Raw genomic sequence first — 115,343 nt, 5'->3', positions numbered from 1 at the left:
CGTCCCCATGCTGGATAGCAATCCGCCGACCAACATCCGGCCGGAAAGCGCCGGTAGAAGTGACGTGTGCAATGACCGCTACAAGCCTAGACGATAAGACTGTCAGTACAGACGTGGAGACGGCTGCTGGTGAGGAACACCCTTTCCGGTCCAAAGACAAACGCACTTGCATCCTCGTGCTCGGTATGCACCGCTCCGGAACGAGTGCTCTAACCCGGGTCCTCAGTCTTTTAGGTGCGGAGTTGCCCAAGAACATGCTTGGCGCCGGTCCGGGCAATGAAACCGGTCACTGGGAGCCGGCTCGGCTTGTTGAACTTCATGACCAGATGCTTGCCGAAGCCGGGAGTTCCTGGATCGATTGGCGTAGGCTCGATCTTGGTGAGCGGCTGCCGAAAAAACGACTTGACCATTTCAAAGCGGAGATCGTTCGACTGCTTGACGAAGAGTATGGTGACGCGCCGCTTATTGTGTTGAAGGATCCGCGGATCTGCCGCTTTGTGCCTCTCTATCGAGAGGTTCTTGGGGCACGGAAGATCAGGCTCGTTTCAATTCTGCAATTTCGAAATCCTCTTGAAGTCATGGCTTCGCTTGTTGAGCGCACCCCAACATGGCAGCAAACTCGAGGCCGCGGCGACGCCGCATTATTGTGGCTGACTCATGTACTTGAGGCGGAGGAGGCGACTCGAAGTATTGATCGCTTGTTCGCAAGTTACGAGGATTTGCAGGCGGATTGGCGTACTGTTGCGGACCGTTTTCAAGCACTGAACCTCTCGTTTCCAAACTCAATCGACCAAGTTTCGTCTGACATCGAGAGATTTTTGCGACCTGATCTCAGGCACCATACCAGTAGTGACGAGGAAGTCGCATTAGATCCCTTGCTTTGTGGCTGGGTTAAAGCCTCATTTTCTTCGTTGCGGCAGCTTGAGCGTACTCCTGACACACCGAAAGCACTTGCAAGTCTTGATGCGGTGCGTACCGAACTGGCACGCGCGATGCCGATTCTAATAGGAATGGAAGATGCTGCCAAAAGACGTGTCGACACACTCGAAGTCGAGCTTCACGCAAAGCAAACAGCGGCGACACAACTGGAGTTGCGAATTCGCACATTGCATAAAGAATTTGAAGAACTGCGGAAAGGCGTTGAGACGGATAAATTGCAGTTTGAGGAGCAGTTGAAAATCTTGGACGCCAAGGCGTTCGAAAATACCAAGCGTGTTGGGAAGCTGGAGCGAGATGTAGTGGTGCTCACGTCGAGAATCGAAGATTTTCAAGGTCAAGCAGCGGAACGTGAACGAAACATCGATGAACTTAAAACAGCTCTTCGTCGTCAAACAAATCTAGCGCAGGCCGCTGGCGGACTGTTGGAAAGAGTGACAAATGAGTTCCACGATTCTACGTCTTGGAAGTTGACGGCGCCGCTTCGAGCATTGCGCAATGCCTTCGTTCCAAAAAATCTGATGTCATTGTACGAAACAGCAGTATTTAATGCTGATTTGGTTGATGGTGTGTTGTTGCCTAGTAACGATGATCCTCAAATTCTAATCGGACCGGGTTTCAGCCTCGGGAAAGGAGTTTATAAGGCGAAAGCTTGTATCGGTTCTTCTGTTGGGGTTCGTCCACGGCTGTATCTAGATATTGGCGACGGATTTCGCGAAGAAACGTCGATTGGCCTCCGTCCAAATGGAGTATCAGGCGAGTATGAAGCTGTTTTCCTATCACCTACGCGGCTACGACAGCTGCGGCTCGATCCATCCGACGAAAATGTAACCACGCAGACAACAAATATCCAAGTTTATCGGTACGGTTTTTTGCGCCGCTTCCATTATCTTTTACGACTGGGATTAAGCACATATCGACATGATCCGCTAGCGCTTTATCGCCGAGCCATCGCGTACATGCGCTCATATGACGGCACGAGGCTGATAACGCTGGACAAGGATCGTGCATCACAAGAAGGAAGGGGACGATACTCAGATTGGATCAAGATACACGATTACAATGACAGTCGTGATCGCGAGGTGGTTCGGGCAAAGGTGGACTCGCTCGAGCGGTCCATTAAGTTCAGTATTTTAATGCCAGTCTACAACACGCCAATGAAGCTTCTTGACGAGGCAATAAACTCGGTTTTGAACCAGCTCTACGGCAACTGGGAACTTTGTATAGCGAATGATGCGTCTACCCACAGACACGTCAAGGCGCAGTTGGATGCTTGGAGCCAGCGAGACGGGCGGATCAAAGTTATTCATCGGACGGAAAACGGGCACATATGTCGAGCGACCAACTCAGCGTTTGAACTCGCCAGTGGCGGGTGGATCGCTCTGCTGGATCATGATGACGTATTGAGACCCCATGCTCTGGCAGAAGTTGCGGGGGCGATTGCCGAGAATCCAGATGCGGGCCTAATCTACAGCGATGAGGACAAGATCGATGAGCATGGCAATCGATTTGATCCGCACTTTAAGCCCGGATTCTCTCCAGAACTGTTTCACTCCATGAACTATTTCAATCACCTGACCGTTCTTCGCGCTGACCTCGTAAAGTCAGTTGGAGGATGGCGGCCAGGATTTGAAGGTAGTCAGGATTACGACATCAACCTTCGGATTACGGAGCAGATTGATCCGGCTCAGATCATCCATATACCGAGAATCCTATATCACTGGCGCGCAGTTTCAGGTTCAACGGCTCTATCTGGTTCTGAAAAAGACTATCCCTACAGGGCTGGTTTTCGGGCGCTTGAGGCGCACCGCAAACGTACTGGATCGGGCGCAACTGTTGAACCAGTGCCTGGCCTACCATTTTACCGCCTTCGCCATACCGTTCGCAATCCCAAACCCTTGGTAAGCCTGATAATACCGACACGCGACCACGTTGAACTTCTGCGGGTAGCGGTTGAATCGATTCTCGAAAAGACGACATATCCGAACTACGAAATAATCATTGTTGACAACGAGTCGCAAGAGCCAGAGACAACGACCTATTTGGAGAAGGTCGCACAAGATCGGCGAGTTCGTGTGCTTTCATACAGTTATCCGTTCAACTTTTCTGCCATAAACAATGAAGCCGTTCAGCAAGCAAAGGGTGATATCGTTGGTCTGATAAACAATGATGTCGAAGTGATTTCGCCTGATTGGCTGACGGAGATGGTCTCTTGGGCTCAGCAGAACCGGATCGGTTGTGTGGGAGCGAAGCTATACTATCCGGATAATACAGTTCAGCATGGTGGAGTCATACTTGGGCTTGGAGGTGTTGCAAATCATGCACATCTGGGACTAACCCAAGACGATCCCGGTTATTTTGGACGCTCCAAGGTTATTCAAAATCTCTCGGCGGTAACTGGCGCGTGTTTGATTGTGAGAAAAGAGGTATACAAAGAGGTTGGCGGCTTGGATGAGCATCATCTTCAAGTGGCGTTCAACGATGTAGATTTTTGTCTCAAAGTTCGCGAGGCTGGATACTGGAATGTTTGGACGCCATTCGCCGAGCTATATCACCACGAGAGTCTTTCCCGCGGAAAAGAAGACACGCCGGAAAAGAAACGGCGCTTTGCAGGTGAAGTTGCAACCATGACAGAACGATGGGAAACCGAAATCAGAACCGATCCCTTCTATTCACCGAATATGTCACTAGATGGAGAGAGCTTCAAATACATGAGCTGAACAAAGATCCGAGATCCATTCGAGGTGTGCGATGGAAGGTGACCAGAATAGCGGTTCGGTTTTTGGATGATTGATCAGTGAGGCCATTCACAGGTATCGGCTCCGGACATTTGTTGGCAAAAGGTTATCAACCTGCATAAACGCGAGCAAGAGCGATTAAGAACAAAGTTGTGTCGAATTATTTGGCCTTGAAAATTTAAGCTCTGAGATCTCGGACGGGGTGTGAGACATTACGGCCTTTGCGCTGCTGACTTTGACTTTGAGACAGGGGATTAGCGCTCTGTCTGTCATTTCAGCGCGGAGGTTGACTGCCGCACAAATGGTATTGGTTCGACCTGGTTATCGTCTGCGGGCTGGTCGTATATTTGTGATGTTGCCATTCAGGTTTTACACAGGAAGGAACATGATCCGGCCCCTATTCCATTGGAGTTGATATCTCGACAGGGCCTTGAAAACACCTGCGCGCGGTGGCAACAGTCCATCAAATGATAAGTGCAGTGCTGGCCTGGTGCTGTATTTTGAAAGCTCCGATCAGGCACGACACATCCTCATACTAACGGAACCGGACATGACACTCCCTTATGAAGGGCACAATGGAGAACCACAGCAATGGACATTTCGCAGCCGGTTTTCTCTTGCCATGCAGTTGGTTCGCCGCGAGGTTGTAGGCCGTTACAAGGGGTCGATGCTGGGGATACTCTGGTCGTTGCTCACCCCGCTATTTATGCTGGGTGTGTACACATTTGTATTCGGTATGGTTTTTAAGGCGCGTTGGGCTGGGGCCGCAGAAGACACGTCCATGGCGGAGTTCGCAATTACCCTGTTTGCTGGTCTCATCATGTTCCAGTTGTTTGCCGAGGTCGTCAGCCGCGCGCCAATGCTGGTCCTGTCGAATCCGAACTATGTGAAAAAGATCGTTTTTCCACTTGAGACGCTGGTGCCGGTGGCTCTTGGCGCGGCGCTTTTCCATACGGGGCTTAGCCTAGTCGTGCTGATTGTCTTCATGCTGCCGGTGTATGGCAGCGTGCCCATGACGGCTCTGCTGCTACCTCTGGTACTTGTTCCCTATTGTCTTTCCATCCTTGGACTATCCTGGTTCCTGGCAAGTTTCGGCACCTACGTGCGCGACATCGGTCAGATCCTGGGAACAATCATCACCGCACTCATGTTCCTTTCGCCGATCTTTTTCCCGCTTTCTGCATTGCCTGACTGGCTGCAGCCGTGGTTGGCGCTGAACCCTATAGCGTTGCCGGTCGAGCAGGCACGAAATGTGCTGCTTTTCGGACAGTTACCAGACATGGGGCCGTTGGCGCTGTATAGCTTGGCGTCGCTTGCGTTGGCCGTTCTCGGCTTCCAGTTCTTCCAGAAGACCCGTAAAGGCTTTGCTGATGTCCTCTAACGATGTCGCAATCCGGGTCAGGAATATCTCCAAGCACTATCTGATATTCGAACGGCCGGAGGATCGCCTGAAGCAGATGGTGGTGCCGCGCCTGCAGCGTTTGGTCGGGCGACAACAGAGGTCTTATTTTACCGATTTCGCGGCCCTCAAAGGTATTTCCTTCGATGTGAAGCGTGGTGAAACGGTCGGCATCATTGGACGCAACGGTTGCGGAAAATCCACGTTGTTGCAAGTCGTGTGCGGTATCCTGCAGCCCTCAAGCGGCACAATAGAGGTTAACGGTCGAGTTGCAGCTCTTCTGGAGCTTGGCGCCGGCTTTAACCCCGATTTCACCGGTCGGGAGAACGTTTACATAAATGCTGCGATACTTGGTCTGTCGCGCGCCGAAACCGAGCGCCGATTCGATTCCATCGCCAGTTTCGCCGACATAGGCATGTTCATCGACCAGCCGATCAAGACGTATTCTTCCGGCATGTATGTTCGTTTGGCGTTCGCAGTTGCCACCAGTGTCGACCCGGACGTGCTGGTCATCGACGAAGCACTTGCCGTAGGCGACGAAGCCTTTCAACGTAAATGTTTCGCCCGAATAGAAGACATCAAAGACAGAGGCGGCACCGTCCTCTTCGTGTCGCACAACGGTCAGTCCATCGTCCAGCTTTGCGACGGGGCCATGCTCTTGGATCGCGGTCAGATTATTCTTGAGGGGCAGCCGTCAAAAGTCGTCAGCCAATATCAACGCTTGATGAATCTGAATGGCGACGAGGCAGAACCGGTGCGCGATGAAATTCTCGCGATGGATGGATGGTCTGGCGAAACCCCGACGCCGAATAGCAAAAGCGCTGCCGGCAAGAGCGGTGTTTCGGCTAAGCACGTGAATGGGTCATCGGCGATTCTTGACGACGATCGCGCTTCATATGACCCACACATCAAGTCGCCTTCGCGTGTCGAGTATGAAAGCAAAGGAGCCCGTATTTGCGACATACGGGTTGTTACGGCTGAGGGCCGTGAGGTCAATGTTCTCGTTTCGGGTCGACGCTATATCTACGAATATACGGTTCATTTCGAAAGCATGATCCGAAATGTTGGTTTTGGCATGATGATCAAGTCGCTGCAGGGATTGGAGATCGGTGGCGGGGCAACGGATTTCAAGAAAGATCTTGTATTGGAGACTGCGGAGGCTGGCACGTCCTATCGTGTGCGCTTTGATTTACGCTGGCCGCTGAACCCGGGCACCTATTTTTTGAATGCCGGCGTGACTGGCTCCACTGGAGAAAATCACGATTATGCCCATAGGCAGCTTGACGCCTATGCCGTTCGCATACTGCCCGTCGCCGAGGCAGTCGCCACAGGGTATGTGGATTTCGATGCAAGGCCGGATTATGAGCTTCTTCGCAGCTAGCTTTCGGTTCTGCTTGCCGATCCAAGCCGGCCGGGCTCATTTAGATTTAGAGCGCGATTGACTGCAAACGGGGCGCTCTTCCTCCTGCGCGTAGCCGAGCCCTGTCTTCTACAAAGAGGATGTCGATGCGATTCGATCATAGTCGAAGGCTGTTCCAAAATATGTCTGCAAGGCCTCAATCGTCGATTTCCAGCTTCAATCCGCTCAACAGGCCCTCCGCCAATTTCTCGGCCTGCCCCCCCTCCGTCTCCAATCGGAACTCCGGCGCTTCTGGCGCCTCATACGGGCTGTCGATCCCGGTGAAGTTCGGCAGTTCGCCGCGCCTTGCCTTGCGGTAGAGCCCTTTCGGGTCGCGCTCTTCGGCGACTTCAAGCGGCGTGTCGACGAAGATTTCGACGAATTCGCCCTCTTCGAACATCTCGCGGGCCATCTGGCGTTCGGCGCGGAAGGGGGAGATGAAGGCGGTCATGACGATCAGGCCCGCGTCGACCATCAGCTTGGCGACCTCAGCGATGCGGCGGATATTTTCCACACGGTCGGCGTCGGTGAAGCCGAGATCGCGGTTAAGGCCGAGGCGCACATTGTCGCCGTCGAGAATGTAGGTGCGGAAGCCTTTCGCGTGGAGCTTCTTTTCCAGCGCGTTGGCGATGGTCGACTTGCCGGAGCCCGACAGGCCGGTGAACCACAATACACGACCCGGATGGCCATTGAGCTTTGCCCGGGCCTTCTTGTCGACCGTGACGGCCTGGCGGTGAACGTTGTCGGCCCGGCGCAGTGCAAAATCGATCATGCCGGCGGCCACCGTCTGGTGGTTCTGGCGGTCGATCAGCACAAAGGCGCCCATCGGCGGGCAGTCGCCATAGGGCTCGAAGGCGACGGGCCGGTCGAGCGCGAGCTTGACGACGGAGATGTCGTTAAGCTCAAGCGAGCGGCCCATCATCTCCTCGAAGGTGTTGATATTGTATGTGTGGCGGATTTCCGAGATCGCCGCGTTGACGCTCGCCGTGCCGATTTTCATCAGGTAGGTGCGACCGTGAAAGCCGCTGTCCCTGGCCATCCAGACGATCCTGGCCTCGAACTGATCCGAGGTCTCGCACGGATCCTTGGCGGCGACCAGTACATCGCCGCGGGAGATGTCGACGTCCCGGTCGAGCGTCAGCGTGACCGCCTGGTCGGCCTGCGCGGCTTCAAGCTCGTCTTCGCCCAGGACAATGCCCTTGACGGTCGCGGTTTCGCCCGAAGGCAGGATACGGATGTCGTCGCCCGGCGCGATACGGCCGGCCAGAACCGTCCCGGCATAGCCGCGAAAATCGAGATTGGGCCGGTTGACCCACTGGACGGGCATGCGGAACCCGTGATCGACAAGCGCCTTGCGGGTGTCCACGGCGCCGAGAAAACCTAGCAGCGTCGGGCCGCGGTACCAGGGCGTGCTGGCCGAGCGCACAACGACATTGTCGCCGCCCAGCGCCGAAATCGGTATCGGCGTGACCGTTTCGAAGTTGAAGCGCCGGCACAGGTCCTGGTACTCAGCGACGATGTCGTCGAAGATTGCCTGGTCGAAGCCGACCAGGTCCATCTTGTTGACCGCCAGAACGACATGGCGGATGCCGAGCAGGGACACGATGAAGGAATGGCGACGGGTCTGCTCGAGAACACCCTTGCGCGCGTCGACAAGGACGACCGCGGCATCGGCGGTCGAAGCGCCCGTGACCATGTTTCGGGTATATTGCTCGTGGCCGGGCGTGTCGGCGACGATGAATTTGCGCTGGTCGGTGGAAAAATAGCGATAGGCAACGTCGATGGTGATGCCCTGTTCGCGCTCGGCGCTCAGCCCGTCGACCAGCAGCGCGAAGTCGATCTGCTCGCCCTGCGTGCCGATCTTTGACGAGGTCTTTTCCAGTTCGGAAAGCTGGTCGTCGAGGATCATCTGCGATTCGTAAAGCATGCGGCCGATGAGGGTCGATTTGCCGTCATCGACGCTGCCGCAGGTTATAAATCGCAGGGTTTCAAGGTCGGCCTGGCCCTCAAGATAGGTGTCGATTTCCTGGCGCGCATTCATCAGAAATACCCTTCCAGCTTCTTCTTTTCCATGGAAGCGGACACATCCGTGTCTATGGCACGGCCCTGCCGTTCACTGTTTCTGGCGTGAAGCAGTTCGAGAATGACTGAATCGAGATCATCGGCATCCGATTCAATCGCCCCGGTCAACGGGTAGCAGCCAAGGGTGCGGAAGCGGATTCGGCCGAATTCGACCTTTTCGCCCTCCAAGGGCTGCAACCGGTCGTCATCAAGCATGATGAGCATGCCGTCGCGGCGGACAAAGGGGCGCAAGGCGGCAAAATAGAGCGGAACGATGGGGATGTTTTCGCGGTGGATATATTGCCACACATCCAACTCCGTCCAGTTGGAGATCGGGAAGACGCGGATGCTCTCGCCCTTCGCGATCGCCGTATTGTAGAGGTTCCAGAGTTCCGGGCGCTGGTTCTTCGGGTCCCAGCGATGGCTGCTGGTGCGGAAGGAGAAAATGCGCTCCTTGGCGCGGCTTTTTTCCTCATCGCGCCGCGCGCCGCCGAAGGCGACATCAAAGCCATGGCCGTCCAGCGCCTGTTTCAGGCTTTGTGTCTTCATGATGTCGGTGTGAACGGAACTGCCGTGATCGATCGGATTGATGTTCCTTTCCACGCCTTCCCGATTGATATGGGTCAGCAATCGCATGTCCGCGTCGGCGGCCGTGCGGTCTCGGAACTGGTACATCTCCTGGAACTTCCATCCGGTATCGACATGCAGAAGCGGAAACGGGGGAGGGGCCGGGTGGAAGGCCTTTTTCGCCAGGTGCAGCATGACCGACGAATCCTTGCCGACAGAGTAGAGCATGACGGGATTGTCGGCGGTTGCCGCGACCTCGCGCATGATATGCATGCTCTCCGCCTCAAGGCGGTCGAGGTGGGAGAGGGTGGTTGCCGCGCTGCGCTTGACAGGCAGCGGTGTCTCAGGCTTGCCGGTATAGGAAGGCCCGTAGACCGCGAGTGCCGTTGCCAGGCGTTCTGCGATCCTGCCGTTCGAATCGGTCAGCCGGCGCAAGCGTGCGCAGAGTTCGCCGTGCGGCCACAACAGGATTGCGCTATCGCCGCACAGTGCGTCAAGCGCCGCGGTCAGTTCTTCATCCTGCGGATCGGATGTGTCCACAAAAACCCAGCGCCGTGCCTGCCGTCCGTCATTGGCGGCCAGCAACGGTTTGCCGGAGGGTGTCCGGTGCATCTGGACGAACAGGGAGACGGTCCTTTCGCGGCGTGCTTTGTTTAAAAGGGCTTCGGCAGCAAATCTGCGCAAGGGCCTGCCATTTTCATCGGCGATGTCGTTCAGAGAAAGTGCCGGCGGCAGCAGGCCTTTGGAAACGACGCTGCGTTCTACCGTCCGCTTCGAGGTGGCCGGCCCGTCCTCCTCCAGCGAGGCGTGCAACAGCTCAATGGTCCACGGCTCGGCTAAGCCATTCTTGCCAGGCCGGTTTTGCAGGGCCTTGTCAGGAAACGCTTCCACGATCGCTCCGTCGCAAAATGAGAAAATTCGATATAGACAGGAAACATGAAACATTTCTTTTGTAAATAGCGAATGAAATTATGTTCCATTGCATTTTGCGACATATCGGGATTCAACTCATCTGGCGGACTTTGTCCGGTGACGGCGCGAGGAATGGGCTTTCAATTGACGATACGGATTGCTAGGAACGGCGGCGGTCGGCCATCAGTTGCATACGGGAAACGAACATTGAGCAAAGTTGCGTTGATTACAGGCATCACCGGACAGGACGGCGCCTATCTGGCGGAGTTTCTCCTGGGCAAGGGATACACCGTCCACGGCATCAAGCGCCGGTCGTCATTGTTCAATACCGACAGGATCGACCATCTGTACCAGGATCCGCATGTCGAGAATCCGAGAATGATCCTGCACTATGGGGACCTTACGGATTCCTCCAGCCTGGTGCGCACAATCCAGCAGGTGCAGCCCGACGAGATCTACAATCTTGCCGCGCAGTCGCACGTGGCCGTTTCCTTCGAGGAGCCCGAATACACGGCGAATTCGGATGCGCTGGGCGCCCTGCGCATTCTCGAGGCGATACGCATTTTGGGGCTGGAGAACAAGACGCGCTTTTACCAGGCATCCACGTCGGAGCTTTATGGCCTGGTTCAGCAGGTGCCGCAGACCGAGACGACGCCTTTTTATCCGCGTTCTCCCTACGCGGTCGCCAAGCTCTATGCCTACTGGATAACCGTCAATTACCGGGAGGCTTATGGCGTGTATGCCTGCAACGGCATCCTGTTCAATCATGAAAGCCCGTTGCGCGGCGAAACATTCGTGACCCGCAAGATCACCCGGGCGCTGTCGCGCATCAAACTCGGACTGCAGGACTGCCTTTACCTCGGCAATCTGGATGCGAAACGCGACTGGGGCCATGCCAGGGACTACGTGACCATGATGTGGCTGATGCTGCAGCAGGAAGCTCCCGAGGACTTTGTGATAGCCACGGGCGTTCAATACAGCGTTCGTGATTTTGTCGATGCCGCGGCCAGGGAAGCCGGCATCGAGATCCGCTGGGAAGGCGAGGGTATCGAAGAAAAGGGTTACGACGGATCCGGAAAATGCATTGTTGCCGTCGATCCGCGCTATTTCAGGCCCGCGGAAGTCGAGACGCTGCTCGGCGATTCTTCAAAAGCGAGAGAAAAGCTCGGCTGGAAGCCTGAGACCAGTTTTGATGACCTTGTCGCGGAAATGATGCGCGAGGACCTGCAGTCGGCGGCCCGCGATGAGCTGGTGAAAAGCCACGGCTATTCCGCCTATAATTATCACGAGTAGGTCGCATGGACACAAACGCGAAGATTTTCGTTGCCGGGCACCGCGGAATGGTCGGTTCGGCGATCGTGCGGCGGCTGGAAAAGGCGGGTTACGGCAATCTGCTTGTTCGCGATCGCTCCGAACTCGATCTTGCGGATCAGGCTTCCGTCTTCACGTTTCTGGAATCGGAACGGCCGGATTATGTGTTCCTCGCGGCGGCAAGGGTCGGCGGCATCCACGCAAACAACACGGCGCGCGGAGACTTCATCTACCAAAATCTCATTATCGAGGCCAACGTCATACATGGTGCCCACCGGGCCGGCATCGACCGCCTCCTGTTCCTCGGATCGAGCTGCATCTACCCGCGCGAATGCCCGCAACCGATCAGGGAAGACTATCTGCTGACCGGCCCGTTGGAGAAGACGAACGAACCCTACGCAATCGCCAAGATCGCCGGGATCAAGATGTGCGAGAGTTACAATGCGCAGTTCGGCACAGGCTATGTCAGTGTGATGCCGACCAACCTGTACGGCCCGAACGACAATTACGATCTCGCCAGCAGCCATGTATTGCCTGCGCTTATTCGCAAGGCGCATGAGGCCAAGAAACGCGGCGAGCGGCAACTGGTCGTTTGGGGTTCGGGCATGCCGATGCGAGAGTTCCTCTATGTCGACGATATGGCTGACGCATGCGTTCATGTGATGCAGTCCGGCATCCGCGAAGGACTTTTCAATGTCGGAACGGGCCGGGACATTACAATTCGGGAGTTGGCGGAAACGGTCATGGATGTCGTGGGTTTTGACGGCGAAATTGTTTTCGACACATCCAAACCAGACGGAACACCGCGCAAGCTGCTCGATGTCAGCCGCATGAAGGAGCGCGGTTGGACGGCGCGAACAGGCCTCAGGCACGGTATTGCGCTCGCCTATGCCGATTTCCTCGACCGTTTCGAAAAACAGGCTTACGAGCGCCCGTAGATGTCCTCGTAGCGCACGATGTCGTCTTCACCCAGATAGGAACCGGTCTGGACTTCGATCAGTGTCATCGGCTCGGTTCCGCGATTCTCCATGCGGTGGATGTTTCCGCACTCGATATAGGTCGATTCATTCGGATTGAGCACCAGTTGCTCGTCCCCGTTGACCACATGGGCAACGCCCTGGACCACTGTCCAGTGCTCGGAGCGATGCTTGTGGGATTGCAGGCTCAGGCAACCGCCGGGTTTTACCTCGATACGCTTGACCTTGTATCCGGCGCCCTCGTCCAAAATGGTATAGGAGCCCCAGGGACGGTGGCCGGTCGGGAAGCTTGCATGGGCTTCGTGCCCCGCGTCCCTCAGTTTCTCGAACAGAACCTTGACGTCCTGCGACCGCGCCTTGTCGACCACAAGCGTGGCGTCGCGCGTGTCTATGACGGCGAGATCGTTCACGCCGACAAGGCTGACGAGCCGGCCTTGTGAACTGACGAAACAGTTGCTTGCGTCGACAAGTGCCGTGTCTCCGATGGCTGTGTTGCCCTTATCGTCGGGTGTGTAGCATTCGGAAAGAGACGACCATGTGCCAACGTCGCTCCAGCCGATATCGGCCCTGACAACCGACAGGTTCGCGATCTTTTCCATCACAGCATAGTCGATGGATATTTTGGGCGCGTCCGCAAATGCAGCCGCATCGAGGGTTGTTTCAGCCGTTCGTGACCCGATGTCCTGTCGTATGCCCTTTTCGATCGCTTTGCGAGCCGCCCGCAGCACATCCGGGCAGTGCCTGTCCATGGCATCCAGCATGGCGCCAGCCCTGAAACAGAACATGCCGGAGTTCCACAAGAAGCTTCCCGCGTCCAGATAAGCAGCCGCCGTCTTGCTGTCCGGCTTTTCAACGAACCGGATAACGTTGTCTTTATCGACTTCGAGGTAGCCATAACCGGTTTCGGGGCGGTTCGGCTCGATGCCGAATGTTACGACCCGATCGCGTTCGGCCAGAGTTTTGGCTGCTGTGACCGCCTTGCTGAAAGCGGCGGTGTCGCGGATCAGGTGGTCGGCGGCAAGGAACAGGATCACGGCGTCGCGGCCGAAATTCATTTCGACATAAACCGTGGCCGCCGCGGCCGCGGCCGCCGTGTCGCGACCCATCGGCTCCAGGATCAGGTGGCTGGCGATATGCGCTGCATCAAGCTTCTCGTATTCGGCAATGGTCTTGAAGGATGAGTCGCGCGCGGTAATGGTCACAATGTCGGTAACGTCCGGCAGCGACGCCGCGCGGACAAAGGTGTTCAGCAGCAAGCTTTTGCCGTTTTCAACCGGCAGGAACGGCTTCGGATGGGATTGGCGCGACGCGGGCCAAAGGCGTGAACCGACGCCACCGCTGACAACCACAGGTATTATCATTGTATTCCCGGCCTGGACGGCAAACTAGCGCGAACCGCATTTCAGTTGCGGGCGCGGCAGTGGTGAAGGTCTGATGTCAGTGCCCTTTTTGCCGGAAAGCTCTTCGCTCTTCAAGACTAAGCACCTTGGCCGTCTGACGCCTGCGGCGCTCGGCCTCATCAACATCAGGTGTATAGCCTTCCACGGCATCCTGCATGGTCAAGCGGAGCCGGTTCGGATCCTCGCTTTCGATGTCGTGTTCAAGGCGAAGCATCAGATCGGTCATGGTCGGGCCCTCTGCATCACCTTTTTCTTCGGCGCGCAGAATTTTTGGATGCGTGGTTCCGACGACACGGTCGGTAATGAGCAGTTCTTCGAACAGCTTCTCGCCGGGTCGCAGCCCAATGACTTCGATTCCGATGTCGCCATCGGGGTTTTCATCATCCCTGACGGATTTGCCGCTCAACTGGATCATCAGCCTGGCGAGGTCCTTGATCCGGACCGGCTCTCCCATATCCAGAACGAACACTTCGCCGCCCTTGGCCAGCGAGCCCGCCTGGACAACGAGCTGCGCCGCTTCCTGCGGCGTCATGAAATAGCGTGTGACCTCTTCATGGGTGACCGTAACGGGCCCGCCATTGCGAATCTGCTCTGCAAACAGATTGATCACGGAGCCGGATGAACCCAGAACATTGCCAAAGCGCACAATGGCGAAAACCGTTTCGTCGGTGGTTGCCTGGATGTTCTGCACAACGCGCTCGGCGAGACGCTTGGACGCACCCATCATGTTGGAGGGCCGCACCGCCTTGTCCGTGGATATGAGGATGAATCGTTCGACGCCGCAGCCCACGGCCTCCTGTGCGACACTGAGCGTGCCGAAGATATTGTTCATCACACCCTGGGACGGATTGGCCTCGACGATGGGTACATGTTTGTAGGCCGCAGCGTGGTAGACAATATTCACACCATGGCGCAGAAGCAGCGTGCGTACACGCTGGCGGTCCCGAACGTCGCCAAGCGCGTAAACGACCTCGATTGCGTCGCTGTCCGGAAGATGCTTCTGCAGTCGCTTCTCGATGTTGTAGAGCGAGATTTCACTGATCTCGAGCAGGATCAGCTTGCTCGGCCTGGCCTTTAAAATCTGCCGGCACAATTCAGAACCGATGGATCCGCCCGCTCCGGTCACCAGGATGTTCTTGCCCTGGATCGCCTCGTCGAAGAGACTTGAAATCGGACTGACTGCGGAACGGCCAAGCAGATCGTCAATACGTATCTCCTTGACTTGCTGAACATCCGCTTTTCCGCGAAGTATGTCGCTCAAGGGCGGGATGGTGTGAAGTTCCAGCTTGTATGGCGCCAGCCGGGCAACGACATTGCGCTTCTGTGTCGGCGTGGCATTGGTCATGGCAAAAAGCACGCGCGTGATATTGAAGCGCTGCTGCAGCTTCCCGATCTTGTCCGGTGCGTAGACCCTGCATCCGCGGATCATCGTTCCTTTCAGCAACGGATCGTCGTCGAGAAATCCGACGACACGCTGCTGGTTGCCGCTTTGAATTGCCGCGGCCAATTGCGTGCCCGTTGCTCCGGCACCGTAGATAAGGACGTTTTCGCGAATGTTCAGACCGCTGGTCACATGCTGGAAATAGGCACGGGCCAGTATGCGGCTCAGCCCCACTGCCAGAAAAACCAGGATCCCGAAGATCGGCGGCACGGCCCTCGGAATATCGACACCGCTGTCCATATGGGATGCTGCCGCGACGAAAAGCATCAATGTGATCGCGCCGCCTGCGACGATGGCGATCATCCGGCTTTCCATGGCGCGGATCAGGACATCATAGAGGCCCAGAATCTGGTAGGCGACTATCCCTATGATCGGAAGGGCGACAAGGAGCCATGTCAGGTTGCCGCGGTCGGGAAAATCCAGCTCACCAAAACGGAACGCCATCGCTGCGATCATGCAGATCACAATAGCAATGCCGTCAACGGCCATGAAAATGGCGCGCTTTTGATGTCGCCCCATTTCGAGGAACATCTGATGAATTGAACGCATCACACTCGATGCGACTCCGGCTAGCAGACCCCCCGGCCGCCTTTTGTCAAATTGCATGTCCCGCCCCTGCGACCGCCCTCGCAAATCAGTGCGACTACAATCGCATGCCTTTGTGCCTTTGGCTAATGCTAATTGACACAACCTAAGGCCAATTAGTCATATGTTTACGATATAACCGCCTGTCATCGTCGGTTGCAAATAAGATATGTCTACATAATTAGGTTGAGCGCGTATCGCGCGGAAAGTCAATTCGCATATTGTTACACCCGGGTGCGTGTCGTTGTTCGGCCGACACATCGTGTCTTCCCGGATCGGGTCGTTGCCGTGCCATGCCGGCCTGAAGCATATCGACTTCGAAGTGTCTATATAGCTTGGACAGCGTATCAGGCGTTCCTGGCGGCATGTGATGGTTTCAAGCGCATCATCAAATAGGCCCCCAGACTGCTGCCCATAAAACCGAAGACCAGCCAGCCCCAGCCATGCAGGCTTCCGGAGATAACGCCGCCGAGATAGGCGCCGATATTGCAGCCATAGGCGAGGCGGGCGCCATAACCCATCAGCAGGCCGCCACATATCGCAACAATCAGATCACGCCTTCCGATATTCCAGTTCGGCACAAATCTGCCGGCAAGGCAGGCGGCGACAAAGGCACCGATGATGATGCCGAAATTCATGACCGATGTGCTGTCTGCGAACACCGACTGGTTCAGCCACGCCGTGCGCGCCGACCAGTACGGCCATTCCTGCAACGGCAGGCCACCGGCCTGGGCAATCTTGCCGCCCCAAAGCGTAAATGCGGACGTGATGCCCCACGGGCGCGACAGGACGAAGAGCGTGGCGATGCCCACGGCCGCCAGAGCGATGCAGCCCCAGGATTTCGGCCAGGGGCCGCGAATGAGGCTGACATTGCGTGGACCGGCCTCGAGTTCGCCGAACCTGGCGATTTCGCGATGTCGGGTGAAATAGTAGATGGACCCAAGCACAAATGCTGTTATCGCAAAGGCCAACAGGGCGCCGAACCTGTCGACCAGCGAGAATGCCGGCAGGGCCGGAAGAGACCACCAGAAGGGCAGATGGGCCGTTGCGATCACGGAGCCGGCAATGAAGCCGGTGAGCGTCGCCAGCATTCGGGTATTGCCGCCACCCGCGGTGAACAACGTGCCGGAGGCACATCCGCCGCCGAACTGCATACCGATACCGAAAAGAAATGCACCCAACGCGGCCGCGTAGCCGAAGGGCGCAACCGCGCCGGAAATCGGTCGCCCGAACAGACCCTGGGATCCGATCAGCGGAAATGCGATCGCGCACGTCAGGAGGATCAGGAGGATCTGCGCGCGCAGGCCGGCGCCGCGGCCTTCGAACACGAAGCTGCGCCAGGCGGAGGTGAAGCCGAATGAAGCGTGATAGAGCGCAACGCCAGCCAGCAATCCGATGGCCGCGGCAAGAAGCAGCCTGGCCGTCCCGGCCTGGTGGGCAAACAGCAACAGGGCAAGGCACGCCACAGCACCTGTCAGAAGGCTGCCGGTTTGAAAGACCGCGGGTCTGGTCGTTTCGTTCTCATTCATGGGTTTTGGCGGTTGCTTGTGTGCCTCGATGCCTGTTCTGTATCCCGCCGATGCAAGACACCCAAATCAAGCAATTACACATTTGTGACATAGGTGACACACGACCGATATACCTGAACGGTCGGAGGCGTGCGCAGATCGCATGCGAAATGTCAGGTACACTGCCCATGATTCTCACCGGCCGTCAGGACGAGATCATCGAAATCGCCAAGGCGCAGGGCTCCGTGCGCGTTGACGATCTGTCGACCTATTTTCGGGTAACACCGCAGACAATCCGCAAGGATCTGAATGACCTGTGCGCACTGCGCCTGTTGCAGAGAACCCATGGCGGGGCGGTCTTCGCCGGCGGCAGTGAAAACATGCAATACGAGGCCCGGCGTCGTCTGGCTTCGGCCGAGAAGGAGGCCATCGGCCGAACCGCCGCGGCGCTTATTCCCGACAAGTCATCGCTCTTCATCAATATCGGTACCACGACGGAGGCGGTCAGCCGGTCGCTCGTTGAGCACAAGCAACTGATGGTGATCACAAACAACATCAATGTTGCCGACCGGATGCGCATATGCCCGGGGGCCGAGGTCATCATTGCAGGCGGTGTCGTGCGGGGTTCCGATGGTGGCGTCGTCGGTGAGGCGGCTGTCGAATTCATCCGCCAGTTCAAGGTGGATTTTGCCGTAATCGGCGCTTCGGCCGTCGATTCCGATGGTGCTTTGCTCGATTACGACTTTCGCGAGGTGAAGGTCGCGCAGGCGATCATCGCCAATGCGCGCCATGTTATCCTGGTGGTTGATGCGACAAAGTTCGGGCGCAATGCACCGGTGCGCATCGCGCACCTGTCGCAAGTGGACAGTCTTGTCACGAACTCCTGCCCGTCAGAGAATGTCCGGCGTCTGTGCAAGGAATACGATACCGATCTCCTGGAAACAGGTCCGGCAGAATGACGCGCAGACAGCGTTCTTTCATTTGACTTTCGAATTTTTTCATATAGTTTCGATTTTGTCTGAACATTCAGCAAATATTCTGAAAAATGAACAATTCCGACCCATATGATTTGTTTGTCATCGGCGGCGGCATCAATGGTTGCGGCATCGCCCGCGACGCTGTTGGTCGCGGATTCTCCGTCATGCTGGCCGAGAAGGACGATCTCGCCAGTGGCACGTCGTCCAGCTCTACGAAGCTCATTCATGGCGGCTTGCGTTATCTGGAACACTATGAGTTCCGGCTGGTGCGTGAAGCCCTGATGGAGAGAGAAGTGCTTTGGCGCATGGCGCCGCACATCATATGGCCGATGCGATTCATATTGCCGCACCAGAAGGGACTTCGCCCGGCCTGGTTTCTGCGCCTCGGCCTGTTCCTTTATGATCATCTGGGCGGACGCAAATTGCTGCCGCCGACCCGGGTTCTCGATCTGAAAGCGGACGCGGCCGGCACGCCCTTGAAGCCGGGATTTTCCAAGGCGTTCGAATACTCCGACTGCTGGGTAAACGATGCGCGGCTGGTCGCGCTCAACGCGCGCGATGCAGCCGATCGCGGCGCCGAAATCCGCACCCGAACGAAAGTCGTCGAAACACGGCGGGATGCGGATGCCTGGTCGATTTCGCTGGAAGACGGTCTGACGGGGCAGGCCGAGACGGTGCGGGCGCGATTGCTGATCAATGCGGCAGGCCCGTGGGTCGACAGTGTCTTGCGCTCGGCTGCCGGTGAAAACGATGCGCGCAATGTCCGACTGGTGCAGGGCAGTCACATCGTGATCAAGCGCAAATTCGAGGACGCGAGAGCATTCTTCTTCCAGAACCGGGACGAGCGCATCATCTTCGCGATTCCCTATGAGGGCGATTTCACGCTGATCGGAACCACAGACCGGGACTTTAATGAAGATCTGGATGCGGCCGAGATCAGCGATGATGAGATTTCGTATCTCTGCAGTGCAGCGTCCGAATATTTTGCCGAGCCGGTGACCCGTGATGACGTGGTCTGGACCTACAGCGGTGTCCGGCCGCTCTATGATGACGGTGCGTCGGCTGCGCAAGAGGCGACACGCGATTACGTCCTCGTCGAGGAAGGCGGCGCAGACGAAGGTTTGCTGATCAACATATTCGGTGGAAAAATCACTACCTACCGGCGCCTGGCCGAGGCCGTCATTGAAAAGGTCGAGCGGCGCCTTGGAAAACGCAAGGCGGGCTGGACGGCCAATTCGAGCCTTCCGGGCGGCGATTTCGCGGCAAATGATTTTCAGCGTCTGCTCTCCGGTCTCAAGGAGCGGTTCAGGTTCCTGACCGACACGCATGCCCACCGCCTCATGCGGCTCTACGGAACCCGTGCCGAGGCAATTCTCGGCAGTGCCGGCCGCTACGAGGACCTTGGAACCTGTTTCGGAAGCGATCTTTATGCGGCGGAAGTCGATTATCTCGTCGAAAACGAATGGGCCGTGACCGCGGAGGATATTTTGTGGCGGCGCACCAAGCGTGGTCTGCATATGTCCGAGGAGCAGATTTCCGAACTTTCGGCCTATCTGCGCACTTCCAAAACGGAAAAATTGAAGGCAGGCTGAGCGGCGGGCAGGCCCGGCCGGTTGCCCGCAGACGCATTGCCGAAAAAGCGGGGGAGGACAGAATATGGCAAATCACGTCCTGGCGATTGATCAGGGAACCACGTCCAGCAGAGCCATAATCTTCCGCGAAGACCGGACGGTGGCGGGTGTCGGCCAGCAGGAATTCACCCAGCATTTTCCGCGTTCGGGCTGGGTTGAACATGACCCTGAGGAAATCTGGGAAACCGTCAACCGGTCGATCTCCGAGGCGCTGGAAAAGGCCGGGCTGACCGGTGCGGACATCGCGGCCGTCGGCATCACCAATCAGCGCGAAACCGTGGTGGTTTGGGACCGCGAGACCGGAGAGGCGGTATTCAATGCCATTGTCTGGCAGGACCGGCGAACCGCTTCGCTATGCGGCCAGATGAAGGATGACGGTCTGGAGCCTTTGTTCACCCGAAAAACGGGCCTGCTGCTCGATCCTTATTTTTCGGGAACGAAGCTGCGCTGGCTGCTCGACAATGTTCCGCAGGGCAGGGCGCGCGCCGAACGGGGCGAACTGTGTTTCGGAACCGTCGACAGTTTCCTGATATGGCGATTGACCGGCGGTGCGCATCACGTCACCGACGCGACCAATGCGTCGCGCACGCTTATGTACAATATCGAGCAGAACCAATGGGACGAAGAGCTTCTCGGCTATCTGCAGGTTCCGTCGGAGATGCTTCCCGAGGTGCGCGACAGCGCCGATGATTTTGGAACGGTCAGGCAAGACCATGTGCTTGGCGGAACGCCGATCCTGGGCGTTGCAGGCGACCAGCAGGCAGCGACCATCGGAAATGCCTGTTTCGAGCCGGGCATGATGAAGGTGACTTACGGAACCGGCTGCTTCTCGCTGCTCAACACGGGTGGCGAACTGGTGCGCTCGCAAAACCGCCTCCTTTCGACAATCGCCTATCGTCTGGATGGTGCCACGACCTATGCGGTCGAGGGTTCGATTTTCGTTGCCGGGGCCGGCGTCCAATGGCTGCGAGACGGTCTTGGGCTGATCAATGCGGCAGAGGAAAGCGGACAGCTTGCCGAGAAAGCCGACCCGGAGCAGGCGGTTTATCTGGTACCGGCCTTTGTCGGGCTCGGTGCACCGTACTGGGATGCGGATGCGCGCGGCGCCATGTTCGGCCTGACGCGCAGTACGGGGCCTGCGGAAATCGCCAAGGCGACGCTGGATTCGGTCTGTTATCAGACGCATGATCTGCTGACCGCCAAGCGCGGCGACTGGCAGGGCGGCAATGCGCAAACCGTCCTGCGTGTGGATGGCGGCATGGTGGCCTCCGACTGGACGATGCAGCGCCTCGCCGACATACTGGGCGTGCCGGTCGATCGTCCGGAGATTCTTGAAACGACGGCGCTGGGGGCGGCATGGCTTGCCGGACAGCGCGCAGGGGTATGGCCCGACATGGACGCCTTTGCCGCCGGCTGGGCCCGCGATCGTCGCTTTGAGCCTCAAATTGACGATGCCTCGCGCAGCGCCGATCTTGCAGGCTGGAAGGATGCCGTTCGACGCACCTTGAGCCGACGGGACTAGCCGGCTCTAAGCGCCTGTCCGAAAGAAAGACATTATTTACAATTGCTTGTTCTCCTTTTTTGATGCCGTCTATTGGCGCGCCTATCTCCAAATTTTAGTGCTGCTAAAAACCTCTTGACTCCACTGAAATTGCGAGTCATCGTTTTAGTAATACTAAAAACGGGAGGTTGGATTGAGCGGACAGGAGACAGCGAAATCCAAGGACGTCGAAGATCACGGGGCGCTGGCGATGCGCCTGCGCGAGCGGCGTCGTGAACTCGGACTAACGCTGAAGGCGGTCGCCGACGCTGCCGGTCTGTCGGTCGGTTTCATTTCCCAGATTGAACGGGGCATCGCCGTTCCATCGCTTTCCTCACTGGTATCGGTCTCACGGGTGCTTGACGTCAATGTCGGTGACTTTCTGACCAGCCAGCCGCAGCCGGACGAGAACCAGGTTCGGACCCGCCAGGCGAACCGGCCGGTCTTTGCCGTCAGCGAAAGCACGGTCACCTATGAGCGGGTGTCGTCGTCTTTTCCGGGACATGTCCTTCGCAGCGTCATCATGAACGAGCCGCCCGGCCACCGCAGCGAGCCGATCGCCCATGAGGGCGAGGAGATGATGTTCGTTCTGGACGGAACGATCACCGTCGAGATCGACGGCGAGCGGACCATTCTGGGAACCGGGGACTCGGTGCATTTTCCGTCGACGCGCGTCCACTCGAGCTGGAACCACTCGGACAAACCGGCGACCATTTTGTGGACCGGCACGATGGATGTTTTTTGCGAGGAGCCGGCGACTCCGTTCCACAAGGACAAGAACCAGAAGGCGGAATGACCGCCCGAACAATTTCGCAAACCTAACCGTGCAGGGAGAATACGAATGAACAGAATTGCAAAAACAGCGGCGGCGGCGCTCTTCAGTGTCAGCACGCTCGCGCTTGTGCCGGCGGCACCGGCACTTGCCGAGACCGTGCTGCGGCTCGACGAGGTGGCGGTCGGCGAACTCGATCCGGGCAAGGCGTCTGACTATGCCGACTCCATCCTGATGTTCAATGTCTATGACACGCTGGTCCTGCCGGCGCAGGGCGCCCCGGGCCTCGTGCCGCACCTTGCGGAAAGCTGGTCGGCCGACGGCAACAGCCACACCTTCAAACTGCGCCAGGACGTCAAGTTCCAGAGCGGCAATCCGCTGACGGCAGACGACGTGGTCTTTTCTCTGGACCGCATGCAGGCGCTCGGCCAGGGCCTGTCCTATCTCTTCACCAATGTTGAGAAGGCCGAAGCGGTTGACGATCACACGGTGACATTCGTTCTGAAAGAGCCCTATGCGCCGTTTGTCGCGTCCATGCTGCGTCTGCCGATCGTCGACAAGAAGCTGGTGATGGAAAATCTCGGCGAAGGCGAGGGCGAAATGAAGGACTGGGGACAGGCCTTCCTTTCGGCAAATGGTGCGGGAACGGGCGCATACACCGTTACGTCCCACAATCCGCAGCAGGAAACGGTGATGGCCAAGAATGCCGATTACTTCCTCGGCGTCCCCGGTGCCGCTCCCGATACGGTGCGCCTGCGCTACGGGCTGGAGCCGGCGACCGTGCGCACGCTTATCTCGCAGGGCGAGCATGATATTTCATCCCAATGGCTGCCGCCGGAAGTGCTCAAGGCACTGGCACAGGACGGCGCGCAATTGCTGACCGAATCCGGCAGCGGTGCCTTTTATGTCAAGATGAACACCACCAAGCCGCCGCTGGATGATCCGCAGTGCCGCCTGGCTCTTGCCAAGGCCTTCGACTATGCAGCGGCGATCAAGATGATCGCGGTTACCGATGATGTGTCGCAGGGCAGCCCGGCGACCGGCGCCATCCCGGTCGGCATGCTCGGCGCCAATCCGCCGTCAGCAGAACTCGTCCGCGACCTCGACGGGGCGAAGCAGCATCTCAATTCATGCCGTTATGCGGCAGGCGACCAGAATATCGAAATTTCCTGGATCGCCGAAGTGCCGCTTGAGGAGCGCTTTGCGCTTCTGATGCAGGCCAACTTCGCCGAACTCGGAATCAAGTCCGAGATCAAGAAGATGCCGTGGGCGCTGTTCGCCGAGCAGGTCTCGAAGGCCGAGAACACGCCGCATATCTCGCAGATCTTCAACAATGCGGTGACCGGCGATCCGGACACGCTGCTCTACGGCATGTATGATTCCAAGGCGCCCGGCACGTGGCAGTCGCCGGAGCATCTGAAGGATGCGGAGGTTGACCGGCTGCTCGAGGAAGGCCGGACAAATACGGATGAGGCGGCTCGCGCCAAAGCCTATCACGCGCTCAACAACAGGCTTATGGAGATCGCTCCGACGATCTACGGCTACGACCGCCAGTCGGTCTTTGCCGCGAGCAACCGGGTCAAGGTTCCGGCCATGTCGGATCCGTCCAAAGCGTTCGGCCTGGACGGGATGGGCTTTTCCTTCCGCCTGATGGAAATGCAGGACAAAAACTGACCCTGTGCGTCGGGCCGGTTGCGTGAATGCGCCGGCCCGCTTTTTTGAACCCGCGCAAACCGCGTCGAAAGAACAGCTGAACCGCCATGTCGCCTGTCGTCCGCCTTCTCGTGAAGCGGCTGTCGATCTCGATCATCGTTTTGATCGGCGTATCGATGCTGATCTTCACCATCGCCCGGGTCATCCCCGGCGACCCGGCGCGCATCGCGCTCGGTCCGAACGCGACGGTCGAGCAGGTCGATCAGTTGCGGGAAAAGCTGCACCTTAACGAACCGATCTGGGTTCAGTACGGCTATTTCATTCGCGATTTCTCCCGCGGCGATCTGGGCATTTCGCTCTATACAAACCGCCCGGTTACGACCGACATCGCCCAGTTTCTGCCAGCGACGCTGGAGCTGGTGATCGTCGCCGGCGTCTTCATGATCGGTTTTGGAATTCCGCTGGGCATCGCCTCGGCGCGCTATCGCGGCAAGACCGCGGATAATGTCATTCGGGTCATCTCGCTGCTCGGCGTGTCGGCGCCCAGTTTCGTCTGGGCCGTGATCCTGATGCTGCTCTTTGCGTTCTTCCTGCCGCTGTTTCCGATCGCCGGGCAGATTTCCGACACGCTGACCGTGCCGCCAAGGATCACCGGTTTTCTTCTTGTGGACACGCTGCTCGCCGGCGATATCCCGGCATTCCTGAGCGCTGTCCACCACATCATCCTGCCGGCTTTCGCACTGGCGCTCTCCGGCATCGGCCAGGCGGCGCGACTGACGCGCTCCAACATGGTCGAGACCTATGACAAGCCTTACATCGAAATGGCGCAGTCCTACGGTTTTCCGGCGCGCCGCATCGCCAACCGCTATGCGTTCCGCCCGTCGCTGATCCCGTCGCTGACCATTATCGGCCTCGATTTCGCGGCGATGCTCGGCAATGCCTTTCTCGTCGAGGCGGTCTATGCATGGCCCGGTCTTTCCCGCTACGGCGTGCAGGTGATCCTGCGCAAGGACCTCAACGCCATTGTTGGAACGGTCCTCGTCATCTCGGCGACCTTCCTCATCGTCAACATCATCGTTGACCTCCTGATCGCCTATATCAATCCGCGCATCCGCCTGGCGGAGAGGGGGCGGCCATGAGGCGCACATTCTCGATCCTTTTGTCCAATCCGCTTTCGGTGATCGGGCTGATCCTGGTGGGAACCGTCGTATTCTCGGCCCTCTTCGCCGATTTCATCGCACCGTTTCCGTCGCATCGCGGCGCGGTCGTCGATTTCTCCAATTTCAACCAGCCGCCGCACTGGCCCAACATCTTTGGCACCGATCTCGTGGGCCGCGATGTCTTCTCACGCATTCTCTATGCCTATCGCATCTCGCTGATGCTTGGCGTTGTCGTGCTGGCGATCGCCGTCCCGATCGGCGTCACCGTTGGGCTTGCCGCCGGTTATCTCGGCGGCTGGGCGGACTTCATCCTGATGCGGTTGACCGACGTTTTCCTGTCGATCCCGCCGCTGGTTCTCGCCATGTCCGTCATGGGCGTTCTGGAGCCGACCCTGACCAACGGCATGCTGGCGGTGACGACCATGTGGTGGCCCTGGTATGCGCGGCTCGTCTACAATGTGACGCGATCGGAAGCGCAGGAAGGCTACGTCCTTGCCGCCGAGATCATCGGGGCTTCGCGATGGCACATCATGTTCCGCGAGATCCTGCCCAACTGCGTGCCGTCCATCGTCACCAAGATGACGCTCGATCTCGGCTTCGTCATCCTGATTGCCTCGTCGCTTTCCTTCCTCGGCCTTGGCGTGCAGGCACCGACGCCGGACCTCGGATCGATGGTCGCGGAGGGCGGCAATTACCTGCCCGATTCCTGGTGGCTGACCGTCTTCCCGTCGCTTGCCATCCTGATCGCGGTCTTCGGCTTCAACCTGCTCGGCGATGCGCTGCGCCAGATCCTGGGGAGCGATCAATGAGCGATTATCTGCTCGATATCCGGGACCTGAAGCTCGCCTTCAAGAACTATGCCGGCCTCGTCGAGGTGCTGCACGGCATCTCGCTCAATATCCGGCGCGGCGAGAAGGTGGCGCTGGTCGGCGAATCCGGCTCCGGCAAGTCCGTGACCGCGCGCATCATCCTGGGCCTGTTGCAGGAGCTCAGCTCTGCGCGCATTTCCGGCTCGGTCCATTTCGAGGGCCAGGACCTCGAGGCGCTGGCCCTGCGCACCCGCCTCGCGCTGCGCGGGACCAAGATCTCGATGATCTTCCAGGACCCGACCTCGTCGCTCAACCCGGTCTACACGATCGGCGTCCAGTTCAATGAGGTGTTGAAGCGGGGCAATCCGGGCATATTGGAACGGGATGCGGGCACCCGCGCCGTGTCACTGCTTCAGGATGTGTCGATCCCCGAGCCGGAGCGGGTTCTGGCCTCCTATCCCTTCCAGCTGTCGGGGGGCATGAACCAGCGCGTCATGATCGCCATGGCGCTGGCGAACGAGCCGTCGCTGCTGATCGCCGACGAGCCGGGGACGGCTCTCGACGTGACGGTCCAGGCGCAAACCCTGCACCTGATGCGCGACCTTGTGGAACGTCGCGGCACCTCCGTTCTGTTCATTTCGCATAATCTCGGCGTGGTGCGCGAATTCGCCGACCGGGTCTATGTGATCTACAAGGGCCGGCTGGTCGAGCACGGCGAGACGAGTGAGCTGTTCCACCGGCCGCGCCATCCCTACACGCGCGCACTGATGGCGGCGGTGCCGCGCATCACCGGCGGCGGTATTCCGGAGATCGCGGAAAACAGCTCCGGATTTACCGAACCGCTGATTGACCATGAGGTGTCGCCATGACTGATGCGGCGTCAAACCTTCCAACGGTCCTTGAGGCACGCAACGTCTCCAAGATCTTTTACACCGGCACCCATGAGGTCAAAGCGCTGGATTCGGTCTCGCTGACGGCCGCGCGGGGCGAGTGCCTGGCCATTGTCGGTGAAAGCGGCTCCGGCAAGACGACGTTCGCCAACATGCTGCTTGGCATCTATCCGCCCAGCACCGGCGAGTTCTTCCTCGATGGCGAGCTGCTGCCGGCGCGCCGGACTTTGCCGCTGCGCCGGTCGATCCAGCTTGTCCAGCAGAACCCGCTCTCAGCGCTCAATCCGCGCCGCACGGTCGGCGCCTCGCTGCGGCTCGCCCTGAATGTACACGACATCGGCGACCGGCCGGGTCGCAAGGCGCGTATTGGCGCGCTGCTCGAAGAAGTGGGGTTGCCGGCGGAATTCGCGCAGCGTTTTCCCTCGGCGCTCTCCGGCGGCCAGCGGCAGCGTGTGGCCATTGCCCGGGCGCTGGCTTGCGAACCCGAGGTTCTGGTGCTCGACGAGCCGACCTCGGCGCTTGATGTGCTGGTGCAGGCGCGGGTTTTGAAGCTGCTCGACGAACTGCGACAGCGGCGCAACCTGACCTATGTGTTCATCACGCACGATCTCGGCGTGGTGCGCAACATTGCCGACCGCGTCGCCGTCTTCGAGCGGGGCAGGCTGGTCGAGCAGGCGCCGACGGAGGCGATCTTCGAGCGGCCTGAAAATGCTTACACGCGCAGCCTGATCGGTGCGATCCCGGTGATCACTGACGACGAGGAAGCACTGCGCCGAAAAGTGATGGAGGAAAACAGTGCCGGTTGAGGACATGATGCGGGATTTCAAGAACGCGGTCGAGCGCGCGAGCAATGCCCAGGAGGTTCACCGGGCGCTCGAGGAACTGACGGCGGCGCTGGTCGGCGTAAAGCTCTTCACGCTGATGACTTTCGATCGGCAGAGCGGTCTTGCCAGCCGTTGCTACACCAATATGCCGGAGGCATATCCGTGTTCGGGTACGAAGCGGGTCGACAGTGACCGCTGGACCGAGCAGGTGCTGGATGGCCGGCAGAATTTCGTCGCCAACGATATCGGCGGCATCGCAGAGGTCTTCGACGACCATGAGCTGATCAAGTCGCTGGGCTGCGAGTCGGTGCTCAACCTGCCGGTTGTCGTCGGCGGCGAGGTGCTGGGCACGATCAATTTGCTGCACGAGGCGGGCTTTTACACGCCGGACAAGGTCGTTGCGGCGGAGATTCTGAAACTTCCCGGAAGCGTTTGCTTCCTCAAGGAAAAACTGAGCAAGGGAGGCCAGTGATGGCGAGCTCTACGATCCGTGTCGCAACCGATGTGGGCGGCACATTCACCGACCTGGTCTGCTTCGAGACGGATGAAAACGGTGTTGCCAGCGTGCGCACGGCCAAGTCCGATACGACACCGCCGGATTTCGAGAAGGGCGTTCTGAACGTGCTGGAAAAGGGCGGCGTCGATCCGGGCTCGGTCGACTTCCTCGCGCATGGCACGACGGTCGTCATCAATGCGCTGACGGAGCGCAAGGGCGTCAAGGTCGGGCTGATCACCACCGAGGGCTTCCGCGACATCCTCGAGATCGCGCGCGGCAATCGTCCGGATTTCTTTAACCTGCATTACAAGAAGCCCGAACCGTTCGTCCCACGTTATCTGCGCAGGGAACTGCCGGGGCGGATGAGCTATCGCGGCGAGGAATTGCTGCCGCTCGACACGGCGGGACTGCCGGCGATTCTCGACGGCTTCAAGGCTGAAGGTGTTGAGGCGGTGGCCATCTGCTTCCTGCACTCCTATGCCAACCCGTCGCACGAACAGGCCGTGCTGGAAGAGGTCGGACAATTGTGGCCGGACGTCTCGGTCGTTTCCTCGCACCAGATCACCCGCGAGTGGCGCGAATATGAGCGCACCAATACGGCGGTCCTTTCGGCCTATGTACAGCCGATCGCCGAACGCTACCTGTCGCGGCTCAATGACGGTCTTTCGAGCAAGGGCTTTTCGGGCAGCCCCTATATCATGCAGTCCAATTGCGGGGTCGATTCGCTGGAATCGGTGTCGCGCATTCCGATCACAATGGTTGAATCGGGACCGGCTTCCGGTTTCTGGGGCGCTGCCGAACTCGGCAAGCTGATCGGCGAGCCGAATGTGCTGGCGCTCGATATCGGCGGCACGACCGCCAAGTGTTCGCTGATCGAGAACGGCCAGATCAAGATTATGACCGATTACTGGATCGAGAAGGACCGCACATCTGCGGGCTATCCGATCATGGTGCCGGTGGTGGATCTGGTGGAGATCGGCAATGGCGGCGGCTCCATCGCCTGGGTCGACGATTTCCAGAAGCTGCATGTCGGCCCGCAGTCGGCGGGCGCGCTGCCGGGACCGGCGGCCTATGGCAAGGGCGGCACTGAGGCGACGACCACGGATGCCAATCTTTATCTCGGGCGCATCAACAAGGACTATTTCTGCGGCGGCGAGATCGATGCCGATATGGACGCGGCGAACGCTGCCATCGGGAAGATCGCCGAGAAGCTTGGCGTGACGCCGCAGGAGGCGGCGCGCGGCATCGTGCGCATCGCCAACAACAATATGGTCAATGCGCTCAAGCTGGTGTCGCTCAATCGCGGCTTCGATCCGCGCGACTTCACGCTGGTTGCTTTCGGCGGTGGCGGCGCGATGCATGCGGTTGCGCTGGCAGCCGAACTCGGTGTCAAGAAAGTCGTGGTGCCCGCCGGCGCCTCGGTGTTCTCGGCCTGGGGCATGATGATGTCCGACCTGCGGCGCGACTATTTCGTCACCCGGCTTGTCGACCTGCAGGAAGGCGGCGCGAAAGCCATCGAAGCGCTTTTCGCCGAGACCGAAGCGCAGGCGCGCGGCCAGTTCGAGGCCGAAGGCATCGATCCCTCGCGTGTGACCTTCCACCGTTTCGGCAAGTTTCGTTACCAAAACCAGGAGCACACCACCGAGGTGCTTTTGCCAGATGGTGCTGTCAGCGATGAGCGGCTCGCGGAGATCGAGGCGCTGTTCCACGAGACTTATGAGCGCGAATACACCTACCGGCTGGATGCCCCGGTCGAAATGGTCGGTATCCATCTGGTTGCCGCGGCCGAGGTCGGCAAGCTGACCATGACCCCGCAGCCGCTTGGCGACAAGGATGCGGGCGCTGCGCTGAAGGGGCGGCGGGCTGTCGATTTCGCGCTCGAAGGCACCCATGAGAGCGACATCTATGACGGTCCGGCCTTAAAACCGGGCATGGAATTCGCCGGGCCGGCGATCGTCGAGGATCCGGGAACCACGGTTGTGATCAACCCCGATACGACCGCCCGGGTCGATGCCTATGGCAACATCTACATCGAACTTCAGGGGGCATGAAGATGAGCAGTTCCAACGATCCGATCACACTGGAAATCATCCAGAATTCCCTGCAGGCGACGGCCGACGAGATGTTCGCAGCCATGCGCAAGACGGCGATGAGCTCGATCATCTACGAGGTGCTCGACATGGGCACCGGCATCATGGACGCCAAAGGCATGCTCGCCTCGTCCGGCGCCGGAATTCCGGCTTTTATCGGCGTTCTCGACAAGGCCGTCCGGGTCATCCTCGAAAAGTTCGATCAGCCCGGCGATATCCAACCCGGCGACGTGTTCGCCACCAATGATCCCTATTACGGCGGCGTGACGCATTTGAACGACATCGTCGTCGCGATGCCGGTTTTCGCCGACGGGCGCATCATCGCCTGGACGGCCAATATCGCCCACAATTCCGATGTCGGCGGCATGGCACCGGGATCGCTGTCGGGCGAGGCGACCGAGATCTTCCAGGAAGGGCTGCGCCTGCCGGCGATCAAGATCATCTCCAGGGGTGAGCCGATCCGGCCGGTGATGGAGATCATCAAGACCAATTCGCGCATGCCGGACGTCCTGGAAGGCGATGTGTGGGCGGCGATCGCCTCGGTGCGCGTCGGCGAGAAACGGCTCAAGGAGCTTGCCGCAAAATACGGCACGGAGACATTCGAGCGGGCGATGTCGTCCTTCATGGATTTCGGCGAGCAGGTTTCGGTTTCGGCGCTCGCGGACCTTCCGCAGGGCACGTTCGAGCTTTCTGAAGAGCAGGACGATGGACGCATCTTCAATGTGAAGATCACCATCGGGCCGGACGAGTTTACCGTCGATCTGCGGGACAATCCCGATCAGTCCGACAATCCGGTCAATACCAGCCGTGACGGGGTGATGGTCTGTGCGCAGATGATCTTCAAGTCGCTGACCGATCCCTATTCGCCGGCCAATGGCGGCTCGTTCCGGCCGATCAATTTGCTGACGCGCGAGGGATCTGTGTTTCATGCCAAGGAGCCGGCGCCGATCGGCTTCTATTACGAGATCGAGCTGCGGGTCTATGACATCATGTGGCGCTGCCTTGCCCCGCATATGCCCGAACGGCTCGCCGCCGGGCATTTCGCGTCCGTCTGCGGCACATTCATCGGTGGCATCCACCCGGATACCGGCCGGCAATATACGATCATCGAGCCGCAGCTCGGCGGCTGGGGCGCCAGCCGTGAAAGCGACGGCAACAGCGCCGTCTTCTGCGGTTTCCATGGCGAGACCTACAATTGCCCGGCCGAGATCAACGAGGCACGCAACGGGCTTTATGTCGACCGGCTCGAGCTCAACATGGAGCCGGGCGGCGAGGGCAAGTTCACCGGCGGACGCGGCATCGTCATGGATTACCGCGTACGCGCCGACAACGGCTTCCTGACCGCCGGCTACACGCGATCGAAGTTCCCGGCCTGGCCGCTCGATGGCGGCAATGAGGGTTCGTCCAACTATGTGGAGTTCAGACCGACGGAGGGCGAAACGCAGCGCTTCGCCTTCGTTTCCGGCCTGACGACCCATCGGGACGACGTCATCCGGGTGGTCACCGGCAACGGCGCGGGTCTGGGCGATCCGAAGGAGCGTGATCCGGACGCCGTGCGCAGGGACGTCAAGAACGAGCTGATCACGCCGGAACGCGCCTATGAGATTTACGGCGTCAAAGTCTGAAGAATTTCTGAGGAGGATAAGTCATGCAAACCGACAAGCCGCTCAAGGTCATGTATCTGAGCCCGACGGGCAGGGACGATTACGACCAGATCTTCGCCGACATGACGGCCGCGCACAAGCTGCCGAACACGGAGGTCCACGTCACCTCGCTTCCGCCGCAGGACGGCGCGTTCACGCATATCGAGTTCCGCTCCTACGAAGCGATGGTGACGCGCGGCATCATCCGCGCGACACGCGCCGCGGCCCGCGAAGGTTTCGACGCGCTGGCCATCGGGTGTTTCTATGACACTGCGCTGCACGATGCGCGGGAGATTTCCGGCGAGATGATCGTCACGGCGCCCTGCACAGCCTCCCTGGAGATTGCAACAAGCCTTGCCAACCGTTTCGGCGTGATTGTCGGCCGGCGCAAGTGGGTCGACCAGATGGAAGCCACAGTGCGTTCCAACGGGCAGGGCGACCGGCTTTCCGGCTTCTACCATGTCGAATTGGGGGTCAATGACTTTCAGGTCGACCACCAGCGCACCAACAATCTGCTGCTGGAGGCAGGAAGGAAGGCCGTTGAGGAGGATTACGCGGAAGCGCTGGTTCTGGGCTGTACGCTGGAAGTCGGCTTCTACAAGGAACTTGAAAAGGAGCTCGGCGTTCCGGTGATCGATCCATCCATCGCGGCGTTCAAGCGGGCTGAATATGCGGCGCTCCTGAAGCGTCAATGCGGCTGGATTCCGAGCCGCAAATGGTCGTGCGAGGCGCCGCCCGAGGATGAAATCGCTCGCTTCGGCGGCTTCGATGACGGTGAGTTTTTCGGAAGCCGCATCGTCGTTCCGGCAGAGACGATCACGGCAAATGCCGCTTGATGTGAGCCGGCGAGGGCGCCGGGCGTCGGCACCCGTCGTGAAAAAAATTGTTGTAGAAACAGGAGTTTGAACAAGTGGATCGTCTGACCCAGTTGCGTGGAAAAATGGCCGAGACCGGAACCGACCTGGTGGTCATCGGGCCGGGTGCTCACATGAAATGGATGCTCGGGTTTTACCCGCATCCCGATGAGCGCCCCTGCCTGCTGTTTGTCAGCCCATCGGCGGAGGCATTTCTCATGCCGGCACTGAATGCCGAAGGCAGCCGCCAGGAGACCGGGATCGCATTTCACACCTGGGACGATGCGGACGGGCCCGGCGCGGCGCTGGAAGCGGCGCTGTCGGCCGTCGATGCGAAGAATGCAAAGGCGGTTGTTCTGGATGAAGCCATGCGTGCCGATTTCGCGCTGCTGGTGCTCGATGCGATTCCCGGCGCGCGGCACGCCTTTACCGACGCGACGCTCGGTGCCTTGCGCATGCGCAAGAGCGAAGAGGAGTATCGCGAACTGAAGATGAATGCCGGCCTTGCCGACGAAGCCATGCGCGCGGCCTTTGCCGCGGCGCGGCCCGGCATAAAGGAGATCGAGCTGGCGGATGCGATTTCCGAAAGCTTCGAATCCAGCGGTGCAAAACCGCTCTTTCGGATCGTCGGTGCCGGCGGCAACGGCGCGTTCCCGCATCATCACACCGGTGAGACGGTGATCGCGGAGGGCGATGCCATCGTCATCGATATCGGTGCGCGCAAGGGCACCTATTCCTCCGATATCACGCGCATGGTGGTCATCGGCGACCCGCCGGAAGGCTATGAAGAGGTTCACGGCATCGTCGAGGCCGCCGTTCAGGCGGCGCTGAACGCGGCAAAGCCCGGCGTCAAGGCGAGCACAGTGGATGCTGCAGCGCGCGACGTCATCACCGAGGCAGGATATGGCGAATATTTCGTCCACCGCACCGGACACGGCATGGGTGTCGAGGGGCACGAGCCGCCCTATGTCACCTCGACTTCGGATGTCATTCTGGACACCGGCATGGTGTTTTCCATCGAGCCGGGCATCTATCTTCCCGGCCGTTTCGGCATTCGTCTGGAAGATATCGTTATCCTGCGCGATGACGGGCCGGAAATCCTGTCGCAGATGCCGCGCGATGCGCATTATGTGAAGGTCTGACATGGCCGCGCCCGCCGGACCCGACCCCTTCACCGCCGCCGTCATCCAGGCAAGTCTCGTTGCTGCCGCCGACGAGATGTTCGCCGTGTTGCGCAAGACGGCGATGAGCCCGATCATCTACGAGGTTCTGGATGTCGGCACCGGCATCACCGATGCGGATGGCAATCTGGTCAGTTCCGGCGCCGGTATCCCGACCTTTGTTGGGGTTCTCGACAAGGCGGTTCGCCGGATCATCGACATCCACGGCAAGGACGCGATCCGCCCGGGCGATACCTACATTACCAACGATCCCTATTTCGGCGGCGTGACCCATCTCAACGATGTGGTGATCGCGCTGCCTGTCTTCGCGGGCGGCACCTTGCTCGCCTGGACAGCCTCCATTGCCCACTGGAACGACATTGGCGGGCGGGTCGCAGGCTCCATGTCGACGGAAGCGACCGAGATCTTTCAGGAGGGGCTGCGGCTGCCGGCGGTCAAGCTTTTCGACGCCGGGGAAAAAGTGCGCCCGGTGTTCGAGATCATCACCGCCAATTCGCGGCTGCCGGAATTCTCCAACGGCGATTTGTGGGCGCAGGTCGCGGCCAGCCGGATTGCGGAGAAACGTATCGTCAGCCTTGTCGGGACCCATGGGGCCGGCGCCTTCGAAGCGGCGCTCGAAGCGCTGTTCGAGGAGGGTGAACGGCGCGGCCTGGCGGGGTTGAAGAGCCTGCCGGAGGGAACATTCGAGATCGAGGAGGAGCAGGATGACGGCGCGCGCTGGCGCGCGGCGATCACCATTGCGCCAGACCGGTTCACCGTCGATCTGCGCGACAATCCCAAGGTCCGGGACGCGCCCTACAATACGAGCCGCGACGGTGCCGTCATTTCGGCGCAGATGATCTTCAAGGCGCTGACCGATCCGTCGCTCTTTGCCAATGCCGGTTCCTTCCGGGCGCTCGAAGTGCTGACCGAACCGGGCACGATTTTCCATGCGACCGGCACGGCGCCGCATGGCTATTATTTCGAAACCCGCATCCGCCTATACGACATGCTGTGGCAGTGCCTCGCGCGAGCCATGCCGGAACGGTTGCCGGCAGGGCACTTCGCCTCGATCTGCGGCACGGTGCTGGCCGGGGTGCATCCGGATACTGGGCGGCGCTACACAATGGTCGAGCCGCAGATGGGCGGCTGGGGCGCGACCGCCGAGCGCGACGGGCTCGACGCCATGTATTCCTGCAGCCATGGCGAGACCTTCAACTGTCCGATCGAGATTGCCGAGGCCCGTTACGGGCTTGCCGTCGACTACAAGACCCTGAACGACGGCAATGAGGGGCAGGGACACCACAGCGGCGGCAAGGGCCTTTCGCTGTGTTACCGCATGCGCGGGGACGCCCTGTTCTCGGCCGGCTACAGCCGCAACCGCATTCCGGTGTGGGGATCGGACGGCGGGGAACCGGGCGGCACCAACGGCTTTGCGATCGAGCACGCGAACGGCGAACGCGACGAGCGCGCCTTCGCCAGCGGCGTCGCGCTGAAGCCCGGCGACCGGATCTATATCGACACCGCCAATGGCGGCGGCTGGGGCAAGGCCTGAATCCGCTGCCGACCGATATTCTCTTTGCGGGATACATGCTCTATAAGACGGGCAAAACCATCACCGCAGGGATTGAGACATGGACATCCGCCAGATCAATGATGAGTATTCCGTCGCCGGCCAGATAACGGTCGAGGATCTCGCTGCCATCGCGGATATGGGGTTCAAGGCGATCGTCTGCCATCGCCCGGACGCCGAGGTCGATGAACAGCCGACCTTCGCCGAGATCGCCGCGGCGGCCAAGGCGCTGGGGATCGAAACGCGGCATATTCCGGTCGGCCGCGAGGGTGTGGGTTTCGAGCAGGTCCAGCAATTCGTCGACGCGCTCGACGAGATGGACCGCCCGATGCTCGGCTATTGCCGCTCCGGCGCCCGCTCGACGGCAATCTACCAGCAGACGCTGCACATTCGGGCTTAATCCGATCGCGCGGGATCTTGGCGCGGCAGCACGGACGGCAACCGTCAACCCCGTGCGCGTTCCAGAATTGAACGGGCGACCGTGAAGGTTTCCTCTACATCCGGTGTCATGTCTCCGGCAGTCGCGACCGCTTTCGTGTCAGCCAGAACACCATCCAACAGTTCCTGAATCAAACCGGGTTTGGACGACTCGAGCCTCTGCAGGAGGAGAGTCATCAGGTAGTCTGTCGCCCGGTTTACCGGTTTGTCTTGTGTCATGTGATCTTCCAATCATGAACGTTGCATCGATGGTCTATCGCCATAACGCGGCGACTGTCCCGGGCTGATCTCAAGACTGCTCCAGCCGTTGCAGTTCCTTCCGGACCTCGTCATTGTGCTCGCCGAGGCGTGGTGCGCGCCGATCATGGCGCGGCGGCGTTTGCGACATTTTCATGGGCGACGCGACACCCGGCAGGGTTCCGCCGCCACCGTCATCAAGGTCAAGGCGCATGCCGCGGGCCTGGATCTGCGGATCGTCGAACATTTCGCCGATCGCGTTGATCGGTCCGGCCGGCACCGCATTGGCCTCGCATCGGGCCAGCAGATCATCGCGCTCAAAAAACTCCGTCTTCGCCGAAATGTGTTCGTGCAACGCCTTGCGGTTCGCGACGCGGTCCGGGTTGGTGGCGAATTTCGGATCTGACGGCAAGTCTTCCAGATCGAGCAGATTGCACAGCCTAGCGAACTGTCCGTCATTGCCCACGGCCAGGATCAGATGGCCGTCGAGGGTTGGAACAACCTCGTAAGGCGAGATGTTGGGATGAAAGTTGCCGAGGCGCTGCGGACTTTTTCCGGTCGCCAGGAAGTTCATGTTCTGATTGGCCAGAACGGCGACCTGGCTGTCCATCAATGCCATGTCGATATGCTGACCTTCGCCGGTCTTCATCACATGAATGAGCGCTGCCTGGATGGCCGAGACGGCATAAAGGCCGGTGAAGAGGTCGGCAAAGGCAACGCCTGCCTTCATCGGCTGGCCGTCCGGTTCGCCCGTCACCGACATGAAGCCGGACATGCCCTGTATGATGAAATCGTAGCCGGCATGGCCGGCATAGGGGCCGGTCTGGCCGAAGCCGGTGATCGAGCAATAGATGAGCTTCGGATTGATCTTGCGAAGACTCTCATAGTCGAGGCCGTATTTCTTCAATCCGCTCGTCTTGAAGTTCTCGATCATCACGTCGGAACGGGCGGCCAGGCGGCGCACGAACGCCAGATCGTCCTTGTCGCGCAAGTCGGCCGTGACGGACCGCTTGCCGCGATTGGTGCCATGGAAATAGGCCGCGCCGAGGTTCTCGCCGGATGCGTCGGCCAGGAATGGCGGTCCCCATTGGCGGGTCTCGTCGCCGCCATCGGGATTTTCAACCTTGATGACGTCGGCTCCGAGATCGGCAAGCAACTGCCCGGCCCACGGTCCGGCAAGCACCCGCGCCATTTCTAGGACGCGGATGCCCTTCAGCGGTGCATCAGCCATGTTGTGCCCGCTTCGCGGCCGCCTCGGCGAGGATGCGCCTTTGATAGCGGCTCTGTACCACCTCGACGGCAACCAGCGTCATCAGAACGAAGTAGAAGGTCGATTTCGCCATCGGTTCGATCGGGTAGCCGAAGAACTCGAGGTGGCCGATGTGACCGCCATCCGACATAAGCATGACGCCGACGAGAAGCAGGACGAACAGGCCGAGCACCTCATACATGCGGTTTCGCTGCAGGAAGGAGGCAACGGCATCGGCCATGACGACCATCAGGACGCCGGAGATGATGATCGCCGCCGCCATGACGATGAAATGGTCGGTCAGCGCGACCGCTGAAAGGACTGTGTCGAAGGAGAACACCAGGTTCATCACGACGATCCAGAACAAAGCCCGCCGGACCGATCGTCTGGGCGCCGTCTTGGCCTCGTGTTCCAAGTCGTCCACGCCGATCATGTGATAGATCTCCTTGACCGCCGTGTAGATCAGGAAAACGCCACCTGCGAGCACGATCAGTGCATGGCCGCTGACCGCGCCGGAGATCCATGGATGGTCCAGCGTGAACAATGGCGTCTGCATCAGGCTGATCAGCTGCAGAACAACGAACAACAAGACGATGCGTAAAACGATGGCAAGGATAATGCCCCAGCGCCGCACCCAGGCCTCGCGCGCCGGATCGACCTTTTTTGCCTCGATGGAGATATAGAGAAGATTATCGAAGCCGAGCACGGTTTCCAGCGCTGTCAGCACCAGGAATGTCGTCAGATGGTCGATGGTGAAGAGATTTTCGAGCATAGGCGGTCCCCGTCTTGCCTACCTGCATTCGGTTCGTGGTAGCAAAACCGGCCGGTACGCGCCACGACAAATTCGCCGGCCCGGGTGTTGATGAGAGGATTTACGGATTCAATTCAGGCGATTGCGCGAGAACGTTGAAGTGCGGCGACGGCCCAGGCGGCAAAATCCTCCATGGCGCCGCGGGCCCCCGGCAGTGCGGTTTCGTTCAGGGTCTCGTGGCGCATCTCGTCATAGATGCGGCCGGTCACGTCCGTCATGCCGCAGGCCCTCATTTGCTCCGCGATCCAGGTAACGGCACGCCCGTTGCCGGTGGCCGGATCCTGGCCGCCGCCGACCAGATAGACCGGAAGTGCGGGCGGCAGGGCCGCAAGGGCGGCGCGGTCGGAGCCGCGGTAACCCATCGCAAAGAGGTCCTGCCACAGGGCAACGGATGCATCCCAGCCGCATAGCGGATCCTCGATATAGGCATCGACCTGTTGGGGATCGTGCGACAGCCAGTCGAATTCCGTGCGGGCGTCCTTGATCGCCTTGCCCCAGGCGCCGAAGGTCTGTTTCGGCAAGATGGTGCTGGGCACGTCAGAGCCCTTGAGCATACGCTCGCCGGCAAGAACGGCCTGGGCGATGCGTCCCTCGAAACCCATCTTGAAGTTCGAGTTCCAGACGGCGAGCGCTGCCTGCCTTTGCGGATGCGACAGGGCGAAATTCAGGGCGATCATGCCGCCCATGGAATGACCGAACGTGATGATCGGCGCGTCCGGACAAATCTGGGCCGCGTGGTCGTGCACGGCCAGCACGTCGGCGACCGCCAGTTTCCAGCTTTCGCCGGCCGGTGCCTTGCCGAAGGTTCCGAGCGGCGCATCGGGCGCCTTTGTGTGGCCGTGGCCGCGATGGTCATGAACGAAGGCGGCAAAGCCGGCTTCGCACAGGTAATCGGCGAAGTGCGCATAACGCGCCGCGTGTTCGGCAAGTCCGTGATTGATCTGGACGACGGCCCGCGGCCTGTCCGCCGGTCTCTTGTGCAGCAGGTTGAGTTCCGCGCCGGTGGGCGATCGAAGGGTGGTCTGTTCGTCGAATCCGCTCATGGGCGGAGATTGCCCGCGGGCGGCGCAAAGTGCAATGCCGCGCTATTTTGCGAGCGCGTCCTCGATGGCGTCGATCTGGGCGCCGAGATCGAAGGGGAACGAGGAAAGCACCTCGACATCCTCATCCTCGGAAAAGCCCTCGGGGTCTTTTTCGCGCATCTTGTCGATGACCCGGTCGCGTTCGCGCAGGCTCCATTCGATCTGCGGCCGGAATACTTTCAGCGCGGCCACGAGCCATTTGGATGTCAGGGCATATTCTTCATTGTCGAGGTCGAAGAAGTCGAGGAGCCGGATGACTTCCTCGGCCGGATACTGCCATTCCATCGCCACCCAGCGGTTGACCGTGAATATGCGCATGGGCGTGCCGGCATTGTCGAAGGAAATCGCCACGAGATGGCAAAGGCCGCCATTCTCTAAGTCCGGCTTGGGCGGCAGCGCGATGGGCTCGACACCTTCGCGGACATGTTCGGTCCAGACAAAGAGATGGAAGTGACCGTGCTCGCTCCAAGGCCGTGACTCCGGATCCTCGGAATGGGCGTGGTAGAACCACAGCGCACCCTTCTCGCGGTCGTGCACATCGCCCGGCGGGTAGTGTTGCCAAAGCGTAAAAGGGTCGGGCGTCGTGGAACTGAGCACGTCGATGAGAATGTGTTTCTGTTCGGTCGCGGCCTGCTCAAGCACCGCGATCATCTCGTCGGCGGCTTTTTGCATTGCCAGGAGATCCTCACGCGGCAATGACTTGAAATCGATCTGGGGGTCGTCGCGCACCGGAATATTCATGAAACCTGTCTCGATGAAATCAATAAATGAAATTTAGCGACCGACGATCCCGGATACAATGGCTGCCGGGAACCGCTGGCTCCCGGCAGACGGAAGCAGCTTAGTTGGTCTTCTTGGCACCACAAGCGCCGCAGGCACCGCATGCGCCACACGCACCGCAGGCCTTTTTCTTGGCGCCGCAGGCACCACATGCGCCGCAAGCGGCACAGGCGCTGACCTTGGTGCCACCGCATGCGCCGCAGCCTGCGACTGCGGGCGTTGCAGCCACTGCAGCCACCAGGCCGCCGCTGACAACCATCATGGCCAGTGCTTTTTTGGATTTGCTGTTCATCGAGTTCTCCTCTGGGTTGCGCCGAAAATCCGTTTCGGTCCGCCGCAAACTAACCGAAGCGGAAGCGAAGTGGAGTAACGATGGCATGGCGCGGGATCACGCTTTTGCGAGGCCGGTGTGATAGCGGAGGTTGGATTTCCAAGCGCTCACAATGTCTTACAGGACGGCACGTTGCGTGAGGAGCCCGTCGGCCGACGTGTTGCCGAGCGATTGGAGAGATACGCCCGCGAAACATTTGGATTGCTCTCGCGGTCGGCTTTGCCTAAAAGCGGGGCAATCCCGAACTATTCGAATCCATAAGGAAAATAGCGCGCAATGGCACGCCAGTTCATTTATCACATGGCCGGGCTCAACAAGGCCTATGGCTCCAAGAAAGTGCTCGAAAACATCCATCTGTCATTCTACCCGGATGCCAAGATCGGCATTCTCGGGCCGAACGGCGCCGGCAAGTCCACCGTGCTGCGCATCATGGCCGGTCTCGACACCGAGTTCACGGGCGAAGCCTGGGTCGCAGAGGGCGCCACGGTCGGTTACCTGCCGCAGGAGCCGGAACTCGACGAGACGAAGACCGTGGCGGAGAACGTCATGGAGGGCGTTGCCGAAAAGAAGGCGATCGTCGACCGCTACAACGAGCTGATGATGAATTATTCCGACGAGACGGCCGAGGAGGGCGCCGCGCTGCAGGACATCATCGATGCGCAGAATCTGTGGGACCTCGACAGCCAGGTTGAGATGGCCATGGACGCGCTGCGCTGCCCGCCGGGCGACAGCGCCGTGACCAATCTGTCCGGCGGTGAGAAACGCCGCATCGCGCTCTGCAAGCTGCTTTTGTCGCAGCCGGACCTGCTGCTGCTCGATGAGCCGACCAACCATCTCGACGCCGAGACCATCGCCTGGCTGGAAAAGCACCTGCGCGAATATCCCGGCGCCGTGCTGATGATCACCCACGACCGCTACTTTCTCGACAATGTTACTGGCTGGATCCTGGAACTCGACCGCGGCCGCGGCATTCCCTATGAGGGCAACTATTCCGCCTATCTTGAAAAGAAGGCCAAACGCATTGCGCAGGAGGGCCGCGAAGAGGCCAACCGGCAAAAGGCCATGTCGCGGGAGCAGGACTGGATCGCCTCCAGCCCCAAGGCGCGGCAGGCAAAGTCGAAAGCCCGCATCAAGGCCTATGACGAACTGGTCAAGGCCGCATCGGACCGGCGGCCCGGCGACGCGCAAATCGTCATTCCGGTCGGCGAGCGGCTGGGCCAGACGGTGATCGAGGCGGATCATATCTCCAAGGGCTACGGCGAAAAGCTGCTGATCGACGACCTGGAATTCAAGCTGCCGCCCGGCGGCATTGTCGGCGTGATCGGCGCCAACGGCGCCGGCAAGACGACGCTATTCCGCATGATCACCGGCCAGGAGGCGCCGGATGGCGGTTCGATCAATGTCGGCGAGACGGTCAACCTTTCCTATGTCGACCAGAGCCGCGACGCGCTCGCCGCCGACAAGAGCGTCTGGGAAGAGATCTCGGGCGGCAACGATATCATCAAGCTCGGCAAGCACGAGATCAATTCGCGCGCCTATTGCTCGAACTTCAATTTCAAGGGCGGCGACCAGCAGCAGAAGGTGGGCACGCTCTCGGGTGGGCAGCGCAATCGCGTGCACCTTGCCAAGATGCTGAAGTCTGGCGGCAATGTCATCCTGCTCGACGAGCCGACCAACGACCTCGACACGGAAACGCTGGCGGCGCTGGAAGACGCGCTTGAGAACTTTGCCGGCTGCGCCGTCATCATCAGCCACGACCGCATGTTCCTCGACCGGCTGGCGACCCATATTCTGGCCTTCGAAGGCGACAGCCATGTGGAATGGTTCGAGGGCAATTTCGAGGACTACGAGAAGGACAAGATCCGCCGCCTGGGCCCGGACAGCGTCAATCCGAAGCGGGTGACCTACAAGCGGCTGACGCGGTGATCTGATATGAAACGGGAGGCGGGCATGACGACGATCCTGATTACCGGTGTCGGACGCGGCATCGGTCACGAGATGGCCAGGCAGGCGCTGGACAGGGGGTGGAACGTGATCGGCTCGGTCCGCCAGGCGTCCCATGCCGATCTTCTGCGGGATCTGGCCACGGAGCGGTTCACGCCGCTCGTGTTCGACGTGCGTGACGGGGCGGCCGTCGAGGTGGCAGCGGCGACGATCGAGGGGCCGGTTGACATCCTGGTCAACTGTTCCGGCGTGATCGGGCCGGAACGGCAATCGGTGCTCGACATGGACTATGACGGCTTCGCGGATACGCTGGCGATCAATACGGTGGGGCCGCTGCGGGTCGTGCATGCCTTCCTGCCGCATCTGAAGCGCAGTGCGAATGCCCGCATCCTGACGCTTTCCAGCTTCATGGGTTCCATGTCCCACGCCAAATCCGACCGTATCGCCTACCGGGCCTCCAAGGCAGCGGTCAACAAGGTCATGCAGGGCCTTGCCAGCGAGCTGCGGCCTCAAGGCATCACAGTGGCGACGGCGCATCCTGGCTGGGTGCGCACGGATATGGGCGGCAGTTTCGCGGATATCAGCCCGGAAGAAAGTGCGGCGGGTGTGCTTGATCTTTGCGAAAAGCTGGAACTGTCCTCAACCGGCCATTTCTGGAACTGGGACGGCGAGCGACTGGCCTGGTAATTTGCGCTGCGGCTTCGGCTGCATCGCGTAACTTCTTGAACAGGGACGCTGCGTTCATGGAAATCATCGGCCAGCAGAAAGCCATCGGCAAGGTTGGCGCCGTCTATTCGGCGACCGGCAATAGCTTCACAACGCAGCCGGTCGAAAGCCTTGAGCTGACTTTCGAGGGAATCTCAGGTGACCGTCATGCCGGGTTGACACGCCGCGCGGGCGCGCGCGAGCCGTGGTATCCGCGCGGAACGGAAATGCGCAACGAGCGGCAGATCACCATCCTGTGCGCGGACGAACTGGCTGGCGTGGCGGCGGATATGGGTATTGGCGAGATCCGGCCGGAGTGGATCGGCGGCAATCTGACCATTGAAGGCATTGCGCATCTTTCCATGCTGCCGGCCAGGACGCTGCTCTTCTTCGAAGGTGGTGTGACGCTGAAGATCGATTTCCAGAATCTGCCATGCCGGGTGGCGGGTTCGGCGATTGCCGAAAAGTATCCGGATCGCGACCAGACTGCGCTGCCGCTGGATTTCGTCAAGGCGGCGCAGCGGCGCCGGGGACTTCTTGCCTGGGTGGAAATCCCCGGAACGATCCGGGCCGGAGAGGCGGTCCGCGCCCAGATACCGGAACAGTGGATCTATTCCGGGGCGCAGTCGGCATAGCCAATTCTCTCACGAATTCATAAGCATCCAGACGGTTTCTTCACCTGTTGGTCGCAAATTGCTGCCATTGTTTCTTGTGCGCGACATTTTGATTTCCTGTTGCGCCACAGGAGAAAATGATATAAAGATATCTTTATGTGATTTCATGCAGGCTTTGCGGCCAGTCGTGAAGTGATCGAGGAAGCCATGCTGGATAACAACAAGATGAGCCTGGAAAAGGCCGTTGATGTGCTCAAGGCAGCCGGTGAGCCGACGCGGCTGCGGGTGCTGGCGCTGTTGTTCGGCGGCGACCTGACGGTCACCGATCTCACGGAAATTCTCGGGCAGTCGCAGCCGCGCATTTCGCGTCACTTGAAACTGTTGACCGAAGCCGGCCTGGTGGAGCGCTTCCAGGAAGGCGCCTGGGCCTATTTTCGCCTGAGCGGCGATGGGCGATCGCATGCACTGGCGCGCCACATCGTCGAATCCGTTTCCGCTTCGGACCCGCTGCTTTCGCGTGACAGCGAGCGGCTGCGTTCCGTCAAGCAGGCGCGCGCGGAACGTGCCCAGGCCTATTTCAGCCGCAATGCGGCCGAGTGGGACGAATTGCGGTCGCTGCATATTTCGGACGATCAGGTGGAAGAGGCCCTGATTGAGATGATCGGCGATACGCCGTTCGATTCCATGCTGGATCTCGGCACCGGCACCGGCCGCATCCTGCAGCTCTTCTCGCCGCTTTACCGGCGCGGCGTCGGGGTCGATGCCAGCCGCGATATGCTGGCAGTTGCCCGAACGAACATCGATGCCGCCGGCATCACGCACGCTTCCGTGCGCCATGCCGATATCCTGAACCTGCCGCTGGAGCGCGGTTCATTCGATCTGATCACGATCCACCAGGTCCTGCATTTCCTGCAGCATCCAGAGGAGGCGATTGCCGAGGCGGCACGCATGCTGAGCCCCGGCGGGCGTGTCATTGTCGTCGATTTCGCCCCGCATGAATTCGAATATCTGCGTGATGAGCATGCCCATTTGCGTCTGGGTTTCCCGGCTGACGCCGTTTCGACCTGGCTCGGCGAGGCCGGCCTCAATGTCGAGAAGGTCGTCGCGCTGACACCGGAAGACAAAGTTGAAAAGGGGCTGACGGTGAGCATCTGGCTGGCGCGCGACCCGCGTCTTGTTATCGCCGAAAGCGCCGAAAGTGAATCACCCGTAAAAGGAGTTGCATAACAATGTCCGTCCTGCGCCGTTCCGGCCCGTCCCCCCTGGGTGATTCGATGAATGTGTCCTTCGAGTTCTTCCCGCCCAGATCGGGCGACATGGAAAGCCAGCTCTGGGAGAGCATCATGCGTCTTGCCCCGTTCGGGCCGGATTTCGTTTCGGTCACCTATGGCGCCGGCGGAAGCACGCGTCAGCCGACGCTGGCGACGATCAAGCGGATACTGGAAGAAACCGAACTGTCTCCGGCGGCGCATCTGACCTGCGTCAATGCGAGCAGGGAGCAGGTGGATGCGGTCGCGCGTGAATTCTGGCAGGCCGGCGTGCGCCATTTCGTGGCTCTGCGCGGCGACGCCCCCGAAGGCATCGGAACGGCTTATAATGCCCATCCGGACGGCTATCGCAATGCCGCCGAACTGGTGGCGGGCCTCAAAGCCTTCGCCGATTTCGAGATCACCGTATCGGCCTATCCGGAAAAACATCCCGAAAGCCCCGATTTCATGACCGATATCGACATGCTCAAGCGCAAGGTCGACAACGGTGCGACGCGGGCGATCACCCAATTCTTCTTCGACAACGACACCTATGAGCGCTATGTCGAGCGCGTGCGACGGGCCGGCATCTATATTCCCATCGTGCCGGGTATTCTTCCCGTGCACAATTTCCAGCAGGTCGCGAAATTCGCCGGGCTTTGCGGCGCTTCCATTCCGGACTGGCTGGCGACCCGTTTCGAGGGGCTGGACAAGGATCCGCAGACGCGGGCGCTGGTTGCGGCGGCGGTTGCCGCCGATCAGGTGATGGATCTTGTCGAACGCGGTGTGCAGGATTTCCATTTCTACACGATGAACCGGGCGCAGCTCGTCTACGCGATCTGCCATCTGCTCGGTCTGCGCGCGCCAAAGGCCGGCGGCACGGTCACCTCGATCGCTGCTGCTTGACGATTTTTGGATTTTTGTTCATTTTTATTGAACAGTAAGTCCTTCATTCCGGGACTTATGCTCATCCCGTTTGCGACTATCTCTGCGTGAAGGGCCGGCCTGATGCCGGCGCAATCCTTCACAGCGGAGAGAAGCAACAATGACCCACATTCTGACCATCCATTCGTCGGCGCGGCGCAACGATTCCGTCAGCCGGAAACTGACCGATGAACTGGTCGAAGTTCTTGCGCGCAAACATGCGAATGCAACGGTTCGCACGCGCGATGTGGCGGACGGTCTGACCTTCCCGAGCGAGAGTTGGGTCTCCGACCGCGTGCTTCCGGCGGCAGACCGGACCGAGCAGCAGCATGCGACGCTGGCCGAAACGGACGTGCTGGTTGAGGAACTGACGGAAGCCGACATCATTGTGGTGGGAGCCCCGACATATAATTTCGGCGTTCCCGCAGCGCTGAAGGCCTGGATCGACCACGTCGCTCAGCCGGGCCGCACGTTCCGCTACACCGAGCAGGGGCCGGAAGGGTTGCTTGCGGGCAAGAAGATCTATGTGGTGAACGCTTCGGGCGGTGTTCCGTTGGGCAGTCCGGCCGATTTCGTCACACCCTATCTGAGGCATGTCTTTGCCTTTCTGGGCGTCACGGATGTCGAATTCATTGCCGCGGATCAGTTGGCCATGGCGGCCGACGACAGTGTGAAGCGGGCACGTGATGCCATTGAGAAGGCGGCGGCGTGAAGCCAGGCGAAGGCCCGGAATCAAAACGGGGATGGTGAAAACCATCCCCGTCGATTGTTCAGGGCCAGCCGGTCCTGCGGCGGCCAATCGCCATCAGCTTACAAAAAAAGCATCAGGGCGATGAATAGGAACGCTGCACCGATCACCAGGACATTGAGCGAACGCGCCAATCCCATAGCGGACCTCCCTGCGGTTTACCGATAAATGCTATGCCGGAGACAAGCGGATTGAAAAGCAAAATAGTTGCTGCGCTGCCGAAAGACGCAACGGATATTTCAAATTTTAGCTTTTTAAGCGCATGAAATTCATTGACTTAGTTTGGTGCCAAAAAAGTGTGAATCATGGGCCAGATTCACCCTTATTTTGCAGGTGCGAAGGAGCCGTTCGTGGCGACTTTGTGGCGGTGCCGTCAATTTCAAAGGGTTTTTGTTGCCCGGCCGGACACGGCCTTCAACGCTCACTTTTCCTATAAATCATTAATTTCATTTTATTTTTAAGAAAGTTTATCGGCCGGCCATCAATGGTCAGAAGGCCGAGTGCGATGAGCACAAGCCCGGCGAGCGCCTCTGCCGTCATCCGTTCGTCGAGGAATGCGACGCCGAGAAGGATGGCGCTCGGCGGAACGATAAGCGTCACCACGGATGCGTTGGTCGCGCCGGCGGCGGCGATAATCCGGAAATAGAGGATGTAGGCGAGCGAGGTCGACAGGACCGCGAGCAACAGGATCGCGGCCACGATGCCTGCCGGCGGGAAGGGGATTGTCCATGGCTGGTCGAGGAGAAGGATGACCGGCAGCATGATCGCCGATGAGGCCGTCAGCTGTCCGGTCGCGGTCACGACCGGCGGCAAGTCGCCGAAGCGTTTGCCATAGGTCGCGGCAAAGCCGTAGGAGACCGCGGCGCCGATAATGGCAAGCTGTGCCCACACCGGTGCGCCGAGCCCGGATATCGCCGACGGTCCGATCAGCACCGCGGTTCCGGCGAGGCCCAGCAGGCAGCCGGCGATCTTCAGCGTCGTCATCTTTTCATCGCTGGTCAGCGCGTTGGCGATCACCACCGTGCACAGCGGCGTCGTGGCATTGAGGATGGCCGCAAGGCCGGCGCCTATCTCGGTCTGGCCGAAAAAGATAAGCGTGAAGGGAATGGCATTGTTAAGAAAGCCCAACAACAGAAAGGCGCGCCAGCGCGCCAGGATCGTGCGATAGAGGCCGTTGCGTGCGAAAAGATAAAGGTGCAGGGCCAGCGCCGCCAGGAACACGCGCAGGAAGACAAGCGTCAAGGGCGGGACATATTCGACCGCCACACGCGCGAAAAAGAAAGACCCGCCCCAGATCGCGCCGAGGAGAAAGAGCAGCAGCCAGATCATCGGGCTGATTGGATTGGTGCCTTCGGTCATTCCATCTCCGCAGATCGTCAATTGGACAAACAGGGTCTTAAGGCGGGGATGGATGCCACGCCATCCGATTCTTGCGCCGTCCTTGCGGACAATTGGTAGCAGTGACCGCAACACCGGTCATGCGGTAAAGTGCCTTGAAACGTGATCAGTGGTGCCACGGGACAATCGGCCATGATGACAGCCAAATTGCCGAAACTCGTACGGTTTGTACTTAGAAACAGCTTGGTCGGTATATGTATCGGTTGGGCGCTGGCGGCCGGCGTCGTCTATTTCGACATCAACGGCTTTGGCAGCCTCGTCCTTGAATCGCGGCATGTCGCCACCGCCCTGTTCATCATGTTTTTTTCCTTCGGCGTTACGTTCGGCTTTGCCTATCTGACGACCGCCGTCCTGTTGCTGCCGACCGACAAGGACGAGTTCGACAAGGTCTGATCGGACGTTTCCCGGCGGGTTGCCGGTCGTCCGGCACCGTGTAAAAATCACCGGGACATCAACAGCAGGGCCGATCGCCCTGCCGCGGCAGGAGAAGTTATCTGGAAGGTACCGTCCCAGCAGCGGTCGCGGAAACCGCATCGCACGGCGCAGCCCTGAGCGGTATCGCATTCGTGGCTGCGGTCGCGGGCATTATGGGCCTTGGACTGATCTGGTTGCGGCAGCCGCCGCTCGTCGGTTTTATCCTCGCCGGTGTTGCGCTCGGGCCCACCGGCTTCGGCGTCATTCCGGAATCGGAAAGCGTCAACCTGCTTGCCGAGATGGGTGTGCTCGTCCTGCTTTTCTTCATCGGCATGGAGCTTTCGCTTCGGGCGTTCGTGCTGACCCTGCGTCAGGCCTTGCTGGTGGCAGGCGGTCAGATCACGGCGGCGCTGATCGTCGCCATTCTCATCGGTCTTGGTCTGGGCATTGGCCTCGCCGAATCCGTCATCCTCGGCTTCATCATCGCCATGTCGAGCACCGTCGTCGCCATGAAGATGCTCGACGATATGGGCGTATTGCGCGGCGAGGAGGGGCGCATCGCGGTCGGTGTTCTCATCGCGCAGGACATTGCCGTCGTTCCGATGCTGATCTTTGTCAGCAGCTTCGGCTCGGGCGACATCGATTTCGCGGCGGTGACGCTCAAGGTGGTGATTGCCGTGGCGTTTCTCGGCGGCCTTTTGTGGTGGCTCGGAAGGCGCGGCAAGCTGCGTGTGCCGTTCGCGGAGCAGATCGAAAACAAGGTTGAAATCCTGGCGCTCGGCTCTCTGGCGCTTTGCTTCTCGGCGGCCGCCATATCGGGCGTTGCTGGCCTGTCGCCCGTCTACGGCGCGTTCGTTGCCGGCATTCTCATCGGCAATTCGACGCTGCGCAGCCGTATCATTCCGGTGATCGAGCCGATCCAGAGCGTGCTCCTGGTCGTCTTCTTCCTTTCGATCGGCCTGCTCATGGATCTGAGATTCATCTGGGACAATCTGCTGCTGGTCGTTGCCGCTTCGCTGGCGGTCATCGCCGCAAAATCGATCCTCAATATCGCCCTTCTGCGGCTGACCGGTTCGAGCGAGCAGACGGCGCTCGTCGCCGGCCTTTCCATGGCGCAGATCGGTGAGTTCTCCTTCGTGCTGGCGGCCGCCGGCCTGAGCGCGGCGGCACTCAGCGGCGATGCCTATCGCCTGGCGATCGCCGTGACCGCAATCTCGCTTCTGATCTCTCCGCTATGGGCCAATCTGATGCGCCGCGTGGAACGGGTGGCAACGGCCGGGCTCACATCATACAGGTCGGCGCTGATGGAGGCCTATGCGACCGAGATCGGCGAAATGCAGCGCGGCCGCCAAGCGGTGGACCGCGCGGTGTTCCATGCGCGGCTGCGCTATCGCGCGGCGCGGCTTGCGCTCTATCACCGGCGGGCGGAGAAGGCCAAGCAGGCCGAAGCCGACGACGCCAATATCAGCGCGGAGCAGCCGGAAAAGGAAAAGACCGGCGAGGCGGCGCAGTAAGGTCTATTGAAGCCGCGACAGAAGCTGCGGCGTCGGCCATGCATCAGCCGGCATTCCGAGACGCAGCTGCTCTTTCTGGACCGCGGCGCGCGTGCCGGCGCCGAGTATGCCGTCGATCTTGCCGACATCGTATCCCTTGCCCTGGAGGATCCTCTGCAGGGTTTTCATCTGCGCGTCGGAAAGGCCCGGGTCGGGATTGCCGGCATTGTAACGGCTGGCGCCGCCGAGACGGGTGGCGAAATAGGCGGCACTGGTCGTGTAGATGAACGATTTGTTCCACTCGAGATAAATCGAGAAATTCGGATAGGCGAGAAAGGCCGGGCCTTTGCGTCCTTGGGGCAGGATCAGCGCAGCCGCAAGGTCGTTCGAGGCCAGCGAGCCTTCCTTGGCCTGAACGCCCTTGGCCGACCATTCTCTTACCGGCAGGGCCTTGCCGAGACCGGTATTCTGCCAGGCAAGGCCGGACGGAACGATCACTTCCTGGAGCCAGGGCTGGCCCGATTGCCAGCCGAGATGGCGGATGAAGTTCGCGCCGGTCAAAATGGCGTCGGGCGCGCTTGCCTTCAAACGGACATGGCCGTCGCCGTCGGCATCGACGCCGAATTCCAGAATATCGACGGGAAGCATCTGCACCTGGCCGATCTCTCCTGCCCAGGCGCCGGTGGTGCGCGCCGGATCGAGATCGCCGTTCTCGACCATCCTGATCGCGGCGATCAGTTCCGGACGGAAAAGTTCCGGGCGCCGGCAGTCATGGGAAAGGGTGACCAGCGCGTTGATGGTGTTGAAGTCGCCCTGTACGGCACCGAAATCGGTTTCAAGACCCCAGAAGGCCGTGATCACCGCGCGCGGCACGCCGTATTCGCGCTCGGCGCGATCGAAAACGGCGGCGTATTTCGACATGTTCTTCCGGCCGTGATCCATGCGGTTCTGGCTGATCACGCGTTTCGAGAATTCCAGGAAAGTCAGCTTGAACACGCCTTGCGCGCGGTCGCGCCGCAGCACCTTGTTGTCGATTGCCGCATTGGCCAGAGCCCGGTCGGCGGCGCGTGCCGAGATCCCTTGCGAAACCGCTTCCTGTTTCACCCCATTGAGAAACTGTCCCAGATTGCCGCCGCATTCGGCGGCCAACGCGGGCGATGTCATGGCAACGGAAAGAACGCCAAGGAGGCTGATGGCGGTGCGTGTGATCGGTGATTTCATATTTTGCCCTGTCTGAAGCTGTTTCTCGACTGCTTGTTCAACGCGTAATCCCGGAATTTGGGCATTTATTGGCGTGACGTATTCGCCAGCCACTTGGCCCATTGCTCTCGGTTGCCGACAAAGACATTGATGTCCGCGTCGCCGGTGATGCCCGGTACGCGCCCGGTGCCGGTATATTGCCAGAAGTGCCAGGCCCGGTTTGTGTAGACCGCGTCCGGGTGGTCGGCCACGGAACGGACCCAGAAGTGGTAGTCGCTGAAATGGCCCACGAGGTTCTCGCGATGGAAGTCGACCGTCGTGTAGACCAGCGGCCTTTTGCCGTAATGGGCTTCAACGCGCTTGAGGAAAACCCGCATCTCGCGGCGTATCTTTTCGGGCGAAGGCCTTTTCTTGCAGGTCGGCGATTTGTGGTTCCACTCGATATCCAGCACCGGCGGCAGCGCCGACGGATCGCGCGGCGTGTTCTTGATGAACCAGTTGGCCTGATCCCTGGCGGTGCGGCAGAAATAGTAGAAGTGATAGGCACCGCGCGGAATGCCCGCGCGCTTGGCGCCGCGCCAGTATTCCAGGAATCGCTCGTCGCGGTGGTCGCCGCCCTCAGTCGATTTGATATAGGCGAAGGCGATATCTGCCTTGCGGAGCTTCTTCCAGTCGATGTCGCCCTGCCATTTCGAGACATCGACGCCATGGACCTCATGGGTGCCGGGATGTCTGGCTCCGAAATATTGCGGGTCGGCGTCCCCGTAGCGCGAGGGCGACACTTCCTGCTCGAGCCCAAGGTCGTAGGTCGTGCAGGACATAAGCAGAGCGAGCAGGGGGATCAGTGCAAAGCCGGGACGGAGCATCTCGTAAGGGCCGAATCACAAGTCGATCACTATAAAGACTTGTAATAGACATTTGAGTGATGGTCACGCCATTTGAACAATGGCGTGCCAGGCATAGCCCCGAAAGAGCGGATTGCAGCGCGAAACCGCACCGCTATTCCTTGCTTTTTCATCAATGAATTCAAAGAGTTTTTCTCTTGGGTTCACGTGAAATCGCGCAATCCAGTCAAAAAGGCTTGAGCGGAACCAGGCGGGCAGCCTTTCCTGTTGCCCGAAGTCGACGATATGGAGCGAACCGCCCGGGGGCAGATGACCCAGCGCATGTTCGATGGTTTCTTCCCAGGCCGGAATCATCGACAGCGCGTAGGAAATGAAGATCCGGTCGAAGCTTGCGCGGCCGAACAGCTCCCCTGCATTAAACGTGGCCGCATCAGCGCGGGCGAGGTGCGGGCGGAAGCCGGCCCTGGCTGCGGCCTTTTCGGCCGATTGGAGCATCTCGGCAGAGATATCCAGCCCGTAGAACCGCGCATCGGGATAATGCCGGTTAGCCAGCACAAGGTTGCGGCCGGTGCCGCAGCCCAGTTCCAGGACAGCCCCGCCGGGCGGAACGTCCAGTTGCTGGATCATCGGATCGCGGCCAAGCAGGAAATATTTGCGCGTCGCATCGTAAATGTGCTTCTGGCGGCGGTAGACACCGTCCATCAGCGCGGCATGGGTCGGGCTGCTCATGATTCCAGTTTAACGTAGAGATGAAATCCGCCATAGATCGCCGAGCGGTCGCGTCGGCAGTGACGCGCGGACTCCTCGGCGCGGTAGTCCCATTTCGACAACAGATCATCCGATACCTTGCCGTCGAGGATCGAAGGCTTGCCCGCGGTGCGGAAGATGACCCGCGCTCCGGGCGCAGCTGTCCGGGTAATCTCGCCCCACAATTCGTTGAGCTGTTCGCTGCTCATCCAGTCCTGTGCATCGAGCAGCACAAAACGGTCGACCGATTGGTCCGGCTTTCGGCTGAGAAGATGGGTGTAGCTGCAATGATGAACGGCGACACGGCCCGCGCCGTCGCGGACGGCTTCATAGTGGTCGGCGTCCAGGTAGTGGGGCAGGGATGCATTCTCATCCTCGCCATAGCTGCGCGAAAATGCCTGCCGCGCGAAGTAGTTCTCACGCAGCGGGAAATGACAGGCCAGTTTCTCGACGCGTTCCCTCAGCACCGATGCCATGGTTCCGTCGTCGCCGGCGGCAAGCAGTTCGTCATACTGTGCAGGCGGGATACCGAGGCCGAAGAGCGATGCCTTGCGCCCGCTTGCCCAGCGCACCAGCGGGCGATCGAAAAGCGGCGCGAGGTGCGCGTCGAAGAAATGCCGTTGTTCGCGAAGGCAGCGTGTCTGCATGATTTCGGAGGGATCGACGCCATGCAATCGGGCCACGAGATGGCCGGCCGTGATGCACCAGCCCAGCAGGCCGGTCTTGTAGAAATTGCCGTTGAAGGCGGCGATCCGCCGCGTGCCGCGCCAGGTGCGCTGCTCCCAGTAGGCCCGCGATTTGGTGTCGAGATGCGGGGCTATGAACCGGTCATAGGCGGCGCTGTTGTGTTTCTGATCGGCCTTGCCGAAGAAACGCACCACGTCGCCATGGCCGGGCAGGTGCTGCATCGCGGTCAATTTGAGGCGGTTGAGCGCCACATGGGCGGCATTCAGGTCGACGGCATCAATGCGGGCCGGGCTGCGGGACAGATAGGCCAGCATGTTGCAGCCGCCGGATGCAATGGTGACGATCCTGTGCTCTTCGTTAAGCTCCATGGCTTCAATGTCGACCTGCGGATCCTCCCAGATCTGCGGATAGACAAGGTTGGTGAAGAAGATTGCGAAAAGCCGCTCCGAAAAACCCTGACGGGACAGCAATCTGTTCTGGTAGACCGCGTTGCCGAGATTGCGGATGGTGCTTGTCGGCAGACCCGCCTGATTGACCGCATCGGACATGAATCACCTGTGTGTCGCGTTCGTTGAAACGCGGGTACCCCCGCGCCATGACACATGGATGACAGGTGGATGACGGTTCGGTGACTCGGCTGGGCAGGACGGCTCAGCCGGTACCGTAGCCGCCGGCGGTCGGTGTTTGCAGGATCACTGCCTCGCCGGCTTCGAGAACCGTCTGGTCGCAGCCTTTCAACGCGTCGATGCTTCCGTCCAGGCGGCGTATGTCGGTGCGGCCGACCTCACCGTCGCCACCGCCGTTAATCCCCTCCGGCGGCCGATTGCGGTGCGATGAAAGGATCGCGCATTCCATCGTCTCCAGGAAGCGGATGGTGCGGAGCGTGCCGTCGCCGGCACTGAACCGGCCCTTTCCGCCCGAGCCCTCCCGGATATGGAAGTCCTCGAGGAGGACGGGAAAGCGCATTTCAAGAATTTCGGGATCGGTCAGGCGGGAATTGGTCATGTGCACATGCACGCCGGAGGTTCCGTTAAAGCCGTGACCGTTGTTCATGCGACCGGCGGGCGAGCCGGAGCAAATCGTTTCGTAATACTGATAACGGTCATTGCCGAAGGTCAGGTTGTTCATCGTGCCCTGGCTGTTGGCGAGCGCGCCAAGGGCGCCGAAGATCGCATTGGTGACATGCTGTGAGGTCTCCACATTGCCGGCGACCACGGCCGCCGGATAGGAGGGTCTGAGCATGCAGTCATCCGGCAGCACGATATTGATCGGGCGAAGGCAGCCTGCATTCATCGGAATGGAGCCTTCGACCATGACCCGGAAACAATAAAGAACCGCAGCGCGCGTGACCGGTTCCGGTGCATTGAAATTGTTCTTCATCACAGGAGATGTTCCGGTGAAATCCACCGTCGCGGTACGCGCTTCGCGGTCGACGGAGATCTTCACGCGGATAAGCTGTCCGGTATCGGTGGCGTATTCGTAGGAACAGTCGGAAAGCGCGTCGATCACCCGCCGCACGCTTTCGGCGGCATTGTCCTGGACATGGCCCATATAGGCCTCGACCACGTCGAGGCCGAAATGATCGACCATCTTGCGCAGTTCGGCGACGCCTTTCTCGTTGGCGGCGATCTGGGCCTTGAGATCGGCGACATTCTGCTGGGCATTGCGGGCCGGGTAGGGGTGATCGGTGAGCATTTCGATCAGCGCCTCCTCGCGGAAGCGGCCCTGGTCGACGACGAGGAAATTGTCGATGAGAACACCTTCCTCGTCCACGGTCGTCGCCAGCGGCGTCATCGAGCCGGGGGCCGTGCCGCCCACATCGGCATGGTGGCCGCGCGAGGCGGCATAGAAAAGGATCGATTTTCCGGCATCGTCGAAGACCGGGGTTACCACGGTGATGTCCGGCAGATGGGTGCCGCCATTATAGGGCGCGTTGAGCGCGAAGACGTCGCCCGGTCGTATCTTGCCTTCATTCAGCCGGATGATCGTCTCGACGGAACGGTCCATCGAGCCGAGATGCACCGGCATGTGGGGCGCGTTGGCGACGAGCGCGCCGTTGCGGTCGAACACCGCGCAGGAAAAATCCAGGCGCTCCTTGATGTTGACCGAATAGGCCGTGTTCTGCAGCGTGATGCCCATCTGCTCGGCGATCGACATGAAAAGATTGTTGAACACTTCGAGCATGACCGGATCGGCGTCGCGGGTGCCGATGGCCTCCTGGCGGACCATTTTTTCGTGCCGCCGCATCAGCACGTGATCCTTGGCGTTGATCTCGGCGCGCCAGCCGGGCTCAACGACAATCGTCTGGTTGGCCTCGATGATGAGTGCGGGGCCATCCAGTGCATGGCCGGGAAGCAGGTCGCGGCGCAGATAGACCGGCGCATCGTGCCAGGCGCCGCCGGAGAAGAGGTTGCGGGTCTCTCCCGGCTTCGGCTCGTCGGCCGCCAGCGGAAGATCCGGCTCGGCGGCGGCATTGCTGCGGCTGTCCTTGGCTTCGACGGCAACCGCTTCAACGATGACCGGCTTGTTGTCGTAAATGAAGCCGAACTGCGCCTTGTGCGCGGCCTCGAAGGCGGCGCGCGCGCCATGTTGCGACCGGTCGCTGAAATCGACGGTCAGCGGTGTATCGGTGCCGTCATAGCGCAGGTGCAGGAGCGGGCGCCACGAAACGGCGTCCTGCGGGACGCCCTGCGCCTCGAGTTCGTCGCGGGTTTCGCCCGCCAGACGGTCGATGATGCGGGAGATATCGTCCTGGGTTTGCGGCTCAAGCAGCTTGACGAGGGCCTGCTGCCGGGACGCGAAGAGGCCGGCAAGGCCGATGCCATAGGCCGAAAGAAGGCCGGAGAAGGGGTGGATGAGGATCGCCTCCATGCCGAGTGCATCGGCGACGAGGCAGGCATGCTGGCCGCCGGCGCCGCCGAAACAGTTGAGCAGGTAGCGGGTGACATCGTGGCCGCGCTGGACGGAGATCTTCTTGATGGCGTTGGCCATGTTTTCGACCGCGACCTTGACGAAGCCGTCCGCCACCTCTTCGGGCGTGCGGCCATCGCCGATTTCGTCGGCAAGATCCGAGAATTTCCGGCGCACGATCTGCGTGTCGAGCGGCTCGTCCTGGCCGGGGCCGAAAATCGCCGGAAAAAAATCCGGCTGCAGCTTGCCGAGCATCACATTGGCGTCGGTGACGGCCAGCGGCCCGCCGCGGCGGTAGCAGGCCGGGCCCGGATCGGCACCGGCGGAATCCGGGCCGCAGCCGAAGCGACCGGCCTCGTAATGGAGGATCGAGCCGCCGCCCGCGGCGACTGTGTGAATGCGCATCATCGGCGCGCGGATGCGCACGCCGGCGACCTCGGTATCGAAGGCGCGTTCGTAATCCCCGTCGAAATGGGCGACGTCCGTGGAGGTGCCGCCCATATCGAAGCCGATGACGCGGTCGAAGCCGGCAAGGCCCGCCGTTTCGACCATGCCGACGACACCGCCGGCGGGTCCCGACAGGATCGCATCCTTGCCCTGGAATAACCCCGCGGCCGTCAGTCCGCCGGACGACATCATGAATTTCAGCGACGGAGACGAGCCCGATTCTTCGCCGGTTTCGGCGCCCAGTTCGGCCGCGACCTCGTCGACGTAACGCCGAAGGATCGGCGAGAGATAGGCATCGACGACCGTCGTGTCGCCGCGCCCGACAAGCTTGGCGAGCGGCGATACGCGGTGGCTCACCGAGATCTGCTGAAAACCGACTTCGCGGGCGAGATCGGCGACCAGCGCCTCATGGGCCGGATAGTTCCAGGAATGCATGAAAACGATGGCGACGGCCTCGATTCCCGTGTCATGGGCGTCCCGCAATTTCTGCTTGATCCGTTCCGGTTCAGGTGCCGCCTCCACGGTTCCGTCGGCGCGGACGCGCTCTTCGACCTCGACCACCTGTTCGTAGAGCTGTTCGGGAAGGATTATTTCCTTGGCGAAGATGTCGGGCCGCGCCTGGTAGGCGATGCGCAGCGCATCGCGAAATCCACGGGTGATCACAAGCAGCGTGCGGTCGCCGCGACGCTCCAGCAAGGCGTTTGTGGCTACGGTCGTGCCCATCTTTACCTCGCCGACGAGGTGGCTGGGGATGGGCGATCCCTGTGGCACTTCGAGAACGTCACGAATGCCCTGGATGGCCGCGTCGCGATAGGCTTCGGGATTTTCGGACAGCAATTTTCTCTGAATGAGCGCGCCCGATGGCGAGCGGCCGACGACATCCGTGAATGTGCCGCCACGATCGATCCAGAAATCCCACTTTTCAGCCATGTATCAGTCCTTTCGCTGGCCCGAACAGATGCATGGGCGGGTGGTGTCTGTCTACAGAATTCTGGTGTCTGGCAAGGAACCGGGCGCATGCGTTCGCCAAAATGGGTGCAACGGGACTGCTTGTTGGTTGCTTGTAATGGATATTTACGCTGTTCAGGTTGCGGCTTTCTCGGTAAACGCTACCGCAACGCGAAGGTGAGGGCTTGCACGTGTATCGGGAATCCTTTGTTCTCTGCAAAAATGTGATGCGCTATTTCATATTTGCTTTGGGTGTCCAGATGGCCGCAGAGTATTTTGCCGATCGGGGTCTGGACGGCTATCTGGTCATAGCAACGACAATTGCGCCATTTTTGTCTCTCAGCCTAATGGCCTATGTCACCTATACCGAGTCACTGGAACTGGTCGGCCGGGAAAGAACAATCGCCTTTTCACGGGTGGTGGGATTTGCTGTCAGAGATCTCGGCATTGGAGTGCTCATCTTTGTCCCTTTTGTGCTTGCGGTCAGCATCGTTTTCGCCATTGCCGGGGTGTATGGGAACATTGATGAAATTTACATGCTTTCGGTGTTCGTTGGCACGGTGGCGGCCGCGATTGCATATGTTGTCTGTTATTCCTTGATCGGAACCATCCTTCCCGCCTACATGGCGCGGAGACAACTTGGTCTTGCGGCGGCGTTCAAGCGGGGCAAAGCGACGTTTTGGGGCACTGCGCCGCTCATGCTTGCCGGCCCCGCCTTTCTCAGTATTGTCAGTTTCGGTCTGTACTTCTCGGCGCTGGCCTTGTCCGCAGGCGAATTCCCGACAAGTGATACCGGCATTGAATTCATTACCGCGGAAGGGCGGCCGAATATACCGGTATGCCTGCTATTTCTAATGTACAATGCGATCACCGTATTCACAGTCATCATGGCGGTATGGGTGCTTTCGAGGACTTATCTTTCCTCGGTCGGTGAGCCGAACCTCGTAACTGTATTCGAGTGAGTGCCGGCTTGCCGAGGAATCGATCGACATGACATAGATACTGTCATGCTCGATGTTCTTTCCAACCGCACCTATGCGCGGCTTTTCTCGGCTCAGCTCGTGGCGCTGCTCGGGACAGGTTTGCTGACTGTCGCGCTCGGACTTGCCGCCTATGAGATCGCCGGTGCGCAGGCGAGCGTGGTTCTGGGCGTTGCCCTGACAATCAAGATGATCGCCTATGTCGGGCTTTCGCCAATCGCCAGCGCGCTGGTCAGCCGGCTCGACCGCAAACGGGTGCTGATCGGCGCCGATCTTGTGCGCGCGGCGGCAGCGCTGCTTCTGCCGTTCATCGATGCGGTCTGGCAGATATATGTGCTGGTGTTTGTCCTGCAGGCGGCCTCCGCGACCTTCACGCCGGCCTTCCAGGCTGCGATACCGGACATTCTTCCGAAGGAAGAGGATTACACCAAGGCGCTGTCGCTGTCGCGTCTGGCCTACGATCTGGAGAATATCATAAGCCCCGTTGCAGCCGGGCTGCTGCTCATGGTCATGAGTTTTAACTGGCTTTTTGCCGGAACGGCGGTCGGCTTTGCCGGATCCGCTCTGCTGGTCCTGGCGGCAACAATACCGGCGGCGGAACCGGCGAAACAGCGCGGCTTCATCGACAGGCTGACGCGCGGCAGCCGTATCTTCGCCGCGACGCCGCGGCTGCGCGGTCTGTTCTTTCTCAACTTCGCCGCCGCGTCCGTCGGCGCCCTTGTCATTGTCAACACGGTTGTCATTGTCCGCTTTGCCTATGCCGGATCGGAGAGCGATGTCGCCGTCGCGCTCGCGGCTTTCGGCTGCGGGTCCATGGTGGCGGCCCTTTCGCTGCCGAGGCTCCTGGCAGACATGCCGGACCGGCGTGTGATGTTTTCAGGAGCCGTGGCCGCCGCGGTTGTTTTCGTTCTGTGCGGTACGGTTTTGGTGGCCGGTTCCGCACTATCCTGGACCATGCTGCTGTCTGTGTGGCTTCTGGCTGGCCTGTGCTACTCGGCCATTCTGACGCCGTCCGGACGGCTCCTGCGCCGCTCGGCCCATGCCGAGGACCGGCCGGCCCTGTTCGCGGCGCAGTTTGCGCTCTCCCATGCCTGCTGGCTGGTGACTTATCCGCTTTCAGGTTTTCTGTTCAATGCCGCCGGTATGGGGGTGACGATGGTGCTGCTCGGCGTTCTTGCCGCGATTGCGACGGGAGCCGCATTGATCCTGTGGCCGGGCGATGATCGTGACGTCATCGAGCATAGTCACGACGATCTGCCGGAGGATCATCCGCATCTGCTTGAAGAGGGCAGGCGCACCGGCGCACACCGGCACCGGCACGTCTTCGTCATCGATGACGAGCATCGTGTCTGGCCGACGCAGGGTTAGCCTTTTCCCGTTCCCGCCGGGTTTTCGGACCCGATCACCGCCTCGTAGAGATGCCACGTCGCATGGCCCAGAACCGGCAGAACGACGATGAGGCCGAAGAAGGCCGGCGCCATGCCGATAAAGGCCAGCACGACCACCATGACGCCCCAGGACAGCATCGGCACCGGGCTCTTGAACACCGCCTTGAAGCTGCAGATCATCGCCGAAACGAAATCGAGTTCCCGGTCGAGCAACAACGGCATCGAAATGACGGTCGCCGAGAACAGGACAAAAGACAGGACCGCGCCGGAGATTGTGCCGACGCCCAGAAACAGCAGTCCCTCCTGGGTCGTGGTAATGACCTCGACGAATTTCGGCAGTGACGAGAAGCTCTTGAAGCCGAGGAACAGCGCCAGCAGCAGCCGTACCTGATAGATCCACATCCAGAACACGAACAGCACGACAAAGGCCATCCAGCTCAACTGGCGCTCGCGCTGATGGAACATGACGAAGAGCACTTCGCTCCACACAAGCGGTTTGCCCGCCGCGATGCGACGGCTGACCTCATAGAGGCCGACTGCGATGAAGGGTCCGATGAGCGGAAAGCCGATCGCCACGGGAATGATCATCCACGGCATGTCGAGATAGTTCAGCGAGGCGATGATGATCCATCCGCCGACCGCATAGATGCCGCCGAAGAACAGGCCGAAAAGCGGCGCCTTCAGAAAATCATCAATTCCCGCTTTCAGCGTGCCCCTGAGCGTCGCGAAGGATACGGCGTTGATCTCCGGCATTTTCGGTTGCTGATAGGTGACGGTTTGTTCCGTGTTTTCCAATGTCGTCCTCCCGGTTACGACAAACATACGTTATTCTATATGTCTCTGGCACCCGGTCACAACCCTTGATCGGGTCATGACGCCCTGCTGCACGTTCATACGCTTTCGTGCGGCCTTGAAACCCTGCGGTTTGATGCTATGCCCTGTGCGGCACGACCATGCCCGCGCGGTTCCGGCCCGGAACCGGGCCATAAAGAGGCCATGGTCAAGGTGCCAAGTGTTCCGAAACAAACAACAATTGGACCCGCAGTCGAATTGTGAGGGGTAGCCTTGGAAAGCATTATTGAATCCGCAATCGCACCGCAGGCGATCACCGGCCATTTGTCCTATGGGCTGCTGGTGCTGTCGATGCTGATGAATTCCATCATGTGGCTTCGGATTATCGCCCTTGTTTCGGGCGTCGCCGGCATGAGCTACAGCGGCTTCGTGCTGCACGATCCGATCGGGACGGGCTGGGAGGGGCTGTTTGTCCTGGCCAACCTGTCGCAGCTGCTGTTGCTGCTGTGGCGCAGCCGCACCGTCAAGTTCACCGACGAGGAATATCATTTCTGCCAGAATGCGCTGGTGCTTGTGCCGCCGCTGCTCGCGCGCCAGTTCATCGACACGGGCAGCTGGAAACAGATTCCGGCAGGCACGGTGCTGACGCAACAGGATGAACCCGTCGAGCGTCTGACCTATGTCGCGGAGGGCCATGTCGATGTTTCCGTCAACAACAAGCCGGTGGCCAATTGCGGTGACGGAGATTTCATCGGCGAGCTCGGTATCCTTTCCGGAAGCACGGCAACGGCCACGACGGTCGCAACAACGGACCTGCGCGCGCTGGTGTTCGATCGCGATACGCTGCTCAAGCACCTTGCCCGCAAGCCGGATATCAAGCTGGCGCTGCAGGCCGGTTTCAAGAACAATCTGCGCCTGAAGCTGTCAAAGGCCAATGAAAGGACGCTGGCAGGGTTATGATTCGCGGTCAGGGCGGTCCATGTCGAACATGGCGCGCCAGTTCTGCATGGTCATGCCGGCGCGATAGTCTGCGCGCATCTCCGGGTCGAGCACTTCGATGAGAAGCCGTTCCTCGATCCAGACCTCGATGCAGTGAAACGGGCCGCGATTGGATCGTCTTGCCGGCCAGTCCAGTTCGCCGGCAAGTGCAAGCACGGCATCGGCCGTGAGATCCGTTGCCAGTGCGATGTGGGCAAAGGTCGGCTCGTCCGCCGCCTTTTGCGTGCGGCATTCCACTTGGCTTTCGCCCGCTACCAGGCGGTGCGTCAGCGGATAGACCTCAATGGCGGTGCCGTCATCGGTGCCTGAAAAGGCGATCCAGCTTTCCGGGAAAGGCGGGAAAGGGAGGGCTTCTCCGCCAAGCAGCGAGGCCAGGAAGGCCGAGACGCCCTCTGGGTCGCGGGCGTTGATCGACATGTGCAGTAGGGCCATCGTGTCCGTGCCTCAAATTCCGAAACCTACTAAATCCAAAACAAATTCAGGGAATTATCAGTAATTGCCCCGAGCGATATCGACAATCAATATGTAATTTTGCCATTGGCAATTGCGTTGCCATGCATCGGGATTGGAGATTTTCATTTCGGGGCAAAAAATAGTCTTTGTCGCAATTTGTGCAATTTGCACGATCGACAACAGGACGATGAACACAATGGCTGCGAAGACAAACAGGGTCCTGATTTCCTTCCAGATGTCTATTTGGCGTTCCTTAAATTTCATGTTCAAAATGCCATTTTTTACGCGTGCCTTTGCTATCGCTTGGTCCTGCCGGTCCAATGGACAAATTGCCGTCGGTATATGTGTGGTTATTATTACAGTTTACGCGGCGTCCTGATGCCAAATAATGCATGTGGGCGAACGTTTTGACGTTGTCGGCCCATTCCCGCTATAAGCAGGCAAATCGCATAAAGACACATCATGTCCGTATTCGCCAGACTTGGCCAGTTCGTCAGCATTGCCACCACCGGTGCCATATCGGGGGTTATCGAAGCCGTTCGCACGGTCTTCGAAGGCGATCCGGAAACACGCCGGCGGGTGGCGTTCTCCGTCGCGATGATCGCGCTTTCGGCCAAGATGGCCAAGGCCGACGGCATCGTCACGCCTGACGAGGTGGTTGCCTTCCAGGAGATTTTCGAGATCCCCGACAAGGAGGCCCACAATGTCGCCCGGCTCTACAATCTTGCCAAGCAGGATGTCGCCGGATTCGAATCCTATGCCACCAAGATGGCGGACCTGTGCAATTCCAGCGGCAATAACGGGCTGTTTCTGGAAGATATTTTGGACGGGCTGTTCCATATCGCCAAGGCAGACGGCGTGCTGCACGAAAAGGAACGCAGTTTTCTGGTGCGCATTGCCGAAATCTTCCATATCGGGGAAACAAGTTTCGAGCAGATCATCGCCCGCCACACCTATGAAACGACACATGATCCCTACGCCGTGCTCGGCCTTTCGCGCGACACACCGTTCGAAGAGATCAAGCGGCATTATCGGCGGCTTGTCTCCGAGGCGCACCCGGACCGGCTGGTGGCGCGCGGCGTTCCGGAAGAGTTTCTTGCCATAGCCAACAGCCGCATGGCGGCGCTGAACACCGCCTTCGCCGAAATCGAAAGAGAAAAGCGGGTGGCATGACGCTTCTACGGCCGGAATTTGCCGGGGCAGCGATTCGTCCGTCTCCGAACTACGGCGAACGCGCCGGCGGACCCGCCGACATGCTGGTGCTCCACTATACCGGCATGGATGACGCCGACCAGGCGCTCGACTGGCTGTGTTCGGAACGCTCTCAGGTCTCGGCGCACTACTTCGTTTTCGAGGACGGGCGCATCGTCCAGATGGTGCCGGAAGAAAAGCGCGCATGGCACGCGGGCGACAGTTTCTGGAAGGGCGAGCGCGACCTCAATTCGCGCTCGATCGGGATCGAAATCGCCAATCCCGGCCATCAGGGAACTTACCCGGATTTCCCGCCGGAGCAGATCGCGGCAGTCATCGAATTGTGTCGAAACTGTGTCGACAGGTGGGCAATCGTGCCGCAAAGAGTGCTGGCCCACAGCGATATTGCACCGCAGCGCAAAGAGGATCCGGGGGAAAAGTTTCCCTGGCAATCACTTTTTGATGCGGGCATCGGTCACTGGGTCGAGCCGTCGCGCGCAACCGGCGGCAGGTTCCTGCAACGGGGCGATCAGGGCCAACCGGTCGAAGCGCTTCAGGCGATGCTGACAATGTATGGTTATGGCATTGATATTACAGGATTATATGACGATTGCCTGGAGGCAGCCATCCGTGCATTCCAGCGTCATTTCCGACCCGCCAGAGTTGACGGCGTTGCCGATACTTCCACCATTGAGACGCTTCACAAACTGCTTTCCGCCTTGCCGGAAACGGCATCCTGACGCCGAATAGTGCAGCGCAGCAATCGCAATTCTTACAGGCTGTAACGGAACGTTACGGCCATGCCACCATTCACCAAAATTGATCACTAGAACTCTCCACCGGATTTGACCGGGCCGCCCTGGGTAATGCGTAGGCGGCCTTTTCGTTTGGATCAAAGAAACTTTCGTTTGGAGTGAAAAAGAATGACAAGAACAGGAGCCTTTGTCCGCGCGTTTGTCTGCGCCGGTCTGGTTTCCCTCTCGACTGCGGCAATTGCGGAAGAAGAAGAACGGGCCAAGATCAAGGTCGATTTCAGTGCCATCACATCATCCATCTTCAAATCGGCCGAGCCGGCCGTTCAGAAACATCCGAAGTTTTCCCGGCTGATCAACAGCTATGCGCGCAAGCACGGCGTGCCGTCCTCGCTGGCGCATGCGGTCGTCGAGGTCGAAAGCAACTTCAATCCGAAGGCGCGCGGCAGGGCCGGTGAAGTCGGCCTGATGCAGATCAAGCCGGCGACGGCGCGGCTGATGGGCTATCGCGGTTCCACGAAGGGGCTGTACGATCCTGAAACCAATATCAAATACGGCATGAAGTATCTGGGCAAGGCGCACCAGCTGAGCGGCGGCGATACCTGCGGCACGATCCTTCGCTACAATGCCGGCCACGGTGCCAAGCGGATGAATCCAGTGTCCTCGCGCTACTGCAAGAAAGTGCGCAATATCCTGGGCTGATTCATCCCGACGGCGTCTCAAGACAGTCCTTGGAAGGAGCCCCGTGCGTTGCTGCACAATGGCAACCTGAAGGGGAGGGATTGTCTTGAGAAGGCGCCATCTGTTCTGGATCGTTCCGCTGGTGCTTGTCGCGGCTGGCGGCGCGGCATTGCATTTCATCGTGCGCCCTTCGCCGAGAACGGGCAGAATTTGGTTGAAGGCGGCGCGGTGACAACGAAGATCGACGCGTCGCAGATGGCGCTGATCACCGATGCGCTGCTTGATCTCGGAATGGATGAAGAAACCATCCGCAAAGTTATGGGCCAGAACCAGATCGATTTCTTCATGGAATATCTGCCGGCCGGCTCCTAGGGCAATGCAGGCAAGGTCGATCGTGTCGCGCTTAAAGCGATGGCCGCCGACAGCAGTGGCATGAGGCATGTGCTCTGAACGAACCTCATGAGTGTGCGGTAAACTTTTTGGTGTGCAATTCGTTCAATTCGCCGAGCCGCATATTATATGAACGGATAACGGCAACGACGCCACGATGTTCAGCGGAATGTTCTGGAAGCGAAAGAAAGATACCGGGCGAAAGCTCTTCCTGGGAAATGTAACGGTGGCTTCCAGTCCAAGCCTGAAGAAGGGGGGCTCTTATTTTTGGACACCCGACGACAATTATGTGAAGGAGTTGATTCAGCAGTCCCTGCTGGAAATCCTGGCGTTGCCTTCCTTGTCGCAACGGGATCCGGACGATGGTGACGGCCTGGCAATCGACCTGACGGTTTCAGACTATGAGCTCGGCAGCTTCACATATGTCGGCGCCAGTCACTACGTGGTTCCGCTGGTCTGGAGGCCGGAGATCATCATGACGGCCCGTGTCTATGAGGCGGCAGCGGACAAAACGATATGCGCCCACACGGTTCGTTACAGGCCCAGCTGGAAACAATGGATCCGCATGAACCTGAGCATACGTGAACTGATAAAGACACGGGGTAAACCGAACCCACGGGACCGGTCTCTTGATGTCGAGTCCGAGCGCATAAGGCGCTTTGTGCTGCAATCCTGCGTGAACTTGTTGACCAAGGTGCAAAGCGACATCTGAGAATAAGTGCTCAGACCTGGAGGTTCGTTCCCGTCAGATATCGTATTCGAATGGATCGGTGCGACGGCTTTGCATACACATAAAGACCAGCAATCCGGCGGTGATGCGAATTGCGCAGGCGCCGGTTTGCTGATCGGGAAGGCAGAATCAACTCAGTAGCTTCGGTGCGGGAAGCTTCAGGTCAGATCCTCGACCTTTGCATCAGGCGCGTTCTTCTTGACCGATGCGATGCCGTTCTCGCGTGAGGATGCGCTCTCGTAGGATTCGCTGGTGCCGATGACCTGGCCGTTGGTCGCCTTGAGATTGAACCGGTGTTTGCCGCCCTTCGTTTCAGTCCGGTCAAAACGCGCATCGTCGGCCGAATTCTTGCGGACCGATTCGATGCCGTTCTCGGCGCTCGCGCGCTGCTTGTAGCCTTCACTCGCCAGAATGATCTGACCATTTCCGGCCTTGAGGCGGAAACGGAACTCGCCAGCCTTGTCCTTGTAAAGCTCAAATTTACCGGCCATGAAACTATTTCTCCCTTTTTACTTCGCGTGTGTCGAAACCTAGCCAAGCACCATAGCGTTCGCAAATACAAACTGCTTCTATTTACCGCGAATAACGAATATCGCCAGCAAATGTGCTGTGCCGGATGTCGGTTATGCCGGTTTTGCTGTCATACCGTCCCATTTGCGCCGAATCGGCGTTCACCCAAATCGCTGGTATTTCTGGCCATTCGTTCCCATCTTCGCTATCAGAGGCTGCCAGCCGGCCGGACAGCCGCGCTCCGCAACAGCCGAAAGGCGCGGGGTGAGGAAAGTCCGGGCTCCACGGAAACACGGTGCCGGATAACGTCCGGCGGGGGTGACCCCAGGGAAAGTGCCACAGAAAGCAGACCGCCCCGCCTGTATTCCGGTCCATTGTCGCCGGACCTGAATGCCGGCGGGGTAAGGGTGAAAGGGTGGGGTAAGAGCCCACCGCGTTCCTGGCGACAGGAACGGCACGGTAAACCCCACCGGGAGCAAGACCGAATAGGGATGACGCGGGGCTTCGGCCTCACCCCGTTTCCGGGCATGTCATCCGGGTAGGTTGCTAGAGGCAGGGTGCAAGTCCTGTCCCAGAGGAATGGCTGTCGCCGCCGCTCCGGCGTGCGGTACAGAACCCGGCTTACAGGCCGGCTGGCGCTTCCATCCCGTCGCATGGACAGCGAATCACTTCGAATTGCCGGCTAACGGAATCCGGCGAAGCAAATCGGATTCCCCGGCGCGTTAGCGATTCATTAACCATAAGGGCGGTTTTGTGGGGTCTGTGAAACCACGTTTGAACAGGCTTGTCCCATTGACGCCCAAATTATCCCATGATATCCCAAACGAACTGAGAGAGGGGTGTTCAGGCGTAGCCCGACGGCGGGTTCGGTCCAGGTGCAGCAAAGAGGCACCGGTCAGCCCGCGCAGCTTGCGGTCAGTGATCTCCGGAGGCGGCATGTTATGGTCTTCAGGCCTGGAAACGGCGGTTTTGCGTAATGAACCGGTTCCTGTCGAATGCGACGAACAAGATCGATGCGAAGGGTCGGGTGTCCGTACCGGCCCAGTTTCGCAACGTTCTGACGCGCCTCGACATACAGGAGCTGTACGCCATCCAGGACTTTGTCTATCCAGCGGTGACGGTCGGCGGACCGGATCTGCTCGACCGCTACGAGCGGCAGATCGACGAGGGCGACCCGTTCTCGGAGGATGCCAACGACATGTCGCTGCTCATTCATGGGGGCGGTGTGTTTCTGAAGCTCGACGGCGAGGGCCGTCTGATGGTGAGCGACTTCATCCGCGATTACACGGGCATAACCGACCAGGTGACCTTTGTCGGCCGGTCGGACCATTTTCAGCTATGGGATCCTGTTCGATACGAGGAAAAACGACAGGAAGCCCTGAGCCGGCGCATGGCGGGGGCACGGCCTCGCGCCGGTCAAGGAGAGGCGGGATGACTGCGCACTCTGGCGGCATGAATCATGACGCCGGTGGCGGACCTGTGCGCCACATTCCGGTTCTCCTTAACGAGGTCCTGTCCGCGCTGCAGCCGGGGCGCGGACAGGTCGTCCTCGACGGAACATTCGGCGCCGGCGGCTACAGCCGCGCCATTCTGGAAACAGGAGCACGGGTCATTGCGCTGGACCGCGATCCGAATGCGATCGCCGGCGGCAAGGACCTGGCGACCGCTTTTCCCGGTCAGTTGGACCTTGTGGAAGCACGTTTCAGCCGGCTTGCCGATCATGCGCCCGATGGCGGTCTCGATGCGGTTGTGCTCGATATCGGCGTTTCATCCATGCAGGTCGACGAGGCCGAGCGGGGATTTTCCTTCCAGAAGGACGGCCCGCTCGACATGCGGATGTCGCAGAGCGGGCCCAGCGCAGCCGATGTCGTCAATACGCTGAAAGTCTCCGACCTGACGCGCGTCTTCGGACTGCTGGGCGAAGAAAAGCAGGCCGGCAGGATTGCCCGCGCCATCGAAGCGCGGCGCAAGAGTGAACGTTTCTCCTCGACCCGCGACCTCGCGGCGCTGATCGAAACGGTCAAGCCGCGGCGGGCGCGCGACAAGATCCATCCGGCGACCCGGGTGTTCCAGGCGCTCAGGATTTTCGTCAATGAAGAACTCGTGGAGCTTGCCAATGCGCTGTTTTCCGCCGAGCGGGTGCTGAAACCCGGCGGGCGCCTGGTGGTGGTGACTTTTCATTCGCTGGAAGACCGGATCGTCAAGCGCTTCTTCCAGGACCGTTTCGGCAGGGGCGGCGGCGCGTCAAGGCATCTGCCGGAAGCGGCCGTGGTGCCGGCAACATTCGAGCCTGTCGGCAAGCTCGTTATCGCGGCGAGCGAGGAAGAGGCAGCGAGAAATCCGCGTTCGCGTTCGGCAAAATTGCGGGCGGGGCGGCGCACGCAGGCGGCCGCACGCGATCCCGACCATTCGCTATTCGGACTGCCGGACCTTCCGGCCGTTTCGTCCACAGGAGGCTGACCGCTTTGCTGCGTACCATCGATTTCATCATCATCGGAGTCATGGCGGCAGCGGCCGTGCTGACCTTTCACGTCAAATACCGCGCGGAAGAGCAGCTTGCCGAGATCAAGCGCCTCGAGGCCGAAATTCGTCTGGAGGAAGACACGATCGACCTGCTGCGGGCCGACTGGAGCCTGCTTGTCCAACCGGGACGCCTCCAGGAACTGGTGGACGCGCATCGCGAAGAGCTCGGTCTGGAGATTACCGAACCGCACCAGATGGTGCTTCCGGAAGAACTGCCGGCGCGTGTTCAGGACCTGCCCGATCCGGTGCGCGACATGATCGCCGATATGCCCGATCCCGAAACCGTGACCGGTTCGGTGGCGCAATGACCCGTTTCCTTGCACGCACAAAGCAGCGATTGCGACGGCCGAAGGCGGGCCAGAAGACCGCATCGGGCGCCGCGATTGTCGTCGACGGCGCCCGAAAATCGTCCGGTCACCAGACACGTAACCGCATTATTCTGGTCATGATCGGCGTTTGCCTGGTCTATGCGGTCATCGCCGGGCGGCTGGTCCAATACGGCATTCGCGATCTCGCCACGGTGGCCAGTATCGCGCGCGGCAACGAGCTGCTGGCCTCGCGGCCGGATCTGCTGGACCGCAACGGCAAGGTGCTGGCGACGGATATCCGCACGGTCTCGCTTTATGCGCAGCCGCACAAGATCACCGATCCCGACGAGGTGATCGAACGTCTGGCGACCGTCCTGCCCGAAATCGATGCCCGCACGGTGTACCGCAAGCTCAAATCGCAATCACAGTTCCAGTGGCTGCGCAGGCAACTGACGCCCAAGCAGCAGAGCGACATTCTGGCGTTGGGCATTCCGGGCGTCGGGTTCCGGCCAGAAAAAAGACGGTTTTATCCCGGTGGCCCCACCGCTTCCCACATTGTCGGTCACGTCAATATCGACAACAAGGGCATCGCCGGGATGGAGAAATATGTCGACGGGCAGGGCCTTGCCGATCTTGCCGCCGCCGGCCTGACCATCGAGCAGCAACTGGAGCCGGTGCGGCTGTCGGTCGATCTGCGGGTGCAGCACATCGTTCGCGACGAGCTGGCCGCCGCCATGCAGCGCTACCAGGCGATCGCCGCCGGCGCGGTGGTCCTCAATGCCAAGACCGGCGAGGTCCTGGCCATGTCGTCCCTGCCGGACTACGACCCGAACCTTCCGGCCCAGGCGCTTGAGAAGGACAGGCTGAACCGCATGTCCGCCGGAACCTACGAAATGGGCTCGACATTCAAGGCCTTCACGACGGCGATGGCGCTGGATTCGGGGCTGGTCTCCATGGAGGACAGTTTCGATGCGCGACGACCCATCCGCATCGCCGGCCACACGATCAGCGATTTCCACGGCAAGCACCGGGTGCTTACCGTCCCCGAAATCTTTATCTATTCGTCGAATATCGGAACGGCCAAAATGGCCGATGCGGTCGGCATCGAGCGTCAGCGGGACTTCCTGACCCGTATCGGCCTCCTGACCCGCATGCAGACCGAGCTTCCGGAAGTAACCAAGCCCAGCCAGCCGAAAGTCTGGAAGAAAATCAATTCGATCACGATCTCTTTCGGCCACGGCGTCGCGACCACGCCACTGCAGACGGCGGTGGCGGCCGCCGCCATGCTCAATGGCGGGCTCTTGATCCCGCCGACCTTCCTGCCGCGCAGTGAAGCGGAGGCAAAGGGGGTGGCGCGCCAGGTGATCAGGCCGGAAACGAGCGCCGCGATGCGCTATCTGATGCGGTTGAACGTGGAGAAAGGCTCGGGCAGGCGCGCGGAGGTTCCCGGCTTCCGGGTCGGCGGCAAGACCGGCACGGCCGAGAAGGTGGTCAACGGACGCTATTCCTCGGACGTGCGCTTCAACGCTTTTCTCTCGGCCTTTCCGATCGAGGACCCGCAATTCGTGGTTCTGGTCATCATAGACGAGCCGAAACCGGCGGAAGGTCAGAAATCGGCGACGGCGGGCCTCAACGCTGCGCCGACGGTCAAGGCGATCATCCGGCGCTGTGCCGCGCTGCTCGGCGTGCGTCCGTCTTTCGGTGAAGGCGATGCCGCCTTGCTTGTGTCATATTGAGTCTGACATAAGCACGTTTAATTCTACGGGCTTCGAAGTGTTCTGAAGCACCGCAAGTCAAGGGAACGTTGGCACCGAACGATGAAGCTGAATGAACTGGCGGCAGACCTCGCCACAATCCCGGCAGACCTGGCTGAACTTGAGATTACCGGCCTGTCGGCCGACAGCCGGAATGTTCAACCGGGCCATGTCTTCGTTGCCATCGCCGGCCAGAAACAGGACGGCGCACAGTTCCTTGCCGATGCGGTTCAGCGCGGTGCCGTGGCGGCGGTCGCAGCGGCGCAGGCCGAGTTCGGCAGTCCGGGCGTGCCGGTCATCCGGGTGGCGGACCCACGGCTGTTTCTTGCCAAGGCCGCGGCGCGGTTCTATGGCGCGCAGCCCGAGACCATGGTTGCCGTGACCGGTACGGCGGGCAAGACGTCGGTCGCATCCTTCACCCGGCAAATCTGGGAGCGCGCGGGCCTTCAGGCCGCGATGATCGGAACGACCGGCGTTGAGACGCCGACACGCAAGCAATACGGCCAGTTGACGACGCCCGATCCGATGGTCCTGCATCGGATCCTGTCGGAACTCGCCGATGAAGGCATCGCCCATTGTTCCATGGAGGCGTCCAGCCACGGCCTCGACCAGCATCGGCTCGATGGCGTGCGCCTCAGCGCCGGGGCGTTTACCAATCTGGGGCGCGACCATCTCGACTACCATGCGAGCATGGAGGAATATTTCGCAGCCAAGATGCGGCTGTTCGAGGCGCTGCTGCGGCCGGGGGCTCCGGCCATCATCTTCGCGGACGACACATGGTCCGCGCGGGTAATCGAACGCGCCGGCGCGCGCGGGCTCGAGATCCTGACGGTCGGGCGCAAGGGTGACTTCCTGGCGCTCAAACGCGTTGAACACCAGCGCAGCCAGCAGATCGCCGAAATCCATCATGGCGGCGCCATCTATCAGGTGACCCTGCCGCTGGCCGGTGACTTCCAGCTTTCCAATGCGCTGGTGGCCGCCGGTTTGGCCATTGCCACGGGCGTGCCGGCGGGCACGGCCATCGAGGCGCTCGAACATCTGCACGGCGCGTCCGGACGGCTGGAACTTGTCGGCACCACGCAAAAGGGCGTGCCGGCCTATGTGGATTATGCGCACAAGCCCGAGGCGCTGGAGCAGGTGTTGCAGTCGGTTCGGCCATTCACCACCGGACGGGTGGTCGTGGTGTTCGGCTGCGGCGGCGACCGCGACCGTGGCAAGCGGCCGATCATGGGCGAGATCGCGACACGGCTTGCGGATTTGGTTGTCGTGACGGATGACAATCCGCGCAGCGAGGACCCGGCCGCCATCCGCGCCGAAATCCTCGCCGAAGCACCCGGCGCGCTGGAGATCGGCGACCGCGCGCAGGCCATATCCGATGCCGTGGCGATGGTTGCCGAGGGCGACACGCTGGTGGTTGCCGGCAAGGGGCACGAGGAAGGCCAGACGGTTGGCGACACCGTGCTGCCGTTTTCCGATCACGATGAAATCCGCAAGGCGATTGCCAGACAGGCGCCGCGGGAATGGCTGTGGACGACCGCGGACATGGTCGATGCGATGAAGGGGCGTCCCGTCGGCGATCTGCCGGAGGGGATCGACGGGATTTCCATCGACAGCCGTTCGATCGGGCCGGGAGAGGCCTTTTTCGCCATCAAGGGCGACCGGTTCGACGGTCATGATTTCGCCAGTTCGGCGGTGGCCAGCGGCGCGGCGCTGCTGGTTGTCGCTGAATCCAGGCTGCCGGCGCTTGGCCGCGTCCGGGCTCCGATGATCGTGGTGGATGATGTGCTGGAAGCCATGGCACGACTCGGTGTCGCGGCGCGCGCCAGGACAAAGGCGCGCATCATCGCCGTGACCGGATCCGTTGGCAAAACGACGACCAAGGAAATGCTGAGGCACGTGCTTTCGGCGCAGGGGTCGGTGCATGCGTCTGTCGCCTCGTTCAACAATCACTGGGGTGTGCCGCTGACACTGGCGCGCATGCCGAAGGACACGGCGTTCGGCGTGTTCGAGATCGGCATGAACCATGCGGGCGAAATCCGCCCGCTGGTCAAGATGGTGCGCCCGCACATCGCTATCGTCACCGCGATCGCCGCGGCTCATCTCGGGAATTTCAAGAACATTTCGGAAATCGCCGCCGCCAAGGCGGAGATATTCGAAGGGGTCGAACTGGGCGGTCATGCGCTGATCAATCGCGACAGCGAAAAGTTCGCGCAACTCAAAAAGGCCGCCGCTGCCTGCGACATTGCCAATGTCCACGCATTCGGCGCGCACCGGCAGACCGATATCAAACTCGTTAGCTGGGAGCCGCTGGAGAACGGGTCGTCGGCCGAGTTCAAGATATTGGGCGAGACCGTGGCGGTTTCCGTCGGTGTGCCCGGCCATCACGTCGTGCAAAACGCGCTGGCGGTAGCCGGCGCCGCAAAGCTCGCGGGCGCGGACCTTCGGACAGTGGTCAAATCCTTTGCCGATCTGTCGCCGGCCAAGGGGCGCGGTGCGCGCCATGTGCTCGATGCCGGCCGTGGAACGCTCACCGTGATCGACGACAGCTACAACGCCAATCCCGCGTCCATGCGCGCGGGCATAGCCTTGCTGCGCGACACCCCGTTGGCAGAAGGCGGGCGGCGCATTGCGGTGCTCGGCGATATGCTGGAACTTGGAAATTCCTCCAAGAAGCTGCATGCGGAATTGCGCACACCGATCGTGGAAGCAGGCATCGATCTGCTGCTGCTCGGAGGTCCGGAGATGAAGGCCCTTGCCGATACCGTCGGCGACGCCATTGCCTGCCGGCACTATGAAACCGTCGAGGCGCTGGAGCCGGCTCTGCTGGAAACGGTCAGGTCCGGGGACGTTGTGCTGATCAAATCATCCAACGGAATCGGATTTTCCAGGCTCGTTTCGGCCTTGGTTGACAAGTTTCCGGCGGTATCCGACAGCGGAGCGGGACAAAAATCGCGTGAGGGGGTAACCGCCTAATGCTCATCTGGCTCGTCGAACTATCCGATCAATTTCAGATCTTCAATCTTTTCAGATACATAACGTTTCGAACGGGCGCCGCCACACTGACCTCCGCTTTCATCGTCTTTCTTTTCGGACCGCGAATCATCGCCTCGCTTTCCGTCCGCCAGGGGCGCGGACAACCGATTCGGGCCGACGGACCGCAGACCCACTTCAAGAAGGCCGGCACGCCCACCATGGGCGGATTGATGATCCTGACGGGCATCATCGTCAGTTCTGTCCTTTGGGCGGATTTGTCCAATATCTATATTGTCACGACCCTGCTCGTCGCGCTGGGTTTCGGCGCGATCGGCTTCTATGACGACTATCTGAAAGTCACCCAGCAATCGCATCGCGGCATGTCAGGCAAGATGCGCCTTCTGGTGGAGTTCATCATTGCCGGGCTGGCGGTCTACGCCATCATGATCGCCTCCATGGCTGCCGCCGGCGGCAATGGCGCGAGTTTCGGCTCGTCGCTTGCCTTCCCCTTCTTCAAGGATTTCGTCGTCGATCTCGGCTGGTTCTATATCGTCTTCGGTGCCTTCGTCGTCGTTGGCGCGGGCAATGCGGTCAACCTGACGGACGGTCTCGACGGTCTTGCCATCGTGCCGATCATGATCGCGGCAGCCTCCTTCGGCGTCATTGCCTATCTGGCCGGCAACGCGCTGTTCGCAAACTATCTGCAGATCAATTTCGTGCCGGGCACCGGAGAGCTCTCCGTCGTTCTGGGCGCGGTGATCGGTGCCGGGCTCGGTTTCCTCTGGTTCAACGCGCCGCCGGCCGCCATCTTCATGGGCGACACCGGATCGCTGGCGCTAGGCGGGCTCGTCGGCACTGTCGCCGTCGCCACCAAGCATGAGCTTGTCATGATCATTATCGGCGGCCTGTTCGTCGCCGAAGCATTGTCGGTCATCATCCAGGTGGCGTCGTTCAAGCTCACCGGCAAGCGGGTTTTCCTCATGGCACCGATCCACCACCATTTCGAGCGGCTGGGCTGGACCGAAAGCCAGGTGGTGATCCGGTTCTGGATCATCGCCGTCGGTCTCGCGATGCTCGGTCTCGCGACACTCAAACTGCGGTGAAGCAATGATCGCGGCGACAGCTTTTGCGGGGAAAGACGTCGCCCTCTTCGGGCTGGGCGGGTCCGGCATCGCCACGGCGCTGGCCCTCATCGCCGGTGAATGCTCCGTCATTGCCTGGGACGACAATCCCGACCGTGTCGCCGAAGCGTCAGAAGCCGGGATTCCCGTCGGCGACCTGCGGACCATCGACTGGTCCGGCAAGGCGGCACTGGTGCTGGCGCCCGGCGTTCCGCTGACGCATCCGAAGCCGCATTGGAGCGTCGATCTGGCGCGCGGCGCCGGCGTGGAGATCATCGGCGATATCGAGCTGTTTGTCCGCGAGCGGCGCAAGCAGGCACCGGATTGCCCGTTCATCGCCATCACCGGCACCAACGGCAAGTCGACCACGACGGCGCTGGTCGCCCACATATTGGAGGAAGCCGGCCGCGACACGCAGATGGGCGGCAATATCGGCACCGCGATCATGACTCTGGAGCCGCCAAGGGCGGGCCGGTTCTTCGTTGTCGAATGCTCGTCCTATCAGGTCGATCTTTCGCCTTCGATCAATCCGTCGGCCGGCTTGCTCCTGAATCTTTCGCCGGATCATCTCGACCGGCACGGAACGATGCAGCACTATGCCGAGGTCAAGGAGCGTCTGGTCGCCGGAAGTGACGTGGCGATTGTCGGAACCGACGATCAGTGGTGTACCCTGATTGCGGACCGCCTGGAGCGGGCGTCCACCCGTGTGATCCGCATTTCCAAGCGAAACGTGCTGGCTGACGGCTATTATGCCGAAGGATCGAAGATCATGCGCGCATCCGGCGGGACCGCGCACATCGTTGCCGATCTGGCCGGGATCGCAACGCTGCGCGGCGCGCACAATGCGCAGAACGCGGCGGCCGCGATCGCTGCCTGCATTGCCGTCGGCCTGTCGGAAGAGGAAATCCTGTCCGGGCTGGCGAGTTTTGCCGGCCTTGCGCACCGGATGCAGCCGGTCGCGCGCCATGGCCGGGTGCTGTTCGTCAATGATTCCAAGGCGACGAACGCCGACGCAGCAGCACCGGCCCTGTCGAGCTTCAAGCGCATCTACTGGATTGCCGGGGGGCTGCCCAAGGATGGCGGTATCCGCTCGCTTTCGAGCTGGTATTCGCACATCGCGAAAGCCTATCTGATCGGCGAGGCGGCGCCACAATTCGCTGCCACACTGGGCGACGATGTCGCCTATGAGATTACAGAGACGCTGGACCGCGCCGTCGCCCGGGCGGCGGCCGATGCCGCGGAGGACAGCGACGAGGAACCCGTCGTGCTGCTGTCGCCGGCCTGCGCCAGCTTCGATCAGTACAAGAATTTCGAAATCCGCGGTAACGCCTTTGTCGACAGCGTCGCGCAACTGCCGGATGTCACCATGCTCGTGGACCCGAAGGAGGCCTGAAGATGGTAAGCCGCGCTGAACGGGGACCGATATCGGACTGGTTCTGGACAATCGACCGGTATCTGCTGGCGATATTCGTCATCCTGATCGGCACCGGTTTCATGCTGTCATTTGCCGCCAGCCCCGGTGTCGCCGAGCGTCTGGACATCGACAATCTGCACTTCATCAAGCGGCACGCGCTGTTCATCTTTCCGGCCCTGGCGGTGATGATCGGCCTGTCCTTCTTGTCGCCGAGGCAGGTCAGGCGCGGCGCGCTGCTGTTGCTGGCGCTGTCCATCGCCATGATGGTGTTTACCCAGTTCTACGGCTTCGAGGCCAAGGGATCGCGCCGCTGGTTCTCCATTGCCGGTTTCTCGGTGCAGCCGTCCGAATTCCTCAAGCCGGCCTTCATCGTCATTTGCGCCTGGCTGTTTTCGGAGCATTCGCGCCAGCCCGACATTCCAGGCAACCTCTTTGCCATCATCCTGTTCGGCATCGTCGTAGCGCTGCTTGTGGCGCAGCCCGATCTCGGCCAGACCATCCTTGTGGCGATTGCCTGGGGCACGCTTTTCTTCATGGCCGGCATGCCCTGGTTCTGGATCATCCTGCTGGCCGGCGCGGCGGTCGGGCTTTTCGTTTCGGCTTATTTCGTTTTCCCGCACGTTGCGGGGCGCATCGACCGGTTCCTGACCGGCGAGGGCGACACGCACCAGGTCGACACGGCACGCGAGGCGATCGTGCGCGGTGACTGGTTCGGGCAGGGGCCGGGCGAAGGAACGATCAAGCGTATCCTGCCGGACAGCCATACCGATTTCATCTTCTCGGTCGCGGCGGAGGAATTCGGAATCATTTTCTGCCTGATGCTTGTGCTGGTCTTTGCCTTCATCGTGTTGCGCGGGCTCAGCCATGCGAGCCGTGAGAGCGATGAGTTCACCCGCCTCGCCATCGCCGGGCTCACGCTGCTGATCGGTCTGCAGTCGATGATCCATATCGGCGTCAATCTGGAGCTGCTTCCGGCAAAGGGCATGACCCTGCCGCTGATTTCCTATGGCGGCTCATCCATGCTGGCGATATCGATAACGGCCGGTTTCCTGCTTGCGCTGACGCGGCACAATCCGGAGAAGCGGGCGACCGGACGGCAGGACGCCTATCACGATCCGACGCTCAGTCCCGGGCAGGTATAGTTTATGGCCCCACTTGTTCTTCTGTGCGCCGGCGGCACCGGCGGTCACCTGTTTCCGGCCGAGGCGCTGGCGCATGAATTGCGCAGGCGCGACTTTGCCGTCCATCTGGTGACCGACAAGCGCGCGGAGCGGTTTTCCGGATCTTTTCCCGCCGATGAAATCCATGTCGTCCGGTCCGCGACGATCACGTCGAAAAATCCCATCGCCCTTGCGCGCACCGGCTGGGCGCTATTCCAGGGACTGCGCGAATCCGGCCGGCTGATGGCGCGGCTGAGACCGTCAGCCGTCGTCGGCTTCGGCGGTTATCCGACCTTGCCGCCGCTCATGGCAGCGAGCCGGGCCGGCATGCCGACACTCATCCATGAGCAGAATGCCGTCATGGGTCGCGCGAACCGCTTCCTGGCGCCGCGAGTGCGGGCCATCGCCGGCGGCTTTCTGCCGGCGGGTGAGGGGCCGTTCGGCGACAAGGTCGTCGAGACCGGCAATCCGGTGCGGCCTGACGTTTTGAGCGCGGCGGAAACACCTTACCTTCCATCTACCGGGGAGGAGCCGTTTCACCTGCTCGTGTTCGGCGGCAGTCAGGGTGCCCGGTTCTTCTCTGAAATCATGCCCGAGGCGCTCGTCGCGGTTCCGGAGGCCCTGCGCAACAGGATGCGCATCACCCAGCAGGTCCGGCCGGAAGACCGGGAACCGGTGGAGGCCTTCTACCGGGATAACCTCATCAATGCGGATATTTCCCCGTTCTTCGATGACATGGCCGAGCGGATCGCCCGTGCGCAGCTAGTGATAAGCCGGTCGGGCGCATCGACGGTGTCGGAACTGTCGGTGATCGGCCGCCCGGCCATCCTGGTGCCGTTTCCCCATGCGCTGGATCACGACCAGGCGGCCAACGCAAAGGCGCTGCAGGAAAAGGGCGGCGCGCAGGTCATCCGGCAATCGGAACTCGACGCGGATACGCTGTCCTCCCTGCTCGTGTCCATGATGGAGCATCCCGACAGGCTCTCGGATATGGCGGGCAAGGCAAAAGCCGCAGGCCAACCGGCGGCCGCGCGCTTGCTTGGCGATCTTGTTGCCTTTATGGCGGTAGGAAAAAAGCCATCCGAGGAGCGGGGTGCAGACGAATGAAAATGCCGCAGAACATCGGCCTGGTGCATTTTGTGGGCATCGGCGGCATCGGCATGAGCGGTATTGCGGAGATGCTCAGCAATCTCGGCCACAGCGTTCAGGGATCGGACATCTCCGACAATGCCAATGTTCAACGGCTGCGTGACAAGGGCATTCCGGTTGCCATCGGGCACAGCGGCGAGAACCTTGGCGACGCGGAGGTGCTTGTCGTCTCGACCGCCATCCGCAGGGACAATCCCGAACTTGCCGCGGCACGCGAACGGGGCATTCCGATCGTGCGGCGTGCCGAAATGCTGGCCGAGCTGATGCGTTTCCGCAACGCGGTTGCCATCGGGGGAACGCACGGCAAAACCACCACCACCTCGATGGTGGCGACATTGCTCGATGCCGGCGGTCTCGATCCGACGGTGATCAATGGCGGCATCATCAATGCCTACGGCACCAACGCCCATATGGGTGGCGGCGAATGGATGGTGGTGGAAGCCGATGAATCGGATGGCACCTTCCTGAAGCTGCCCGCTGACGTTGCCGTCGTGACAAATATCGATCCCGAACATCTCGACCATTATGGCAGTTTCGACAATGTGCGGGAGGCTTTCGCCCAGTTTGTCGAAAACGTGCCTTTCTACGGCTTCGGCGTGATGTGCGTGGACCACCCGGAAGTGCAGGCGCTTGTCGGACGGATCGATGACCGCAGGGTTGTGACCTATGGCGAAAACCCGCAGGCGGATGTGCGCTACTCCAATCTGCGCATGAAAGGGCCGAGCTCGGTCTTCGACGTCTCGATCAGGAACCGCAAGAGCGGCGAGATCAAGGAAATCAGGGACCTTACGCTGCCGATGCCGGGCCAGTACAATGTGTCGAACGCCACAGCCGCGATCGCGGTCGCCCATGAACTCGGGCTCGACGAGGCGGCGATTGCGCGCGGTCTTGCCGCTTTTGGCGGCGTCAAGCGTCGGTTTACCCATGTGGGGCACTGGCGCGGCGTCGATATTTTCGACGACTATGCGCACCATCCGGTTGAGATCAGGGCGGTTCTGTCGGCCGCCCGGCAGGCATGCTCCGGGCGCGTCATCGCCGTGGCGCAGCCGCATCGCTATACGCGGCTTGAAAGCCTGTACGATGATTTCGCCGCCTGTTTCAACGAGGCCGACTCGGTTGCCATAGCGCCGGTCTTCGCTGCTGGCGAGGAGCCGATAGACGGTGTGTCGTCGCATGAGCTGGTGCAACGGATCCGGGCCGGCGGACACCGCGATGCCCGGACCTTCGAGGGACAGGACCATCTGGCGCCGATGATCGCGGCGCTTGCCGAAAAGGACGATTTTGTCGTGTGTCTCGGAGCAGGCAGCATCACCAGCTGGGCGGCCGCATTGCAGAGCGAGCTGGAAGCGACGGACGGGACGGATCCATGAGCGACAATTCGGCCGGAACTTTGCTGGACACCATGCCGAACGTTTTCGACGGGCTGCGGGGCAAGGTGACGCCGAACGCGCCAATGGCGAATGTGACGTGGTTCCGGGTCGGCGGACCCGCCGAAATCATGTTTCAACCCGCCGACCGTGACGACCTTGCGGCATTTCTGAGGAAGCTGCCTGAAGACGTGCCACTGCTTGTCGTGGGCGTCGGGTCGAACCTACTGATCAGGGACGGCGGAATACCCGGCGTGGTCGTTCGCCTTTCAGCGAAGGGCTTCGGCGAGGTGAAACAGGTCTCGGACACGCGCATCGAGGCCGGTGCCGCCTGTCTCGACAAGCGGCTCTCCGCGGCGGCGCACCAAGCCGGCCTTGGCGGCTTTCATTTCTACCATGGCATACCGGGCGGTGTTGGCGGCGCGCTGCGCATGAATGCGGGCGCCAACGGCACGGAGACCCGCGAGCGCGTCGTCGAGGTCCATGCGCTCGACCGCAGGGGCAGGAAGCATGTGCTTTCGAACGCCGACATGGGCTACGACTACCGTCACAGCGCCGCGCCGCAGGACTTGATATTCACCCATGCCGTCTTTGAGGGGTACCGGGAGGATGGCGAAACGATCCGCAAGGAGATGGACGCGGTCCAGCAGCATCGCGAAACGGTTCAGCCGATCCGCGAGAAAACTGGCGGTTCGACCTTCAAGAACCCGCCCGGCACATCGGCCTGGAAGCAGATCGACGAAGCCGGCTGCCGGGGCCTGATGATCGGCGCCGCGCAAATGTCGCCCATGCACTGCAACTTCATGATCAATACGGGCAACGCGACGGCCTACGATCTGGAATCGCTTGGCGAGACGGTGCGTGCCCGCGTACTTGAACATTCCGGCATCCGGCTGGAATGGGAAATCAAGCGCCTCGGGAATTTTCGCGAGGGCCAGATGGTCCAGGAATTCCTCGGTCGGCTGCTTTAAACCGATCAGTGAACCGTTGCGTTCGAGAGCGTGTTGATCACCAGCACGCCGGCGAGGATCAGGCCGATCCCGACGAGCGCCGGCCAATCGAGCGATTGGCGGTAAAGGACGTATCCGAGGATGGATATGGCGACGATCCCGGCGCCCGACCAGACGGCATAGGCAATGCCCATCGGAATTGTCCTGAGCGCAAGGGCCAGGAAATAGAAGGCAATCGCGAAGCCGATGACCGTGATGGTCGAAGGCCCGAGGCGGGTGAAGCCTTCCGACGCCTTGAGGGCCGATGTGCCGATGACTTCGCCGGTGATGGCGATAAACAGAAACAGCCAGTTCACGCGCGCTTCTCCGCTGTCGTTATTCCCGAAATCCACAAATGGCCTTGCGCCGTTAATGTCAATGCACCTGGTGCGCGACCCCGCTGCATGTCGGTCCTGTCCCGGAAGCGGTTCTTCTGATTGGTATGTCGAAATTCTGCAAAAATGGTCGTTTTTTATGGTCCGCACCATTTGTATCATCCGGCGCGAATAAAAGTGTCGATCGGAAGCAACTGGAGCCGGAGCATGAACGAGATTGTCAGAGCGATCACCAAGCCGAGTGTCTGCCCGCTGGACTGTCCCGACACCTGCTCGCTTTCGGTGACGGTTTCCGGCGATACGATTGAAGCGGTGCACGGCTCGTCGGTCAATCCGTTCACAGACGGCGTCATCTGCAACAAGGTGGCGCGGTCCTATCCGGAATTCGTGCATGGCGAGGGTCGGCTCACCCGGCCGCTCAGGCGTGTCGGCAAGCGGGGCGATGGCCGCTACGAGCCGATTTCCTGGGATGCGGCCATCGACATGGTCCATGACGGCTTTTCCAGGGCCATCGAACAACACGGTCCGCAATCGGTCATGCCGTTCAACTATGCCGGGCCGCACGGCGAGCTGGCCGGCGGGTCCATGGACCGCCGCTTCTTCCACAAGCTCGGCGCGACGCTGCTCAACCGCGGGCCGCTGTGCGGCGCCGTTCGCGGAACCGCCTATACGAGCCTCTATGGCCCGGCTCCGGGCATGCCGCCCGAGCAGGCGCGTGATGCCGATCTCGTCGTCGTCTGGGGCAACAATGTCACCGTTTCGAACCTGCATCTCATGCGCGTGCTGAAAGATGCCCGCAAGAACGGTACGCGCCTCGTCGTTATCGATCCGAAACGCACCAAGATCGCCGAGCGTGCCGACCTTTTCCTGCAGATCAAGCCGGGAACCGACGTGGTTCTTGCCTTCGCGGTGGCCGCTGAACTGGAGCGGCGCGGAGCACTGGACAGTGATTTCATAGGCCGCTGGACGACCGGCTTCGACCGCTACATGAAAGAGGCGCGGAAATACGCGCCGGCCGATGCGGTCGACAGCTGCGGCCTGCCGGCTGAGGCTTTTGCGGAATTTGTTGATCTTTATGCACAAGCACGGACCGTGGCCGCTTCCTTCGGCAACGGGATCGAGCGCGGGCGCAGCGGCGGCTCGGGGTTGCGGGCCGGCATGGCGCTTCAGGCGCTTACCGGCAATCACGGTCGGCGCGGCGCCGGCGTGATTGCCAAGCCTGGTCTTGCCGCGCCCAAGACCACCGACCGGCTGCAAAGACCGGACCTGATCCCGGAGGGGACGCGCACCTTCAACATCGTCGACGTTGCCCGAAAGCTGCTCGATGCGGATCTCGATCCACCGGTCATGGCGACCATGATTTACAATCACAACCCGGTCTGCACGCATCCGGATCAGAAGACGCTGATCAGGGCGCTGTCGCGCGAGGACCTGTTTATCGCGGGCTGCGACGTGGTGATGACCGACAGCCTTGCCTTCGCCGATGTCATCCTGCCGGCGGCCAGCCATTTCGAGTTCGACGATATCTACGGCGCCTATGGCCAGAATTATGTGCAGCGGGCGGCGCCCGTCATTCCCCGCGTCGGCGAGAGCCTGCCGAACACGGAGATCTTCAGGCGGCTTGCGGCGCGCTTCGGCTTTGATGATCCGATCTTCAGGGAAGATGACGCGGCGCTGATGGATGCGGCCCTGGACGCGGACGATCCGCGCATGCAGGGACACCGCCCCAGCGAAGTGCCGCTTGACCAAGCGCTTGAAATGAAGGCGGCCGGCGGCGCGGAGCCCATCATGTGCGATACGGTGATTCCGGCAACGGCATCCGGCAGGATCGAGCTCTATTCGCAAGACCTGGAAGACCGTTTCGGCTACGGCGTGCCGCGTTACGAGACCGTTGCCCGGTCATTTCCGCTGGTGCTGATCTCGCCTTCGTCCGACAAGCGGACCAACGCGACCTTCGGTGGCTGTTCGGAATCGGACGGCCCGGAAATTGTCGAAATCAATCCCGCTGACGCCGCTTCGCGCGGTCTGACGAGCGGGGCCATGGCCATCGTGTCGAACGACCGGGCAAAGGTGGCACTCAAGGTCCTTGTCACCGACAAGGTCCGCGCGGGCGTCCTGTACAGCCCGAAGGGCACCTGGCTTCGCTCCAGCGAGACCGGAAACACGGTCAACGCTCTCATATCGGCGGATATCCGAGCCGATATCGAGGAGGGCGCCTGTTACAACGAAACCTTCGTGGAGATCGCTGCGCAATGACCCTTCCGCAGGATGGCATGCTGACCGAAGAGATGAAAACGCTGATCCGCGATCATACAGCCGGTATGGTCGCGACGATCAACGAGGACGGCACGCCCTCGGTTTCGCCGAAGGCAACCTTTGTCATTATCGACGACAGTACGCTGGCCTTCGGCAATCTGCGCTCGCCCGGAACTTTGGCGAATATCCGGCGCAATGCGGCGATCGAGATTTGCTTTATCGATGTCCTTGCCCGCAAGGCGGTCCGCGTAACCGGTACGGCGTCGATTATCTCGAAATCAAAGGCAAGTTCAGCAATGATGGCGGCGTTTGAGCAGCCCTGGGGTGCGTATGTGCCAATGATGTCGGCGTTTGTCTCGATAAGCATCAGCGACGCGGAGATGATCCTGTCGCCGGCCTATGATATCGGCCACAGCGAAGAGGACCTGCGCGCCGCCAATCTGGCCCGTCTCAATGGGCTTTGACCATGGCAGTTGTTTTCGGGCATGGCGTTGTGTCAGAATTGATCTGTTGAAGATCGTTCGATAACGCGAAAATGAACAAACCAATCAAGACAGGCGCAGGATCTTCGGCCGCAGTTGCGGTGGACCGCAACAGCACGGTGCCGATTTTCCAGCAGGTTTATGAAGGGCTGCGCGCGCAGATCGTGTCGGGCGCGTTCGGAAACAGCGGACATCTGCCGCCGACCCGCGCGCTGGCGGTGGAGTTGGGCGTTTCCCGTTCAACCGTCGTCACCGCCTATGATCAGCTTGTCGCCGAAGGTTACGCGGAAGGGCGCCAGGGCTCCGGCTACGCGGTGTGCCAGATGGGCGAGGTCGAGTTCGCGGCGGTCGCGAAGCAGGAAGGCGACAAAGTCGTCAAACAGCAGAATACCGGGCCCAAGCCCTTCAGTCCCGGTGTACCTGACATGCGCCATTTCCCGCACCGGCAGTGGGCCCGCTGTGTGGCGCGCGTGGCGCGCAATGAACCGGAGGCCCTGGTTGCCCGCGATGAGGCATTCGGTGATACGCGCCTGCGCAAGGCCGTGTGCGAGCATATTCTGCAGTGGCGCGGCGTTTTTGCCGAGCCCGAGCAGGTGCTGGTGACGGCCGGCTCCGGCGACGCGCTTGAGATTTGTATCCGGGCGCTGGCGCGCCGGGGGGACCGCATCGGGCTTGAGGATCCGGGCTATCCGCAGATCAGGAACTTCGTCACAAGTCTTGGCATGCAGCCGCTTTGGCTGCCAGTCGGAGCGGATGGCGCCGAACTGCCGCCCGCCGATGACGGCATTTCTCCGGGCCTGGTGGTGCTGACGCCTTCGCAGCAATATCCGCTTGGCGGCGCGATGACCCAGGGCAGGCGGCTGGAATATCTCAATTGGGCCGAGCGCGCCGGTGGCTGGATCATCGAGGACGACTATGACAGCGAATTCCGCTATGCGGGCCGGCCGATCCCGGCGCTGTCGGGTTTCGACAAGAATTCGCGAACCATTTATGCCGGCAGCTTTTCGAAGATCTTTTCCAACAATCTGCGCATCGGATATCTGGTGATCCCGCAGGCGCTTCTGGCAGATTTTACAGACACGCTGCATCGTTATGGCGGCAAGGCCTCGATCATGCCGCAGCGCGCGCTGGCTGTGTTTTTCGAAGAGGGTGAATTCTATCGGCATCTGCGCCGGGTACGCCGCATCTATTCCGAACGCCGAAGGGTGCTGATCGAACTGCTGAAAGCTGAGCTGGGTGCTTCGATCCGTATCGAAGACCATCAGGCGGGTATGCAGTTTGTGGTCAGCTTGCCGGACTCTTGTGACGATATCGCACTGTCGCGGGCGGCGGCGGCGGGGGGACTTTCGGTTGCGGCGTTGTCATCCTTTTATGCGGGCCGGTCGGCCCGCAAGGGTCTGGTCCTGGGTTTTTGCGCCTTCACGCCGGAGGAATTGCAAGCCAGTGTCGGTATCCTGGCGCCTCTGGTTCGAAGAGCGCTGCCGTAATTTTCCGCAAAATCCGTCATGAATTGAGGCTGATTTCCGCCCAGATCTGCGCCCATTGCGCGAGGTCTTGGCAAGGTTATCGGAGAGCGGGAATGCGTGTCCGGCTTATCCACAAGATGCCAACAGGGTGTGCCGCCCATTCCGTTGATAGCCATCTGCCGTCGGATACGGTTTTCCGCGGCGCAACTTGAGGCAAGAACTCTGAAAAACAAGGGTTTTTTGCCCGGGACGCGCCCGGATCAAAGGAATAAGGCTGCCGCGTGTCAAATTTCGTTACCGGCACGGCCCCGTTTTTGATCCGTATGGCCTCACTGAATCCCAAATTCGCCAATGCAGTTGGCCCATTGCCGAATTGCGTACGCATTTCGCGTTGAGTGGAACACATATTAATGGGCGGAAATATTATGGATATCAGTTATGCGACACACACGGCGTGGTCCAATCCTGGCCTATTCCGGCGCAGGCTAGACGAGCTACCTCTGGATCCGGAGGGGCTGGCGGATGTTCTCGAGAACTTCATGATCCATCACGACGTCGTGCGGTTGCTGCAGCTCGGCACGCCGCGTTACGCCATGTCCGATCTCAATATGCGAACCGTCGAGCGCGTGCTGAGCACCGCGTTCAGGCGCGACCGCCGCTCGCTTCTGGTTCCGCGGGAGATTCCGGCCTATCTGCATGTAAGCGCGCGCGACTTCGCACTGATGGCGACGAGCGTTTTCAGGTCGAACGGTATCGAGGCCCGAATCAGGGTGGGATTCGCGGATTATTTCCGTATGGGTCATTGGGAAGATCATTGGCTGTGCGAATACCGCACGGATTGCGGCTGGCGGCTGTTCGACGCGCAACTTGGATGGCGCGCCCGTCAGGCGCTCGGCATCGGTTTCCCGATCCACGATGTGCCGCGCAGCCGGTTCCTGGCCGGAGGCGACCTGTGGCTGGCGATCCGGGCCGGCGATATCAAGGCCGCCAATTGCGGCAGGTACCATTCGGGAATTCGCGGTGCGTGGTTGCCCGCGGCCAATATCCTGAAGGACGTCGCGGCACTGTGCGGCATTGAACCCCTGCCGTCGGACTACTGGGGCGTTGGCGAGGAGTTCAGCAGAAACAAGGCAGTATCGGTCAAAGCTTATGAAGAGCTTGATAGTCTTGCGCGCGCATTCGCCGACACACCCCAAACGCCGAAGGCGGCGCGGGCGCTTATATCCCAGTTTCCCTGGGCCAATCCGGTGGATGCGATCACCAGCAGCGATGATGCGGTGGTCAAGGACAAGCAGATCATCACGCTGCCGGCGTGGCGCCATGCCAGCCCGCCGGTTGCGGTCGCGCAGGCAGCGGCCAATCGCTGAATTGCATTAAACGGACCGGTTTCTCGAAAACAGGACTGTTGCAGATACGCAACAGTCCTGTTTTCTGATATATGAATAATTGTAAGAACTCCTAATATTTGATAGCGCAGTGTGCGGGGCGTAACTTAGGTGGGACGACAAAATGTATTTCAGCAGCAAAATTTGCCGCGAGTCGCGAGGTGGCGCGCTCGCGACGATTCTCCATTCGGTTTCAGCAGCAGCAATCAGCATCGGAATTGTGGCGGCCGCGACTGCGGCGAAAGCAGCCGATCCGGCGGACGTGGCGCCCACCAGGGATCTGGGGGCCGTTTTCGAGGCCAATGCCTGGGGTGGTTATCTTTGGCGGAGCGGTGACGCGATCAACGCCGGTGGAGGCGCGCCTGACGAGATCGAGGACTTTCCGCTTGTCGGCGGCGGCGTGATGTTTGCGGCCCCGGTCTTCAATGACTGGCTTGTCCAGTTGGAGTTTGACGGCGAGGGTGCCTTCAACAATGACGATGTTGGCGGTGTTCCGGCCGATGACACCTACTCCGGTGGCTTTACGGGCGGCGGCCATTTTGCGTTCACGCAAGGCCCGTTTCTGGCCGGCGTCTTTGGCGGCGTGGGTGAGACTTATTTCCATGAGGTCACGACGGATCATGACGTGACGCAGTGGATAGCAGGCGGTCAGGCGCGTTTCCTCAACGAACGCGGATCGCTGGCCGTGCAGGCGGGATATTTCGATACCGACGCCGACAGCGGCAATTTTGAAACGCTGAGCGACACCTATTTCGTGCGCGCCATCGGGCAGGTTTTCTTCAACGGCGGATCGACAATGCTTGAGGGAAGCGTTGCCTATGCCGACGGTACGCAGGATGAGGACGACGCGCCACTGGACAACCCGACCGACATGTGGGCCTGGGAAGTCGTTCTTGAGCATCAGCTCGCCATGCTCTCCGGCGACAACAGGGCAGGCTCGGTCTTCGTCTCCTACGAAGGTGTGCAGGTCAATGAGGACAGCACATCCGGGGCCACCCAAACGCTTGTCGACCAGGGGATTTATGCCGGCCTGAAGATCCGCTTCGGTGCACAGCAGAACCTCTACGAGCGGGAAATGAGCACGGCTCCCGGACTTCCGAAAGTCCATCGCTGGCTTGGCTCCGTGCCGGCCGTCGACTGATCATTCCGCCTTCAATATCAAAAAAAGCGCCATTTGCAGCAAAATCTGTTGCGAATGGCGCAACGCTCTGATTCTACTGGCCTTAGAGTTTCCGTATTTTGAGTCGATCTAGCCGGCACCGCGTCTGCGGGCAGATTCGTGCTCAAACCGTCGCTGCCGCGACGGCGTGAAAAGGGGGCAGTAGATGAGCAGCAAACACGTGGCCGTGCTGATGGGCGGATTTTCATCGGAAAGGCCTGTCAGCCTATCGTCCGGCAACGCCTGTGCCGACGCGCTTGAAGACGTCGGATACCGCGTGACCCGGGTCGATGTCGGGCGCGATGTGGCCGCTGTCCTCGGAGAACTCAGACCCGATGTCGCCTTCAATGCGCTGCACGGGCCCTATGGCGAAGACGGCACGATCCAGGGGATCCTCGAATATCTCGAGATTCCCTACACCCATTCGGGCGTCGGAGCCTCGGCGCTCGCCATGCACAAGCAGCAGGCAAAGCGCATCGCGGCAAGTGTCGGCATCCCCGTTGCCGATGAGCGCGTCATGCACAGGCTGGAAGTCGAACTCATCCACCCGATGGATCCGCCCTACGTCGTGAAACCGGTAAGCGAGGGCTCCAGCTTCGGGGTTTTGATCGTCCACGAAGACCATACGCATCCGCCGCAGAGCATCGGCTCGGATGACTGGCCCTATGGAGATCACATCATGGTCGAGCGATTCGTTCACGGGCGCGAATTGACCTGTGCCGTGATGGGCGATCAAGCCCTTGGGGTCACAGAAATTTTTCCGATCGGCCACAGTTTTTACGATTATGAAGCAAAATACGTAAAAGGCGGATCAAAACACGAATATCCGGCGAAAATTTTACCAAATATTTACCAAAAAATTCAGAAACTGTCCCTGATGGCGCACCAAGCTCTCGGGTGTCGCGGCGTAAGCCGTTCTGACTTTCGGTATGACGACCGTTTTTCCGAAGACGGTGAAGTGGTCTGGTTGGAAATCAACACTCAGCCAGGCATGACTCCGACATCCTTGGTGCCCGAACTGGCGGAACTTGCCGGCTACGATTTCGGCGAGCTGCTGACCTGGATGGTGGAGGATGCTTCGTGCATGCGTTGAAGGACAGGTGGGTTAAGGGACGGCGGATGGTCGCGGATCGCGCCGACGGCTCCGTGTCCGATTCCTCCCGTGTCCTGCCGCGTTTCCTGCGCCGTCCGATGCGCCTGTTCACCGCGCTCATCGACGGGCGCGCCGTTATTCCCCAGCATACCGGTTCCCTGGCAACCGCAGCGCTGTTCGCGTTGACCGGTCTCTACGGCGTCATCGAGGGCGGGCATCTGCGCGCACTCGCAGAGAGCACGACGTCGGCGGCCGGATTTGCCATCGACTCGGTCAATGTCGCCGGCAATGTTGAAACGTCGCCAATCGATATTGTCCAGCAGCTCGGCCTGGATGGCCATACGTCGCTGCTGACGCTCGATGTCGACGAGGCACGTGCGGCAGTCATGGCCTTGCCGTGGGTCATGGATGCCGATGTGCGCAAGATCTACCCGGATGCCATCGACGTAAAGCTTTCCGAGAAACGCGCCTTCGGGATCTGGCAGCACGGCCGCGAGCTTTCGTTGATCGACCGAAACGGCAACGTCATCGCGCCGCTGTCCAGCAAGAAATTTATGCGACTGCCGCTTTTCGTCGGCCTTGGCGCGGATGTCCATGCGGAAGCCTTCGACGCCATGCTCGACAAATGGCCGGAGCTCAAGCCGCGCATCAAGGCCCGGATCCGGGTCGCCGACCGCCGCTGGGACATCCGCCTCGACAATGGCGTCACGGTACGCCTGCCCGAGAACGGTGCTGCGGGTGCGCTGGACAAGTTGCGCCGCATGGACGCGCGCCAGGAACTGCTGGCCCGCGATATCCGGACGGTCGATCTGCGCCTTGACGACCGCATCACCATCGGATTGTCGGACGATGCGGCAGCGCGCCGGCAAAATGCTATGGATGCGCGCGAACGCCTCATGAAGAAGCGGGGCCGCAATTCATGAGCGTCTTCCGGTCTTCATCCTTTTCCGTACCGCATCTGAGGGCGCTGCCTGCCAAACGGTCCAGCGTGGTAACGGTCCTCGATATCGGCTCGACCAAGGTCGTGTGCCTGATCGGCCGGCTTGAGCCGCGCGCCGAAACCCGGTTGTTGCCGGGTCGCACTCACGACGTCGAGATCATCGGCGTCGGTCATCACAAGTCGCGCGGTGTCAAAGCGGGGGTTATTGCAGATCTCGACGCTGTCGAGAGCTCGGTGCGCATGGCTGTCCATACAGCGGAGAAGAGAGCCGGTTTGACGGTCGAGTCTTTGATCGTCAACGTCTCCGCAGGACGCCTGCGCAGCGATGTCTATTCCGCCGAGATCGATCTCGGCGGCCACGAGGTCGAGCGTTCCGACCTGCGCAAGGTGCTGGCCGCGGCTGCCGCGCAGATCGACAATGCGGACCGGTCCATCATCCATGCGCTGCCGACCGGATTCAGTCTCGATGGCGAGCGTTCGATCCGCGATCCGCTCGGCATGTTCGGCGACCATCTCGGCGTCAACATGCATGTGGTCACGGCCGAACAGGCACCGCTGCGCAACCTCGAACTGTGCGTCAACCGTGCACACCTGACCGTTGAGGCCATGGTGGCGACACCCTATGCAAGCGGCCTTTCCGCGCTTGTCGACGATGAGGCTGAAATCGGATGTGCCTGCATCGACATGGGTGGCGGCACGACGACAATTTCGGTCTTTGCGGAAGGCCGCATGGTCCATACCGATGCGATCGCGCTCGGCGGGCACCATGTGACGATGGATCTTGCGCGCGGGCTTTCGACGCGTCTCGAAGACGCCGAGCGGCTGAAAGTTGTTCATGGCTCGGCGCTGCCGATGACCGGGGATGAGCACGATACGGTTTCCGTCCCGCCGATCGGCGACGGGGATGCGGATATGCCGGCGCAGATGCCGAAGGCGCTGCTTGCCCGCATCGTGCGGGCGCGCATCGAAGAAACGCTTGAGATGATCCGTGACCGTATCCACCGGTCAGGATACGCACCCCTGGTGGGCCGGCGTATCGTGTTGACGGGCGGTGCGAGCCAGCTCACCGGCATTGCCGATGCAGCGCGGCGCATCCTTGCCCGCAATGTGCGCATCGGCCGGCCGCTTGGCGTCGCCGGCCTTCCGGCCGCAGCCAAGGGACCGGCTTTCTCCACCGCGGTGGGACTGATGATTTATCCGCAGATCGCCGCGCTGGAAAGCCGCGGCGTCGAACGGGCCGGGCGCTACCGGGCCGTGGGCGGCGGAGGACGATTTGCCCGTGTAGGACAGTGGTTGAAAGAAAGTTTTTAATTGTGTTGGCCGACGCGGCAGGCGGCCAGAGTGAAAAAGGGAACGAGGTGCCATGACTATCAATCTGCAGAAGCCGGACATCACCGAGCTCAAGCCGCGGATCACCGTGTTCGGTGTCGGCGGAGGTGGCGGCAACGCCGTCAACAACATGATCAATGCCGGTCTCCAGGGCGTTGACTTCGTGGTCGCCAACACGGACGCCCAGGCGCTGACCATGACCAAGGCCGATCGGGTGATCCAGATGGGCGTGGCCGTGACCGAAGGCCTCGGCGCCGGATCGCAGCCGGAAGTCGGATGCGCGGCGGCGCGCGAATGTATCGACGAGATCAACGACCATCTCAACGGAACGCATATGTGTTTCGTCACCGCCGGCATGGGCGGCGGAACCGGTACCGGTGCCGCTCCCGTTGTCGCACAGGCGGCCCGTGAAAGGGGAATCCTGACAGTCGGCGTGGTGACCAAGCCCTTCCACTTCGAAGGCCAGCGCCGCATGCGTATCGCCGAGGACGGGATCACCGAGTTGCAGCACGCGGTCGATACGCTGATCGTCATTCCGAACCAGAACCTTTTCCGCATCGCCAATGACAAGACCACCTTCGCCGATGCCTTCGGCATGGCGGACCAGGTCCTTTACTCCGGCGTTGCCTGCATTACCGACCTGATGGTCAAGGAAGGTCTCATCAATCTCGATTTCGCCGACGTCCGATCGGTGATGCGCGAGATGGGCAAGGCGATGATGGGCACCGGCGAAGCCTCGGGCGATGGCCGCGCCATGGCCGCCGCGGAAGCAGCGATTTCCAACCCGCTGCTGGACGAGACGTCGATGAAGGGGGCGCAGGGTCTGCTAATCTCGATCACCGGCGGTCGCGACATGACGCTGTTCGAAGTCGATGAGGCGGCAACCCGGATCCGCGAAGAGGTGGATACCGACGCCAACATCATTCTCGGCGCGACTTTCGATGAAGATCTCGAAGGGCTCATCCGCGTTTCGGTCGTTGCGACCGGCATCGACAAGGAAAGCGGCGCTGAGGAGACCATTGTCAGCAAGACGGTCACGCCGAAACCGGTCAGTCAGCCGGCACAACCCGCTGCTGCGGCGGCCCCTGCGGCCCCTGCTGCCGCAACCGCGAGCGTCATGGCTCCGCAGCCGCCGGCGGAAGATCATGTGGAGGCCACCATCAAGCTGGCCGAAGCCGAACTGGAACAGGAACTGAGCATCGCGGCTCCCGCGGCAGCGGAGCCTGAGAGTGGCGAGGCGTTCCATCCTCAGAGCAAGCTGTTTGCTTCCCCGGAAGGGCAGAAGCCGGTGATCCAGAGCCGGGCGACACCGCAAGTCGCACCAGCTCCGGCCCCGGCTCCCGCGCCGACCGTCGTCGCCGCTCAGCCTGAGCCGGAAGCTCCAGCACCACAGATGCCGCGCATCGAGGATTTTCCGCCCGTCGTTCAGGCGGAGGTCGAGCGGCAGCAGCGTCAGGCGGCCAGCCATGACGAGCGGGGTCCGATGGGGTTGTTGAAACGCATCTCGCACAGCCTTGGACGGCGTGAAGAGGATGAAGGCATCGCCGCAGAGCCGGCGGCACCTGCGCCGTCGAACCAGCGCCGCCAGCTCTCTGCCGAGGCGAGCATGTATGCGCCGCGAAAGGGCAGTCTCGACAATCAGGGTCGTGCCCAGCCCGCGACAAAGACGCAGTCGGAAGACGATCAGCTGGAAATACCGGCCTTCCTCCGCCGTCAGGCGCTTTAAGCGAGGACCGCGCGACTCGCTTTGAAAAAGAATCGGGGCAATTGTCTCAGAATTGCCCCGGTTGTGTTGCAACATTCAAATCAGACGCTCACGTTAACGGTTCATTAATGAATATTAAATTCGTTAAACCGTTGAAAACGCTTGCCTATTTCAGCGTTACAATCCGTAAAAAACCGTGATTTGGATTGTCCCTAGACGGCACGTATCTTTCAGCTGTGGGGATTTGGTCGGGACAATAGGTCATCCGAAATAGTTGAATTTATACGCGGATTTAGCATCGCGTATGGATGCAGCGTTTATTGAATGACCTTGGCTGAAAATATCAGGCTTGAATGTATGAGTATTAACTACTTTGGCTATCAGACGACAATTCTGAACGAAGTGACGCTCTCTGGGGTGGGAGTGCACAGCGGTTCGAAGGTTTCCGTCACATTCAAGCCAGCCGAGGCGGATACCGGCATCGTTTTCAAACGCACTTTGGACAATGGCGATACCCATTTGATCAGGGCTGTGGCATCGCAGGTCGCGGCGACCGACCTGTGTACCGTTCTCGGCGATGCGGGCGGTGCGAGCGTTGCGACCGTCGAGCACCTGATGGCCGCGTTCTACGCCATGGAGATCGACAACATCATCGTTGAGATCGACGGTGCGGAAGTGCCGATCATGGATGGCAGTTCCATTGTCTTCATCGAAGCCCTGGATCGCGCCGATGTTGATATTCTGAGCTCCAAGCGGCGTTACCTGCGGGTGGTCAAGCCCGTGCGCATCGAGGCCGGCGCTTCATGGGCGGAATTCGTTCCCTATGAGGGTACGCGCTTCGAGATCGACATCGACTTCGACTGCAAGCTGATCGGTCGCCAGTCATGGAAGGGCGATATCTCTGCCGATACATTCCGGCGCGAGTTGGCGCGGGCACGGACATTCGGCTTCATGCGTGACGTCGAGTTCCTGTGGGCGTCCGGCCATGCTCTGGGTTCCTCGCTCGAGAATTCGGTCGTTATCAGTGATGACGATACGGTGATCAATCTGGAAGGATTGCGGTTCGAGAACGAGTTCGTACGCCACAAGACGCTTGACGCGGTCGGCGACTTGGCGCTTGCCGGTGCGAAGTTCATCGGCTGCTACCGTTCCTATCGCGGTGGGCACAAACTCAATTCACTGGCGCTGAAGGCGCTGCTCAATGATACGAGCGCCTATGAGGTCGTCGAAACCTCGCAACCGCGTGAAACGCCGCGTGGCGGTGAACTGGTTGCTGTCAGCGGTCCGATGTTCGCTCCCTGGACACAGTAGCGGTTTCCACAGCCGTCGTTCCAGGATGTCGGCGCCACTGCCACAAAAATGTACCAAAACATGCGCATGACGTTGCGATCATTGTGCGTTTGGCGCTATGAAAGCGTGCACTGTTTTCGGTGCGGCCGGTAAACGGGTTGTTATCAATTTTGGCCCGTTCCGCCGTGTAAATGTGGTATTCCGTCGTTTGAAACGAACCTTCGCTTGAGTCGCGGCGGGAATTGGGGTGTAGACCGAAATGCTGAACAGGGGACTGGTTCCGGTGAACAAAAGTCTGCGTGCGGTGTTTGTTGCCGCAAGTCTCGGCAGCATGATGGTGCTGGGTGCGTGCCAGAGCGACAGGGATATCGATATCACGGCCCTGGATATCGAGACCGAGCCCGCGGACGTCCTCTACAATCAGGCGCTTGCCAATATCAAGGCAGGCAAGATGAAAGAGGCCTCACGCAAGTTCGACGCCATCGACAAGCAGCATCCCTATTCCGAGTTTGCCCGCAAGGCTATGGTGATGAATGCTTTCGCCAATTACCGGATGGGCAAATATCCGGACTCAATCAACAATGCGCAGCGTTACATCAGCCTCTATCCTGAATCGGAAGACACGGCATATGCCTACTACCTGATCGGCCTGTCCTACTACCGTCAGATTCCGCAGGTCACGCGCGACCAGGGATCGGCGCGTCGCGCCATTGCGGCCTTCTCGGAAATCGTTCAGCGTTATCCCGATTCGGAATATGTTGCCGATTCAGAGGTCAAAATCCGCTTTGCCCGCGACCAGCTCGCAGGCAAGGAAATGCAGATCGGTCGCTACTACCAGGAACGCAAGGAATATGCGGCGGCGGTCAACCGCTTCCGTGTGGTCGTGGAATCCTATCCCAACACGAGGCAGGTGGAAGAGGCGCTGGCGCGCCTCGTCGAGGTCTATTTCGCGATGGGCCTGACCCAGGACGCGCAGACGGCTGCTGCCGTGCTCGGGCACAATTTCCCGGACAGTCAGTGGTATGCCGATTCCTACAAGCTTCTGCAGACTGAAGGGCTTGAACCGCGTGAGAATCGCGGCTCGTGGCTGACACGGGCGGGTTCGCGCCTGATCGGCGCCGAAAGCTGACAAAGGGAGACCATGCTTTCACATCTTTCGATCCGGGATATCGTTCTGATCGAACGGCTTGATCTCGGTTTCGAACGGGGGCTTTCGGTCTTGACCGGCGAAACAGGCGCCGGAAAATCCATACTTCTAGACAGTCTTTCCCTGGCGCTCGGCGCGCGTGGCGATGGCGGGCTGGTGCGTCAAGGTTGCGACCGCGGGCAGGTCACGGCCGCTTTTGACGTGCCGCAGGATCATCCGGTGCGGGCCTTGCTGCGCGAAAACGGCCTTGATGACGAAGGTGACCTGATATTCAGGCGCACACAGAGCGCCGACGGGCGCACCAAGGTCTATATCAACGATCAGCCGGCCAGCGTTGCGCTCATGCGGCAGGCGGGACAGATGCTGGTCGAGATACATGGCCAGCATGACGACCGCGCGCTGGTCGAGCCCGATGCGCATCGCCGGCTTCTTGACGCATTTGGCGGCCTGCAGGGCGATGCGGCGTCTGTCGGCTCGCTCCATCAGGGCTGGCGCCAGGCTGTCAAGGCGGCCGCTGAACACAGGGCTCGCGTAGAGGATGCGGCCCGCGAAGCCGATTATCTGCGCTCGTCTGTGGAGGAACTGGAAACCTTGTCTCCGATCGACGGCGAGGAAGATGAACTCGCCGAACGGCGCGCACGCATGATGAAGGCCGAAAAGATCGCGACCGACATCAACGAGACCAACGATATCCTTTCCGGGCAGGGCGCGCCCCTGCCGATGCTGAGTTCATTGTTGCGCCGCTTGGAACGCAAGGCAGCCGAAGCACCGGGGCTTCTCGATGAGGTGATTGAGCACCTGGCTGCCGCTGTCGACCGCCTGTCGGATGCCCAGACGGCGGCAGAAGCGGCAATGCGTGCCGCAGAGTTCGATCCGGATGAACTGGAAAGCTGCGAGGAGCGCCTGTTCGCCCTGCGCGCCGCTTCACGCAAGTACAATGTACCGGTTTCCGAACTGCCGGCGCTTGCGGAGCGGATGGTTTCGGCGCTGGCTGAACTGGATGCCGGCGAAGAAAAGATGGCGGAGCTGGATGCGCGCGCCGGCGAGACGGAGCGCGCCTATCGCGATGCGGCGCAGGCCTTGTCTCAGCGGCGTCACGAAACTGCGGCCGTGCTTGCCGAAGCGGTGATGGCCGAACTGCCGGCGCTCAAGCTCGAGCGTGCCGTATTCAGCGTCGATATCAAAAGCGATGCGGAACAGGGCGGAGCGGACGGTATCGATCAGGTGGCCTTTCATGTGCGCACCAATCCCGGAACCCGGCCAGGACCGATCCTGAAGGTCGCGTCCGGCGGCGAGCTTTCGCGCTTTCTCCTGGCGCTGAAGGTTGCATTGGCAGACCGGGGCTCGGCGCCGACACTGGTGTTCGACGAGATCGATACCGGCGTTGGCGGTGCGGTGGCGGACGCCATCGGCAAGCGCCTGAAAAGGCTGGCGGCCGACGTACAGGTTCTTTCGGTGACCCATGCGCCGCAGGTTGCGGCGCGGGCCTCGACCCATATGCTGATCGCCAAGGGCGCCGATAGCGGCGAAACCGTCACGACGCGCGTCAGCACGATGGATAGCGAATCCCGCCAGGAAGAGATCGCCCGCATGCTGGCCGGCGCGTCGGTCACCGATGAGGCGCGTGCCGCTGCCGGGCGGCTGCTGTCCGAGGCTCCCTGAGCCGCACAAAAAACCTGTCAGGCCAGCTCAGCTTGCCAGAGCGTGTCTGGCTTGGATTGAAACATTTGACCGCGGCGATTTTGGTCTCTGGCCAGGCAGATTGCGCGCCGTGGTGCCAACCCACCACAAGCGCGAGCCAACGACGCCAGGGGCCAAAATCGCCCGGCCCGATCATCTCCGAATTTCAACACGATAAGCCTTGCCAGGGTGGGGAAAATCGACCCATCGCACGTCGTTGCGCCGCTTGCCCGATGCACCACATCGCGCTGCGCGGCGCGCCTAGCCGATTGGACCGATTTTCCGCCATCAAATGCTTCAATCCAAGCCAGACACGCTCTAAAACAGCACAGTCTGTGATTCACGGGTGACGGTGCATGTCTGAGGAAACGATTGCGATTGAGGATCTGAACGCGGAGCAGGCGGCGCGCGAGCTGGCGCGACTGGCGGCGGAAATCGGCGACCATGACCGGCGTTATCACACCGAGGACGCGCCGGTTGTGTCCGATGCGGAATATGACGCGCTCAAACGGCGCAACCTGGCGATCGAGGCCCGGTTCCCGGACCTGAAGCGCGCCGATTCGCCCAGCGACCGGGTCGGCGGCGGTATATTGGAGAAATTCGAGAAGGTGACCCACAGGGTCGCCATGCTGTCCCTCGACAATGCGTTTTCCGAGGAGGACGTGCGCGACTTCGTCGAGCGTGTGCGCCGCTTTCTCAAGCTCGATACCCAGGCGCCGCTGGCCTTCACCGCCGAACCCAAGATTGACGGCCTGTCGCTGGCGCTGCGCTACGAGGAAGGAAAGCTCGTCACGGCAGCGACACGCGGTGACGGCGCGGTGGGCGAGAATGTCACCGCGAATGCGAAGACGATTTCGGACATTCCGCATGTGCTGAGCGGAACGGTTCCGGAAGTGATCGAGGTGCGCGGCGAGGTCTATATGACCAAGTCCGATTTTGCCGAGCTCAACCGGCGCCAGGAGGCGGAAGGCAAGCAGACTTATGTCAATCCGCGCAATACGGCGGCCGGTTCCCTGCGCCAGCTCGATACGTCGATCACGGCAAGCCGGCCGCTGAAGTTCTTTGCCTATGCCTGGGGCGATACGAGCGGCCTACCGGCCGATACGCAGCTTGGCGTTGTTGAGTGCTTTGCCGCGTGGGGCTTTGTAGTCAATCCGCTGATGAAGCGGTTCGAAACGGTCGAGGGGCTGCTTGAGCAATACCGCCTGATCGAATCGGAGCGTGCCGAACTTGCCTATGACATTGACGGCGTCGTCTACAAGGTCGACGACCTTTCCCTGCAGCAGCGCCTCGGCTTCGTGTCGCGCAGCCCGCGCTGGGCGATCGCACACAAATTCCCGGCCGAGAAGGCCACGACGGTGCTGAAGGATATCGAGATCCAGGTGGGCCGCACCGGGGCGCTCAGCCCTGTGGCGCGGCTTGAGCCGGTCACCGTCGGCGGAGTGGTCGTTTCCAACGCGACCCTGCACAATGAGGATTATATCGCCGGTATCGGCAGCGACGGCCAGCCGATCCGCGAGGGCAGGGATCTGCGCATCGGCGACACGGTGACGATCTACCGCGCCGGCGACGTCATCCCGAAGGTCATGGATGTGGATCTGTCACGGCGTCCCAAGGACAGCGCGCAGTATGTGTTTCCGGAAACGTGTCCGGCCTGCGGAAGCCCCGCCACGCGGGAAGTGAATGAAAAGACGGGACGGATGGATTCCGTGCGCCGCTGTACGGGCAGCCTCATCTGCCCGGCGCAGGCGGTGGAGAAGCTGAAACATTTCGTATCGCGCAATGCCTTTGACATTGACGGCTTCGGGGCCAAGCAGGCGGAGGCTTTCTACAACGCTGAGCTGGTCAAGAATCCGGCCGAGATCTTCACGCTTCAGACGCGCGACGAGGCATCCCTGACGAGGCTGAAGAACCGGGACGGCTGGGGCGAACAGAGCGCGGCCAATCTTTTCGACGCCATCGAGGCGCGCCGCGAGATCGACCTTCACCGCTTCATCTATGCACTCGGCATACGCCATGTCGGTGAAGGCAATGCCAAGATCCTCGCCCGCGTCTACCATTCGGCGCGCGGTTTCGTGGATGCCATGGAAGCTGCAGGCGACCATGAAAGCGAGGCATGGAACGATCTCGTCAATATCGATGGCATCGGACCGATCGTCGCCCAGGCGCTGGCGGAGTTCTTTGCCGAACCGCACAATGCGGCGATTGTCGAGCAGCTTCTTGAAGAGGTTCAGCCCCTGGATGCGGAGCAGGTGGCAACCGACACGGCATTTTCCGGCAAGACAATCGTGTTCACCGGCTCGCTCGAACGCATGTCCCGTGACGAAGCCAAGGCAATGGCCGAGCGTCTCGGCGCGAAAACCGCGGGATCGGTGTCGAAGAAAACGGATCTCGTGGTTGCAGGACCCGGCGCCGGTTCGAAGCTGAAGAAGGCCTCCGAACTCGGTATCGAAGTCATCGATGAAGACGAATGGTTCACCCGGATCGGGGAATGATCAGTTTAATTGAACAAACGATCAGTTTTATTTGCGTGACGGGTCAGTAAGGCTGACCTATTTTGCCCGAAGCCGCTGCGCTCGCTTGCGGCTAAAGCTGCTCCAGCCCATCGACGGACGAGGTTTTCCATGTTTCTGAAGTTCGATGCCGAATTTCGCCAGGGCATGCGTGACTCCGTGCCGGTTGTCCTCGGGGCTGCGCCGTTCGGCCTTCTGTTCGGCACGCTTGCCGTCGAAAACGGCATGGAGATCCACCAGGCCGTGCTGATGAGCGCGACGATCTATGCCGGTGCCAGCCAGATGGTCGGCATCGACCTTTTCGGAACATCGGTCGCGCCGTGGATCATCGTTTTGTCGATCTTTGCTGTCAATTTCCGTCACATCCTCTACTCGGCTTCGCTGGGGCCGAAGATCGCCCATTTTACATTCTTCCAGAAGGCGGTGGCGTTCTTCGCATTGATCGATCCGCAATTTGCCGAGGCCGAGCAGCGACACGAGCGTGGCTTCAGGATCAGCTTCAACTGGTATATGGGCGTCGTGATTCCAATCTATATCGCCTGGGTGAGCGAGGCCGCGCTCGGCGCCTATTTCGGCCGCTTCATCACGAACCCTTACGCGTTCGGTCTCGATTTCATGCTGCCGATCTATTTCCTGGTCCTCGTCATGGGGTTCCGCAAGCGCCGCAATTGGCTTCCGGTTGTCGTCGTGAGCGGCATTGCTTCCGTGTTCGCATATTTCACCATCGGCTCGCCCTGGCACATCAGTATCGGCGCGGTGGCCGGCGTTATGCTCGCGGCGTTGATCGCGGGCGGCGACGCGCAGTCCGATACGGTCGAAGCCGATCCGGAGCGCGTGTGACATGTTCGGCATTTCCGACATAAGCTGGATCATCATCTTCGGCGCGCTGGCCACCTATGCCACGCGGGTCGGCGGGCACCTCGTGCTCTCGCGTTTCGAACGCATCCCGCGCCGGGTGAGCGCGGCGCTTGACGCTGTGCCGGCAGCCGTCCTTTCGACGCTGGTCGCGCCGGCGGCGGTTTCAAACGGTCCGGCGGAGGTCATAACGCTCATTATCGCGGCCATCGCGGCGCTGCGTTTCAATCTGATCGTCGTTCTGCTGATCGGCGCGGCGGCGATTATTTCGCTGCGTGCGGCCGGTCTTGGCTGATCGGAGCTGTCATCGCGGCCAGCCAGTCCCTGTCCTCCTGCGCGCCGACGAGCGGCGCCAGCACGTCGCGGACACGGTTGTGATAGCCGTTGAGCCAGGCAAGCTCGTCCGGACTGAGAAGATCCGCGACGACCAGCCGCCGGTCGATCGGGCACAGCGTCAGCGTTTCGAAGCCGAGCATCGGGTTGTCACCGCCCTCGATGGGTGCGGCTTCATTCACGGCGACAAGGTTCTCAATACGGATACCGAAGGCACCCTCGTGATAATAGCCGGGCTCGTTGGACAGGATCATACCGGGTTTCAACTCCTGCAGGCCGCGACGGGAAATGCTCTGCGGACCCTCATGAACGGAGAGATAGGAGCCGACACCATGGCCGGTTCCGTGGGCGTAGTCCGCCCCCGCCTTCCAAAGCGCCATGCGGGCGATGGCATCGATATCGATGCCGCGCGTGCCCTCCGGGAAGCGCATCAGGGTGAGGGCGATCATGCCTTTCAGGACCAGCGTGAAAAACCGTTTCTCGTCATTGCCCACCGGTCCGACCGGAACCGTCCGGGTTATGTCCGTCGTGCCGTCGCGGTACTGGCCGCCGGAATCGACGAGATAGATCTCGCCCCTATTGAGGGTCCGGTTTGTGTCGGTGTTGACCCGGTAGTGGATGACCGCCCCGTTCGGGCCGGCTCCGGAGATGGTGTCGAATGAAATGTCGAGCAGCGGCATCTGCAGGCGCTCGCCGGTTGCGCGGCGGGCTTCCTCGAGATTGCGCACAGCGCTGATTTCGTCCACCGTTCCCGGTTGTTGCCGGTCGAGCCATGCGAGAAACGAGACCATCGCGGCGCCATCGCGCTCATGGGCGGTTCGGCTGCCCGCCAGTTCAACAGCGTTCTTTTGTGCGCGTGGCAGGCGTGCGGGATCGGCCTCTTCAACCAATGTGCCGCCGGCCTCGGTGATCAGCGCTGCAACCCTGGCCGGTGCCAGATTGGGATCGAGCATGACTTTCGCGCCTTCCTTGCCGATCGCGGCAAGCGCCGTCTCGAAATCGCCGGGCGCTTGAAGCCCGGTCAGATCGGCGAGGTATTCAGCGGCCTCCTTGCCGAGCTTGCGGTCATCCAGGAACAGCCGGCTTTTGCCGTCTGAACCGATGATGGCGAAAGCCAGCGGATGGGGCGTGTGGGGGACATCACTGCCGCGAATATTGAAAAGCCAGGCAATCGATGAGGGATCGGTGATGACGCAGGTGTCGGCGGCCGCCTCCTTTACGGCTTCTGCCAGCTGCGCAAGCTTTTCCCGGGCCGGTTGCCCGGCATAACTGTCCGGCTGCATCGACACCGATCCCACGGGTTCGTCCGGCCGGTCATGCCAGATGGCGTCAACCGGATTGCTTTCCAGGCGCACCAACGTGCCGTTGATCTTTCTCGCGGCCTTTTCGAGCACGCGAGCCTCGGCCAGCGTGTGAAGCCAGGGATCGATGCCGATACGGAGGCCCTGTGGTGCGTTCTTTTCGAGCCAAATGCGCGGCGGGTTCTTGATCAGGTCCTCGGGCGTGAACAGGTCGAGGTCGACTTCCTGCCGGACCTGGGTCGCATAGCGGCCGTCGACGAAGACGTGAGCGCTGTCGCGCAGAACCAGCGCGACGCCCGCGGAACCGGTGAAACCCGTCAGCCATGCCAGGCGCGCTTCGCTTTCGGGGACATATTCACCCTGAAACCGGTCGGACCGGGGCACGAGCAGCGCATCGATGCCCGCCTCGTCAAAGCACGTGCGCAGGCGCTCCAGCCGTTCTGAGGAGGCGGCGGCCGTCGCCGTGACGTCAAAACTCTGGAACATGGACAATCCTCGTGTTTTCAGGACGCGGTTAGCGGATGCAGCAAACTCTTCGCATATGCAGCAAATGCAGGGCTACCATGCGCAAAACCACCTAACAGTTCGCCCGGCAGCGGCGTATATATAGCGCCAACAGCACATTGGAAAACAAGATTTAAGAGGAACTTTCCCATGTCCAAGTCGTTTTTCCGCAACGCTTTCGACCGTGTCGCAGCCGCGCGCGAAAAAGAGGCACGCCGCTATGTCAATGGTGCGCTGCTGTCGCTCGACGATGCCACACTCAAGTCTCTTGGCCACAGCCGGGAAGAGCTGATGCGGTCCGCCAAGACGCCGTTTCCCTTCTAAGGCTTTCCGGCACGACATTTCCTTTACCGGGCACAATACCGGTTTGCTGCGGCGCCCTCAGGGCGCCGTTTTGTTTTGCAAGTTCCGCAAAATTCCGTTCATCGCAGCCATGCCCTTCAAGCACGGCTGATCTGCGCTTTCATGTCTGACGCTGCCACAATCGGAACCCAAATCGGATTCGAGCAAGAAATGAAGTCAGAATTGAAAGGACAATCCGATGACACGTTCCGTATTCAGAAAGGCCTATGACCGTGTGATCGCCGCGCGTGAAGAAAAAGCGCGGGGCCTGATTCGCGGATATCTGAGCACCCAGGACGATGCCACGCTGCAGTCGCTGGGTATCAGCCGAAAGGACCTTGAAGGGAAAACCCGCTCGACGTTCGAATTCTGAACGGCGGGTTCCAGCCGGTGCCCGGACAGGGTCCGGCGTGAAGCGGCGCTCAAACGGGCGCCGTTTTGTTCTGCGCCGTCAGCGGCCGAGATGCAGGGTAACCCAGCCATCGCGCCAGAGCGTCTTGCGGTGGTAGAGTCCCTGGACATTGTAGGCCGCCAGCACCTTGCGGCGCTGCTCCGACAGAATGCCCGAAAGTATGACCTGTCCGCCGGCAGCGAGGTTGCGGCTGAGGGAAGGGGCCATCCCCATGAGCGGCCTTGCGAGAATATTGGCGACGATCAGGTCGAAGGGGCCGTGTCGCGCAAAAATGCCGGAATGGAAACCGGCGGCGGTGGCCCAGCCTATCCGCGATCCGCAGCCGTTTTTTCTGGCGTTTTGCCTCGCGACCGCGATGGCGACAGGGTCTATGTCGGTTGCAAGGATCGAGGCGGGCATGAGCTTCGCAAGGCCAATGGCCAGCACGCCGCTGCCCGTTCCAAGGTCAAGCACGTGCCTGAAGCGGCGCTGCCGGGCCACAGCGCCGATCATTTCCAGGCACCCTTCCGTCGTGCCATGATGGCCGGTGCCGAAAGCGCGGCCCGCATCGATCTCGATGCAAAGATCGCCGGGTCGGACCTTGTCGCGGTCATGGGAGCCATGCACAAGAAAACGGCCGGCCCGCACGGGCTGAAGCCCTTCGAGGGCGTGCGCGACCCAATCGATGTCGGGAAGATGTTCCGTCTCGATGGGCGCATCCGGAATTGCGGGTTTCAGGCAATCCTGTATCGAACGAACCAGCGCCTCCTGCTCCGCTGTCGGTGCATAGAGCGAGGCCTCCCATCGGTCGTTTGCTTCATCGACCTCCATCGTCGCGATCGGGTAGCCCGCATCCTCGAACCGTTCGCTAAGCAGTTCGAGCGCCGTGGCGCATTCGGCCTGGCTCGCGGTGATGAAGAGGCGGATCTGTTTCATTGTCTGCTATCGCTTGCAGCCACGCCACGCGCCTTCGGCGTCAGGCGGGTTGCCGGGACCGCTCAGCCCTCAATAAGGTTTTCGAGCTTCTTGATGGCGATATCGCTGTTCTCGCCATAGGCAATGGTGCTCTTGAAGCGGCCGCCATCGCCCAAAAGGAATATGGAGGCGAAGTGATCCATCGTGTAGTCGTCGTCCCCGGACTCCTGGTCGATCGGAACCCTCTTGAAATAGACATTGAAGCCTTTCGCCATGGCCCGGACTTTTTCCGGCTCTCCGGTAATGCCGACAACGCGCTTGGTCACATTGGAGATGTACTGACCCAGGATATCATGCGTATCGCGCTCCGGATCGACCGTCACGAAATAGGCATTGATCCGGTCGCCGTCCGGATCGACCGCTTGCAGCCAGCCGTCCATTTCGAAGAGTGTCGTCGGGCAGACCTCCGGGCAATGCGTAAACCCGAAAAAGAGGGCGGTCGGCTTGTCCTGAAAGGCCGCCTCGGTAATCGGTGCGCCGGTCTGATCGACAAGTTGAAAGGCCACACCGTAGGGATTTTCCGCCAGTGCCGTGTCCGAACGCGACCATTCGAAGGCTAGCCAGGCAAAGGCCGCACCGAGAATCGCGATAAGGACGATCAGGACGGTTCTGACGGCTGCCATGGGTGTCTCCGCTTGCGAATATGGGGCGTGTTCGCGCTGGTTCCGATCAGTTCTAGAGACCTCGGGCGGTGAAGTCACCGGGCCAATTTGACACATGACAAAATGTGATCGTCGCCCGTTTGGCGGTCAGAAGCACCAGGCCAGGCCCACAGATGCATAGGTGAGAAAAATCTCCGCGCCATGATTGAGCCAGCCGGCAAAGGCCATGCCGGTGGCCAGCGCAGCGAAAAGGACCGCGATACCGGTCAGGATCAGCCTGTTCGTGCTCATGGTCGCCATGTTCATGATACCCATTATAGTGCGCATTCCATGGGCGTCCAAGCCGCAAGGCCGAGGCAGCACGGAGCGGCCAAGTTGGGGCGCAGAAGCTATATCCTACTGGCAGGTCAACCCGGGCCGTGTGCTACATGCCTTCGACGGTTCCCTCGCGCCTCGGATCCGCGCCGCCTGTAAGACCGTCCGGCGCAATGACAATGGCATGCAGGCCGGAATTCAGATCGCGGATATTGACCTTGTAGCCCAGTTCCTCCAACGGGCCTGCCAGTTTCTCGGCCTCGGTTCCCTTCTCGACATCGAAGCTTCCGAAGCGGTTGACCAGGTGCGGCATGTTGATGGCCGCCTGTACGTCCAGTCCCCAGTCGATATGGGCGATAATGGCCTTGGCGACGTAGCCGATGATGCGGCTGCCGCCGGGCGATCCGATCGCCATATAGGGCTGGCCGTCCTTCATGATGATGGTCGGGGACATGGATGAGCGCGGCCTCTTGCCGGGCTCCACACGATTGGCGATGGGAACGCCGTTGCGGTGCGTGCGGAAGGAAAAATCGGTGAGTTCGTTGTTGAGCAGGAAACCGCCGGTCTTCAGGCGCGATCCGAAGCCGTTCTCGATCGTCGTGGTCATCGAGACAACATTGCCGTCGGCATCGACAATGGAAAAATGACTGGTGGAGGGCAGTTCGATGCTCTCGTCATCGGCCCACAGCCGTGCATGGTCCCAGGGCGGAGCGCCGGGCCGGACCGCATCCGGCTGCAGCACCGCTCCGGGCTCGATCAGGCGCGCGCGCTCGTCGAGATAGGCGCGGTCGAGCAGGCCACGCGTCGGCATCGGCACGAAGTCGCTGTCGGCCATGTAACGCCCACGATCGGCGAATGCGAGGCGTGACGCATCCCCGATGAGGCGCCAGGTATCGGGATCGGACGGGCTTTGGGCCGCCATGTCAAAAGGCTCCAGAATGCCCAGGATCTGCCCGACCGTCAGCGCGCCGGAGGAGGGCGGTCCCATGCCGCAGACATTGTAGCCGCGGTACGGCAGACAGACCGGCTCCCGTTCCTTGATCTCATATGCGGCGAGGTCTTGCAGTGCCAGGACGCCGGGATTGTCAGGATTGCCGTTGCGCACCGTTTCAACGATGGCATCGGCTATCGGACCTCGATAGAACGCATCGGCACCTTCGGCGGCAATCAGCCTGAGCGTCTGCGCGTAAGCCGGGTTCGTCAGCACATGGCCGACGGGGTGCGGCTTTCCGTCCGCACCCAGGAAATACAGGCGGGTCTCCTCATGCACACCAAGCCGCTCGGCGTCCGCCGACAGCATGGCGAACAGGCGCTCGGACACTTCGAAACCGTTCTGCGCCAGGTCAATGGCCGGCTGTATGAGGTCCGGCCAGGGCAGTTTTCCGTGAATCTTGTGCGTCTCATGGAGCAGTTTCAATGTTCCGGGCGTTCCGACCGAGCGCCCGCCGACGACGGCATCGAAGAACTTGAGCGGTTCTCCATTGGCGTCCAGGAAGAGGGTCGGCGTTGCCGATCTCGGTGCCGTCTCGCGCCCGTCATAGGTGGTCAGTCGGCCTTCTGCACTGTCGAAATAAACAAGGAACGCGCCGCCGCCGATGCCTGAGGATTGCGGCTCGACAAGGCCGAGCACGAACTGCACGGCAACCATCGCGTCGATGGCGTTTCCACCCGCAGCCAGAACATCCCTGCCGGCCCTTGTCGCATGTGGATTGGCGCTTGCGACCATGAAGCTTCCGGTACTGACAGCCTGGCGGTCGGAAATGCCAGTTGCGATTTCCGGAGCAACACTGTCGGCTGCCTGCTGGCCGTGGGCCCATCCGGCAATGACAAGCGCGCTTGAGAACAGGGCTGTCCCTAGTGCATTTCTGATTGCGGGTTTCATGGGCTCCTCCTTTGCCGTTGCCAAGCGCCTGGCCAAACTACAAACTATGGAGCGCAGCTTATGGGTCGTCCAGCCCGACCGCGTACTTCGGCTCGTTGATCGGTAAAAGTTGATCGGTGTTATCAATCCGTCCGCTAGACCTCGCAATCGGGTTCCATGGGTTCCTATATGAGGCCAAAGGAAGAACGGGAGTTTTCAATGCGGTATCTGATTTTATGCGCAAGTGCGGTTTTTGCACTGGCGGCAGCTGGAATGAACCCGGCCCAGGCCGAACAGGTCGGGGAAGTCGGCGTCGACTGGCTTGGCAACGACATTATCGTCGATGCGGTCGAGGATCCGGGGGTTTTGGGCGTGACCTGCCATGTCGCCTATTTCGAGCGCGGGGTGATCGACCGGCTGCAGAAGGGCAACTGGTTCGAGGACCCGTCCAACTCCTCAATCGCCTGCCGCCAGACCGGTCCGGTGGTTATCGGCGATATCGAGCTGGACGAGGGCGGCGAGGAAATCTTCAAGCAGAGGCGCTCGATCGTCTGGAAGAAACTGGTCATCAAGCGTATCTACGACAAGAAGAACGACACACTGATTTATCTGTCGCATTCGCGCCAGGTCCAGGATGGATCGGCGAAGATGTCGCTGTCCACAGTGCCGCTTTACGGACAGAATGTGACCTGGACCCAAGGCAAGCCCTAAGCCTAATTTCGCTCTAATTCCGGACCTCGTCCCTGCCGAAATGTCGTGCAAGCGCTTTATGCGCCGCCTCGTCTCCGCACAGGATCAGCGTATCGCCCGGCCTGAGGGTCTTCACATCGGCGGCGGCCGTCGTCTGCCAGGAGCCGGCGGGGCGGATGGCGAGCAGGGTCTCGCCTTCCAGATCCAGCCGGTCGGTCGGTATCTCGGGTCCGAAATATTCGTGCTCGGCAATGCTGAGATCCTTGCCGATCTGCAAGATGCGGTGATAGCCGTCCTTGCCGAGCGATGTGGTGCGCAACAGGACATGGCCGATCAGCGCGCACATGCCGCGGTCGAGGCTCTTGTTGCTCAGCACCAGGAAGGTCACTGCGATGGTGGCGGCCAGGATCGCCGCCTGTATCGCGATATGCTGGGTATCCGGCCCGGTCCGGACAAAGGCGACGATGAAGGTCGAGGCGATGGAAATCAGTCCGAGATTGCCGAGCACCATCAGCACGACCACGATGCGGCGGCGGATCGGATAATTGGCGATCATCTCGGCTTCATGGGTGGTGAAACCGGTTCCGGTCAGGGCCGAGACGCACTGGAATCGGGCGATGTTTTCCGGCAATCCCGTCAGCCGCATGGCGACGGCGCCGATCCTGACCAGCGAGACGGACAGGGCCAGAAGGATGGCGATCGTGAGCGCTGCCGCCATAAGATCAGGCCCCCAGCTTCTCGCGGCCGAGCGCGAATGCCCCTTCGATGAAATCGGCGAGGCCGCCTTCCTTGTCGTCCAGGGTCAGGATTTCGGTGGCTGTCGCGACAGCGCCGACGAAACCTTCCTTATGCCAGTGTCCCGGAGCAGGTAGAGGCGGCAGGTTTCCGGTCGCAAGGTGCGGCCAGGGATTGATGTAGAAATAGGGCTCGCCATAGGCCTTGTCGCCGGGCGACATGCCGACACCGATGCCGCGGGCGTTCTCTCCACCCTCCTCGTCGAGACCGACATAGGTGGCGATATCGAAATGATGCGGCCAGCAATAGACAGGGCTCGGTCCGGGTATAATGGCGGCATGCTTCGATGCGAAGTTCAGCAATTGCCGGCTGGCGAGATCGTACCAGCGGCCGAGTGCCAGCAGGCCGGCTTCAAGTCCGTCGGTCCTGAATTCGGTTACGGCAACGACATCCTTCGGAAGCTTGAAGGGATGTTTGACGCTGGAAGCCGCATTCAGCCCATGTTCCGTCAGGCCCTCATCGAGCCAGGCAATGCAGGCCGCCTCCGATACGTCATCCAGCTCAAGCGTATCGATTGCCTCGCCGCCCCGGACCAGCCGCATGGAAAGCGGCGACAGCGGAATGCGGATGATGATCGGACCGTCGGAACTGGGAATCGGATTCGTCTCGAAGGCGCCGCTCGCCGCATTCCAGTGCAAGGCGGTATGGCTGTAATCGGGCCTGGCTTTCAGATTGGCCAGTGCCGCAAGAGCGGCGATCTGGGCAGCATTGTGGGCCACGCTGCGGGCGTCGGCGATCGAGCCGGGTGCGGTCTGGGCAAGCAGATCGGCGGCTGAAGTCATTGAATATCTCCCAAAATATCGAATTCTTTACAGGCAATCAGACCAGTTCGGGATCGGTCATGATCTCGACAAGCGATGGGCCCTTGTGATCAAGCGCCTCGGATATGGCCTTTTCAAGGGCCTCGGTTTCGGTGACGCGCGTGCCGTGGCCGCCGCACAGGCGGGCAAAGGCGGCAAAGGACGGGTTGCTGAGCTGCGTTTCCCAGACCGGCCAGTGTCCGGCCTGTTGTTCCTTGGAAATCTTGCCGAGCTGACCGTTGTTGAGAAGGATATGGGTGATGTCCATCCCGTATTTGACCGCGGTGGTGAATTCCATCGCATATTGGCCGAAGCCGCCGTCACCGGAAATCGAGACCACCTTGCGGCCCTCGAACGCTTCGAGGTCCCGCGTGGCGGCCCATGCCCCGATGGCGGCGGGCAGACCGAAGCCTATGGAACCAAGATAGCCGGACATCAGCACCCGCTGGCCGCAGGTTTCGAAATAGCGCCCGAAGGAATAGGTATTGTTGCCGACATCGACGGCGATAATCGCGTCCGCCGGGCACAATTTCGTCAGCGCATCGAACACCGCGAAGGAATGGATGCCGTTGTCTTTCTCTTCGGCGAGACGCGACTGCTTCTCGGTTCGCCAGATCGCCCACCGCTCCGCGAGTTCGGAAATCTGGTCTTCCGCATCCGGCGACTTTTCGGCCGTCTGCGCCATGATCTTGCAGAATTCACCGATCTCGCCCCACACGGGCAGGGTGACCCGGTGAAACTTGCCGAGCTGCATGCGTTCGAAATCCACCTGGATGATGCGTTTGGACGGCTCGATGCCGGTGTGGTTTGAGAACGAGGTTCCGAGCGTGATCACGAGGTCGGAGGTGGCGACGAACCAGCTTGCGATCGGCGTGCCGGAACGGCCGAGGACGCCGGCGGCGTTGGGGTGCGTGTCGGCGATCAGACCCTTTGCCTTGAACGTTGTCAGCACCGGTGCGCCGAGTTTCTCGGCGAAGGCGATCACCGCGTCGCGGACGTGCACGGCACCGTGCCCCATGATGATGATCGGCCGCTTCGCGGCATTGATCATTTCCGCCGCAGCCTCGACATCGGCGTCCGACGGCTTGATCGCCGTGTCGCCGAGACGGCCCTTGGGGCCGCGCGGCTTGGCCTTGCTGGGCTGGGTTTGCACATCGTCCGGGAAGATCAGATGGGCGACGTCGCGCTCAACAATGGCGTTCTTGCAGGCAAGCGACATGAGCTCCGTGTGCTTTGAGGTGGAAAGCACCGTCTGCGAAAACCGGGAAACGGCGTCGAATGCGGATTTCAGGTCGATGTCCTGGAAGGCGCCGGGTCCGAAGACCTGGGTCTGCACCTGGCCGGTCAGCGCCAGCACCGGCGCCCGGTCGACCTTGGCGTCCCACATGCCGGTCAGCAGGTTGGTCGCACCGGGGCCTGCGATGGTGATACAGGCGGCCGGCTGCCCGGTGAGCTTTCCGTAGGCGGAGGCGGCGAAGGCGGCGGCGCCCTCGTGGCGAATGCCGTAATAGCTCAGCTTGCCGTCGCGGGCCGCGATACGGATGGAGTCGGCAAGCCCTAGATTGGAATGGCCGACCATGCCGAAGACGCTGCGCACGCCCCAATTGATCATGGTCTCGGTCATTGCATCGGTGACGGTGCGCGCGCGCTCCGGCTCAGGCTCCAGGCCGATGAAGACCTCGTCGTCGCGGATTTCGACCGGATAGGTTTTCTGTCCCGTATCCTTGTGGCCGCCGGGCGGCGCGCCGGTCAGCGGATCGAAATCCCAGCCGTGCCAGGGGCAGCGGATCCAGCACTTGCCTTCGACACCTTGTTCAATGGATCCCTCGCCGAGCGGGCCGCCCTGGTGCGGACAGTGATTGTCCATGGCCGCCCATTGCCCCTCGAAATGCGAAAGGCACAGCGATACATCGCGTGCCGTCACGGTCTTGACCCGCCCCTCGGGCAGATCGTCGGCGTGTCCAACGTTAATCCATTCCAGATTGTCGGCTGTCATGTGTGGCTCCATTCCTTCGGATTTAAGCGACGCCGCCAAAGGCAACGCCGGACAGGTCGGCCATGTCCTTCTTCCAGGTCGTCAGGTCTTCAATGTTGAATTTCGACAGGTGGTCGTGTCCGCAGGCACGGGCCATGACCTGCATCAGCTCAACCGATGCGTCGAAGAAATTGGTCAGCCGTTCGGCGGACTTCTCGACAACCAGCCGGCTGACCAGATGCGGTTTCTGTGTTGCGATACCGACCGGACAGTTGTTGGTGTGGCATGCGCGCATGGCAATACAGCCGATCGCCTGCATGGGCGCGTTGGAAAGCGCAACGGCGTCGGCGCCCAGGGCCAGTGCCTTGATGAAATCGGCCGGTTTCCTGAGCCCGCCGGTTATGACCAATGTGATGTCGGGGCGTCCGCTCGAATCCAGATGCCGCCGGGCGCGTGCGAGGGCCGGTATGGTCGGCACGGAGATGTTGTCGCGGAAGATGATCGGCGCCGCGCCGGTGCCGCCGCCGCGGCCGTCGAGAATGATATAGTCGACATCGATCTCCAGCGCCGCGTCGATGTCCTTTTCTATATGCTGCGCCGACAGCTTGTAGCCGATCGGTATGCCGCCGGTGCGGTCGCGCACTTCGTCGGCGAAATCCTTGACCTGACCCACTTCGGTCCAATCCGGAAAACGCGGCGGGGAGATGGCTGCCTCGCCTTCCTGAAGGCCGCGCACCTCGGCGATCTTGCCTTTGACCTTGGGGCCGGGCAGGTGGCCGCCGGTGCCGGTCTTGGCGCCCTGTCCGCCCTTGAAATGGAACGCCTGGACATTATCCAGCTTGTCCCAGTCGAAGCCGAAACGGCCGGAGGCGAGTTCGTAGAAATAGCGCGAATTCTCGGCCTGTTCCTCCGGCAGCATGCCGCCTTCGCCCGAGCAGATGCCGGTTCCGGCCAGTTCCGCGCCGCGTGCAAGGGCAATTTTTGCGGGCTCCGAAAGCGCGCCGAAACTCATATCCGAGACAAAGAGCGGGATCTTCAGCTGCAGCGGTTTTTGCGCGTTCGGCCCGATCGTCACATCGGTGCCGACAGGCTCCTCGTCGAGCAGCGGCATGCGATGGAGCTGGGCGGTGAGGATCTGGATGTCATCCCAGTCGGGCAGCTGCGTGCGCGGCACGCCCATTGCCTCGACCTGGCCGTGATGGCCGGTGCGCTTGAGACCCGACCGGGCGTAATTCTGGATAAGCCGGTTGTAGGGCTCTTCCTCGGTGCCGTGGCCGGTATCGGCGTAGACGCCGAGATAGGCCTTGCGGTTGAAAGGCTGCGGGTTGTCCTTGGCCCAGGCGAGAATCTCGTCTTCATCGACAAGCACCTGGCCGTCCTCGATCCAGCTCGAGAATTTCGGCAGCACCTCTTCGTTGGCGTAGGCTGAAACGCCGGAATCGAGGCGGTAGTCCCAGTAGTGGACGCCGCAGATGAGATTGCGGCCGCGCACGAAGCCGTCCGCCATGAGCGCGCCGCGGTGCAGGCATCGACCATAGAAAACGGAGACTTCGTCGTCGAAACGCACGACGACGAGATCGACCTCGCCGACCAGCGCGTGTTCGGGCTTGCGATCCTCCAGATCGTCAAGGGCGATGATCGCCAGCTTATTCATTTCGGTTCCCCATGATTGTTGTATTGTCAGGCTTGAATTCACCGGTTTTCAGCGGTTTCGCGGAGGCGTCGAGCGGCTCGATCTCGGCGCATGGTCCCATCGCGCCGACTTTGGCCGCATACCAGCGCGCGCCCGGTGCGGCGGTGAACCCGTGCAGCAGCGCGCTGATCCAGACGGCATTGACGGCAAGCATCAGCACCGGCTCGGCGATCGGATGATCGACCTGAGCAACGACGAGCAGGGCAAAAAGCGCCGTCGCAAGTCCGCGCGGTCCGAACCAGCCGAAGAACAGCCGGGTTACGGGCGATGCATCCGTGCCGATCAGCGAAATCCATATGGCGAGCGGGCGGGTCACAAACAGGCTCAGGAGAATGATCGCCAGCACCGGCGGTTCGAGATGGCGTACGGCTTCCGGAACGAGGGCGAGCCCGAGCAGAAAGAAGGCGCCCCAAGTGAGCATTTGTCCTTCACTTTCAGTGAATTCATAGACGAACTTGCAGCGGCCCTTGACCACATTGCCGAAACACAGGCCGGCCACAAAGGCGGCGATGAAGCCGTTGCCGTCAATCAGGGTCGCGGCCAGATAGGTGCCGCCGGCAAGCGCGATGGCGCCGACGCCTTCGAACGTGTCGCTCGTTGCGTTTTTGCGCTTGGCCCACAAAAGGATCGTGCCGCCGAGAAGGCCGGTGACGATGCCCGCCAGCGGCCCCAGCAGGATCTGCTTGGCGCCGAAAACCAGCCAGTCGGCGTTGGTCCGGTCCATCGCCTCGGCGGCGAGGCTGGCAAAGAGCAGCACGGCCGGCAGCGCGAGGCCGTCATTGAGGCCGCTTTCCACGGTCAGCGCCCGCCGCGGGCGTTCCGGCACGGCCGGGTTGCTCACCACGGCCTGACCCAGTGCCGCATCTGTCGGTGCGAGGATCGCCGCGACCAGCGCAACCGCGACGATGGGCCATCCGGGCAGAAAGGGCAGGGCGAGCAGGGTTCCGAGGACGAGCGACAGTGGCAGCCCGATGACCAGCATGCGCACCGGCCATGTATGGCGCCTGCGCAATGTCGCGATATCGATCTGCGCCGCGTCGAGGAACAAGAGCACGATCAGCGCCACTTCGGCGACGAGGTGCAGCGCCTCTTCGGCGCCTTCCGGCGACATGAGACCGGTCTCGGCCAGCAGGACGCCGAAGCCGATAAAGAGCATCGGTGCCGTCAGCACGGTCGAGGAAAGCCGGTTGGCCACCATGGAGTAGGCAACCGTGAACATGGCAAGAAGCAGTAAGCCCATCATAACCCAATCGCGTTTTCCGCCGTGACGCCGCCGGCTCACCATGCCTGCATCGTGGTGCGCTGCCTTGACGGCTTCTTGTCAGATGCAGGGGCCCTCAATAAGGTTACAGCGCATTGCCGGAATTTAGAAATATTACAGTTTGAGGCGGCAAACGGGGCGACGCGTGCAAAAGGGCGACAGATCATCGGCGACGGAGCCGGACGAGGGCGAGGCAATCGCCGCGGTCGCCAATGCCGATCCCGCCGCAGCCGAGCGGTTCGTGCGCAAACATGCCGGCTGGATGCTGGCGGTTGCGATGCGGATCGTCCGCGATGCGCATCATGCCGAGGATGCGGTTCAGAACGCCTTTGCCAAAGTTTTCGACAATATCGGAGGCTTCGGCGGCCGGTCCGCGTTGAAGACCTGGATGCACCGGATCGTCGTCAATGAGAGCCTGATGCTGCTGCGCAAGACCAATCGGTCGCAGACCGTGGCGATTGACGAATTGCAGCCGGTGTTCGACAATAATGGATGCCGGATCGAGGACCGGTGGATGTCCATGGAGACGCCGGAAACGCTGTTGATGCGATCGGATATCCAGGCGCAGGTGAACGGGAAAATCGACCTTTTGCCCGACAATTATCGCATCATTCTTGTGCTGCGGGACATTGAAGAGCTGTCGACGCAGGAGGTCGCGCAGCTTCTCGAAATCAGCGAGGCGAATGTCAAGGTGCGTCTGCACCGGGCCCGCGCCGCGCTGAAACGTTTGTTGGAACCCTT

At 60.7% G+C, this 115,343-nt stretch carries 99 protein-coding genes, 1 other RNA gene and 2 pseudogenes (2 of these 102 cut by a window edge); 69 read left to right on the top strand and 33 right to left on the bottom strand.

What is annotated here, in order from left to right:
• The 4 genes from rfbD to OOZ53_RS14405 all read left to right on the top strand — a co-directional run.
• Positions 1 to 18, top strand: the final stretch of a protein-coding gene (rfbD, locus tag OOZ53_RS14420) for a dTDP-4-dehydrorhamnose reductase (protein WP_271090326.1). 864 nt of this gene lie to the left of the window's left edge; the window shows 18 of its 882 coding nt (coding positions 865-882); the start codon falls outside the window, past its left edge; its stop codon occupies positions 16 to 18.
• A gap of 53 nt (positions 19 to 71) precedes the next feature.
• Positions 72 to 3,656 carry a glycosyltransferase gene (locus tag OOZ53_RS14415; protein ID WP_271090325.1) on the top strand — a complete coding sequence of 1,195 codons (3,585 nt, stop codon included), beginning with the start codon at positions 72 to 74 and terminating at the stop codon, positions 3,654 to 3,656.
• A 448-nt stretch (positions 3,657 to 4,104) separates the two neighbouring features.
• Positions 4,105 to 5,055, top strand: coding sequence for an ABC transporter permease (locus tag OOZ53_RS14410; protein WP_271090324.1), 951 nt, complete (start codon positions 4,105 to 4,107; stop codon positions 5,053 to 5,055).
• Positions 5,045 to 6,454 carry an ABC transporter ATP-binding protein gene (locus OOZ53_RS14405; protein ID WP_271090323.1) on the top strand — a complete coding sequence of 470 codons (1,410 nt, stop codon included), beginning with the start codon at positions 5,045 to 5,047 and terminating at the stop codon, positions 6,452 to 6,454. The genes OOZ53_RS14410 and OOZ53_RS14405 overlap by 11 nt, the downstream gene beginning before the upstream one ends.
• Before the next feature lie 175 nt (positions 6,455 to 6,629).
• On the opposite strand, the gene cysN is transcribed toward OOZ53_RS14405, so the two are convergent.
• Both cysN and cysD read right to left on the bottom strand, forming a co-directional pair.
• On the bottom strand, positions 6,630 to 8,513 hold the full coding sequence (gene cysN / locus OOZ53_RS14400) for a sulfate adenylyltransferase subunit CysN (protein ID WP_271090322.1): 1,884 nt from the start codon (positions 8,511 to 8,513) through the stop codon (positions 6,630 to 6,632).
• Entirely contained in the window at positions 8,513 to 9,436 is a 924-nt protein-coding gene (cysD, locus tag OOZ53_RS14395) for a sulfate adenylyltransferase subunit CysD (protein ID WP_425499155.1), read from the bottom strand. Before cysD ends, cysN begins: the two co-directional genes overlap by 1 nt.
• Positions 9,437 to 10,219: 783 nt before the next feature.
• Here cysD and gmd point away from each other — a divergent pair.
• Complete coding sequence (gene gmd, locus OOZ53_RS14390) at positions 10,220 to 11,305, top strand: GDP-mannose 4,6-dehydratase (protein WP_271090321.1); 1,086 nt, start codon at positions 10,220 to 10,222, stop codon at positions 11,303 to 11,305.
• Between the two features lie 5 nt (positions 11,306 to 11,310).
• Entirely contained in the window at positions 11,311 to 12,261 is a 951-nt protein-coding gene (locus tag OOZ53_RS14385) for a GDP-L-fucose synthase family protein (RefSeq protein WP_271090319.1), read from the top strand.
• Here OOZ53_RS14385 and OOZ53_RS14380 read toward each other — a convergent pair.
• From OOZ53_RS14380 to OOZ53_RS14370, 3 genes are all read right to left on the bottom strand, one after another.
• Positions 12,246 to 13,661 carry a mannose-1-phosphate guanylyltransferase/mannose-6-phosphate isomerase gene (locus OOZ53_RS14380; protein ID WP_271090318.1) on the bottom strand — a complete coding sequence of 472 codons (1,416 nt, stop codon included), beginning with the start codon at positions 13,659 to 13,661 and terminating at the stop codon, positions 12,246 to 12,248. The genes OOZ53_RS14385 and OOZ53_RS14380 overlap by 16 nt on opposite strands.
• 76 nt (positions 13,662 to 13,737) lie before the next feature.
• On the bottom strand, positions 13,738 to 15,690 hold the full coding sequence (locus OOZ53_RS14375) for a polysaccharide biosynthesis protein (RefSeq protein WP_271090317.1): 1,953 nt from the start codon (positions 15,688 to 15,690) through the stop codon (positions 13,738 to 13,740).
• 383 nt (positions 15,691 to 16,073) lie between these two features.
• Positions 16,074 to 17,255 (bottom strand): YeeE/YedE family protein, encoded by a 1,182-nt coding sequence (locus tag OOZ53_RS14370; protein WP_271090316.1) that lies wholly within the window; start codon positions 17,253 to 17,255, stop codon positions 16,074 to 16,076.
• Positions 17,256 to 17,422: 167 nt separating this feature from the next.
• Between OOZ53_RS14370 and OOZ53_RS14365 the strand changes: the two genes are divergently transcribed.
• From OOZ53_RS14365 to OOZ53_RS14290, 16 genes are all read left to right on the top strand, one after another.
• On the top strand, positions 17,423 to 18,193 hold the full coding sequence (locus OOZ53_RS14365; protein ID WP_271090315.1) for a DeoR/GlpR family DNA-binding transcription regulator: 771 nt from the start codon (positions 17,423 to 17,425) through the stop codon (positions 18,191 to 18,193).
• Positions 18,194 to 18,279: 86 nt separating this feature from the next.
• Entirely contained in the window at positions 18,280 to 19,803 is a 1,524-nt protein-coding gene (gene glpD / locus OOZ53_RS14360; protein WP_271090314.1) for a glycerol-3-phosphate dehydrogenase, read from the top strand.
• 64 nt (positions 19,804 to 19,867) lie between these two features.
• The gene (gene glpK, locus OOZ53_RS14355; RefSeq protein ID WP_271090312.1) at positions 19,868 to 21,364 is read left to right on the top strand and encodes a glycerol kinase GlpK; all 1,497 of its coding nucleotides are present in this window, start codon (positions 19,868 to 19,870) and stop codon (positions 21,362 to 21,364) included.
• A 172-nt stretch (positions 21,365 to 21,536) separates the two neighbouring features.
• The gene (locus OOZ53_RS14350) at positions 21,537 to 22,178 is read left to right on the top strand and encodes a helix-turn-helix domain-containing protein (protein WP_271090310.1); all 642 of its coding nucleotides are present in this window, start codon (positions 21,537 to 21,539) and stop codon (positions 22,176 to 22,178) included.
• 45 nt (positions 22,179 to 22,223) lie between these two features.
• Positions 22,224 to 23,828, top strand: coding sequence for an ABC transporter substrate-binding protein (locus OOZ53_RS14345; protein ID WP_271090309.1), 1,605 nt, complete (start codon positions 22,224 to 22,226; stop codon positions 23,826 to 23,828).
• A gap of 86 nt (positions 23,829 to 23,914) precedes the next feature.
• On the top strand, positions 23,915 to 24,946 hold the full coding sequence (locus tag OOZ53_RS14340; RefSeq protein WP_271090308.1) for an ABC transporter permease: 1,032 nt from the start codon (positions 23,915 to 23,917) through the stop codon (positions 24,944 to 24,946).
• Positions 24,943 to 25,776, top strand: coding sequence for an ABC transporter permease (locus tag OOZ53_RS14335; protein WP_271090306.1), 834 nt, complete (start codon positions 24,943 to 24,945; stop codon positions 25,774 to 25,776). Before OOZ53_RS14340 ends, OOZ53_RS14335 begins: the two co-directional genes overlap by 4 nt.
• Complete coding sequence (locus tag OOZ53_RS14330) at positions 25,773 to 26,645, top strand: ABC transporter ATP-binding protein (protein ID WP_271090304.1); 873 nt, start codon at positions 25,773 to 25,775, stop codon at positions 26,643 to 26,645. The genes OOZ53_RS14335 and OOZ53_RS14330 overlap by 4 nt, the downstream gene beginning before the upstream one ends.
• Complete coding sequence (locus OOZ53_RS14325; protein ID WP_271090302.1) at positions 26,642 to 27,472, top strand: ABC transporter ATP-binding protein; 831 nt, start codon at positions 26,642 to 26,644, stop codon at positions 27,470 to 27,472. Before OOZ53_RS14330 ends, OOZ53_RS14325 begins: the two co-directional genes overlap by 4 nt.
• On the top strand, positions 27,462 to 27,962 hold the full coding sequence (locus OOZ53_RS14320; RefSeq protein ID WP_271090300.1) for a GAF domain-containing protein: 501 nt from the start codon (positions 27,462 to 27,464) through the stop codon (positions 27,960 to 27,962). The genes OOZ53_RS14325 and OOZ53_RS14320 overlap by 11 nt, the downstream gene beginning before the upstream one ends.
• Positions 27,962 to 30,037 (top strand): hydantoinase/oxoprolinase family protein, encoded by a 2,076-nt coding sequence (locus OOZ53_RS14315; RefSeq protein ID WP_271090298.1) that lies wholly within the window; start codon positions 27,962 to 27,964, stop codon positions 30,035 to 30,037. The genes OOZ53_RS14320 and OOZ53_RS14315 overlap by 1 nt, the downstream gene beginning before the upstream one ends.
• 2 nt (positions 30,038 to 30,039) lie before the next feature.
• Entirely contained in the window at positions 30,040 to 31,701 is a 1,662-nt protein-coding gene (locus tag OOZ53_RS14310) for a hydantoinase B/oxoprolinase family protein (protein ID WP_271090297.1), read from the top strand.
• 23 nt (positions 31,702 to 31,724) lie between these two features.
• Complete coding sequence (locus OOZ53_RS14305; protein WP_271090296.1) at positions 31,725 to 32,555, top strand: aspartate/glutamate racemase family protein; 831 nt, start codon at positions 31,725 to 31,727, stop codon at positions 32,553 to 32,555.
• 74 nt (positions 32,556 to 32,629) lie between these two features.
• Positions 32,630 to 33,715 carry a M24 family metallopeptidase gene (locus OOZ53_RS14300; protein WP_271090295.1) on the top strand — a complete coding sequence of 362 codons (1,086 nt, stop codon included), beginning with the start codon at positions 32,630 to 32,632 and terminating at the stop codon, positions 33,713 to 33,715.
• 1 nt (position 33,716) lies between these two features.
• Positions 33,717 to 35,288, top strand: a complete 1,572-nt coding sequence (locus OOZ53_RS14295; protein ID WP_271090294.1) for a hydantoinase B/oxoprolinase family protein — start codon at positions 33,717 to 33,719, stop codon at positions 35,286 to 35,288.
• 79 nt (positions 35,289 to 35,367) lie between these two features.
• Positions 35,368 to 35,706, top strand: coding sequence for a protein tyrosine phosphatase family protein (locus OOZ53_RS14290; RefSeq protein ID WP_271090293.1), 339 nt, complete (start codon positions 35,368 to 35,370; stop codon positions 35,704 to 35,706).
• 44 nt (positions 35,707 to 35,750) lie between these two features.
• Here the strand turns inward: OOZ53_RS14290 and OOZ53_RS14285 are convergent, their stop codons facing one another.
• From OOZ53_RS14285 to OOZ53_RS14260, 6 genes are all read right to left on the bottom strand, one after another.
• Positions 35,751 to 35,963 carry a hypothetical protein gene (locus OOZ53_RS14285; RefSeq protein ID WP_271090292.1) on the bottom strand — a complete coding sequence of 71 codons (213 nt, stop codon included), beginning with the start codon at positions 35,961 to 35,963 and terminating at the stop codon, positions 35,751 to 35,753.
• A 70-nt stretch (positions 35,964 to 36,033) separates the two neighbouring features.
• Entirely contained in the window at positions 36,034 to 37,212 is a 1,179-nt protein-coding gene (locus tag OOZ53_RS14280; RefSeq protein ID WP_271090291.1) for a CaiB/BaiF CoA transferase family protein, read from the bottom strand.
• Positions 37,205 to 38,002, bottom strand: a complete 798-nt coding sequence (locus OOZ53_RS14275; protein WP_271090290.1) for a TerC family protein — start codon at positions 38,000 to 38,002, stop codon at positions 37,205 to 37,207. Before OOZ53_RS14275 ends, OOZ53_RS14280 begins: the two co-directional genes overlap by 8 nt.
• A gap of 113 nt (positions 38,003 to 38,115) precedes the next feature.
• Entirely contained in the window at positions 38,116 to 39,084 is a 969-nt protein-coding gene (locus tag OOZ53_RS14270; RefSeq protein WP_271090289.1) for an alpha/beta fold hydrolase, read from the bottom strand.
• 42 nt (positions 39,085 to 39,126) lie between these two features.
• Positions 39,127 to 39,864, bottom strand: coding sequence for a DUF6969 family protein (locus OOZ53_RS14265; protein WP_271090287.1), 738 nt, complete (start codon positions 39,862 to 39,864; stop codon positions 39,127 to 39,129).
• Positions 39,865 to 39,964: 100 nt separating this feature from the next.
• Positions 39,965 to 40,195 carry a hypothetical protein gene (locus OOZ53_RS14260; protein WP_271090286.1) on the bottom strand — a complete coding sequence of 77 codons (231 nt, stop codon included), beginning with the start codon at positions 40,193 to 40,195 and terminating at the stop codon, positions 39,965 to 39,967.
• 315 nt (positions 40,196 to 40,510) lie between these two features.
• Between OOZ53_RS14260 and ettA the strand changes: the two genes are divergently transcribed.
• The 6 genes from ettA (at position 40,511) to OOZ53_RS14230 (ending at position 46,380) form a co-directional block, all read left to right on the top strand.
• Positions 40,511 to 42,160, top strand: a complete 1,650-nt coding sequence (gene ettA, locus OOZ53_RS14255; protein ID WP_271090285.1) for an energy-dependent translational throttle protein EttA — start codon at positions 40,511 to 40,513, stop codon at positions 42,158 to 42,160.
• Between the two features lie 24 nt (positions 42,161 to 42,184).
• Positions 42,185 to 42,865, top strand: coding sequence for an SDR family oxidoreductase (locus tag OOZ53_RS14250; protein WP_271090284.1), 681 nt, complete (start codon positions 42,185 to 42,187; stop codon positions 42,863 to 42,865).
• A 56-nt stretch (positions 42,866 to 42,921) separates the two neighbouring features.
• Entirely contained in the window at positions 42,922 to 43,518 is a 597-nt protein-coding gene (locus tag OOZ53_RS14245; protein ID WP_271090283.1) for an MOSC domain-containing protein, read from the top strand.
• 186 nt (positions 43,519 to 43,704) lie between these two features.
• Positions 43,705 to 44,724, top strand: a complete 1,020-nt coding sequence (locus OOZ53_RS14240; protein WP_271090282.1) for an ArsR/SmtB family transcription factor — start codon at positions 43,705 to 43,707, stop codon at positions 44,722 to 44,724.
• A 2-nt stretch (positions 44,725 to 44,726) separates the two neighbouring features.
• Positions 44,727 to 45,650, top strand: a complete 924-nt coding sequence (gene metF / locus OOZ53_RS14235) for a methylenetetrahydrofolate reductase [NAD(P)H] (protein WP_271090281.1) — start codon at positions 44,727 to 44,729, stop codon at positions 45,648 to 45,650.
• A 139-nt stretch (positions 45,651 to 45,789) separates the two neighbouring features.
• Positions 45,790 to 46,380, top strand: a complete 591-nt coding sequence (locus tag OOZ53_RS14230; protein WP_271090279.1) for an FMN-dependent NADH-azoreductase — start codon at positions 45,790 to 45,792, stop codon at positions 46,378 to 46,380.
• A 450-nt stretch (positions 46,381 to 46,830) separates the two neighbouring features.
• Here OOZ53_RS14230 and OOZ53_RS14225 read toward each other — a convergent pair whose 3' ends face one another.
• Positions 46,831 to 47,775, bottom strand: a complete 945-nt coding sequence (locus tag OOZ53_RS14225; RefSeq protein WP_271090277.1) for a DMT family transporter — start codon at positions 47,773 to 47,775, stop codon at positions 46,831 to 46,833.
• A 171-nt stretch (positions 47,776 to 47,946) separates the two neighbouring features.
• On the opposite strand from OOZ53_RS14225, the gene OOZ53_RS14220 reads away from it, so the two are divergent.
• A complete protein-coding gene (locus OOZ53_RS14220) occupies positions 47,947 to 48,207 on the top strand; it encodes a hypothetical protein (protein WP_271090275.1) in 261 nt (86 codons plus the stop codon).
• A gap of 173 nt (positions 48,208 to 48,380) precedes the next feature.
• On the top strand, positions 48,381 to 49,742 hold the full coding sequence (locus OOZ53_RS14215) for a cation:proton antiporter (protein WP_271090273.1): 1,362 nt from the start codon (positions 48,381 to 48,383) through the stop codon (positions 49,740 to 49,742).
• Positions 49,743 to 49,745: 3 nt separating this feature from the next.
• Here OOZ53_RS14215 and OOZ53_RS14210 read toward each other — a convergent pair whose 3' ends face one another.
• The 5 genes from OOZ53_RS14210 to OOZ53_RS14190 all read right to left on the bottom strand — a co-directional run bounded on the left by OOZ53_RS14210 (position 49,746) and on the right by OOZ53_RS14190 (position 57,487).
• Positions 49,746 to 50,942 (bottom strand): lytic murein transglycosylase, encoded by a 1,197-nt coding sequence (locus OOZ53_RS14210; RefSeq protein WP_271090271.1) that lies wholly within the window; start codon positions 50,940 to 50,942, stop codon positions 49,746 to 49,748.
• Between the two features lie 65 nt (positions 50,943 to 51,007).
• A complete protein-coding gene (locus OOZ53_RS14205) occupies positions 51,008 to 51,787 on the bottom strand; it encodes a glycoside hydrolase family 25 protein (RefSeq protein ID WP_271090270.1) in 780 nt (259 codons plus the stop codon).
• A gap of 63 nt (positions 51,788 to 51,850) precedes the next feature.
• The gene (locus tag OOZ53_RS14200; protein WP_271090269.1) at positions 51,851 to 52,495 is read right to left on the bottom strand and encodes a class I SAM-dependent methyltransferase; all 645 of its coding nucleotides are present in this window, start codon (positions 52,493 to 52,495) and stop codon (positions 51,851 to 51,853) included.
• Entirely contained in the window at positions 52,492 to 53,748 is a 1,257-nt protein-coding gene (locus tag OOZ53_RS14195) for a BtaA family protein (RefSeq protein ID WP_271090268.1), read from the bottom strand. The genes OOZ53_RS14200 and OOZ53_RS14195 overlap by 4 nt, the downstream gene beginning before the upstream one ends.
• 103 nt (positions 53,749 to 53,851) lie before the next feature.
• A complete protein-coding gene (locus tag OOZ53_RS14190; RefSeq protein WP_271090267.1) occupies positions 53,852 to 57,487 on the bottom strand; it encodes a hydantoinase B/oxoprolinase family protein in 3,636 nt (1,211 codons plus the stop codon).
• Between the two features lie 209 nt (positions 57,488 to 57,696).
• Between OOZ53_RS14190 and OOZ53_RS14185 the strand changes: the two genes are divergently transcribed.
• Both OOZ53_RS14185 and OOZ53_RS14180 read left to right on the top strand, forming a co-directional pair.
• Positions 57,697 to 58,467: a hypothetical protein gene (locus OOZ53_RS14185; RefSeq protein WP_271090266.1), complete on the top strand. Its 771-nt coding sequence runs from the start codon at positions 57,697 to 57,699 to the stop codon at positions 58,465 to 58,467.
• Positions 58,468 to 58,512: 45 nt separating this feature from the next.
• On the top strand, positions 58,513 to 59,853 hold the full coding sequence (locus tag OOZ53_RS14180; protein WP_271090265.1) for an MFS transporter: 1,341 nt from the start codon (positions 58,513 to 58,515) through the stop codon (positions 59,851 to 59,853).
• Here the strand turns inward: OOZ53_RS14180 and OOZ53_RS14175 are convergent.
• Complete coding sequence (locus OOZ53_RS14175; RefSeq protein ID WP_271090264.1) at positions 59,850 to 60,668, bottom strand: DUF2189 domain-containing protein; 819 nt, start codon at positions 60,666 to 60,668, stop codon at positions 59,850 to 59,852. The genes OOZ53_RS14180 and OOZ53_RS14175 overlap by 4 nt on opposite strands.
• 270 nt (positions 60,669 to 60,938) lie before the next feature.
• Between OOZ53_RS14175 and OOZ53_RS14170 the strand changes: the two genes are divergently transcribed.
• A complete protein-coding gene (locus OOZ53_RS14170) occupies positions 60,939 to 61,625 on the top strand; it encodes a cyclic nucleotide-binding domain-containing protein (protein ID WP_271090263.1) in 687 nt (228 codons plus the stop codon).
• On the opposite strand, the gene OOZ53_RS14165 is transcribed toward OOZ53_RS14170, so the two are convergent.
• Positions 61,620 to 62,096, bottom strand: coding sequence for a VOC family protein (locus tag OOZ53_RS14165; protein ID WP_271090262.1), 477 nt, complete (start codon positions 62,094 to 62,096; stop codon positions 61,620 to 61,622). The two genes, OOZ53_RS14170 and OOZ53_RS14165, sit on opposite strands and share 6 nt — an antisense overlap.
• 57 nt (positions 62,097 to 62,153) lie before the next feature.
• Positions 62,154 to 62,438 (bottom strand): hypothetical protein, encoded by a 285-nt coding sequence (locus OOZ53_RS14160; protein WP_271090261.1) that lies wholly within the window; start codon positions 62,436 to 62,438, stop codon positions 62,154 to 62,156.
• 141 nt (positions 62,439 to 62,579) lie between these two features.
• Between OOZ53_RS14160 and OOZ53_RS14155 the strand changes: the two genes are divergently transcribed.
• The 5 genes from OOZ53_RS14155 to OOZ53_RS14135 all read left to right on the top strand — a co-directional run bounded on the left by OOZ53_RS14155 (position 62,580) and on the right by OOZ53_RS14135 (position 65,843).
• Positions 62,580 to 63,290, top strand: a complete 711-nt coding sequence (locus tag OOZ53_RS14155) for a J domain-containing protein (protein ID WP_271090260.1) — start codon at positions 62,580 to 62,582, stop codon at positions 63,288 to 63,290.
• A complete protein-coding gene (locus OOZ53_RS14150; RefSeq protein ID WP_271090259.1) occupies positions 63,287 to 64,048 on the top strand; it encodes an N-acetylmuramoyl-L-alanine amidase in 762 nt (253 codons plus the stop codon). Before OOZ53_RS14155 ends, OOZ53_RS14150 begins: the two co-directional genes overlap by 4 nt.
• 183 nt (positions 64,049 to 64,231) lie before the next feature.
• Entirely contained in the window at positions 64,232 to 64,762 is a 531-nt protein-coding gene (locus tag OOZ53_RS14145; RefSeq protein WP_271090258.1) for a lytic transglycosylase domain-containing protein, read from the top strand.
• Between the two features lie 207 nt (positions 64,763 to 64,969).
• Positions 64,970 to 65,113, top strand: a complete 144-nt coding sequence (locus tag OOZ53_RS14140) for a hypothetical protein (RefSeq protein ID WP_271090257.1) — start codon at positions 64,970 to 64,972, stop codon at positions 65,111 to 65,113.
• 244 nt (positions 65,114 to 65,357) lie between these two features.
• Complete coding sequence (locus OOZ53_RS14135; protein ID WP_271090256.1) at positions 65,358 to 65,843, top strand: hypothetical protein; 486 nt, start codon at positions 65,358 to 65,360, stop codon at positions 65,841 to 65,843.
• A gap of 176 nt (positions 65,844 to 66,019) precedes the next feature.
• Here the strand turns inward: OOZ53_RS14135 and OOZ53_RS26555 are convergent.
• Together OOZ53_RS26555 and OOZ53_RS26550 are read right to left on the bottom strand one after the other, a co-directional pair.
• Positions 66,020 to 66,157 (bottom strand): annotated as a pseudogene (locus OOZ53_RS26555) (YegP family protein); the annotation flags it as partial.
• Positions 66,158 to 66,166: 9 nt separating this feature from the next.
• Positions 66,167 to 66,352: pseudogene (locus OOZ53_RS26550) on the bottom strand (YegP family protein); the annotation flags it as partial.
• A 237-nt stretch (positions 66,353 to 66,589) separates the two neighbouring features.
• Here OOZ53_RS26550 and rnpB point away from each other — a divergent pair.
• The 12 genes from rnpB to murB all read left to right on the top strand — a co-directional run bounded on the left by rnpB (position 66,590) and on the right by murB (position 81,111).
• An RNA gene (rnpB, locus tag OOZ53_RS14120) (RNase P RNA component class A) lies at positions 66,590 to 67,011 on the top strand.
• Positions 67,012 to 67,347: 336 nt separating this feature from the next.
• Positions 67,348 to 67,806: a division/cell wall cluster transcriptional repressor MraZ gene (gene mraZ / locus OOZ53_RS14115; RefSeq protein WP_271090255.1), complete on the top strand. Its 459-nt coding sequence runs from the start codon at positions 67,348 to 67,350 to the stop codon at positions 67,804 to 67,806.
• Complete coding sequence (rsmH, locus tag OOZ53_RS14110) at positions 67,803 to 68,831, top strand: 16S rRNA (cytosine(1402)-N(4))-methyltransferase RsmH (RefSeq protein ID WP_271090254.1); 1,029 nt, start codon at positions 67,803 to 67,805, stop codon at positions 68,829 to 68,831. Before mraZ ends, rsmH begins: the two co-directional genes overlap by 4 nt.
• A gap of 5 nt (positions 68,832 to 68,836) precedes the next feature.
• Complete coding sequence (ftsL, locus tag OOZ53_RS14105; RefSeq protein WP_271090253.1) at positions 68,837 to 69,202, top strand: cell division protein FtsL; 366 nt, start codon at positions 68,837 to 68,839, stop codon at positions 69,200 to 69,202.
• A complete protein-coding gene (locus OOZ53_RS14100) occupies positions 69,199 to 70,938 on the top strand; it encodes a peptidoglycan D,D-transpeptidase FtsI family protein (protein ID WP_271090252.1) in 1,740 nt (579 codons plus the stop codon). The genes ftsL and OOZ53_RS14100 overlap by 4 nt, the downstream gene beginning before the upstream one ends.
• A gap of 81 nt (positions 70,939 to 71,019) precedes the next feature.
• On the top strand, positions 71,020 to 73,929 hold the full coding sequence (locus OOZ53_RS14095) for a UDP-N-acetylmuramoyl-L-alanyl-D-glutamate--2,6-diaminopimelate ligase (protein WP_271090251.1): 2,910 nt from the start codon (positions 71,020 to 71,022) through the stop codon (positions 73,927 to 73,929).
• Positions 73,929 to 75,032: a phospho-N-acetylmuramoyl-pentapeptide-transferase gene (gene mraY / locus OOZ53_RS14090; protein ID WP_271090250.1), complete on the top strand. Its 1,104-nt coding sequence runs from the start codon at positions 73,929 to 73,931 to the stop codon at positions 75,030 to 75,032. The genes OOZ53_RS14095 and mraY overlap by 1 nt, the downstream gene beginning before the upstream one ends.
• A gap of 4 nt (positions 75,033 to 75,036) precedes the next feature.
• Positions 75,037 to 76,443 carry a UDP-N-acetylmuramoyl-L-alanine--D-glutamate ligase gene (murD, locus tag OOZ53_RS14085; RefSeq protein ID WP_271090249.1) on the top strand — a complete coding sequence of 469 codons (1,407 nt, stop codon included), beginning with the start codon at positions 75,037 to 75,039 and terminating at the stop codon, positions 76,441 to 76,443.
• 2 nt (positions 76,444 to 76,445) lie between these two features.
• Positions 76,446 to 77,606, top strand: coding sequence for a putative lipid II flippase FtsW (gene ftsW / locus OOZ53_RS14080; RefSeq protein ID WP_271090248.1), 1,161 nt, complete (start codon positions 76,446 to 76,448; stop codon positions 77,604 to 77,606).
• A 3-nt stretch (positions 77,607 to 77,609) separates the two neighbouring features.
• Positions 77,610 to 78,731, top strand: coding sequence for an undecaprenyldiphospho-muramoylpentapeptide beta-N-acetylglucosaminyltransferase (gene murG / locus OOZ53_RS14075; RefSeq protein WP_271090247.1), 1,122 nt, complete (start codon positions 77,610 to 77,612; stop codon positions 78,729 to 78,731).
• On the top strand, positions 78,728 to 80,143 hold the full coding sequence (gene murC / locus OOZ53_RS14070; RefSeq protein WP_271090245.1) for a UDP-N-acetylmuramate--L-alanine ligase: 1,416 nt from the start codon (positions 78,728 to 78,730) through the stop codon (positions 80,141 to 80,143). The genes murG and murC overlap by 4 nt, the downstream gene beginning before the upstream one ends.
• Positions 80,140 to 81,111 (top strand): UDP-N-acetylmuramate dehydrogenase, encoded by a 972-nt coding sequence (gene murB, locus OOZ53_RS14065; RefSeq protein ID WP_271090244.1) that lies wholly within the window; start codon positions 80,140 to 80,142, stop codon positions 81,109 to 81,111. The genes murC and murB overlap by 4 nt, the downstream gene beginning before the upstream one ends.
• A gap of 5 nt (positions 81,112 to 81,116) precedes the next feature.
• Here murB and OOZ53_RS14060 read toward each other — a convergent pair whose 3' ends face one another.
• A complete protein-coding gene (locus OOZ53_RS14060; RefSeq protein ID WP_271090243.1) occupies positions 81,117 to 81,446 on the bottom strand; it encodes a DMT family transporter in 330 nt (109 codons plus the stop codon).
• 225 nt (positions 81,447 to 81,671) lie between these two features.
• Here OOZ53_RS14060 and OOZ53_RS14055 point away from each other — a divergent pair, with 225 nt between their 5' ends.
• The 15 genes from OOZ53_RS14055 (at position 81,672) to OOZ53_RS13985 (ending at position 101,059) form a co-directional block, all read left to right on the top strand.
• Positions 81,672 to 83,720, top strand: coding sequence for a molybdopterin-dependent oxidoreductase (locus OOZ53_RS14055; RefSeq protein ID WP_271090242.1), 2,049 nt, complete (start codon positions 81,672 to 81,674; stop codon positions 83,718 to 83,720).
• Positions 83,717 to 84,184, top strand: coding sequence for a pyridoxamine 5'-phosphate oxidase family protein (locus tag OOZ53_RS14050; protein ID WP_271090241.1), 468 nt, complete (start codon positions 83,717 to 83,719; stop codon positions 84,182 to 84,184). Before OOZ53_RS14055 ends, OOZ53_RS14050 begins: the two co-directional genes overlap by 4 nt.
• A 71-nt stretch (positions 84,185 to 84,255) precedes the next feature.
• Positions 84,256 to 85,689, top strand: coding sequence for a MocR-like pyridoxine biosynthesis transcription factor PdxR (gene pdxR, locus OOZ53_RS14045; protein ID WP_271090240.1), 1,434 nt, complete (start codon positions 84,256 to 84,258; stop codon positions 85,687 to 85,689).
• A 404-nt stretch (positions 85,690 to 86,093) separates the two neighbouring features.
• Positions 86,094 to 87,035 (top strand): transglutaminase-like domain-containing protein, encoded by a 942-nt coding sequence (locus OOZ53_RS14040; RefSeq protein WP_271090239.1) that lies wholly within the window; start codon positions 86,094 to 86,096, stop codon positions 87,033 to 87,035.
• A 238-nt stretch (positions 87,036 to 87,273) separates the two neighbouring features.
• Positions 87,274 to 88,194 (top strand): hypothetical protein, encoded by a 921-nt coding sequence (locus OOZ53_RS14035; RefSeq protein ID WP_271090238.1) that lies wholly within the window; start codon positions 87,274 to 87,276, stop codon positions 88,192 to 88,194.
• A gap of 184 nt (positions 88,195 to 88,378) precedes the next feature.
• Positions 88,379 to 89,305 carry a D-alanine--D-alanine ligase gene (locus tag OOZ53_RS14030; protein WP_271090237.1) on the top strand — a complete coding sequence of 309 codons (927 nt, stop codon included), beginning with the start codon at positions 88,379 to 88,381 and terminating at the stop codon, positions 89,303 to 89,305.
• 26 nt (positions 89,306 to 89,331) lie between these two features.
• Positions 89,332 to 90,228: a cell division protein FtsQ/DivIB gene (locus OOZ53_RS14025; protein WP_271090236.1), complete on the top strand. Its 897-nt coding sequence runs from the start codon at positions 89,332 to 89,334 to the stop codon at positions 90,226 to 90,228.
• Positions 90,225 to 91,556, top strand: a complete 1,332-nt coding sequence (gene ftsA / locus OOZ53_RS14020) for a cell division protein FtsA (protein ID WP_271090234.1) — start codon at positions 90,225 to 90,227, stop codon at positions 91,554 to 91,556. The genes OOZ53_RS14025 and ftsA overlap by 4 nt, the downstream gene beginning before the upstream one ends.
• 52 nt (positions 91,557 to 91,608) lie before the next feature.
• On the top strand, positions 91,609 to 93,300 hold the full coding sequence (gene ftsZ / locus OOZ53_RS14015; RefSeq protein ID WP_271090233.1) for a cell division protein FtsZ: 1,692 nt from the start codon (positions 91,609 to 91,611) through the stop codon (positions 93,298 to 93,300).
• Between the two features lie 336 nt (positions 93,301 to 93,636).
• The gene (gene lpxC / locus OOZ53_RS14010) at positions 93,637 to 94,590 is read left to right on the top strand and encodes a UDP-3-O-acyl-N-acetylglucosamine deacetylase (protein ID WP_271090231.1); all 954 of its coding nucleotides are present in this window, start codon (positions 93,637 to 93,639) and stop codon (positions 94,588 to 94,590) included.
• A gap of 238 nt (positions 94,591 to 94,828) precedes the next feature.
• Positions 94,829 to 95,698 carry an outer membrane protein assembly factor BamD gene (locus tag OOZ53_RS14005; protein ID WP_271090230.1) on the top strand — a complete coding sequence of 290 codons (870 nt, stop codon included), beginning with the start codon at positions 94,829 to 94,831 and terminating at the stop codon, positions 95,696 to 95,698.
• Positions 95,699 to 95,710: 12 nt separating this feature from the next.
• Complete coding sequence (gene recN / locus OOZ53_RS14000) at positions 95,711 to 97,378, top strand: DNA repair protein RecN (protein WP_271090229.1); 1,668 nt, start codon at positions 95,711 to 95,713, stop codon at positions 97,376 to 97,378.
• A 374-nt stretch (positions 97,379 to 97,752) separates the two neighbouring features.
• On the top strand, positions 97,753 to 99,891 hold the full coding sequence (ligA, locus tag OOZ53_RS13995; protein WP_271090228.1) for an NAD-dependent DNA ligase LigA: 2,139 nt from the start codon (positions 97,753 to 97,755) through the stop codon (positions 99,889 to 99,891).
• A gap of 129 nt (positions 99,892 to 100,020) precedes the next feature.
• Positions 100,021 to 100,749, top strand: a complete 729-nt coding sequence (locus tag OOZ53_RS13990; protein WP_271090227.1) for an AzlC family ABC transporter permease — start codon at positions 100,021 to 100,023, stop codon at positions 100,747 to 100,749.
• Between the two features lie 10 nt (positions 100,750 to 100,759).
• Positions 100,760 to 101,059: an AzlD family protein gene (locus OOZ53_RS13985; protein WP_271090424.1), complete on the top strand. Its 300-nt coding sequence runs from the start codon at positions 100,760 to 100,762 to the stop codon at positions 101,057 to 101,059.
• On the opposite strand, the gene OOZ53_RS13980 is transcribed toward OOZ53_RS13985, so the two are convergent.
• A complete protein-coding gene (locus OOZ53_RS13980; RefSeq protein WP_271090226.1) occupies positions 101,028 to 102,884 on the bottom strand; it encodes an aminopeptidase P family protein in 1,857 nt (618 codons plus the stop codon). The two genes, OOZ53_RS13985 and OOZ53_RS13980, sit on opposite strands and share 32 nt — an antisense overlap.
• A gap of 168 nt (positions 102,885 to 103,052) precedes the next feature.
• Between OOZ53_RS13980 and OOZ53_RS13975 the strand changes: the two genes are divergently transcribed.
• A complete protein-coding gene (locus tag OOZ53_RS13975) occupies positions 103,053 to 103,226 on the top strand; it encodes a hypothetical protein (RefSeq protein ID WP_271090225.1) in 174 nt (57 codons plus the stop codon).
• Positions 103,227 to 103,443: 217 nt separating this feature from the next.
• Positions 103,444 to 103,617, top strand: a complete 174-nt coding sequence (locus tag OOZ53_RS13970; protein WP_271090224.1) for a hypothetical protein — start codon at positions 103,444 to 103,446, stop codon at positions 103,615 to 103,617.
• 78 nt (positions 103,618 to 103,695) lie between these two features.
• Here the strand turns inward: OOZ53_RS13970 and OOZ53_RS13965 are convergent, their stop codons facing one another.
• From OOZ53_RS13965 to ggt, 4 genes are all read right to left on the bottom strand, one after another.
• Positions 103,696 to 104,571: a 50S ribosomal protein L11 methyltransferase gene (locus OOZ53_RS13965; protein WP_271090223.1), complete on the bottom strand. Its 876-nt coding sequence runs from the start codon at positions 104,569 to 104,571 to the stop codon at positions 103,696 to 103,698.
• A 62-nt stretch (positions 104,572 to 104,633) separates the two neighbouring features.
• On the bottom strand, positions 104,634 to 105,233 hold the full coding sequence (locus OOZ53_RS13960) for an SCO family protein (RefSeq protein WP_271090222.1): 600 nt from the start codon (positions 105,231 to 105,233) through the stop codon (positions 104,634 to 104,636).
• A gap of 126 nt (positions 105,234 to 105,359) precedes the next feature.
• Positions 105,360 to 105,527, bottom strand: a complete 168-nt coding sequence (locus tag OOZ53_RS13955; protein WP_271090221.1) for a hypothetical protein — start codon at positions 105,525 to 105,527, stop codon at positions 105,360 to 105,362.
• Positions 105,528 to 105,636: 109 nt separating this feature from the next.
• Complete coding sequence (gene ggt, locus OOZ53_RS13950) at positions 105,637 to 107,409, bottom strand: gamma-glutamyltransferase (RefSeq protein ID WP_271090220.1); 1,773 nt, start codon at positions 107,407 to 107,409, stop codon at positions 105,637 to 105,639.
• Between the two features lie 252 nt (positions 107,410 to 107,661).
• Here ggt and OOZ53_RS13945 point away from each other — a divergent pair, with 252 nt between their 5' ends.
• Positions 107,662 to 108,099 (top strand): CreA family protein, encoded by a 438-nt coding sequence (locus OOZ53_RS13945; protein ID WP_271090219.1) that lies wholly within the window; start codon positions 107,662 to 107,664, stop codon positions 108,097 to 108,099.
• A 13-nt stretch (positions 108,100 to 108,112) separates the two neighbouring features.
• Here OOZ53_RS13945 and OOZ53_RS13940 read toward each other — a convergent pair whose 3' ends face one another.
• The 5 genes from OOZ53_RS13940 to OOZ53_RS13920 are packed head-to-tail and all read right to left on the bottom strand — an operon-like array spanning position 108,113 to position 114,584.
• Positions 108,113 to 108,796, bottom strand: coding sequence for a hypothetical protein (locus OOZ53_RS13940; RefSeq protein ID WP_271090218.1), 684 nt, complete (start codon positions 108,794 to 108,796; stop codon positions 108,113 to 108,115).
• A gap of 4 nt (positions 108,797 to 108,800) precedes the next feature.
• On the bottom strand, positions 108,801 to 109,655 hold the full coding sequence (locus OOZ53_RS13935; protein ID WP_271090217.1) for a hypothetical protein: 855 nt from the start codon (positions 109,653 to 109,655) through the stop codon (positions 108,801 to 108,803).
• Positions 109,656 to 109,692: 37 nt separating this feature from the next.
• Positions 109,693 to 111,669: a thiamine pyrophosphate-dependent enzyme gene (locus tag OOZ53_RS13930; protein ID WP_271090216.1), complete on the bottom strand. Its 1,977-nt coding sequence runs from the start codon at positions 111,667 to 111,669 to the stop codon at positions 109,693 to 109,695.
• A gap of 22 nt (positions 111,670 to 111,691) precedes the next feature.
• Positions 111,692 to 113,302 carry a glutamate synthase-related protein gene (locus OOZ53_RS13925; protein ID WP_271090215.1) on the bottom strand — a complete coding sequence of 537 codons (1,611 nt, stop codon included), beginning with the start codon at positions 113,300 to 113,302 and terminating at the stop codon, positions 111,692 to 111,694.
• Entirely contained in the window at positions 113,295 to 114,584 is a 1,290-nt protein-coding gene (locus tag OOZ53_RS13920) for a cation:proton antiporter (RefSeq protein WP_271090214.1), read from the bottom strand. Before OOZ53_RS13920 ends, OOZ53_RS13925 begins: the two co-directional genes overlap by 8 nt.
• Before the next feature lie 163 nt (positions 114,585 to 114,747).
• Here OOZ53_RS13920 and OOZ53_RS13915 point away from each other — a divergent pair, with 163 nt between their 5' ends.
• Positions 114,748 to 115,343 carry the 5' portion of a sigma-70 family RNA polymerase sigma factor gene (locus OOZ53_RS13915; protein WP_271090213.1) on the top strand. Its footprint extends 22 nt past the window's final position, so the window shows 596 of its 618 coding nt (coding positions 1-596); the start codon lies at positions 114,748 to 114,750; its stop codon lies beyond the right edge, outside the window.

It is taken from the genome of Allohoeflea poritis, assembly GCF_027889715.1.
In the GTDB taxonomy this organism is placed as follows: Bacteria; Pseudomonadota; Alphaproteobacteria; order Rhizobiales; family Rhizobiaceae; genus Hoeflea_A; species Hoeflea_A poritis.
The sequence above is the reverse complement of the archived record's forward strand: the minus strand, read 5'-3'. Positions and strand labels throughout refer to the sequence as shown.

Bases quoted from the DNA above. Each gene is read 5' to 3' on its own strand.
- OOZ53_RS14240 (WP_271090282.1), top strand. From the start codon at position 43,705: ATGCTGGATAACAACAAGATGAGCCTGGAAAAGGCCGTTGATGTGCTC.
- OOZ53_RS14375 (WP_271090317.1), bottom strand. From the start codon at position 15,690: ATGCGTTCAATTCATCAGATGTTCCTCGAAATGGGGCGACATCAAAAG.
- murB (WP_271090244.1), top strand. From the start codon at position 80,140: ATGAGCGACAATTCGGCCGGAACTTTGCTGGACACCATGCCGAACGTT.
- OOZ53_RS14190 (WP_271090267.1), bottom strand. From the start codon at position 57,487: ATGGCTGAAAAGTGGGATTTCTGGATCGATCGTGGCGGCACATTCACG.
- glpK (WP_271090312.1), top strand. From the start codon at position 19,868: ATGGCAAATCACGTCCTGGCGATTGATCAGGGAACCACGTCCAGCAGA.
- OOZ53_RS14380 (WP_271090318.1), bottom strand. From the start codon at position 13,661: ATGATAATACCTGTGGTTGTCAGCGGTGGCGTCGGTTCACGCCTTTGG.
- OOZ53_RS14195 (WP_271090268.1), bottom strand. From the start codon at position 53,748: ATGTCCGATGCGGTCAATCAGGCGGGTCTGCCGACAAGCACCATCCGC.
- OOZ53_RS14100 (WP_271090252.1), top strand. From the start codon at position 69,199: ATGACCCGTTTCCTTGCACGCACAAAGCAGCGATTGCGACGGCCGAAG.
- OOZ53_RS14165 (WP_271090262.1), bottom strand. From the start codon at position 62,096: ATGGCCCTACTGCACATGTCGATCAACGCCCGCGACCCAGAGGGCGTC.
- ftsZ (WP_271090233.1), top strand. From the start codon at position 91,609: ATGACTATCAATCTGCAGAAGCCGGACATCACCGAGCTCAAGCCGCGG.
- rsmH (WP_271090254.1), top strand. From the start codon at position 67,803: ATGACTGCGCACTCTGGCGGCATGAATCATGACGCCGGTGGCGGACCT.
- OOZ53_RS13930 (WP_271090216.1), bottom strand. From the start codon at position 111,669: ATGACAGCCGACAATCTGGAATGGATTAACGTTGGACACGCCGACGAT.
- OOZ53_RS14265 (WP_271090287.1), bottom strand. From the start codon at position 39,864: ATGAATATTCCGGTGCGCGACGACCCCCAGATCGATTTCAAGTCATTG.
- OOZ53_RS14295 (WP_271090294.1), top strand. From the start codon at position 33,717: ATGGCCGCGCCCGCCGGACCCGACCCCTTCACCGCCGCCGTCATCCAG.
- OOZ53_RS13990 (WP_271090227.1), top strand. From the start codon at position 100,021: ATGTTTCTGAAGTTCGATGCCGAATTTCGCCAGGGCATGCGTGACTCC.
- OOZ53_RS14345 (WP_271090309.1), top strand. From the start codon at position 22,224: ATGAACAGAATTGCAAAAACAGCGGCGGCGGCGCTCTTCAGTGTCAGC.
- OOZ53_RS13925 (WP_271090215.1), bottom strand. From the start codon at position 113,302: ATGAATAAGCTGGCGATCATCGCCCTTGACGATCTGGAGGATCGCAAG.
- OOZ53_RS14280 (WP_271090291.1), bottom strand. From the start codon at position 37,212: ATGGCTGATGCACCGCTGAAGGGCATCCGCGTCCTAGAAATGGCGCGG.
- OOZ53_RS14145 (WP_271090258.1), top strand. From the start codon at position 64,232: ATGACAAGAACAGGAGCCTTTGTCCGCGCGTTTGTCTGCGCCGGTCTG.
- OOZ53_RS14030 (WP_271090237.1), top strand. From the start codon at position 88,379: ATGAGCAGCAAACACGTGGCCGTGCTGATGGGCGGATTTTCATCGGAA.
- OOZ53_RS14385 (WP_271090319.1), top strand. From the start codon at position 11,311: ATGGACACAAACGCGAAGATTTTCGTTGCCGGGCACCGCGGAATGGTC.
- OOZ53_RS14150 (WP_271090259.1), top strand. From the start codon at position 63,287: ATGACGCTTCTACGGCCGGAATTTGCCGGGGCAGCGATTCGTCCGTCT.
- OOZ53_RS13920 (WP_271090214.1), bottom strand. From the start codon at position 114,584: ATGATGGGCTTACTGCTTCTTGCCATGTTCACGGTTGCCTACTCCATG.
- OOZ53_RS14210 (WP_271090271.1), bottom strand. From the start codon at position 50,942: ATGAAATCACCGATCACACGCACCGCCATCAGCCTCCTTGGCGTTCTT.
- OOZ53_RS14405 (WP_271090323.1), top strand. From the start codon at position 5,045: ATGTCCTCTAACGATGTCGCAATCCGGGTCAGGAATATCTCCAAGCAC.
- OOZ53_RS14250 (WP_271090284.1), top strand. From the start codon at position 42,185: ATGACGACGATCCTGATTACCGGTGTCGGACGCGGCATCGGTCACGAG.
- murC (WP_271090245.1), top strand. From the start codon at position 78,728: ATGAAAATGCCGCAGAACATCGGCCTGGTGCATTTTGTGGGCATCGGC.
- OOZ53_RS14340 (WP_271090308.1), top strand. From the start codon at position 23,915: ATGTCGCCTGTCGTCCGCCTTCTCGTGAAGCGGCTGTCGATCTCGATC.
- OOZ53_RS14415 (WP_271090325.1), top strand. From the start codon at position 72: ATGACCGCTACAAGCCTAGACGATAAGACTGTCAGTACAGACGTGGAG.
- OOZ53_RS13965 (WP_271090223.1), bottom strand. From the start codon at position 104,571: ATGAAACAGATCCGCCTCTTCATCACCGCGAGCCAGGCCGAATGCGCC.
- glpD (WP_271090314.1), top strand. From the start codon at position 18,280: ATGAACAATTCCGACCCATATGATTTGTTTGTCATCGGCGGCGGCATC.
- OOZ53_RS14325 (WP_271090302.1), top strand. From the start codon at position 26,642: ATGACTGATGCGGCGTCAAACCTTCCAACGGTCCTTGAGGCACGCAAC.
- OOZ53_RS14270 (WP_271090289.1), bottom strand. From the start codon at position 39,084: ATGAGCGGATTCGACGAACAGACCACCCTTCGATCGCCCACCGGCGCG.
- murD (WP_271090249.1), top strand. From the start codon at position 75,037: ATGATCGCGGCGACAGCTTTTGCGGGGAAAGACGTCGCCCTCTTCGGG.
- lpxC (WP_271090231.1), top strand. From the start codon at position 93,637: ATGAGTATTAACTACTTTGGCTATCAGACGACAATTCTGAACGAAGTG.
- OOZ53_RS13975 (WP_271090225.1), top strand. From the start codon at position 103,053: ATGTCCAAGTCGTTTTTCCGCAACGCTTTCGACCGTGTCGCAGCCGCG.
- OOZ53_RS14335 (WP_271090306.1), top strand. From the start codon at position 24,943: ATGAGGCGCACATTCTCGATCCTTTTGTCCAATCCGCTTTCGGTGATC.
- ggt (WP_271090220.1), bottom strand. From the start codon at position 107,409: ATGAAACCCGCAATCAGAAATGCACTAGGGACAGCCCTGTTCTCAAGC.
- OOZ53_RS13940 (WP_271090218.1), bottom strand. From the start codon at position 108,796: ATGGCGGCAGCGCTCACGATCGCCATCCTTCTGGCCCTGTCCGTCTCG.
- ligA (WP_271090228.1), top strand. From the start codon at position 97,753: ATGTCTGAGGAAACGATTGCGATTGAGGATCTGAACGCGGAGCAGGCG.
- OOZ53_RS13955 (WP_271090221.1), bottom strand. From the start codon at position 105,527: ATGGGTATCATGAACATGGCGACCATGAGCACGAACAGGCTGATCCTG.
- OOZ53_RS14005 (WP_271090230.1), top strand. From the start codon at position 94,829: ATGCTGAACAGGGGACTGGTTCCGGTGAACAAAAGTCTGCGTGCGGTG.
- OOZ53_RS14180 (WP_271090265.1), top strand. From the start codon at position 58,513: ATGCTCGATGTTCTTTCCAACCGCACCTATGCGCGGCTTTTCTCGGCT.
- OOZ53_RS14055 (WP_271090242.1), top strand. From the start codon at position 81,672: ATGAACGAGATTGTCAGAGCGATCACCAAGCCGAGTGTCTGCCCGCTG.
- OOZ53_RS14095 (WP_271090251.1), top strand. From the start codon at position 71,020: ATGAAGCTGAATGAACTGGCGGCAGACCTCGCCACAATCCCGGCAGAC.
- OOZ53_RS13980 (WP_271090226.1), bottom strand. From the start codon at position 102,884: ATGTTCCAGAGTTTTGACGTCACGGCGACGGCCGCCGCCTCCTCAGAA.
- OOZ53_RS13935 (WP_271090217.1), bottom strand. From the start codon at position 109,655: ATGACTTCAGCCGCCGATCTGCTTGCCCAGACCGCACCCGGCTCGATC.
- OOZ53_RS14260 (WP_271090286.1), bottom strand. From the start codon at position 40,195: ATGAACAGCAAATCCAAAAAAGCACTGGCCATGATGGTTGTCAGCGGC.
- OOZ53_RS14205 (WP_271090270.1), bottom strand. From the start codon at position 51,787: ATGCTCCGTCCCGGCTTTGCACTGATCCCCCTGCTCGCTCTGCTTATG.
- OOZ53_RS14285 (WP_271090292.1), bottom strand. From the start codon at position 35,963: ATGACACAAGACAAACCGGTAAACCGGGCGACAGACTACCTGATGACT.
- OOZ53_RS14025 (WP_271090236.1), top strand. From the start codon at position 89,332: ATGGTCGCGGATCGCGCCGACGGCTCCGTGTCCGATTCCTCCCGTGTC.
- ettA (WP_271090285.1), top strand. From the start codon at position 40,511: ATGGCACGCCAGTTCATTTATCACATGGCCGGGCTCAACAAGGCCTAT.
- OOZ53_RS14050 (WP_271090241.1), top strand. From the start codon at position 83,717: ATGACCCTTCCGCAGGATGGCATGCTGACCGAAGAGATGAAAACGCTG.
- cysN (WP_271090322.1), bottom strand. From the start codon at position 8,513: ATGAATGCGCGCCAGGAAATCGACACCTATCTTGAGGGCCAGGCCGAC.
- OOZ53_RS14225 (WP_271090277.1), bottom strand. From the start codon at position 47,775: ATGACCGAAGGCACCAATCCAATCAGCCCGATGATCTGGCTGCTGCTC.
- pdxR (WP_271090240.1), top strand. From the start codon at position 84,256: ATGAACAAACCAATCAAGACAGGCGCAGGATCTTCGGCCGCAGTTGCG.
- OOZ53_RS14330 (WP_271090304.1), top strand. From the start codon at position 25,773: ATGAGCGATTATCTGCTCGATATCCGGGACCTGAAGCTCGCCTTCAAG.
- OOZ53_RS14155 (WP_271090260.1), top strand. From the start codon at position 62,580: ATGTCCGTATTCGCCAGACTTGGCCAGTTCGTCAGCATTGCCACCACC.
- ftsW (WP_271090248.1), top strand. From the start codon at position 76,446: ATGGTAAGCCGCGCTGAACGGGGACCGATATCGGACTGGTTCTGGACA.
- mraY (WP_271090250.1), top strand. From the start codon at position 73,929: ATGCTCATCTGGCTCGTCGAACTATCCGATCAATTTCAGATCTTCAAT.
- metF (WP_271090281.1), top strand. From the start codon at position 44,727: ATGTCCGTCCTGCGCCGTTCCGGCCCGTCCCCCCTGGGTGATTCGATG.
- OOZ53_RS14200 (WP_271090269.1), bottom strand. From the start codon at position 52,495: ATGAGCAGCCCGACCCATGCCGCGCTGATGGACGGTGTCTACCGCCGC.
- mraZ (WP_271090255.1), top strand. From the start codon at position 67,348: ATGAACCGGTTCCTGTCGAATGCGACGAACAAGATCGATGCGAAGGGT.
- OOZ53_RS14365 (WP_271090315.1), top strand. From the start codon at position 17,423: ATGATTCTCACCGGCCGTCAGGACGAGATCATCGAAATCGCCAAGGCG.
- OOZ53_RS14315 (WP_271090298.1), top strand. From the start codon at position 27,962: ATGGCGAGCTCTACGATCCGTGTCGCAACCGATGTGGGCGGCACATTC.
- OOZ53_RS14275 (WP_271090290.1), bottom strand. From the start codon at position 38,002: ATGCTCGAAAATCTCTTCACCATCGACCATCTGACGACATTCCTGGTG.
- OOZ53_RS14040 (WP_271090239.1), top strand. From the start codon at position 86,094: ATGGATATCAGTTATGCGACACACACGGCGTGGTCCAATCCTGGCCTA.
- OOZ53_RS13945 (WP_271090219.1), top strand. From the start codon at position 107,662: ATGAACCCGGCCCAGGCCGAACAGGTCGGGGAAGTCGGCGTCGACTGG.
- OOZ53_RS13970 (WP_271090224.1), top strand. From the start codon at position 103,444: ATGACACGTTCCGTATTCAGAAAGGCCTATGACCGTGTGATCGCCGCG.
- ftsA (WP_271090234.1), top strand. From the start codon at position 90,225: ATGAGCGTCTTCCGGTCTTCATCCTTTTCCGTACCGCATCTGAGGGCG.
- murG (WP_271090247.1), top strand. From the start codon at position 77,610: ATGGCCCCACTTGTTCTTCTGTGCGCCGGCGGCACCGGCGGTCACCTG.
- OOZ53_RS14305 (WP_271090296.1), top strand. From the start codon at position 31,725: ATGCAAACCGACAAGCCGCTCAAGGTCATGTATCTGAGCCCGACGGGC.
- OOZ53_RS14310 (WP_271090297.1), top strand. From the start codon at position 30,040: ATGAGCAGTTCCAACGATCCGATCACACTGGAAATCATCCAGAATTCC.
- OOZ53_RS13960 (WP_271090222.1), bottom strand. From the start codon at position 105,233: ATGGCAGCCGTCAGAACCGTCCTGATCGTCCTTATCGCGATTCTCGGT.
- recN (WP_271090229.1), top strand. From the start codon at position 95,711: ATGCTTTCACATCTTTCGATCCGGGATATCGTTCTGATCGAACGGCTT.
- OOZ53_RS14290 (WP_271090293.1), top strand. From the start codon at position 35,368: ATGGACATCCGCCAGATCAATGATGAGTATTCCGTCGCCGGCCAGATA.
- OOZ53_RS14370 (WP_271090316.1), bottom strand. From the start codon at position 17,255: ATGAATGAGAACGAAACGACCAGACCCGCGGTCTTTCAAACCGGCAGC.
- OOZ53_RS14230 (WP_271090279.1), top strand. From the start codon at position 45,790: ATGACCCACATTCTGACCATCCATTCGTCGGCGCGGCGCAACGATTCC.
- OOZ53_RS14220 (WP_271090275.1), top strand. From the start codon at position 47,947: ATGATGACAGCCAAATTGCCGAAACTCGTACGGTTTGTACTTAGAAAC.
- OOZ53_RS14245 (WP_271090283.1), top strand. From the start codon at position 42,922: ATGGAAATCATCGGCCAGCAGAAAGCCATCGGCAAGGTTGGCGCCGTC.